This window comes from Sphingomonas fuzhouensis (genome assembly GCF_034659795.1).
GTDB classification, from domain to species: domain Bacteria; phylum Pseudomonadota; class Alphaproteobacteria; order Sphingomonadales; family Sphingomonadaceae; genus Sphingomonas; species Sphingomonas fuzhouensis.
The window spans coordinates 57,672-152,614 of record NZ_JAXSQY010000008.1 but is presented as its reverse complement, the minus strand read 5'-3'; the positions used below and the strand labels follow the sequence as shown (position 1 = coordinate 152,614).

The 94,943-nt window shown below is 64.2% G+C and carries 84 protein-coding genes, 1 tRNA gene and 1 pseudogene (1 of these 86 only partly in view); 42 read left to right on the top strand and 44 right to left on the bottom strand.

Annotation, left to right across the window (positions count from 1 at the left end):
- Positions 1-1,130 (bottom strand): outer membrane protein assembly factor BamA (bamA, locus tag U1H82_RS16465; RefSeq protein WP_322966041.1); only part of this gene is annotated, 1,130 nt, incomplete at its 3' end.
- A gap of 244 nt (positions 1,131-1,374) precedes the next feature.
- Between bamA and U1H82_RS16460 the strand changes: the two are divergent.
- Positions 1,375-2,125 (top strand): annotated as a pseudogene (locus tag U1H82_RS16460) (IS5 family transposase).
- 615 nt (positions 2,126-2,740) lie between these two features.
- Here the strand turns inward: U1H82_RS16460 and U1H82_RS16455 are convergent.
- The 3 genes from U1H82_RS16455 to U1H82_RS16445 form a co-directional block, all read right to left on the bottom strand.
- On the bottom strand, positions 2,741-5,698 hold the full coding sequence (locus U1H82_RS16455) for a class I SAM-dependent DNA methyltransferase (RefSeq protein ID WP_322966033.1): 2,958 nt from the start codon (positions 5,696-5,698) through the stop codon (positions 2,741-2,743).
- 274 nt (positions 5,699-5,972) lie between these two features.
- Complete coding sequence (locus tag U1H82_RS16450; protein WP_322966032.1) at positions 5,973-6,503, bottom strand: hypothetical protein; 531 nt, start codon at positions 6,501-6,503, stop codon at positions 5,973-5,975.
- A gap of 67 nt (positions 6,504-6,570) precedes the next feature.
- Positions 6,571-7,545, bottom strand: a complete 975-nt coding sequence (locus U1H82_RS16445) for a hypothetical protein (RefSeq protein WP_322966031.1) — start codon at positions 7,543-7,545, stop codon at positions 6,571-6,573.
- 452 nt (positions 7,546-7,997) lie between these two features.
- Between U1H82_RS16445 and U1H82_RS16440 the strand changes: the two genes are divergently transcribed.
- Entirely contained in the window at positions 7,998-9,674 is a 1,677-nt protein-coding gene (locus tag U1H82_RS16440) for an AIPR family protein (RefSeq protein WP_322966029.1), read from the top strand.
- A gap of 235 nt (positions 9,675-9,909) precedes the next feature.
- On the opposite strand, the gene U1H82_RS16435 is transcribed toward U1H82_RS16440, so the two are convergent.
- Complete coding sequence (locus U1H82_RS16435) at positions 9,910-10,473, bottom strand: alpha-ketoglutarate-dependent dioxygenase AlkB (RefSeq protein WP_322966040.1); 564 nt, start codon at positions 10,471-10,473, stop codon at positions 9,910-9,912.
- Positions 10,473-11,570 (bottom strand): DNA polymerase IV, encoded by a 1,098-nt coding sequence (dinB, locus tag U1H82_RS16430; RefSeq protein WP_322966028.1) that lies wholly within the window; start codon positions 11,568-11,570, stop codon positions 10,473-10,475. The genes U1H82_RS16435 and dinB overlap by 1 nt, the downstream gene beginning before the upstream one ends.
- A 113-nt stretch (positions 11,571-11,683) precedes the next feature.
- Here dinB and U1H82_RS16425 point away from each other — a divergent pair, with 113 nt between their 5' ends.
- Complete coding sequence (locus U1H82_RS16425) at positions 11,684-13,072, top strand: tyrosine-type recombinase/integrase (RefSeq protein WP_322966027.1); 1,389 nt, start codon at positions 11,684-11,686, stop codon at positions 13,070-13,072.
- 115 nt (positions 13,073-13,187) lie between these two features.
- Positions 13,188-14,207, top strand: a complete 1,020-nt coding sequence (locus U1H82_RS16420; protein WP_322966026.1) for a hypothetical protein — start codon at positions 13,188-13,190, stop codon at positions 14,205-14,207.
- Between the two features lie 100 nt (positions 14,208-14,307).
- Here the strand turns inward: U1H82_RS16420 and U1H82_RS16415 are convergent, their stop codons facing one another.
- Positions 14,308-14,970 carry a hypothetical protein gene (locus U1H82_RS16415; RefSeq protein WP_322966025.1) on the bottom strand — a complete coding sequence of 221 codons (663 nt, stop codon included), beginning with the start codon at positions 14,968-14,970 and terminating at the stop codon, positions 14,308-14,310.
- A gap of 357 nt (positions 14,971-15,327) precedes the next feature.
- Between U1H82_RS16415 and U1H82_RS16410 the strand changes: the two genes are divergently transcribed.
- The 5 genes from U1H82_RS16410 to U1H82_RS16390 all read left to right on the top strand — a co-directional run bounded on the left by U1H82_RS16410 (position 15,328) and on the right by U1H82_RS16390 (position 19,201).
- Positions 15,328-15,588: a helix-turn-helix domain-containing protein gene (locus U1H82_RS16410; protein WP_322966024.1), complete on the top strand. Its 261-nt coding sequence runs from the start codon at positions 15,328-15,330 to the stop codon at positions 15,586-15,588.
- A 107-nt stretch (positions 15,589-15,695) separates the two neighbouring features.
- Positions 15,696-16,343, top strand: coding sequence for a hypothetical protein (locus tag U1H82_RS16405; protein ID WP_322966023.1), 648 nt, complete (start codon positions 15,696-15,698; stop codon positions 16,341-16,343).
- A gap of 144 nt (positions 16,344-16,487) precedes the next feature.
- Complete coding sequence (locus U1H82_RS16400) at positions 16,488-17,468, top strand: CHC2 zinc finger domain-containing protein (RefSeq protein WP_322966022.1); 981 nt, start codon at positions 16,488-16,490, stop codon at positions 17,466-17,468.
- 177 nt (positions 17,469-17,645) lie between these two features.
- Positions 17,646-18,368: a hypothetical protein gene (locus U1H82_RS16395; RefSeq protein WP_322966021.1), complete on the top strand. Its 723-nt coding sequence runs from the start codon at positions 17,646-17,648 to the stop codon at positions 18,366-18,368.
- Between the two features lie 5 nt (positions 18,369-18,373).
- Positions 18,374-19,201, top strand: coding sequence for a hypothetical protein (locus tag U1H82_RS16390; protein WP_322966020.1), 828 nt, complete (start codon positions 18,374-18,376; stop codon positions 19,199-19,201).
- A 239-nt stretch (positions 19,202-19,440) separates the two neighbouring features.
- Here the strand turns inward: U1H82_RS16390 and U1H82_RS16385 are convergent, their stop codons facing one another.
- The gene (locus U1H82_RS16385; RefSeq protein WP_322966019.1) at positions 19,441-20,577 is read right to left on the bottom strand and encodes a DUF4238 domain-containing protein; all 1,137 of its coding nucleotides are present in this window, start codon (positions 20,575-20,577) and stop codon (positions 19,441-19,443) included.
- 146 nt (positions 20,578-20,723) lie between these two features.
- Here U1H82_RS16385 and U1H82_RS16380 point away from each other — a divergent pair, with 146 nt between their 5' ends.
- From U1H82_RS16380 to U1H82_RS16350, 7 genes are all read left to right on the top strand, one after another.
- Positions 20,724-21,602: an AbiTii domain-containing protein gene (locus U1H82_RS16380; protein ID WP_322966018.1), complete on the top strand. Its 879-nt coding sequence runs from the start codon at positions 20,724-20,726 to the stop codon at positions 21,600-21,602.
- Between the two features lie 112 nt (positions 21,603-21,714).
- Positions 21,715-21,999, top strand: a complete 285-nt coding sequence (locus U1H82_RS16375; RefSeq protein WP_322966017.1) for a hypothetical protein — start codon at positions 21,715-21,717, stop codon at positions 21,997-21,999.
- Positions 22,000-22,067: 68 nt separating this feature from the next.
- Complete coding sequence (locus U1H82_RS16370; RefSeq protein WP_322966015.1) at positions 22,068-22,424, top strand: hypothetical protein; 357 nt, start codon at positions 22,068-22,070, stop codon at positions 22,422-22,424.
- A gap of 4 nt (positions 22,425-22,428) precedes the next feature.
- Positions 22,429-23,370: an MvdC/MvdD family ATP grasp protein gene (locus U1H82_RS16365; protein WP_322966014.1), complete on the top strand. Its 942-nt coding sequence runs from the start codon at positions 22,429-22,431 to the stop codon at positions 23,368-23,370.
- On the top strand, positions 23,361-24,113 hold the full coding sequence (locus U1H82_RS16360; RefSeq protein WP_322966013.1) for a hypothetical protein: 753 nt from the start codon (positions 23,361-23,363) through the stop codon (positions 24,111-24,113). Before U1H82_RS16365 ends, U1H82_RS16360 begins: the two co-directional genes overlap by 10 nt.
- A 65-nt stretch (positions 24,114-24,178) precedes the next feature.
- Complete coding sequence (locus tag U1H82_RS16355) at positions 24,179-25,450, top strand: SIR2 family protein (RefSeq protein ID WP_322966012.1); 1,272 nt, start codon at positions 24,179-24,181, stop codon at positions 25,448-25,450.
- Positions 25,447-27,183 carry an ATP-binding protein gene (locus U1H82_RS16350; protein WP_322966011.1) on the top strand — a complete coding sequence of 579 codons (1,737 nt, stop codon included), beginning with the start codon at positions 25,447-25,449 and terminating at the stop codon, positions 27,181-27,183. Before U1H82_RS16355 ends, U1H82_RS16350 begins: the two co-directional genes overlap by 4 nt.
- Positions 27,184-27,191: 8 nt before the next feature.
- On the opposite strand, the gene U1H82_RS16345 is transcribed toward U1H82_RS16350, so the two are convergent.
- Positions 27,192-28,388, bottom strand: coding sequence for a phospholipase D family protein (locus U1H82_RS16345; RefSeq protein WP_322966010.1), 1,197 nt, complete (start codon positions 28,386-28,388; stop codon positions 27,192-27,194).
- Between the two features lie 83 nt (positions 28,389-28,471).
- Here U1H82_RS16345 and U1H82_RS16340 point away from each other — a divergent pair, with 83 nt between their 5' ends.
- On the top strand, positions 28,472-28,816 hold the full coding sequence (locus U1H82_RS16340; protein ID WP_322966009.1) for a type IIL restriction-modification enzyme MmeI: 345 nt from the start codon (positions 28,472-28,474) through the stop codon (positions 28,814-28,816).
- Positions 28,817-28,873: 57 nt separating this feature from the next.
- On the opposite strand, the gene U1H82_RS16335 is transcribed toward U1H82_RS16340, so the two are convergent.
- From U1H82_RS16335 to U1H82_RS16315, 5 genes are all read right to left on the bottom strand, one after another.
- Positions 28,874-31,453, bottom strand: coding sequence for a DEAD/DEAH box helicase (locus tag U1H82_RS16335; RefSeq protein ID WP_322966008.1), 2,580 nt, complete (start codon positions 31,451-31,453; stop codon positions 28,874-28,876).
- A gap of 88 nt (positions 31,454-31,541) precedes the next feature.
- Positions 31,542-32,099, bottom strand: coding sequence for a CHAT domain-containing protein (locus U1H82_RS16330; protein ID WP_322966007.1), 558 nt, complete (start codon positions 32,097-32,099; stop codon positions 31,542-31,544).
- A gap of 128 nt (positions 32,100-32,227) precedes the next feature.
- Complete coding sequence (locus tag U1H82_RS16325) at positions 32,228-32,896, bottom strand: hypothetical protein (RefSeq protein ID WP_322966006.1); 669 nt, start codon at positions 32,894-32,896, stop codon at positions 32,228-32,230.
- Positions 32,897-33,033: 137 nt separating this feature from the next.
- Complete coding sequence (locus tag U1H82_RS16320) at positions 33,034-35,274, bottom strand: S8 family serine peptidase (RefSeq protein ID WP_322966005.1); 2,241 nt, start codon at positions 35,272-35,274, stop codon at positions 33,034-33,036.
- A 353-nt stretch (positions 35,275-35,627) separates the two neighbouring features.
- Positions 35,628-37,400, bottom strand: a complete 1,773-nt coding sequence (locus tag U1H82_RS16315) for a reverse transcriptase family protein (RefSeq protein ID WP_322966004.1) — start codon at positions 37,398-37,400, stop codon at positions 35,628-35,630.
- 213 nt (positions 37,401-37,613) lie between these two features.
- Here U1H82_RS16315 and U1H82_RS16310 point away from each other — a divergent pair, with 213 nt between their 5' ends.
- Positions 37,614-38,408 (top strand): hypothetical protein, encoded by a 795-nt coding sequence (locus U1H82_RS16310; protein ID WP_322966003.1) that lies wholly within the window; start codon positions 37,614-37,616, stop codon positions 38,406-38,408.
- A 35-nt stretch (positions 38,409-38,443) separates the two neighbouring features.
- Here the strand turns inward: U1H82_RS16310 and U1H82_RS16305 are convergent, their stop codons facing one another.
- Positions 38,444-38,830 (bottom strand): hypothetical protein, encoded by a 387-nt coding sequence (locus U1H82_RS16305; RefSeq protein ID WP_322966001.1) that lies wholly within the window; start codon positions 38,828-38,830, stop codon positions 38,444-38,446.
- An 83-nt stretch (positions 38,831-38,913) separates the two neighbouring features.
- Here U1H82_RS16305 and U1H82_RS16300 point away from each other — a divergent pair, with 83 nt between their 5' ends.
- The 3 genes from U1H82_RS16300 to U1H82_RS16290 are packed head-to-tail and all read left to right on the top strand — an operon-like array spanning position 38,914 to position 42,240.
- Positions 38,914-40,458 (top strand): recombinase family protein, encoded by a 1,545-nt coding sequence (locus tag U1H82_RS16300; RefSeq protein ID WP_322966039.1) that lies wholly within the window; start codon positions 38,914-38,916, stop codon positions 40,456-40,458.
- Positions 40,455-41,354 carry a plasmid partitioning protein RepB C-terminal domain-containing protein gene (locus U1H82_RS16295; RefSeq protein ID WP_322966000.1) on the top strand — a complete coding sequence of 300 codons (900 nt, stop codon included), beginning with the start codon at positions 40,455-40,457 and terminating at the stop codon, positions 41,352-41,354. The genes U1H82_RS16300 and U1H82_RS16295 overlap by 4 nt, the downstream gene beginning before the upstream one ends.
- Positions 41,347-42,240 (top strand): plasmid partitioning protein RepB C-terminal domain-containing protein, encoded by an 894-nt coding sequence (locus U1H82_RS16290; protein WP_322965999.1) that lies wholly within the window; start codon positions 41,347-41,349, stop codon positions 42,238-42,240. The genes U1H82_RS16295 and U1H82_RS16290 overlap by 8 nt, the downstream gene beginning before the upstream one ends.
- A gap of 206 nt (positions 42,241-42,446) precedes the next feature.
- Here U1H82_RS16290 and U1H82_RS16285 read toward each other — a convergent pair whose 3' ends face one another.
- A complete protein-coding gene (locus U1H82_RS16285) occupies positions 42,447-43,406 on the bottom strand; it encodes a DUF3800 domain-containing protein (protein ID WP_322965998.1) in 960 nt (319 codons plus the stop codon).
- A 252-nt stretch (positions 43,407-43,658) separates the two neighbouring features.
- Here U1H82_RS16285 and U1H82_RS16280 point away from each other — a divergent pair, with 252 nt between their 5' ends.
- From U1H82_RS16280 to U1H82_RS16270, 3 genes are all read left to right on the top strand, one after another.
- Positions 43,659-44,459 (top strand): hypothetical protein, encoded by an 801-nt coding sequence (locus U1H82_RS16280; RefSeq protein WP_322965997.1) that lies wholly within the window; start codon positions 43,659-43,661, stop codon positions 44,457-44,459.
- A 212-nt stretch (positions 44,460-44,671) separates the two neighbouring features.
- Entirely contained in the window at positions 44,672-45,280 is a 609-nt protein-coding gene (locus U1H82_RS16275; RefSeq protein ID WP_322965996.1) for a hypothetical protein, read from the top strand.
- 286 nt (positions 45,281-45,566) lie between these two features.
- On the top strand, positions 45,567-46,550 hold the full coding sequence (locus U1H82_RS16270; protein WP_322965995.1) for a toll/interleukin-1 receptor domain-containing protein: 984 nt from the start codon (positions 45,567-45,569) through the stop codon (positions 46,548-46,550).
- Positions 46,551-47,027: 477 nt separating this feature from the next.
- On the opposite strand, the gene U1H82_RS16265 is transcribed toward U1H82_RS16270, so the two are convergent.
- Entirely contained in the window at positions 47,028-47,375 is a 348-nt protein-coding gene (locus U1H82_RS16265; protein ID WP_294200023.1) for a winged helix-turn-helix transcriptional regulator, read from the bottom strand.
- Between the two features lie 100 nt (positions 47,376-47,475).
- Between U1H82_RS16265 and U1H82_RS16260 the strand changes: the two genes are divergently transcribed.
- Positions 47,476-48,507 (top strand): zinc-binding alcohol dehydrogenase family protein, encoded by a 1,032-nt coding sequence (locus U1H82_RS16260; protein ID WP_322965993.1) that lies wholly within the window; start codon positions 47,476-47,478, stop codon positions 48,505-48,507.
- Positions 48,508-48,546: 39 nt separating this feature from the next.
- Here U1H82_RS16260 and U1H82_RS16255 read toward each other — a convergent pair whose 3' ends face one another.
- Positions 48,547-49,152 (bottom strand): DJ-1/PfpI family protein, encoded by a 606-nt coding sequence (locus tag U1H82_RS16255; protein ID WP_322965992.1) that lies wholly within the window; start codon positions 49,150-49,152, stop codon positions 48,547-48,549.
- A complete protein-coding gene (locus tag U1H82_RS16250; RefSeq protein WP_322966038.1) occupies positions 49,152-49,994 on the bottom strand; it encodes a PhzF family protein in 843 nt (280 codons plus the stop codon). The genes U1H82_RS16255 and U1H82_RS16250 overlap by 1 nt, the downstream gene beginning before the upstream one ends.
- Positions 49,995-50,067: 73 nt before the next feature.
- On the opposite strand from U1H82_RS16250, the gene U1H82_RS16245 reads away from it, so the two are divergent.
- Positions 50,068-51,513, top strand: coding sequence for an aminotransferase-like domain-containing protein (locus U1H82_RS16245; RefSeq protein WP_375339547.1), 1,446 nt, complete (start codon positions 50,068-50,070; stop codon positions 51,511-51,513).
- Here U1H82_RS16245 and U1H82_RS16240 read toward each other — a convergent pair.
- Entirely contained in the window at positions 51,493-52,410 is a 918-nt protein-coding gene (locus tag U1H82_RS16240) for a LysR family transcriptional regulator (RefSeq protein ID WP_322965991.1), read from the bottom strand. The two genes, U1H82_RS16245 and U1H82_RS16240, sit on opposite strands and share 21 nt — an antisense overlap.
- Positions 52,411-52,502: 92 nt before the next feature.
- Between U1H82_RS16240 and U1H82_RS16235 the strand changes: the two genes are divergently transcribed.
- On the top strand, positions 52,503-53,537 hold the full coding sequence (locus U1H82_RS16235; RefSeq protein WP_322965990.1) for an aldo/keto reductase: 1,035 nt from the start codon (positions 52,503-52,505) through the stop codon (positions 53,535-53,537).
- A gap of 13 nt (positions 53,538-53,550) precedes the next feature.
- On the top strand, positions 53,551-54,714 hold the full coding sequence (locus U1H82_RS16230; RefSeq protein ID WP_322965989.1) for an MFS transporter: 1,164 nt from the start codon (positions 53,551-53,553) through the stop codon (positions 54,712-54,714).
- Between the two features lie 23 nt (positions 54,715-54,737).
- On the opposite strand, the gene U1H82_RS16225 is transcribed toward U1H82_RS16230, so the two are convergent.
- From U1H82_RS16225 to U1H82_RS16215, 3 genes are read right to left on the bottom strand one after another with little or no spacing between them, the layout of a single operon-like run.
- Complete coding sequence (locus U1H82_RS16225) at positions 54,738-55,274, bottom strand: GNAT family N-acetyltransferase (protein ID WP_322965988.1); 537 nt, start codon at positions 55,272-55,274, stop codon at positions 54,738-54,740.
- A complete protein-coding gene (locus tag U1H82_RS16220) occupies positions 55,271-56,188 on the bottom strand; it encodes a bifunctional helix-turn-helix transcriptional regulator/GNAT family N-acetyltransferase (RefSeq protein ID WP_322965987.1) in 918 nt (305 codons plus the stop codon). Before U1H82_RS16220 ends, U1H82_RS16225 begins: the two co-directional genes overlap by 4 nt.
- A gap of 40 nt (positions 56,189-56,228) precedes the next feature.
- Positions 56,229-57,125 carry an AraC family transcriptional regulator gene (locus U1H82_RS16215; protein ID WP_322965986.1) on the bottom strand — a complete coding sequence of 299 codons (897 nt, stop codon included), beginning with the start codon at positions 57,123-57,125 and terminating at the stop codon, positions 56,229-56,231.
- A gap of 149 nt (positions 57,126-57,274) precedes the next feature.
- Here U1H82_RS16215 and U1H82_RS16210 point away from each other — a divergent pair, with 149 nt between their 5' ends.
- Positions 57,275-58,291: an aldo/keto reductase gene (locus tag U1H82_RS16210; RefSeq protein WP_322965985.1), complete on the top strand. Its 1,017-nt coding sequence runs from the start codon at positions 57,275-57,277 to the stop codon at positions 58,289-58,291.
- Positions 58,292-58,364: 73 nt separating this feature from the next.
- Here U1H82_RS16210 and U1H82_RS16205 read toward each other — a convergent pair whose 3' ends face one another.
- A complete protein-coding gene (locus tag U1H82_RS16205) occupies positions 58,365-59,222 on the bottom strand; it encodes a metallophosphoesterase family protein (protein WP_322965984.1) in 858 nt (285 codons plus the stop codon).
- 72 nt (positions 59,223-59,294) lie between these two features.
- Between U1H82_RS16205 and U1H82_RS16200 the strand changes: the two genes are divergently transcribed.
- Entirely contained in the window at positions 59,295-60,416 is a 1,122-nt protein-coding gene (locus tag U1H82_RS16200; RefSeq protein ID WP_322965983.1) for a winged helix-turn-helix domain-containing protein, read from the top strand.
- A gap of 13 nt (positions 60,417-60,429) precedes the next feature.
- Here U1H82_RS16200 and U1H82_RS16195 read toward each other — a convergent pair whose 3' ends face one another.
- From U1H82_RS16195 to U1H82_RS16185, 3 genes are all read right to left on the bottom strand, one after another.
- Positions 60,430-61,404, bottom strand: coding sequence for a serine hydrolase domain-containing protein (locus tag U1H82_RS16195; RefSeq protein ID WP_322965981.1), 975 nt, complete (start codon positions 61,402-61,404; stop codon positions 60,430-60,432).
- Positions 61,405-61,478: 74 nt separating this feature from the next.
- Positions 61,479-62,366, bottom strand: a complete 888-nt coding sequence (locus tag U1H82_RS16190) for an alpha/beta fold hydrolase (protein WP_322965980.1) — start codon at positions 62,364-62,366, stop codon at positions 61,479-61,481.
- A gap of 167 nt (positions 62,367-62,533) precedes the next feature.
- A complete protein-coding gene (locus U1H82_RS16185; protein WP_322965979.1) occupies positions 62,534-63,874 on the bottom strand; it encodes a hypothetical protein in 1,341 nt (446 codons plus the stop codon).
- A 519-nt stretch (positions 63,875-64,393) separates the two neighbouring features.
- Between U1H82_RS16185 and U1H82_RS16180 the strand changes: the two genes are divergently transcribed.
- Both U1H82_RS16180 and U1H82_RS16175 read left to right on the top strand, forming a co-directional pair.
- Positions 64,394-64,900: a hypothetical protein gene (locus U1H82_RS16180; RefSeq protein WP_322965978.1), complete on the top strand. Its 507-nt coding sequence runs from the start codon at positions 64,394-64,396 to the stop codon at positions 64,898-64,900.
- Entirely contained in the window at positions 64,897-65,523 is a 627-nt protein-coding gene (locus tag U1H82_RS16175) for a hypothetical protein (protein ID WP_322965977.1), read from the top strand. The genes U1H82_RS16180 and U1H82_RS16175 overlap by 4 nt, the downstream gene beginning before the upstream one ends.
- A 112-nt stretch (positions 65,524-65,635) precedes the next feature.
- On the opposite strand, the gene U1H82_RS16170 is transcribed toward U1H82_RS16175, so the two are convergent.
- Both U1H82_RS16170 and U1H82_RS16165 read right to left on the bottom strand, forming a co-directional pair.
- Positions 65,636-66,304, bottom strand: coding sequence for a hypothetical protein (locus tag U1H82_RS16170; protein WP_322965975.1), 669 nt, complete (start codon positions 66,302-66,304; stop codon positions 65,636-65,638).
- 131 nt (positions 66,305-66,435) lie between these two features.
- On the bottom strand, positions 66,436-68,631 hold the full coding sequence (locus tag U1H82_RS16165) for a S8 family serine peptidase (RefSeq protein ID WP_322965974.1): 2,196 nt from the start codon (positions 68,629-68,631) through the stop codon (positions 66,436-66,438).
- A 461-nt stretch (positions 68,632-69,092) separates the two neighbouring features.
- Here U1H82_RS16165 and U1H82_RS16160 point away from each other — a divergent pair, with 461 nt between their 5' ends.
- The 3 genes from U1H82_RS16160 to U1H82_RS16150 all read left to right on the top strand — a co-directional run bounded on the left by U1H82_RS16160 (position 69,093) and on the right by U1H82_RS16150 (position 70,531).
- The gene (locus U1H82_RS16160; protein ID WP_322965973.1) at positions 69,093-69,401 is read left to right on the top strand and encodes a hypothetical protein; all 309 of its coding nucleotides are present in this window, start codon (positions 69,093-69,095) and stop codon (positions 69,399-69,401) included.
- A gap of 63 nt (positions 69,402-69,464) precedes the next feature.
- Positions 69,465-69,983 carry a hypothetical protein gene (locus tag U1H82_RS16155; protein ID WP_322965972.1) on the top strand — a complete coding sequence of 173 codons (519 nt, stop codon included), beginning with the start codon at positions 69,465-69,467 and terminating at the stop codon, positions 69,981-69,983.
- Between the two features lie 59 nt (positions 69,984-70,042).
- The gene (locus tag U1H82_RS16150) at positions 70,043-70,531 is read left to right on the top strand and encodes a hypothetical protein (protein ID WP_322965971.1); all 489 of its coding nucleotides are present in this window, start codon (positions 70,043-70,045) and stop codon (positions 70,529-70,531) included.
- A gap of 113 nt (positions 70,532-70,644) precedes the next feature.
- Here the strand turns inward: U1H82_RS16150 and U1H82_RS16145 are convergent, their stop codons facing one another.
- The 7 genes from U1H82_RS16145 to U1H82_RS16115 all read right to left on the bottom strand — a co-directional run bounded on the left by U1H82_RS16145 (position 70,645) and on the right by U1H82_RS16115 (position 79,574).
- Complete coding sequence (locus U1H82_RS16145) at positions 70,645-72,507, bottom strand: site-specific integrase (protein ID WP_322965970.1); 1,863 nt, start codon at positions 72,505-72,507, stop codon at positions 70,645-70,647.
- Between the two features lie 224 nt (positions 72,508-72,731).
- A tRNA-Pro gene (locus U1H82_RS16140) sits at positions 72,732-72,808 on the bottom strand.
- Positions 72,809-72,868: 60 nt separating this feature from the next.
- Positions 72,869-73,360, bottom strand: a complete 492-nt coding sequence (locus U1H82_RS16135; RefSeq protein ID WP_322965969.1) for a nucleoside deaminase — start codon at positions 73,358-73,360, stop codon at positions 72,869-72,871.
- A gap of 65 nt (positions 73,361-73,425) precedes the next feature.
- Positions 73,426-75,300, bottom strand: a complete 1,875-nt coding sequence (locus U1H82_RS16130) for a glycoside hydrolase family 2 protein (protein WP_322965968.1) — start codon at positions 75,298-75,300, stop codon at positions 73,426-73,428.
- Positions 75,297-76,592: an MFS transporter gene (locus U1H82_RS16125; protein ID WP_322965967.1), complete on the bottom strand. Its 1,296-nt coding sequence runs from the start codon at positions 76,590-76,592 to the stop codon at positions 75,297-75,299. The genes U1H82_RS16130 and U1H82_RS16125 overlap by 4 nt, the downstream gene beginning before the upstream one ends.
- A gap of 67 nt (positions 76,593-76,659) precedes the next feature.
- A complete protein-coding gene (locus U1H82_RS16120) occupies positions 76,660-78,297 on the bottom strand; it encodes a glycoside hydrolase family 43 protein (protein WP_322965966.1) in 1,638 nt (545 codons plus the stop codon).
- Entirely contained in the window at positions 78,294-79,574 is a 1,281-nt protein-coding gene (locus U1H82_RS16115) for an MFS transporter (RefSeq protein WP_322965965.1), read from the bottom strand. The genes U1H82_RS16120 and U1H82_RS16115 overlap by 4 nt, the downstream gene beginning before the upstream one ends.
- A gap of 74 nt (positions 79,575-79,648) precedes the next feature.
- On the opposite strand from U1H82_RS16115, the gene U1H82_RS16110 reads away from it, so the two are divergent.
- Positions 79,649-80,689, top strand: a complete 1,041-nt coding sequence (locus tag U1H82_RS16110; RefSeq protein WP_322965964.1) for a LacI family DNA-binding transcriptional regulator — start codon at positions 79,649-79,651, stop codon at positions 80,687-80,689.
- A 235-nt stretch (positions 80,690-80,924) separates the two neighbouring features.
- On the opposite strand, the gene U1H82_RS16105 is transcribed toward U1H82_RS16110, so the two are convergent.
- From U1H82_RS16105 to U1H82_RS16095, 3 genes are all read right to left on the bottom strand, one after another.
- On the bottom strand, positions 80,925-81,911 hold the full coding sequence (locus U1H82_RS16105; RefSeq protein WP_322965963.1) for a glycoside hydrolase family 43 protein: 987 nt from the start codon (positions 81,909-81,911) through the stop codon (positions 80,925-80,927).
- Between the two features lie 12 nt (positions 81,912-81,923).
- On the bottom strand, positions 81,924-84,917 hold the full coding sequence (locus U1H82_RS16100) for a TonB-dependent receptor plug domain-containing protein (RefSeq protein ID WP_322965962.1): 2,994 nt from the start codon (positions 84,915-84,917) through the stop codon (positions 81,924-81,926).
- 214 nt (positions 84,918-85,131) lie between these two features.
- The gene (locus tag U1H82_RS16095) at positions 85,132-85,599 is read right to left on the bottom strand and encodes a Fur family transcriptional regulator (RefSeq protein WP_322965961.1); all 468 of its coding nucleotides are present in this window, start codon (positions 85,597-85,599) and stop codon (positions 85,132-85,134) included.
- 117 nt (positions 85,600-85,716) lie between these two features.
- Between U1H82_RS16095 and U1H82_RS16090 the strand changes: the two genes are divergently transcribed.
- From U1H82_RS16090 to rpsI, 3 genes are all read left to right on the top strand, one after another.
- Positions 85,717-86,772 (top strand): COX15/CtaA family protein, encoded by a 1,056-nt coding sequence (locus tag U1H82_RS16090; RefSeq protein WP_375339546.1) that lies wholly within the window; start codon positions 85,717-85,719, stop codon positions 86,770-86,772.
- Positions 86,773-86,894: 122 nt separating this feature from the next.
- Positions 86,895-87,374, top strand: a complete 480-nt coding sequence (rplM, locus tag U1H82_RS16085) for a 50S ribosomal protein L13 (protein ID WP_042488064.1) — start codon at positions 86,895-86,897, stop codon at positions 87,372-87,374.
- Positions 87,374-87,919: a 30S ribosomal protein S9 gene (gene rpsI / locus U1H82_RS16080; RefSeq protein ID WP_322965958.1), complete on the top strand. Its 546-nt coding sequence runs from the start codon at positions 87,374-87,376 to the stop codon at positions 87,917-87,919. Before rplM ends, rpsI begins: the two co-directional genes overlap by 1 nt.
- A 109-nt stretch (positions 87,920-88,028) precedes the next feature.
- Here the strand turns inward: rpsI and U1H82_RS16075 are convergent, their stop codons facing one another.
- Positions 88,029-88,181, bottom strand: coding sequence for a hypothetical protein (locus tag U1H82_RS16075; protein ID WP_322965957.1), 153 nt, complete (start codon positions 88,179-88,181; stop codon positions 88,029-88,031).
- Positions 88,182-88,301: 120 nt separating this feature from the next.
- Between U1H82_RS16075 and U1H82_RS16070 the strand changes: the two genes are divergently transcribed.
- The 3 genes from U1H82_RS16070 (at position 88,302) to U1H82_RS16060 (ending at position 92,411) form a co-directional block, all read left to right on the top strand.
- On the top strand, positions 88,302-89,192 hold the full coding sequence (locus tag U1H82_RS16070; protein ID WP_322965956.1) for a DMT family transporter: 891 nt from the start codon (positions 88,302-88,304) through the stop codon (positions 89,190-89,192).
- Between the two features lie 267 nt (positions 89,193-89,459).
- Positions 89,460-90,089 (top strand): hypothetical protein, encoded by a 630-nt coding sequence (locus U1H82_RS16065; RefSeq protein WP_322965955.1) that lies wholly within the window; start codon positions 89,460-89,462, stop codon positions 90,087-90,089.
- A 75-nt stretch (positions 90,090-90,164) separates the two neighbouring features.
- Positions 90,165-92,411: a glycoside hydrolase family 3 N-terminal domain-containing protein gene (locus U1H82_RS16060; protein ID WP_322965954.1), complete on the top strand. Its 2,247-nt coding sequence runs from the start codon at positions 90,165-90,167 to the stop codon at positions 92,409-92,411.
- On the opposite strand, the gene U1H82_RS16055 is transcribed toward U1H82_RS16060, so the two are convergent.
- The 4 genes from U1H82_RS16055 to lepA all read right to left on the bottom strand — a co-directional run.
- Positions 92,408-93,013 (bottom strand): ATP-binding cassette domain-containing protein, encoded by a 606-nt coding sequence (locus tag U1H82_RS16055; protein WP_322965953.1) that lies wholly within the window; start codon positions 93,011-93,013, stop codon positions 92,408-92,410. The genes U1H82_RS16060 and U1H82_RS16055 overlap by 4 nt on opposite strands.
- Positions 93,003-93,692, bottom strand: coding sequence for a molybdate ABC transporter permease subunit (modB, locus tag U1H82_RS16050; RefSeq protein ID WP_322966035.1), 690 nt, complete (start codon positions 93,690-93,692; stop codon positions 93,003-93,005). The genes U1H82_RS16055 and modB overlap by 11 nt, the downstream gene beginning before the upstream one ends.
- Positions 93,693-93,699: 7 nt before the next feature.
- The gene (gene modA, locus U1H82_RS16045) at positions 93,700-94,449 is read right to left on the bottom strand and encodes a molybdate ABC transporter substrate-binding protein (RefSeq protein WP_322965952.1); all 750 of its coding nucleotides are present in this window, start codon (positions 94,447-94,449) and stop codon (positions 93,700-93,702) included.
- Positions 94,450-94,572: 123 nt separating this feature from the next.
- On the bottom strand, positions 94,573-94,943 hold the 3' end of the coding sequence (gene lepA / locus U1H82_RS16040; RefSeq protein WP_322965949.1) for a translation elongation factor 4. 1,441 nt of this gene lie beyond the right edge of the window; the window shows 371 of its 1,812 coding nt (coding positions 1,442-1,812); its start codon lies beyond the right edge, outside the window — the gene reads right to left on this strand; it ends in the stop codon at positions 94,573-94,575.

Here is a 94,943-nt window from a genome sequence, read left to right as displayed (position 1 = left end):
CGCACCTGGAAGCTGTTGAAGGCGTCGCCCTCGGCCACGCGGATTTCGCGGCGGACGACCTTGTCCTGCGTCTGCGTGTTGCCGTTGATGTCGATCCGCTCGACATAGGTGCGCTTGGCTTCGGCGATGTTGAACGTGATCGACATGGTCAGCGCGTCCTTGTCGCGCTGGAAGTCGGGGTTCACATCGGTAAAGGCATAGCCGAACAGACCCGCCGTCTGGCTGAGGCTGTCGATCGAATCCTCGATCAGCTTGGCGTTGTACCAGTCGCCCTTTTTCATGGGCAGCGAGGCGGCCAGCTTGGCATTGTCGAAGTCGCGAATCTGGCTGTCGACCTTGACGTCGCCGAACTTATAACGCGGACCTTCCTCCACCACATAGGTGATGATGAAGTCCTTCTTGTCCGGGGTCAGCTCGGCCACCGCGCTGGTCACACGGAAATCGGCATAGCCGTTGGTCAGATAGAAGAGGCGCAGCTTCTGCTGGTCGGCGGCCAGGCGATCCTGGTCATAGCTGGTCGCCGAGGACAGGAAACGGAACCAGCGCGACTGCTTGGTGTACATCGCACCGCGCAGCTGATCGTCGGAGAATTTCTCGTTGCCGATGATGTTGATCTGGCGGACCTTGGACTTCGGCCCCTCGCTGATCTCGAACACCACGTCGACGCGGTTCTGGTCGAGATTGACCATCTTGGGCTCGACCACCGCGCCGAACCGGCCCTGGCGGCGATACAGCTCGATGATGCGGGCCACGTCCTGGCGAACCGCGGTCCGGGTGAAGATCTGCCGCGGCGCGAGCTTGATCTCCTTCTTGATCTTGTCTTCCTTCAGGCGCTTGTTGCCCTCCAGGATGACCCGGTTGATGATCGGGTTCTCACGCACGCGCAGCACGATGTCGCCCGTCTCCACGCCGGAGATCGAGAAATCCGCGAACAGCTCGGACGCCTGAAGGTCCTTCAGCGCCTGGTCGAGCGTTTCGGGCGTATAGGGCATGCCGACCCGAAGCTTGGTGTAGGACAACACCGTCTCGGGCTCGATACGCTGCGCACCCTCGACGCGCAGCGTCCGGACGACCCGTTCCGGGGCAGGTGTGACCGCCGGATCGCCAGGCGGGAGCGGAGCCTGCGCCATGGTCGCAACCAAAAGAGCGAGGTCCAAACCGACAATCATCAATGCAACTCCATAACTCCGGAATTGCGATAGGCCGCCCATATGTCTGTTGGATGTTTGTACGTAACAGTGACGCTACGACATTGTTACCAATCGAGCGCGATCTGCTGCTGATGCCGCGTGTTGTTAGGGTTCAAACCCAATCACGCTCTTGAGGGGGGATGGTTTTTCTGATTCTCTGTGTCTGGATCAGGAGGAGTGAGGCATGGCGCTGTTCTGGTTATCGGATGAGGCGTGGGCGGCGATCAAGCCGCATTTGCCGAAGAACCAGCCCGGGGCGCGGCGAGTAGACGACCGGCGGGTTATCTCCGGGATCGTGCATGTGCTGAAGGTGGGCTGTCGCTGGTGCGATTGTCCGGCTGATTACGGGCCATCCACGACGATCTACAACCGGTTCAACCGGTGGTCGCGCCGTGGCTTTTGGCTCAAGCTGCTCGACGCGCTGGTGGGGGCTGGCGTGGTGACGAAGAGCACCGCGATCGACAGCACCTACATCAAGGCGCAGCGCGCAGCTTTCGGTGGAAAAGGGGGCGCCAGATCCAGGCGATCAGTCGCTCGCGCGGTGGCTGGACGACCAAGGTCCACGCGCTTACCGATGTCCTCGGCCGCCCCTATGCCCTGATGCTGACGGCCAGCAATGTCAGCGACGTGAAGGCCGCCCCCGCGCTTCTCGAACGGGCTGGCCGGATGCGTTATCTGCTGGCCGACAAGGCTGCGATGCCGACCGGCTGCGTCGTTCGCTACGTAACGCCGGAGCCGCCCCCGTCATTCCCGGACGGCGAAACCGCAAACGTACCATCCGCTACGACAAGGACCGGTATCGCGGCCGCCACCTGATCGAAAACGCCTTCTGCCGCCTCAAGGACTTCCGCCGCGTCGCCACCCGCCATGACAAACTCGCCGCCAACTTCCTGTCAAGCGTCGCCATCGCAACTGCGATCGCATTCTGGCTGTGATTGAGTCTCAGCCCTAATGGCATAGCGAGCTATCGGCTTAGCGCTGTCCCCCGACCGCCTTGCTGACACGACTTTAGGGGGGGCGAATCTGCGCGCGCCTACGATGGCGTTCGGGGTCTGTGGACTGCTACGTAAATGTGCTACGTAAGGCACCGGCTCGATCATCAAGGAACGGCGGAAAACTGCGGTTTCTTGGATATGGTCGGGGAGACAGGATTCCTGACCTAATTTTACCGCGCTCTAAGTCATTGATTTTGCGTCGACGCTCAACCCGTCCGTCGGCGGGTTGCACAGCGAGGGGTACAACAGGGGGTACAGCGTGGCAAGGCCATCAAACGGGCTTGTCGACTTGGCGATACCTCAAGCCATAGTCGTGCTTGACGACCTTCGCGGATCGCGGATCGCGGATCGCGGGTCAGCTATAGCTTTGCGACATGCCCCGAGGCGTTGTTCGAGGTGTGATGCCCGAGCAGGCCAGCGGTAGATCCCGATCATCGTATTCCCCTCGACGTGGCCGATTTTGGGAGAAAGCTGTCGCCCCAAAGCGGTATGGCAAACGTCAGCTACCGCCAGAAGCTGACGCCTAGCTCAGCTTCTGACGGTGCCTAGCAGGCGTTACTTTTTCCCAGTCGAACGGCTTTGGTTTAGCGCGAATAGACGGGCGAGGATTTCGTCCTCGTCCAGCCGGCCGGCGCGCCAATCCTCGCCCCAACCATATGCGTCGGCGACCGCCGCATCGAGAGCGGCGTGCGCTTTCACCAGCCATTGATGGCGGGCATTGTAGAGGTTGGTCAGCGTCCTCTTCTTCAATTCGATCGCTGCCGCATCATTTTTAGGCAGGATGCGATCGGGGTACCCGGCTACGATTTCGGGCTTTTGCACCACCATGTCAGCGGGGTTGAGCCAGTTCTCGCGCAGTTCGTTCAACCGCACGGCGGCGGCGGCAATCGTTTGCGCCCGGGGATCATGGGCATAGTCGGAGGCAGGTATATTTGGAGTCAGCCCCTCAGGAAAGGGAAACGTATCGTAGATAGCTTCACGATTGTAACGCCGCTGGTTACCGGCCCCCATCTTATTACCTATCCGCGTGCTCCATACTTCGTGAACGTAAGAATGTAGCAACCCAAAATGTGTGTCATCATCGCGTGTTACAATAACGAGATTGTTGTCCGGCAAAGTTGGCAGCTTGAGCCACAAGAAAATTCGATGCTCCGAGGTCATTGGTGTGGCAATGTACCGTTTAAGATGGAGCAGTTGAGATCTAACCTCGGGCCTGGGCCAGTAGGTGGTCCACCACTCCCTTTTTGGATGAACATCGCGGGCGCTCGATCGGGTCTCCCAAAGTAATGGAGAGGAAGGATCATCCGGATCATAGCGAGCTGAGTTTAAATACTCAAACGGTGCTTCCCAAAGTGACGCTTCCTCATGCGAAAGACCACGAGGAAAGTCGATAAACCATATATCTCTTCGCGACGTAGTTATATCTCGACCGTTCCAAGTTGGCCGAAGAACGTCCGAGTTCGAGCGTCCATTCGGGTTCAGAGGCAGAGCCAGCCATTTTCTCGCCACATCGCCTGGAATGTCAAAGGGACCACTTTTCTGAACGCCGACAAACGCCACTCCGCGGTTTTCCGCGAGTGCTGGCAGGGCCGAGACATTGAGCCCGGTGGTAAGGTCTGGATTGATCTGACCCACTGGTTGCCCGTTGATCAGCATTGATGAGATTGGCTCGGCGCGACTTTGAAAGCAGATTAGAGCCACGCGAACGGCAGCGCCGTCCACCACCCACGCCTCGTCCGGCCAAGCCGCGAAGAGTGTAGCCGTTTTGGCGATTCGATAGAGCACAGGAAGATTTGTATTTTTAGCTATTGAGTTAGTGGCGACCAACCCGGCTCGTTTTGTCCTTCCATCTGCTATCTGCGCTCTCGTCTTCTCGAACCAGTAACAGACTAGATCGGTGAACCCAGGCAAGCGCCCATGGAACGCTCGACGAAGCGTCTCGGTCTCCGTGAGACCCAATGCACGCTTCATAACCTTCGCCCCTAGAAAGGGCGGATTTCCAATAATTACGTCGGCAATGGGCCAACCCGCCTCACTTCCATCGGCATTCAACACCGCATCCCGACACTCGATTGTATCCAATGGGCGCAGGATGGGGTTTTTCGCGGCGTCAAAGCCGTTGCGCCGCATCCACTGAATTTCGCCAATCCATACGCTCACCCGTGCCAATTCGGCGGCGTAGGGATTAAGCTCAATACCAAGCGCGCACTCCGGTCCTACCCGCGGGAAGCCCCGAGGCAGCCCCAGTGCCTCGGCGTCGAGGTTGGCGCGATGCTCGATGTCCTTCAGCGCCTTAAGGGCAACATAAAGAAAATTGCCCGATCCGCAGGCGGGGTCGAGCACGCGGAAGTTCGCCAGCCGCTCGATGAACGCTGAATGGATCGCCGTCGCCTCGGCTAGCATTCGCGTCGTCCGGCCACGTTCCGCCGGGGTCAGCAGCCTTTCTGCGGTCCGCTTGGGCGCTCTTTCCACCAGTGCGGTAATCTTCGCCAGCGCCTCGGCCCATTCAATCTCCAGCGGATCGATGATGACGGGCCGCACAATCATCATGATCTTGTCGCGATCGGTATAATGCGCGCCGAGCTGGCTGCGCTTCGCAGGATCGAGCCCGCGTTCAAACAGCGTACCGAGGATCGAGGGGTCTATCTGCGACCAGTCGCGATCGGCGGCGGCGAGCAGCTGGTCGATATCCTCACTGTCCACCGGCAGCACGCTGGCATCAGTGAATAGCCCTCCATTGAACCATTCGATCGGCGTGAAATCGATGTCGCCGCCGGTGGCCATCGCACCGAACAGCTTGGCGGCATTGCTTTCGAACCGCTCGGGCCGAAGCCGGCTGGCCATAAGCATCTTGGTGAATAAGTTGTCCGGCAGTAGCCCAACGTCCTCTGCGAACATACAGAACACAAGTTGGTTGACAAAATGGGCGACACGATGTGCCTCATGTCCTCGCTCGCGCAGTCGCTGAGCAATGCCGACGAATTCGCGCGCAGTTTCCTCAGTCAGTTCCTGGCGCGACTTGGCGGGCTTGAATTGTTCAGGATCGGTGAATGCTGCCTTCAGCCGATCGCGCACAGCGCCGTCGGTCAGGTCCTCCAGCGCGATCTCGTGCGTTTCTTGAACACTGTTGGTCCAGTTGGTACGGATCACTATCCGGCTCATGTCGGATACGATGAGCAGCGGCGGGTTTTCCAGCGCCACCGAATATTGGAGCAGCTGGGCATAGGCTTTGTCGAGGTTGGCGTGCTTGCCCTTATATTCCCAGCTAAAGCATTCGCGCCGCCATACATCGGCCCAGCCATTACCGCCGCTGGTCTTGTTCGCACCTTTCTCGAACGTGAACCATTCGCCTTTCGGGTCGGCTGAGACCGGATCTTTGACGCCTAGGAGCGCACACAGATCGTTGAAATGGCTCTGCGACGCGGACCGCTCCTTCAGTTCAACGTTGCGCCACTTTCTTAGAAATTCGTGCGGTGTCATGCGCCCCCGGAACAATTGATAGAGCTGCGTCAATCTCACGCAGGCCCACCCTTTAGTAGCCAATCAATGCTAGGGAGCAATGGGCAAGGGCGCGCTGCTGACGGATAGCCTCGTGCGACCCAGCTTCCGTCCGGAACGGGCGTTGAAGGGAGGAGGCCGGAACGACCGAATTTGGTCGGCACCGGCCGGAAGGTCATGGGACATCGCTGCCGATCCGGCAGCGCGAAGTGGACGTCCACAAACGCCGTAAGCCGACGTTCGACAACCCTGACGCTTCAACTCAGGCGGAGTATAGGTCCGCTATGCTTCAAGGTTGGTGGATTTTCTCGGAAAGGAAGAAAACGCCATGTAGCGTTGAAACGACCATTGAGGCGAACGCGAACGTTAAAGCGAAGCCGACAGCGCCTTTCACGACCAGCCACGGCCACGCTGCTCCCGTCCAACGACCTATCGAGACCTGCAACATATCGATGGACGGTGCGAAGGCGTTGATGGCCATAAATGCGAAGCACAAGCCGAACGATAGAATAACGAGATACGAGAACAGGTAGGACAGGAACAGCCGTCGCGTCAGCTTTACCGGCACCTGTTGCCCGCGCACGCGCATTTCTACTTCGGGCGCTGGCGCTGGCATTTCGTGGTCCATCGTCGTGCTACCGAACGTAGCCACCGCCGCAAGGCCAGCGAAATAGAAGCCGGGAAGCGTCGCAACGAGCGTCAGCAGACTTCCCACAAGGCCGGTCGAACCGACAAGCGCGGGTTTTACCGGCAACACGGCGTAGAACACGCCTGCTAGGATCGTCAGGAATAGCGGAAGCCACGTCGTATAGGTCCGCATTTCGCCATGCGATATGCCCCGGTAGGCGAAGCCTCGGCCTAGTTCATATGCAAGCTGTTTCAGCACCTTATATCGTCCGATGGGCCAAGAATTGCGGCACCGCCAAGCCATGCAAATGCGGGACAATATGCATAGCAGACTGCGCCAAGAATGGGAATATGTTGGTCAGCTCAAAAGATAGGACATACATTTCCGTAAGAACCGCGCCGTTCGCCGTGCTAATTTCAACAGTTGTTGTTCGGCTGGAATTTGGAAGCCGATAGGTGATCTGCGCCGTATTATATGTCTGCGCGTTCTGCTGTATGACTTGACTTAAGGACGCCCACAAATTTACCGGAAGATTATTGTGGTCGATACCTAGCTTTAGTTCAGATTCTGTCTTCGTTAGATATGGCGCACCGCCGATTGGCGCTGCCTGTTCCGCTTTGATGAGCGAAACGCCGGACACGCGACCGGCATTGATGTCGTTAATAAGCGTGTCAGACGGACGACCGCGCAACTCGACATGTGGGCAGCATCTATCCCGGCGCGGCTGATTGTTCGCGTCAACGCCGCCCGCTGGATGCGGATACGAAAAGAACGACGCATCGTCGTGATATTGGAAGTTCAGAAGCTTCGACAGCAGGCGACGAACTAGGTCGAACGGAAGGCCGGGAATACGCTCAATCGCGCACGTATATATGTTCGGTTGGTTTTGCTCCTGCGCCGTCGAAATTAAGACGTGGCAACCGAAGTCCGATCCGACGTTCCCTACCTTGACGTGTTCGTTGAACTGCCCGGCGGCAGGATCGGAGTAAACGCTGTTGGGCGTCGTCGTGTCGGAAAGGCGCACTAACAAAGTGACGAACTGTTGGGCGGCGTCGATGGCCATATCGCCAATCAACATCGTCGCCGTGTTCGAACGTAGCTGATAGGTCCGTCCGGTATCCTTCATATGCTGAAGAACCGGTACAACGTCATTCATCGTTGGGGCGGGCGCGCCAGCCTTCCGCGCGCACAGCTCCAAATCAAAGATATAAAATTGTCGCCGATTATTCTGCATCCAACACCCCTGCCTTAGTCATCGGATAACATGACGTAGCGTGAATAGCTACAACGTCGAACGTAGGGTGGACGAACCGGCATGTTTTAGCCAAACCGACTTTCCCACAGGGGCGGCACTATGATGGCCGGCATATTGGCCAATGACCGGACTGCGCGCAATCATAGACGGTTTCACCATTTCGTAGCGGACTCCCCCTCTGACTGTTCGCGCCACGTATTTAAGGTCTCTGTCCATATTGGCTGCTTATTTCGCAAATTTGAATGACCGCTTCCGGAACAGGGTGACGTTCACCCTACCGAACCGGAATGACGCATTCTGCTCGACATGGGCTGACATGGCTGGCTGCCTGACGACCTTCGGCACCGCCCAACGGGGTCCGTAGAGGCGGCCGCGGCGCCATCTCGGCGAAAAGGTTGAAAGAGGCGGAGTAACAGGGCAAAAGGCACTGCATGGCAACACTTCTTGATTGGGGAAACGTAGACGCGGCTGCCGCTCGGATTGAAAAGACACTCAATCTCGAAACCCGGCGAGAAGCATTCTCCCTACTCTGCGTGACATCGCTCCTACGCATCGACTTCGATGAGGCAAGGGGCTCGATCACCGATGGAGGAGAGGATAGGGGTGTTGACGCAGTCTATCTCGACGAGCGTTTCGGGCGCCGCGTAATTCATCTCTTTCAGTTCAAGTGCCACAGCAAATTCAACGGCAGCAACCGAAATTTTCCGTCGACGGAAATTGACAAACTTCTTGCCTTCATCGGGGATTGCTTCGGACAGGTTGACGGATTTCTCGAAACATGTAATCCGCTGCTGCGGCAGAAGGTGTTGGACATCTGGGACTTCGTTAGCTCGGGGGCGTGCGAGGTCGAAATCCACCTTTGCTCGAATGGGGAGCGACTCATACCGGACCATAAGGCTCGCTTTGAATCATCACTTGCCCGGTTCAAGTTCTTTCAGCTTCACGAAGCCGATCTCGATTCCCTATCTGACACGGTCTCGCGTCGGACAGCAACAGAACGGGAAATCCACCTCCGGATTGTGGAAGAACAGGTATATGAGCGCACGGATGGCAACGTGCGGGCGGTAATTGGTACGGTCTGCGGCGACGAGTTTATCGCAGCGCTGACAGATCCCACGAAGACAACGCAGCTTGACCCCGATCTGTTTGAAGAGAACGTCCGTGTCTATCTCGGTGAACAGAACGACATCAACCGTCGAATCTATGATACAGCCGTGTCCAATGAGGCCGGCATGTTCTGGTATTTCAACAACGGCATTACCATAGTCTGCGAACGGTTTAGCTATCAGGCCGGCTTCAAGAATGCGCCACTGCGACTCCTGAATCCTCAAGTGGTGAATGGCGGTCAGACCTCCCATGCGCTTTTCCAAGCATCGCGGACCAGCTTTGCTTCCGTGCAGCGCGTTCGGCTTCTTGTCCGCATTATCGAGACGCAGGACAAGAGCCTCTATGCGAAGGTCGCTGAGGCAACGAACAGCCAGACCCCAATACGAAGCCGCGACTTGAGATCGAACGACCCCATACTTGTCCGCCTCGAGGCATCGTTACTGAGTCATGAGTGGTATCTAGATCGAAAGCGCGACCAGCATTCCAAAATTGGCGAAAGCAGACGCATAGATGCGCTGAAACTTGGACAGATCTGGCTAGCCTACGTTCGCGCTGAACCCGATAAGGCCAAGACGGCCTCAGATCGAATATTCGGAGAGTATTTCCCGCTGGTCTTCGATCCTGCGGAGATGGATGCGAAGCGGGTGATAGCGGTGTGGACACTTTATGCCGAGATTGAGAAGCATCGCCGCGCCAAGTTGCAGGAGGCGCGCAGGGCATCTAGGCTGGTTACGGAGCAGGAAATCGAGTCCGCATGGATCGTGGAAGGCTTGTATCACCTCGCCTTCGCGGTCAGGAAGCTCGCTGAGCGTGCCAACATCGACATCTTCGACTTCGATCAAGTCAGCCTTTTAATTCCTGAGGCGGAGCGGCGGTTATCCGAGTTCGTCAAGGACCGCCCGAACATTTCGACCTACCGCCTATTCAGAAATGCGGCCACGAAACAGAATCTATTTCGAACCTCGCTCAATGAGCAACCCCAGCAACTAAGCCTTCTCTAGTCCGCTAGCCAAGTCTATTTTCGGTTACGCTGGTTATCGGCAGACTGCGCCTTCAGGGCTATTCTGTGGCAGGTTTCAGTGAAAACAGCCATTGAGCCGAAAACCGGGAATGACCTTAATTGGTCGACACCTGCCGTAGGCGGATCTCAGCCGCTTCACGGCGTCGACGACGGGCGCAGCTCACAGCGCTCCTGATCGCCGGTCAACAGCACAACGGCAGTAAGCCGTATCCTACCTATGAGCGATGTTCTGCGAGGCTCCGGAAAGTAATCGACCAGCGCGGGCGTTCCATCGGTGCGATGCTGTGTTCCCATTCATGCCGAGCAGGTCCGCTCATGTGATAGCCGGCCCGCGGACCGAGCGGCACCGACACCCGATCGAAGCCGTCGGCGCGCCGCTGCCGGAAGCGCATCGTTGACGGTTCGCCGAGGGAAATGCCGAGGACATGGTCATAGATTGGCCGGTCCCGATGCCAGCCGATCCCGGCACCGGAATCATAGCGAATGAGCAGCGCCTGGATCAGCGCCTCGGGCGCGAGCCCGGCGAAATTGGCGGCCCTATCGCGGATGGGGAGAAGCCAATCCGGCATCGGCGGTGCATTCTTGGGGCGCCCGACCTCGAAGTCGTAACTCCATCCAAAGGACGTTGTCAGCCGCTTGCCTGTCCAGCCCTGAAAGCGGAACGGCTCGAGGTCGGTCGCGTCGATCCGGTCGATCAGCATGCGCTCCTCGTCCGCGGTGATCAGGTTCGCCCGCGTGGCGAGCCCCGGCAGGAGCGGGGCGTCAAAGAGGTTGAGCATCACGCCGCCGCCTCCGCGAAGATCGGCAATTCGGTCGGTGCCTCTGCCCCGGCCTCGACGAAGTTCGATACCGTTACGCCGACCAGTCGTATCCCCTTCTGGGTCGGCAGAACCGACCGGATCAGGTCGAGCGCCGCGCGGCGCAGGCCTTCGCGACTGATGACCGCCACGGGCTGGCTGCGCCGCCGGGTGATCTGATGGAAGTCGGCGCATTTGACCTTTACCGTGACGGTGCGGCCGAAGGCTTGCCGTCCCTCGCACCAGTCCCAGACATCGTCCGCCATCTTGAGAACGCCGGCCTCAATCTCCCCGGGTTCGGTCAGGTCGCGGTTGAATGTCGTCTCCGACCCCGACGACTTGCGCACGCGGTTCGCGTTGACCGGACGGTCGTCTTCCCCGCGCGCGATGGCGTGATACCATTCGGCCGAACTGCCGAAATGCTGCTGCAGGAACGCCAGCGATTTGGCGCGCAGATCAGCCCCGGTCTCGATCCCCAGCCGCTTCATCTTCTCCGCCGTCACCGGTCCGACGCCGTGGAAGCGGCTGACGGGCAGCGTCTCGACCCAAGCGGCACCCATATCCGGCGTGACCGCGAACTGGCCGTTGGGCTTTCGATGATCCGAGGCGAGTTTGGCCAGGAACTTGTTGTACGAGATGCCCGCCGATGCAGTCAGGCCGGTCTCTGCGAGAATGTCGGCGCGGATCGCCTTGGCGGTTAGCCATGCGGTTTCCATGCCCCGCTTGTTCGCGGTGACGTCGAGATAGGCCTCGTCGAGCGACAAGGGCTGGATCAGGTCCGTGTACCGCGCGAACACGTCATGGATCTGGCGCGAGACGTCGCGGTACACTTCGAAGCGGGGCGGCACGAAGATCAGGTTGGGACAGCGGCGCAGCGCGGTGACCGACGGCAGCGCTGAGCGAACGCCAAACGTGCGCGCTTCGTAACTCGCCGCCGCCACTACGCCCCGCGCCGCGGCATGACCGACCGCAACCGGCTTGCCGCGCAGCGACGGATCGTCACGCTGCTCCACCGACGCGAAGAAGGCATCCATATCTACATGGATTATCTTGCGGTTAGCTGGCGGTTGCTCCTGCATGATAGGCTATCAATTACAACATCTTAGCTGGTCTGACCGTTGGCTGGCGTGGGGCGAAGGCACCCTCGAATTGCCGCATCGTGATTGCCTGACGATTGCTCCGAAGGTAGACCATGCGCAAGAACAAACCGCGAATTCACATCACCGTCAACACCGTCCGCGCGCTGCTCCCCTCACTGCCGAACAAGAAGACGTTCGACTGGGATGACGAGGTCCGCGGCTTCGGCTGCTACCGAACCTCAGGTGGGGACGTCATCTTCGTTTACCAATACCGCATGCCGTACATGCCTGCCCGCCGGGCTCGGATCGGCGTATGGGGTGAGATGACGCCCGCACAGGCACGCGAGATCGCCAGGGAATGGGCCGTCATGAGGCGCAAGGGCGTCGATCCGGTCGAGGAGCGACGCAGGGTGGCGAGGGAAGAGAAGGCCGCGCGAGAGTTGGTAATCTCTACATACGTCCCGGAATACCTCGCCCGGCGAGAACGGGAAGGGCGGCCCGTGGCCAAGCTGCACGGCCAGATCATGGTACGCGATGTCGCCGGACTGATGCCCGACATGCGGCTTGACCGGATGACGGACGACGACGTGGAGAATTGGCTGGAGCAGCTGCAGACCCGATCGAAGTCCGCGAAGCGCTACGGCCTGATATACCTCAAGGTCCTGCTCAACGACGCGAAGGCCCGCGGAAAAATCGAAAAATCCCCTGCGGACAGGTTCAAGGTGCCGGATCAGCAGGAACGTGACCGAGTCCTGACCCCCTTCGAAATTCAGCGGGTTCTGGAGGCTTGCCGGGACATGCGCGATCAGCATGGCGACGTGCTCGAATGCCTCCTGCGCACCATGCGGCGGAAGGAGGAGGTGGCTGCCATGTCATGGGAGGAGATCGATCCGGACAAGTGGGTCTGGACGATCCCCGCAGAACGCACGAAGACGAAGGTGCGCTACGTCATGCAGCTCCCGTCGCAGGTGATTGCAATTCTGGAAAGTCAGCAGCCCGACCCGATGAAGCGGACCGGATGGGTTTTCAGCTACGACGGGACGCACTCAATCAAGACGTCGACGCAGGCCAAGGACACGCTCGACGCACACATACATCGCCGCATGGAATTGGCCTTCGCCGCTGGTCAGAAGCCCCGGCGCTTCGAGCAGTGGAACTTCCATGACTTCCGGACGACAGCCGCGACCCATATGGGAGAGGAACCGCTGAACATCCGGGACGACATCATCGAGCTCTGCCTGGCGCATTCACGATCGAAGGATGATAACAGTAAGTACCAGCGCGCGGAGAAGCGCTCGATGGTCAAGGCCGCGTTCGAGAAATGGAACGCGTTCCTCGATGAACTCATGAAGCGTCCGGATGCATGGCCGGGCGGGCGCGATATTCCTCGGGTTGCGAAGGGTGACCTCAAACGCCGGCGGCATGAACTGCGACAGGGCTGGACGAAGAAGATCAGGCCGCTCAGAACCGGCGAGGCGAGAGGAGGGCGAAGGCGCCGGTAGGTCGCCGTTGCGTCGCATGCGCCGAGGACCGATGATCGCCTCGATTCGCCCTCATGGTCGTGATCGGGTGAAATGAGGAAAACATCCTCCGACGGAGGATGGAATAGGGGCGTGCGTGATCATCAGGGATCCGTCTTCATTGGACTGGGCGCAGTGGTATTCGAATAGGATGCGTTGGCCCGTCGATCGCGACATCTTCTTGGCGGACGCCGTCCTCCGCATCGCTCCGATGATTGCGTTCCCGTGGGATGACGACATCATGATGGGCCTGACCGCACCTGCTGCCCCATTGCTGCCCGCCCCCGGCGATGCGTTTAGCCCCGATGGTACGCCGATAGTGGAGGTGCATGAAGCCTGGGGTCCGGCGCTCCTCGCCTACATGCCGCTCGCAGAGTACGAAGCGATGCGCGCGGTAAGCGGGAATCCTGCTTCATGGGCAGTCCGGTATGAACCCGATCCCGCTGGCGGCGCACCACGTCCGCGAGCAATTGCCAGCTCGGGAGATGCCGTCACGATCTCCTACGATCACTGGAATCTTGCCGCCTGGAACGCAGCCGAAACCTCGACCTTCCGCGAAGCCGCCAACATCGCCATCCCCCATCTCGCTCGCCAGATTGCCTTGATGGCGCTCGAGGGATCGATTGGCATAACTGCCCGTCCGATCGGTGGTGGCGAGCACGTTGATGTGAGCCCGGACGACTGGATGATCGACGACCCCGCCGCACGCATCGCGTCATGCACGATCAATCTCGAGGCGCCTCGCTCGACATCGGCACCTGCGACACATCTGCTATTCGTCAGAAAGGAGGGCTTCGCAGCCGCGGCATGGGTGCATGCGCAAAGGGCGCCCTTGTCCCTGATCGAGGAAGGGATCACCCCCAAGGATGCAGGCCTAACAGGGCCGCGCCCCTCGGCGGCTTGGAAGGCGTTGGAGGACCAGGCGTTCCGCGCAATGCGCTCACATCTCATTGCCAATCCCAAGGCCTACACCCGTCCCGACTTGAAGCTGATCGCCGGCAACATCAGCGACACCGTCTTCGAGAAGGCGCGGAACCGGCTCAGGTTGGAGTTCCCCTACATAAGCGAAGGTGGAGCGCCCTCGGGTAAAGATCGCCGACCGCCGGCGGGCCATTAGGGCAGTGTTCCACCCGATTAGTCATGGGCCGCCAAAGCGGGCGAATTTGATCTGCGTCTAATCGGGAGGAGCGGCGGTAAGTCGACTTCCAGTCCGAACCTCATGCGCTTCTGACCGAACTTTCGGCGAGTGGCGCGTACAGCAACGTGAAATAGTCTTCCGCTAACTGGACGGCCGTTTCCGGCAGCAGTTTCTTAATAGTGCCGGTGAACGCGGAGCCGCAGAAAAGAGGCTTGCCAGGTGCGCCGCGACAACGCGTCTGGAACATCTCGAACATCAGTCGAACCAGACGATCGCCTTCGTGACCTCGTACATGATGGTCCTCGCGTCCGTCGATCGTGATGCAATCCCACTCGAGCTGGGCGTAGGTTCGCGCGGTGGTGATCATCATCATCGGGCTGGCGAGACGGTTCGCCGTCCTGTAATGGTCTTCGTTCGCCGAACGATCGCCTTTGCGAAACTTGACGTAGGGGGCGTGCGGCAGTCGTATGGCAGCAAGGGCCGTTCCGAATGCGGTCGCAGGAACATCTGCATATCCGAATGATGCTATTCGACGCGCAAAGGCGGCACCGTCCCACCGCGCCAGCGGAGCACGATGATCCTGATAGCCGCGGCGGAAGGAAAGTAGCGCTGCATGGCTTCCCAGTCCGAAACCGGCCGCCATCGCCTCGGCCAGATGCGATGACCGCACGTGCGGCAGTTCCGCGTGCAAGGCCGCCTTGGCGTGGCGGTGGTTCTCTTCCGACAATATCATGATGGTCATGACGAAGCGTCCTCTTGGTCTGACCGCCTGACGCCGATTACGAAGCGGCCGTAGAGGGCTGCGCCGAAGTCTTAATGGATGCTCCTCTTTGACCCGGCGACAGGTCGGGCCGGAAGCGCCTGTCGTTTTTCTACATTCCACGCGACGATTTGCAAGGACGGGTAGCGGGCCAGCACTCCAGCATCGGGGTGCATGTTCATGACAAGCAGCATCGCCGGTCCACCATGAACTTAGGGCTAATCCCCCCGCTAACCTCCCCCGTTTCGTAGAGCAGTCCGCCGACGACCGGGGCAGATTCCGAATGAGACGCACTTCCTACGCCAGCCAATCCCGGCCGGCGGAACGGAGTGACATACGATGAACCGTCCCAACGTCCGAGAGGGCAGCACGCTCAGGTCCGGCAGGCCGCTGCTCAATACGACCGAGGCGGCCCACTATCTCGGTCTCGCCAAGAACACGCTCGAGAAGATGCGCATCCACGGACGCCGTGGCGACAACGCGCCGCGCTTCGTCCGCTTGGGAACGGCCGTCCGATACGATCCCGACGAACTGGACGCCCACATCGAGCGCAACAGCGCGATCTCGACCAGCGAGTACGATCCGTACTCGCGCGGCTGATCCGCCTGACCACATCGGATGGAGCTTGCCCTCGTGGGTCTCGCTCCATCCGCGCATCCCCCAGAATGCCGCGGCAGTCGATCGAACTGCATGGCTGGAGATACAACATGCCCGAATACCCCGAACCGCGTCGCGTGGGGATCCACGACATCGTGCAATCCGTGGGTCCTGACGTTGATCGTCGGCAGACGAATGACGTGGGCCTCGCCCACGCCATCGCGCTTCTAGAACTCTTGAACCCCCGGCAGGCCGCACTCGCGCTGGTCGTGCTCACCACCGGGACCGATGCTGCCGCCGCCATCGGCATGCGCTGGCGCGAGATCGACGAGGCGACCGGGTTGGCGACGCTCTACGATCCCGCGTTGATGTTCGAACGCGTCGTTCCGCTGCCCAAGATCACCTACGACGCGGTCCGCCGCCTGTCGTTCGACGGCAAGGACACCGTGTTCGCCGAGGATCTCGACGACGCATGGCCGTACCGCCTCGTGACGGAGTTCGACGATGGCGTTTCTGCTGAGGTCGTGCCGGAGACGTTCGAGGAGGGCTTCCTGCGAACGGCCGGCCGCCTCCGTATGCTGCAGACCGTGGTCGATCAGATCGCGCCGCCACCCTTCGCGGTTCGATCCGGACAGATCGAGAGGTACTCGGACGTGGTCGAAGCCGTGACGGCCCACTTCGTTCCGCTCATCCGCGACGCTCGGCGGGCCGTCGCCAAGCAGCACCGGGCCGGTGCCGGTCACGATGTCTCATCGTGATGAAGGATGCGCCGCGTCGGCTTCGACCGACGCGGCCCATCGGCGCCTTCGGCGCGATCGATCTGAAAGCTGACCGGGAGCAGGTGGTCGGAGGAAAGCCGACCACGCTCCTGCCGCAGGTGTCACGCCAAACGCGAAAAGGAGATGAAGATGGTCGGCATCGTCATACCGCATGAATTCCGAGCCGAGGACGGACGCGTGGATGTCCGCAAGCTCAAGCACGCCGTGGACATCGCGGACGTAGCCGGAAGGTTCACCAAGCTGCGCCGCTGCGGTGCGGCCCTGAAGGGGTTGTGTCCGTGTCACGACGAGCGGACCGCATCGTTCCACGTCTACACCGACAGGCAGACCTGGCACTGCTTCGGCTGCGGCCGAGGCGGGGATGTAATACAGCTCCTCCACGAGGTCGGAGAGCGGGACTTTCGCCAGGCGTGCGCGCACCTTGCCGGCTTGGCCGGTTACTCGGCGACGCGCATGCCGAAACATACTGCCATCCATGACAAGCGATCTGTGGATCGCTCGACGTTGGCGCGGGACATTTGGCACCGAGCGCATCCGGTGAGCGGAACGTCGGCGCAGACCTATCTGGAGACGCGGGGCATCCGAGGCGTGGTTCCTCCGTCCCTCCGCTTCGGCAATGTTCCGATGCGGTGGGATGAAGCAACGGGCCAAGCAGGACCTTCGAGGCCGGCGCTGCTAGCCGCGGCACAGGATGTCCGAGGCCGAGTGCTCGGCATCCAACGCATCTTCGTCGAACCACGCTGGTCCGGATACCCGTCTCGGCCGCTACGTCTCAGCCTCGGTCGAATCAGGGGATCGTCGCTCAGGCTCGGTCCCGCAGCGGAGACCATCATGCTGACCGGCTCAGTGGAGGATGGGCTGGCCCTGCTGCGGATGTTCGTCGGCGCGACCGTATGGTGCAGTCTCGGTGAGGATAACCTCCAGAACGTCCTGTTTCCAGCCGACGTGCGCCGGGTGATCCTCGCCGGCGATGGGGACCTGGCTGGGCGGCGCGCAGTCGCACGGGCCAAGGAGGCGCACGAGGGCCGCTCGCTCGAGGTGGACGTGCTGTTCCCGCGCGCCGGCAAGGACTTCAACGAGGAGTGGCTGCTGCTCCACACCTGAGCACGCCGCCGGGAGACCAGCGACATGATCGACATCAACTACGCCGACGCGCTGAGCGCCGGTGGATACCATCCCCATGCCTCCACCCGAGCGCGTGGGCCGCCATCTCGCTGAAGCGAAACACGAAAACTGAAACTCAAAGGCCGCAAGTCGGCCACATCAACGAAGGAAGTCTTCATGGCCAAGAAGAGGATAACGACTGGAAGCAAGGCGCTCGCCGTCTACCAGCCTGCGCGCGACGTCATCCACAAGATGGCCGGTGGTACCGACCTCGTCCAGGTTGACGCCGTATTCCACGTCCCCGCCGTCCGTCCGACCGGGCCCGGGCCCTGGGCGCAGGAGGCCGACAAGGTCGCCTGGACCGACCACCTGACCGGGCTCGGCTGCATCATCCGGCGCTCCCCCGTCGGCAGGCACCTGTGCGGATACGTGTCCGTCCCGCCCGGCCACCCGCTGTTCGGCCGCCGGATCGGCACGCTCGGCGACCACCTGATCGGCGTGCATAACGGCCTGGTGTACGCCGCCGCCTGCCAGGCATGGGAGCCCGAAGAGGTTTCAGTGTGCCACCCCTCCGAACATCGCGTGCAGCGCATCGTCCCGGGTTCCTTCCGGCAGAACGTGCACATGAACGAAGCGGCCGCCAGCGGCGACGATGCGTGGTGGTTCGGCTTCTCGTGCGATCAGGTGGACGACATCACGCCGACTACGCGCACGCGGGGACGCACCGACCACCTGCTGGATGGCGTGGGCAATCCGACCTACAAGACGGAGGCGTTCGTCTATCGCGAATGCCTTCGACTCGCCGCCCAGCTCCATGCGATCGGAGAGGGGCGTGACCCGCGCGAAGCCGATCCCGGCCCCGTGGCGAACGGCTACGACCCGCGTCGGAACGAGGGGTGAGCGAGATGACGATCGATCCCGAACTCCCCTGGGGCTGCTGGATGCGCATCGAGCAGCGCGGACTGGCGGCCGTGTACGTCGACGACGCGACCGGTGCCACGTGGCCAACCATCCGCACCGCCTTCTGGATCGGCAGGCTCGGCATGCCGGAGTACAACCGCGAACCCCCGGCCGATCAGCTTGAACGAATCCATGCAGTGCTGGCGGCCACCTTGCGCCGGACACCCACGTTCCGCGAGCAGGAGGCGGACCTGTTCGAGGGCAGCGGCTCTTACCTGCGCATGTTCCACCTGTGGCTCGCCTCCAGCGGGCTCGTCGTCCTCGCCGAGAATGGGCACGGAGCGACGGCGCTGACCGACGAGGGGCGTGCTGTCCTCCTCATGCTGTCGGCCACCAGACCGCACGACGTTCGGCGTAGCCGACCGTCGGCAGCGACAATCGGCATGCTGGCCGAACTCGGAATGGGACCCGAGGACAAAGCTGAGCGCTTCAACCGGCTCGAACGGGAGGCTGCGCGGTGGGATGCCGCGTTCCTCCGGCGTGACGAGGCCGGTAGACCCGCGGTAATCCTGTCGCGGCGCGCGAACGCCCCGATGCCGGTGCATCAGACCGTCTGGACGCTGTCATTCCAGACCGATCGTCAGCGTGACCGCTTCTACGACTGGCTCTGTCTCAGGCTGGACCGGTGGCAGGACTGGGCGGATCTCGTCGGCGGGTTCGGCGCACAGAAGCTGACCCACCACTTACTGGCGGTGATGGCCGCCTCCCTCGAAGACGAAGCCACTAGCATCGACGGACGCCAACTCTCGCTGCCGCCTACCGCCGATCGGTAGGGACTAAGACACGTCATGTCGGGACCACTTGAGGCGAGAATGTCAAGCAGGCTCGCCTCAAGTCTGCTTCGAATAGGATTTGCTTCTGACAGACATGACGTTCGCGAAACGCCCGCCATCTTCGCCTGATGGCAGACGCACAAGCCATCGATGGGGCAGGAAGCAAGGAGTAGAACCGTGAGGCGTTAGTGTGAAGCGCTTCTACCATCCTGCGCTTCCGCCATGATGCTACCTGTAGCTCAGCTAATTTGCCGATACTGATGGATCCGCATTAGGTCCCGTTCAACCGCGGACCTGCGGACGATCGTGCGCCCCTTGGTGAAACCGTGTGCATCATGGCGGAAGCGCAGAATGGAAGGCCATGACGGCGGCGACGGCGTCTCGCGGGCCATGTGGAAGATCTGATCATCAGAGGCAGCCACCTCTTCCGAAGATCCGACCACGTACCGCTCGTGCGTGTCGCTTCCGCCTTCCCGACGCGCGACGTTGAAGCTCTCCCACCGAGCAGGCCGATGCGGCTTAGTGGCCTCGTAGTCGATGGCGACGGCATCAGCCTCCGAACGGCGCGAGTAGTAAAGGACCTCGGCAGCCCGCATGAACTGCTGCTGGTTGAACGCCAGCACATCCGTCGCCCGTCGCAAGTCCGTGAAGCCTCCCGCCACGGAACTCGAAACGGTGTAAACCCGAGGGTCGTAGCACATGGCCAGCAGACGAGGCCCGAGCGGCAGGATCAGCATCAGTCCTGCCGAGTTGGTCCCGAAGACCCGAATGCCCTTGCGCTGGATCAGCCAGCGATTGGTCGTGACGGCCGGGTCGTCGGAGGTGACGAAGTCTCGATCCGTTCGATTGCGAACGATCAGCACCTTGAGATCGTCGATAACGCGTATTCTCAATTGGTCCTGGAACGTTTCAATCAACATTTGCATGGCTCCCTCGAACGTGGGATCGTCGGCAGCATCCCAGCTTCCTCCATGCAGTTCGTGCGCTCGCCTGAAATGTGCGGCCATCGTCCGGGCTTGTGCAAGGCCCCGCTCGATCTGCTCCGCCGTCCTGAGTGACTGCAGCAGAATGAAGTAGCGCAGGACATCACGATCCTGATCGTTCAACCGAGCGTCGGGATTCGAAAGCCGCCGCACGACCGTCGCGTAAAGCCCCTCCGTTCCACTGAGAATGCGTTCCAGGGAACCATCGGCTCCATAGAGGTAGGGTCGCGCGCACTGACTCTTCACGGGCGCGCCAAAGACATGCGCGCCTGCACCTATGCGGTGCAGATTGATGGCCTTGCCACGGCCGTCCACGGAAAACGGCTTCAAGTGGGCACGAGGGACGAAGTGCTGGTTCTTGTGATCGGGCATGTTCGTGACGACGACCCCCATGAACGACCATCACCGGAAGAAGGGCCGATCCACCAAATAGTCGCCTCTTCGGACCAAAATCAAATCAAGATCGGGCGGTGAAAGCCCTTCAGGAATGGTAATAAGCCCCTCTGGAACATAACCCAAACATATTCTACGATAGACGCATGTCGGGACTGGTCGAACAGCTGCAGATGGAGGCATTGGACAAGACCAATTCCATTGCCGACCTATTGCGCAAGGCCAAGCTCGCTGCGGTGAAGCTCGGCATGACCGACGCCGTCCGATGGGTCGATGCCGAACTCGCCGGCTACAAGACGGAACCGCCGGACTACCGCATGGTCAAGGGGGAATTGCGCTGGTGGAACCCATATCATGGGTGGCAGCCGGCAGTGATCGCTGACGCCGAACTCAATCACAACGTCTGCACCAGAGCGGTTACCGAAGCCGTGGCCAGCCTAGAGGCGACGATAGGCAGTCAGAGCAACGGCTACATGCTGCTCCTGCCGCCGGACATGGTCTCGGCCCTAGACGAGATATTCGACGCACCATTCCCAATCACGCGGATGTGCGTCGCCGTCGGCCGGGGTTCACTGGTCGCGGTCTTGGAGCACGTCCGTGGCCTCGTCTTCGACTGGGCCCTGGAACTCGAGACCGCTGGCATCTTGGGCGCCGGTTTGGGATTCAGCAGCAAGGAGAAGGCGATCGCCATGACATCCCACATCAGCATCGGCAGCATGAGCGGCGGCAACCTCAACACCGGCGAGGTGTCCGGGACGAACGCCAGACTCGTCCAAGGCGGCGACGACCGTTCGTCAAACAATGTCGTCGACCGATCCGTCTTCCGCGACCTTCAGACCGCAGTTTCCGAGCAGGTCGCCGATGCCAGCTCCCGTGACGCCATCCTCGCCGCAGCGCGTGCGATGGAGGACGCGGGCGACGGAGCCGACAAGCTCGGAGCCTATCAACGGCTTATGAACGCGGCGGCGGACCACATGACAGTGATCGGTCCGTTTCTTCCTGCGCTATCGTCGCTTCTAGGATAGTGGATCCGAAGATGCCGCCATCCCGCCTCCGATCAACGAGAATGCCCGGCGAGGGCGAAGCCTTGAGGCGGAATTTTTCACACCCCGGCTTCGGCACAAGGCGAGTTTCACGATGACCAGCGTCCGACCGCTTCTCTTCCAAGGACTCGAGCCGATGATTCCAGGCGAAGCCGTGGCTGGCGCATACGACGAGGTCCGAAGCCTATGGATCACGTCCGTGAACGGCTGCGAGACCCCGCTTGCCAGCCTTGGTGGCCGAATTCTCGAAATACAGACGAAGACGAAGGTGCTGCAGGAAGTCGACGACGAAATCCCCGGCATGCTGCAGATGATGACCAAGACTTTCGTAAGCGTGGAACGCGACGAGGACGATGACGATGGTGAAAGCCTCAACTGACCGATCGGACTCCTCACAAGCGTCCCCGGCCGGCAACGCGACGTTCGGAAACGAGACGGGATTCATAGATGACGATGCCACTGCTGATCCGCCACGCATGCGACAGGACGTCGCGGGGAGAGCTCCCCGGTGCGTACGATGATGCCGCGCGGCTGTGGCTCGTCGATGGCGAACAGGGGCCCCGACCGCTTGCCTCATCCGGCGATCTGGACGGCTTGGAGATTCTCACGAAGACGCGTGTCAGGCAGGAAGCGGACGATGAGGAGTTCTCCCTGCTCGAGATCACGACCAAGACCGCAGTGAACCAGGAGGGCGACGACCAGAAGACGCATGCCGCCGGCTTGGAATTGCAGATCGTCACCAAGACCGATGTCCAGCAGGAGGCCGACGATCAGATTGGACAGCCCGGCCTGGACCTAATTTAGGTTCATGATCCTCCTGGCGACCAACAAACGCGATATCACCACCGACTTCGTAGTGCTTGAACTCCAGCGGCGCAGCATCCCCTTCGTGCGACTGAACACGGAGGATATCGCGGCATGCCGTGTCGCGCTCCGCCCCGCCACGGGAGGTTGGTCGATCGTCGTCGGCGACGTGGAGGTTGATCTGTCCACCGTGACCGGAGCCTACTATCGACGGCCGGCGGCCCCCGAGGTGGGCGACGATCCCGAAGACCCTACCGTCCGACCCTATCGGGTCGCCGAATGGTCGGCAGTCCTGCGATCGATCTGGAACGAACTCGAGGGAAGATGGCTTAATTCGCCGTTCGCCATCTTGAGGGCGGAGGACAAGCCGCGCCAGCTGAAGCTGGCCGCCGCCGTCGGCTTCCACATCCCCGAGACGGTCGTCACCAACGATCCCGAAGCCGCGGTCGCATTCTCCCGTCAGGCGGATTGCATCGTCAAACCTCTGAAGCACGCCCTTCTCGAAGACGATGGCCCCGGCCGCGTGATCTTCACCAACCGGATGGGTCCGCTGGTCGATGAGGATGCAGACGCCGTCAGACTTGCGCCGTTCATCATGCAGCGGGAGGTGAGGAAGGCCCATGACGTTCGCGCGATCGTCGTGGGCGATCGCGTCTTCGCCACCGCCATCCACTCGCAGGGCAACGCCGATACGGAGGTGGACTGGCGCCGTGGCTCCGATCCCACCCTGCCGCATGAGCCGATCGAACTCGACGATGCGACACGCGAGAGATGTTTGGCGATCACGCGCGAACTAGGTCTGCGGTTCGGCGCGATCGATCTCGTCACTGACGTCGATGGGGAGTCTTGGTTCCTCGAGATCAACCCAAACGGTCAATGGGCGTGGATCGAAAACCGCACGGGCGTCCGCATCGCCCAGGCCATCGTGGACGACCTGTGTCGCTGAAGGGCCGCCTCCACGATTTCCGCGAGTGGGTGATCCCCCTTCTCAATCAGCCGGACGGCAGGCAGGTCGCCGCCGACGCCGAGCGGCTGTCGCGCGATCTCGCATCCGTCGAAGCGCAGGGCTGGACGGCGCACCCGGACGTGGCGTTGGATGAGGCGAGGCGCATATTCGATGCCGAGATGGCCCGTCGGGCATCCGCTGATGCGAAGGCCACGACCTACATCGCCGTGATCGCGGCGCTCGTGCCGATCGGCCTTTCGGTGCAGGGCGCCGTTGTCGAAAACAAGATCGGCACCGCACCATCCTGGGTGAACCTGCTCATCCTGGCGGCGGGAATGCTGTACGTGATTGGGGCTGGCATCTGGGCCTTCCGCGCGTTGAAGGTCTCCGGCGCGGCCAGAGCGGACATACCCGATGTGCTGAGGGCATGGAAAAGGCGCGATCCAAGGATCCACATGATTCGGACGACGCTCAAGGCGGCGCGGCTGAACTGGAGCAGCGTCAACGACAAGGTCACCTTCATCCGCATGGCGCATGAATATCTCATGCGCGCCTTCGTCACCTTTTCACTGCTGCTGATAGTCAACGCGGCGTGGACGCTCGCCTCGAGCGCAGTGAACGCCCTCCGCATTCACCAGACGGCAGCGAGGCAACACCGCGATACCTCAACGTCCCACATACCTGCCTGCCCGTCGAAGGCGTCCCCTCACAGACGGAGCGGCCGAACGACTGCGTGCCGCTGATTGCAGGGCTGGCTACCAGCGCCGGAGGTGCTACCATCCCTTCAGCAAAAAATGGGGGGTCTACGGTGCCTTACTGGGAGGGTCGCGCATCCGCGGCGGGCAATCTGCGCCTCTACGTACGCGAACACGGCTGGCGTTCCGCGGCTGACGAAGCGCAGGACGAGGAAGGCCGGCAAGCCAGGACCGGTGCTGCACGGGAAATCGGCAGCATCCTCCTGAATGTCCTCAACGCGACGAACGTGGTCGTTCTGACCGGGACCGGATCATCGTTCGCAGCGGTGAACCCCGTCGGTAGACCGGCACCAGCCGGGATGTGGGACGTGTGGCTCGCAGTCCGACAAGCCGCAGGCCCCGAACCGTTCGATGCCATAGTCGAGCGGTTCGGAGCGGCGCGGGTCAACGAGAACATCGAGAAGCTGCTCACCCTGTGCAAGCTCTACCTGGAACTCAACGCCGAGGTTGCAGCCGACGGCGATTACGAGGTGATGGCGCAATTCGTCGCAATCGCGGAACGAGCCATCCTCGACCGCGTGGACTTCGTCGATCGGGAAACCGATCTTGAAGCGCACGGCGCCTTGATCAGGAAGGTTGGGCGGCGAGGCGTCCGCAAGCCCAGAGCCAAGCTCTTCACCACCAACTACGACCTATGCTTCGAGGAGATCGCGCGACGCGCACGGTTCACGCTGATTGACGGCTTCTCGCACAATCTCGACCAGACCTACGATCGGACCAACTTCACCGTCGATCACGTGCGCCGTGAGCCGGGCCGCGATGCGCCGGACTACCTGCAGAACGTGCTCCAGTTCTACAAACTGCACGGATCCATCGACTGGCGCAGGGTGAGTAGCGACATCGTCCGCACCCGATCGGAGATCGGCAGGCCCGTGCTCATCTATCCTAGGTCGAGCAAGTATCAGGAGAGCTTCGACGCCCCCTATCTCGACATGCTGTCATCCTTCCAGGCGGCACTCAGGGAGCCAGACACGGCGGTCCTCGTGTCTGGTTTCGGGTTCAATGATGACCACATCAGCAGCCCGATCATGTCGGCCGTGGAATCCAACATGTCACTGCGGCTCGTGGTCTGCGATCCGGTGTTCCTAGAAGACGCACAGCTCGAGGCCGACGATTTCGAGATCGGCGACGCCCCTGATCCAGAAAATCGCTTCCTGCTCGGCTTCAAGCGACTGGTAGATTCGGGTGATGCCCGCGTGCATCTGCTGAACGGACGCTTCCAAGACATGACCGTCGCCCTGCCGGATCTGGTTGGCGAGACGGATCGCGAGCGGCACGTACAGAGGATGCGGAGTCTTCGGGACGCCGCGGACATGAATCAATGATTCCGGCCAATCCGATCGACGCCGATCGCTACGTCGGCACCGTCACTCTGGTCACCGCCACCCACGTCCACGTCAATCTGCCGAACGCCGTGCCAGGCCGTGAAGCCAGGGGGACCTCCCTCGGCGCGGTCGGCGATTTCGTCTTCATAGACTGCGAACGCTCGCAGGTGCTGGGACGCATCGTGGAGACCCGCCTGCCGGACGGTGAACGTCTTACGGTCGAGCCGAAAGTAGGGGACGCGGGACCCGTCAACCCGATCGGGCGCGTACAGCTTCTCGCCGCGGTCGATCAGAGATCGAACGTGCTCAAGCGCGGCCTCGTCCAATTCCCCCAGATCGGTGACGGCGTCTACTTGGCCGAACCCCGCCTGCTCGCATCGCTGATCCGCAACGCAGTGAGTGACGCCGGCGACCTGACTCTGAGTATCGGCCGCATCGACGCCGCCGACGGGGTCGACATCTGTCTCCCGCCGGATCGGCTATTCGGCCGGCACTGCGGCGTCTTCGGCGCCACTGGGGGCGGCAAGAGCTGGACCGTTGCCACGCTGGTGGAACAGGTGAAGGCGGCTGGTGGCCGCGCCGTGGTTTTGGATCCGACCGGCGAGTTCGCGGAGATGGCGTGCGTCGACGAGGTGTTCACCTTCGCCGACCCCACCGACGGGGAGAAGGTCGTTCACTTTCCATATCAACACATGACCGAGGACGATCTGTTCTCACTGTTCCGACCTTCCGGGCAGAGCCAAGGTCCGAAGCTGCGGGAGGCGATACGCAGTCTCAAACTCGTGCAGGCCATGGGTCCGATACCGCCGCAGAACGTGACGGTGAATGACGGCCAGTTGATCAAGCGCAACGCCTCGCGCGCCGCCCACTACCATGCCCTCCGTCAGCACGTCGCCGCCCTCCATTCGCCAGGCTGCGACTTCGACATCAGCCGGCTATCCCTGCAGGTCCGGCAGGAATGCGTCCGCATGGCCGGGCAACCTGGGTGCTTCGGCGACATCGACCAGGGGACCGTCGCCTTCTGCGAGACACTCGTGGCGCGGATCGATCTCCTCACCGCATCGCAGGAGCTTCGATGCGTCTTCGGCATGGATGGCACGTCGCTGGTCGACGAACTCCGGTCGTTCCTCGCTGACGATACGCGCGACGTCGCGGTGGTCTCGTTCAAGGAGGTACGTTTCGAGCACAACACCCGCGAAATCCTGCTGAACGTCATCGGCCGCTTCCTACTCGGCGAAGCCCGATCCAGCGCATTCCGCGCGGCACCGCTGGTCGTATTTCTTGATGAAGCCCACCAGTTTCTGGGGCGAACCATCGGGGACGAATACGCCTCCGTGCGATTGGACGCCTTCGGCTTGATCGCGAAGGAGGGACGCAAATACGGGCTTTCCTGCGTCCTCGCCACGCAGAGACCGCGCGACGTGCCCGCGGACGTCCTAAGCCAACTCGGAACGCTCATCGTTCACCGCCTCACCAACGATCAGGATCGGGAAACTGTCGAGCGAGCATGCGGCGACCTCGATCGCGGCGCGGCGCAATTCGTGCCGATGCTCGCACCGGGCGAAGCGATCGTGATCGGACCGGAACTGCCGGCCCCGGTTCCGGTATTCATACGGCGTCCTGTGTCGCCCCCGGACTCGAGAGGCCCGCAATTCCAGAAGGCTTGGACCGAACGCCGGAAGCGGGTTGCCGCCGCCGCAGCCGACGACGCATTTGTAGGCGTGCTCGGCTGACAAATTCTTCAGGGCCGATAGAGGATCGCATCCAGCATGGCGGCCCGACATTCCCACAACGGTCCTGCCCCATCCTCGGGCTTCTCTACGTTATACCAATCCGACGCCTCAATCACTTCGATCACCCTCTCCCAATAGTTCTCGAGGCTCAGCGTTGATTTCGCGAAGCCCATCCTCTCCGCCGCCTGCGTTAGATTCGGATCAGAAATGCACAGGAAAACGTCGGGACGCTTCATGGCGAGCAGTCGTGACGCGGTCGGCACACCCCCTGTCCGATGCGAGTTCCGGAACGCTTTAACGAACAGCCGGGAAAACCGATCGTAGTGATCCTGCGTCACCTCACCCTTCTGCGGAATGCTGTCGATCGCCCGGGCCAGATACGTGTCGTTCTCCTCGATGCGGTTAGCGAAGTCCCCCATGCCGCGCATCGAGCCAAACCAACCCCATTCGCGATCGAGGTCGACGCTCTGATAATCGTCGTCACCCGCCTTCTGCCCTTCGCCGAGGACACCGGCTAGGGCCTTGCGCTGGAGCCGTTCCAACTCGCGGAAGGACGCCTTGGACGAAAACCAGGCCTGCGCGACCCGGAGGAGTTCGAGACTGCGCTCCACCTCGTGATGCCGGCTCCTATCCAATTCCGCCACGAACTCGGCCCAGGTCATCGAGATCAAGGGTGAGGAGGGCGACGGCATGCGCGAACGGCTCCTGCGAATGTCCGGGTCGCGCGGAGGTTTCGGCATCCGCGCCGCGCGCTTCCAAGCCAGTCGGTAGGCATCGGCGTATTGGCGTGTGACGGGCTCGCCATATGCGGCGCTGGCGTCCGCGAAGGCCAGCAGTTCCACAAGGGCCACGTCCTGCATCGTGCCGGTGAGCAACGTCGCTGCCTCGAGGTTCTTTCCAAGTCCGCCGTGCGTTAAGTTTGCGCTCCCGACGATGACCGCGACCTCATCGCCGGAACGGAAGCCGTAGACCTTCGGATGAAAGGTGCCACCCTTGAACTTCGTCGCGACGTAGCAATGATCAAGGTCGACAAGGCGGTCCACGAGATCGGGATCAGTCTGGCAGAACGACACGCCGAACGTGACGTTGCGAAACTTGTGCGCGTTCCGCGCGAGCAGCTGCGCCAGATGGGTATCGGAACCCCACGCCACCGCCCAGTGCAGATGATCATACGCCGAGATCTGGTCTCGGATCGCTGCGTCCACCTCCTTCCCCGTTAGAAATCTCGCTTCCACAATCGTCTCCCCCTCACAAATCCGGTGGCCGGGATCATCATGGCGCCACCGCAGTGCAGACCTTCGATAACCGTCATTCCAACTCGATCAGCAAGCGTCCGAGGCCCGCGGCCGCTTCAGGCCACAGCCTGGTCAGGATCGTACCGGATGCGACGCCGCTGCTGTTCGGGCTGCTGACGTCGCGCATGCACAACGCCTGGCTCGAGTTCATTGGTGGACGGATGAAGAGCGATCCGCGCTATTCGATCGACATCGTCTACAACACGTTCCCCATGCCCGTCCTGGACGATAAGCAGGCGTCGATCATCGCCGATCTCGCCAATGCGATTCTCGTTGAGCGTGCACGATGGCAGCCGGCATCGGGTCGAGCATCTCATGGCGCAGTACGAGCGCGATAACGCGCCGCTGGCCAGCCATCCACAGAAGCCGCCTGGTCATGGACGACGAGCCAAGAGTCAAACGGCTTCCTCCTGATCAGCGGCATCCACGTCGATTATCTCACCGGTCAGGGGATTCCAGAGCGCCCATTCCCAATCCTGGCCAGCAGTCTGTATCTGCGCGTGGGGGACCATGCCCGGCACCTGCCCATTGACGTACGGATAGACTAGGATCGACTGCTCGCCGAACGGGATCATCTGCGGCGCGCCTATCTCCCGTTCTATCTGCGCTCCGTGCATCGTGATGGTGACCATGCTGCCCGGCCTGTAGATCTGAACCCAACCATCAGGCACGTCCATGACAGGATCGGGTTCGGCACCCGCATCCTTCAGATCCTCCGCCCAGGCTGCGAGACGATCGGCAAGTGGCGGAGCGACCAACGCGTCTTCTCCGGCCATCGACGCTGCGCGACACAGCTTGGTCACGTAGCTGCGGAAGTCCTCGAACAGGTCCTCGGTCAGTCGCAGGCCCCCGTACACGGCGTCGTAGACGATCACGGCGTTGGTGATCCGCTGCGGTCCCCGCTCGCTGAACACGGCGATGTTGGTATGCGTGGCATCGACGTCCTGTGGCGCGATCGATCTTTCGCGCGAGATCAGCGACTTCAGTCCGTCCGCGACTGCCAGACGGTTGAGCGATGGTTCTGATCCTCCACCGGTGAACCAGTCCTCATCGATCCGAACGATGATGCCCGTTGTGCGGAAGTCGCGCTGCTTGCGCGACATGTTCGGGTCCTGGGTCCGCAGGTCCTTGTAGAGGAACCTGTTGCCGCCGACCGTGTAACCTTCGACGGACTCGGTGACCTGCAGATGCACCTCTGCTACCAGTCCGTTGCCCGCACGCATGACGTGGCCATCGACGATGCCGTCTCCGGTCAGGGACAGATTGATCGTCTTCCGCAGGATCGGCTTGGTGGGAGCACCGCCCCGATCAGCGGCATAGACCCGGATCGACCGATCGTGGCCGCGGGTCTGCCATTCGCGTACCTTGTATCCCTTGCCGAAGTGCAGATACGTCGCGCCGGGATAGGCCTCCCTGATCGCCTGCTGCATGGCGATGCTGCCGATCCGCCCGTCGGGCCGATCCTTGATCTCGAAGCTCTCCTCGCCGATCTGTCTGAGAGGATAGTTGAAGTGGGGGTTGTCGGCGCCGAGCGCAGCGATGAAGTCGAACTCGCGGGGCCGCCCGCCGCCGGGCACCGCGTAGCGCAGCACGCCGTCGAAGCCCTCCGGCCACCGCGTACCTGCGGGCAGGCGCATGCGCTCGCCGCCAAGCACCTCCATCTCCTCCACGAGGCATCGGGCATGAGCGTACTGGACGAAGCGGTTGCCCAGGTAGAGGTACGAAGGTTCCACCGAGGCGCGATAGTAGTCCTCGAACGTCTCGCCGAACCGGCGGAAGGCGTACCGGTCGGCCATCAGGAAGAACACGCCGGGAGCGGAGCGGCCGACCCGCCCAATCCGCTGACGGAACGCCTTGCGCGACTGCGGAACCCCGAGGTTCACACCGATCGTCATGTCGGCGACGTCGATGCCGAGTTCCAGCGCCGACGTGGAGATCACGCCATCCAGATCGCCGGTACGCAGCGCCTTCTCTATCGTTGCACGGTCCTGCGCCTCATAGCCGCTGCGGTAGGGCAGCACGCCCGCCTCGTCGATCTCGCGGACCACGCGCTCGATGCCCTGCCTCGAATCGTGGAAGGCGATGAAGCGACCGCGCCGTTCGTTGGGAATGGCGAGCACCCCTGTCAGCAGGTCCGAGAGCGCCGCCTCGGCCGGGCCGCCGTGATCGGGGCCGTTGATGTGGTAGACGTGCCGTTCGTAGGCTGGAGCGCCGTTCTGGTCCTCGTCGACCACTTCGAAGCGAAGACCCGTCAGCTCCTCGAGATGCGTCTCGGGGTAGGCGATGGTGGCCGTCGCGGCGATCACCTGAAGTTGCCTGCCGCTCTGGCTCGCCCTGGCCTTGGCTGCGATCATTCTACGCGCGAGCATGGCGAAGTTGCTGCCGAAGACGGATTCATAGACGTGCGCCTCGTCCATGACGAGAAGCGCCAGATCGTCGAGGAAGCGCCGGATGGGTCCGGTGCCCACGCCGCGCATCAGCCATGCCTGGCAGACGTCCGGCGTCATGACGACGATGCTGGCCCGCTCCATCAGAGCCTGCCGCTCACCGACCGGTATGTCTCCATCGATGCGTGCGACCGAGCCTTCGTTCAAGCCCGCGTCCCGCGCAGCGCGGCGCCACCGATCATACTGATCCGATGCAAGTGCCTTCAGCGGATAGAAGACGAGGACCTTCGCGGTCGGATCACGCAGCACGACGTCCAAGGCCCGCAGCTGGAAGATCAGCGACTTTCCTGATGCCGTCCCTGTTGCGACGACCAGATTGCGGCCACGTTCCAGGATCTCGAGGGCAGTGCTCTGGTGACTCCACGCCATGCCGTCGCGCAGCCCCATGGATTGCAGGCGCGCTCCCATCGGTCCGTCGATGATCGACTGGGGCAGACGAACCAGTCGTTCCGGCCGCCCCGGCAACTCCAGCACGTCCACGACGTCGAGATTGCGTTCGGTTATCAGCTGCTTCGCCAGTTCCAGCACTCGCCACCCCCCATGTGCGAATCAGGAGTCGGATGCTCCCATCCTGGCATCGTGCCGTGACCAATGGCCGTTGGAAAGGCGGATGGGCTCAGTCCACTGACGCAATCAGCTTCAGAGCGGATGCATCCACCTCCGGCCGAGCACACAGCGTAACCAGATTCATGTCCGTGGAGAGCGCGATCTCGGTCGCCACCACCGGCTGCTCGACCGCCTTGCCGATCGGCTGCGCGCTGCCGACCGCAGCGTAGAACCTCGTAGCGAAGACCGCCGCGCTCGCATCGCCGGCCGGTGCGCTCATGGCGATCACTACCGGCACTGCATCAAGAAGCTCCAGCGCCCCTTCCGCCGTGTCGCAGGCGTTGAGCACCACGCAGGTCGGTGGCTGATCCGTCGCGCGCAACAGCCGGGCCAGATGCCTGTAGCCGACGGTCTGCTCCCCCGGAGCAACTACATCCGCGCCGTCGAACAGCAGACCCGGCGCACCGGCCTGGCCGGAGAAGTGGATGACGTGCGGTCGAAGATCGTTGATCTCCTCTATCAGATCCTGTGGCGCGGCTGTGGGACGATGCTGGATGTCGATCAGATCCCGAAGACTTTTTATCTGGATGGACAACGGTAGGGGCAAGCTGAGCAAATCGATGGCCATTCTCGTCCGCACCTATACCTGCGCGGACTGAAAACGTCTTCATGTGCTTCATGTGCGGCAGCGGTATAGCGTTCCAAACGACACCGCCACCGCACGGCCAGATTCCCTAGAGCCAGCAATGCCCCTGTCTAAAAGGAGGCTTTGGCAGGAGCGATACCACCCGCAGCCCGCTTGACCGCAGCCTCCCACGCCCGATCAGCGGCCACGCCCTGCGACAGCGAAATCTTCAGCTTGCCGTAGACATCGATCTTGGCTTCCAGACCGGTGTGCTGATTCCCCCAGATCGAACGGCACTGGTCACCACCAGTGCACCAGCTCGCCTCGTAGACGGGGCTCGCGACCATCGACACGCCCGGCTTGCCGTAACGCTTCATCATCTCAGCCGCGATCTGCTCGGGCGTCCGGCCAGCGGCGGGGGCGGCGTACTTCACCAGTTTGACGACGTCCCCGGTCGGCATCGGCTGGAACTCCGCGATCAGGGTCTCGTCGCCCTTTTTGGCATTCAGCACCGCGATGCCGTTCTTCGGTTCCTCGATGGGGAAGACGTCGCGCTGCCGCTTGGCCTCGTGGTCCACTGTGGCGGCCCAGTCCTCGCCTGCTTCCGTATCAACCTTCCATCCGTCGCGGGCGAGCGTCGAGCGCGCCTCCGTCGCAGTCATGCCGATCCGCAAACCCGCTATCGTCAACGGCTTGGCGGCTTCCCGCGTCTGCGCGGCAGCGTCCCGTTCGGCGACCGACGCCGATCCGCAGGCGGCGAGCAGCGCCAGTGCGCTCATGGCGGTGACCCTGGTCATCATGTTATTCCCTCGTGTTCGATGGACGTGCGGCGTCGTTCGCCGAGAAGCATCTCGGCGTCGCAGGTCCGGTGGTGGACATTCGATCTAGCGGTTGGTGTCGGCCGGCTCGGGTGGCGAACGGGCGCGGAAGGAACCGCTCACCGCAGCACCAGCGTTACGAACCCCGCCGCGTCGCTCGCTCCGGCCACATGGCCGGCGTTGAAGGCACGGGTGACACCGAGGCGCAACGAGGAGATCGGCGACAGCGCGGCAGACCAGCCGAGCTCGACATCCAACTCCCGGGAGTCAGGGGCGAGATCGACCATGGTCGTCGCAGTGGAAAGCGCGCCGGTCATCAGGTCGTAGGCGACAGGCACGAGCAGGGTCGTCCTCGCACGTTCCACCCGCAGCGGCGACGACAGGCCCATTGTCGCGGTGCCGCCGAACAGACCGTGCGCCCCCTCGATGGCAAAGGCGCTGCCCCATATCGGCCCCGAGAAGCGCATCATCTCCGAGCCGCCGGCGACGCGCGTGGTCGAAGCGGTGGCGCGCGCCGAGACGAGCACACCGGCGATCATGCGGCGTACGGTCAGCGACGCCATCGTCGTCCGAGCACCGCTCAAACCCAGATCGGCACCGCCGCGTATGCCGAGCGCTTGGCCGCGTTCGACCATGTCCGAGACCTCGAACCCGAAGCCGAGCGGGGTGGAGACGGTGAAGCCCCGGAGCTCCGTGCGGGAATCGCGGGACGATCCGGACGAGAAGCCGGCGGACCAGCCGCTGCCGGTCCAGACCGACGACATGCCGATGGGTGCATCGACGACGCTGCGCAGAGGAGATCCGGCGATGCCGTCGCCACGACCGACCATCACGTTGGCGCCCAGCGTCACCGTCTGGCCGGGTGCTGGCGAGAACGACACCATGGCCGGGCGGTTCGGGCGGACGGACTGCCAATAGCTGGGCACCGACGACGAGAAGCCGAGGCGGGCATCGGTGGCTCCGTTCCGCTGCCACGGCACGTCGATCGGGGAAAGCATGGCGCCAGCAAGAAGACCCGAGCCGCGGGTACGGATGCCGGACGCGCCCTTCATGACGAAGTCGCGACCATAGCGGTCGAATACGGTCATGGTGGACGCCTTGGCGGCGATCGCTGCAGCGCCGCCGAACGGGGCGGACATCGTCAGCGAGGAGTAGCGCGCCAGCACGGCCTGTGCCGCGACGAACGACGTTGCAGGCGCCTGCGCCTGCATCGCCTTCTCGACGTTCAGGATGCCGACGCCGAAGACCTGATCGACGCCCGGCGCGCCTGCGTCGGTGGCGGTGTCGAGCAGGATGCGCGCGATCGCCTTGCCGCCTAGTTGCGGCCAGTACTGCTTGAGGAGGGCGGCTGCACCCGCCACCGCGGGAGCGGCGAAGCTGTTGCCGGTCTCGACCACGACGTTGCCGTTCTGGTCGACGGTCTGGACGTTGTTGCCGCTGGCCGCGATCATGCGGTCGGCAAGCGGTCCGGCGTTGCCGTTGGCGACGCGCGGACTGCCGTTCTGGTCCACTCCGATGGCGAAAAGGAACCAGTCCCTGTTCGCACGGTCGGTGCCGACGAGGTTCTCGGCGATCTTCCCGGTGAAGCTGTCCTCGTCGGTGAAGTTCGATACGGATTCCACCAGCAGCCGGTCGGCCTGGCGTACGGCATCCATGGCGGCACGCTGCTCCGTCGCCGTCCGTCCCGTCGCTTCGCCGTTCAGGCTCATGCTGATGACGAACGCACCCTTGTCCAGCGCGTAGCGGATGGCCGGCGCGATCAGGCTGGGGTTCGCACCATCGCCTTCGGGCACCGCCCCGGACGTCGGCGTGACGTTCGTCATATCGGGTCCCGAGAGCTTCAGCGCCAGGATCGTCGCTTCGGGTGCGACGCCCTGCACCCCGACGCCGTCACGTGCGGCGGCCGCGATGCCCGCGACGCGGCTGCCGTGTCCCTTCACGTCCTTGACGTCGAAGCGGATCGTCTCCGGGGCGCAGGTGCCGCAGCGGGCGATCGCCTGATCGAAGGCGGTACTGTCCGGAGAGATGCGACCGGAAAACTCACGCCCCGACGTGTCGATACCGGTGTCGAGGATCGCGATCGTGATGCCCTTGCCGGTGATGCCGCGATCGTACGCGTATGCGGCCTTCGCTGAAACGATTGCTCCGGACGTCTTGTACTCCACCGTATCGGCGGATGATGTCGGGGCAGGTGTCGGCGTCGGTGTGGGTGTCGGCACGGGTGTCCCGGACGGCGGCACGTTGCCGCCGGGCGAATTCACGCCACCACCACCGCCGCACGCCGCGAGCAGGATGGCTGCGGAAATCGTCGTCGAATTCCTGATGATCCTCAGCCGCACGCTGCGGCTTTCGTCGAACATGTCCACGCTCGAACCCCCGTTCGCAGCGCTGCCGTTCGGCTCCTCCAGCCGGCGGCACCGCCCCCGTTGACGAGGCGATGCCGACCCGAAAGCCGGAAGTTGATAACTCGCTGTAGACGAGCGCGAACGCCTTTAGACCCCCGAAAGAGCCCTGGACATACGCGTCCGCCTCCCGGCCGAAACTCGTTCGGGCCGGGCATTCGGCTGCTACAGCGAGGTTATCACGCCTCGGTCCGCCTGCTGGCGAACAGGCCTGCTCTAGCCGCAGAGTGTTAACACGATCAATCCACGAACCGTGTCGATCGGACGTTTTCGACTGTCACTACCTGGGCATCGTCGACAAAGCCTGAAATTCAGGGATTCCACGGCAGCACCGGGCGTCTTCGGGAATATTCCATCCATTCATCGACATCGAGGATCAGCCGATACTTGTCCCTCAGTCGTTCGAACATGAGCCGTTCACGGCTCTCGGGTCTTCCGGTTCGAACAGGGGCGGAGGCGAGATACCTTCCGAGGATCCCAAGAAGGAAATCTGGGACGCTGACGCCCAGGTGGGGCTTGCTGACGAACTCTACACCGACCGCTGCCGGACGCCGATCGTTGCGATCCTTGAGCTGCTGTTGCGCGCCCGCGATACACGCCTCGACCCGTGAGCGTGAAACCTTGTCGTTGGCCTCGCAGAATAGATACGCAAACTGGCTTTCCGCTGCCATCAATCTGCGCTCGATCATCGCGCCAAGCAACCTGACGTACGTGGCTTCATAGGCCGATGGATCGGGCAGGGCCGCGAATGCGACGTATCCTTCGAACCGCATCGACGCGAGGCGCGTCGCATAAGCCAGCCGCAGGTCTTCCGTGGCGTCCGTGAAGTGCAATCCCCGCCGAACGAGCGCCGTCACGTCCCCAGCTGCGAACGGGTCAGCCAATGCCGTCTCGAGGATCGCGCCGCCTTCTGCAACAATGCGGGGCCCGTGCTGGCTCACCGCAATGCACAAGGCGAGAATGCGGTCGTCACCGCGCTTGAATTCGGCCTCGTCGACAAACAGGTAGAATGGGGCGCGATGCTGTCCCCGGGGCGTAAAGCTGGGCCGCATGCCGTTGTCCTTCAGCAGCTCGCGCCAGTTTGACCGAAGCCGAGTGGACATTCGCGGTTCCTGGTGCGCGACGAAACGCACCATGCCGTCAAGACGGTTCACGTGCTGCTGGATAATACGGTCGTCGTTCACACCGAGATGACGAAGATGGTCCGCCAGACCGAACTTGCGGGCATAATACATCTCCTGCCGCAATCGCCGTTTCTTACTGCGGGGGGCATGAGGTCCCGAGGTGTCGCTGACGCTGAGCCCCGTCACGAAGTGAGCTTGGCCAATTTTGGAACGTCGCGTCTTGCTCTCAGCTAGCGCGAAATCGTGTTCGCCTAGCAGCTGCCTCACCGCATCCACCTCGGGAAGATCGCCGTCACCGGAAAAGCTCAGATCGTCTGCGTACCGCGTATAGACCGCCCCGGTCCTGGTCGCGAGCGCGTCGAACGCGACGTCGAGCGGCAAGGCGATGGCGTTGGAGATCACGGGGCTGGTCGGGAGACCGAGAGGCAGGGATCCATTGATCGTCACGAAGCGGCTCAATAGAGCCGCCACGGATGCCTCGACGCCGAGATCAACGAAGAGCCGCGCAATCCGATCACAGGTTATCGTCGGGAAGAACCTGCTGATATCCAAGCACAGCAGGTGCTTGTGACCGACGTGGACCGCCGCATTCTCCCGGATGTTCCTGCCCGATAGGAAGCCGAAGGCCTGTGGATGCGGGAAACCCGGTAATGCCAGGCGGAGGAACGAGTCGAGTCGACGGGCCAGGGCTTTGTATTCCGATTTGGCAAGAACTGGTTCCCAAACGGTCCGGAACTCGCCTTTACGCTTCTTCCTGGGGATATCATGTCGGAAGAAGATTGGGATATCGATCACCCCAACCTTGGGGGCGTCAGCTTCGGCGCGCTGAACGCGTGGCGGAGGCGGCACGAAATCAAGAATGGCATCGAAGGTCGCTGGATCGGTGCCGATGGCAGCGATCAGTGCCTCACGGGTCGTCACTCGTCGAAGATCGTATCTGAACGTCGCCATCTGCACCATGAAGGGCCGACCGGCTGCAGGAAGCAAGTGGTGCTGCAATCAGCAGGCGCGACTCGCGCCTTGAACCTTGTGGTCGGCCGACCCTGATTACGTATGCTAACGGCAACATCTACGATCGCAAGTCGACTATCTGACGCGCCGCATTGCGCTTGCTGGCATGAAGGTAGAATTAGACACTGACATGTTTCGGTCGAACGCCCGAGGAGCATGAAAATGGGACTGGCCAACAACTTACCGACAACCTCCGGATACCCTCATCTCGTATCGCTCGGCTCGGGCCGCAACGTGCGCTGGTTGATCGACATCGGCAACTCGCCGCGAGCGGTTGACGGGAGGATTGCACACGCTTTCCACGCGCGCGGTGCCGTCGCCCCAGACGGAACGCTGACGCCGATCGGGCGTCAGGCGGTCATCGACGGCGTGGCGAAGAAGGCACGCATGAACGCCTTCTGCATCGTCTGGTCCGCCCTGTCCTGCACCTATGTGATGGCCGACGGCACCATCATGGAGGGGCGCAAACCGCCACGAGGTGAGCCGATCTACCCGGAGGAATACGCCGACGCTCCCATCGAACTCGTCGACATCCGCTGGATCGCCCTCCCGGACGATTGCGACTGGCCCTACCTGTCGATCCGCAGGCTCGATCGCGATCACGTCGAAATATCCTCCGCCGAGCCGATGATGATCGGCCATTTCGACGAGCTTCCGATCGAGGGGCAGGGAAGCGAGCTTCGCCGGCACCTCGACGAAGACGGTCGGCTCATTCCGCCGGCGTTCTTCCGCGGCGTGCGCACGAGCGGGGTGCTGAACGGGACCACGCTCCTCGGGCCCGTGCAACCCAACGGCTGCAAGGTGCGGATCGTCGAACCCTGGCCGCAGAAGGTGTTCGAGGCGGCCAGGGACGTGGCAGGTCGAGGACTCTCGCCCGACCTTCTGAGAGCGCTCTGGAACGTCGTCGATCCCGTGGATCGCTACCTGTTGCAATCGGGTGTGCGTGAGGCGGCGTAGCTTCGCCGACGTCCAGCAAATTGTGCCGATGTTCATCAATCCTGGGGCAGATGCGGGAGCACCGCCTCAATCGCTAACCTCAACGCCCTGAAAGAGCGACTGGCGGCCGCCGCCCGCTGCAGGGCATCACGATCCGCAAGATCGAGCACCGCTGCCATTACCTCGTCGGAATGGCGCATGAGGATCACCAAGCCGGAGCCGCTCGGACCGTTCTTGGCCTGCAACCAATTCTGGACCGTACGGAGATTGGTACCAGTGAGTCTGGCGATGTGCTTCGCATGCGCGGGCGTATGGCCGAAATCACGCCTGAGGGCGTCCGCCACAACGGTGGCAAAGGTGGCTTCGACGTCTGCTCCGGGGTCCAGCGGAAACCGATTACCATTTCCAGCGCGAACTTTTCGGTGATCGTGCGTAAGCGACATTCCATCCTCCTCGCAATACTGAGAGCTTACGCTGGACGATCATTATGAAACGTCCGCGATCTTCACTGAGGACGACGGTGCAGATGGAAGTAAAAACGGCCACGCCGATCCGCGCTGCTCAGTACGTGAGAATGTCGACCGATCATCAGCGCTACTCGACGGAGAACCAGTCGGAGGCGATCGCCGCCTATGCTGCGCGCCGGAATTTCGAGATCGTTCGTACATATGCCGACGAAGGACGCAGCGGTCTCAGCATAGCCGGGCGCGATTCATTACGAGCCCTGATTGCGGACGTGCAGGCGGGCACCGCTGACTACGAAGCCGTTCTGGTCTACGACATCAGCAGGTGGGGCCGCTTTCAGGATGCCGACGAAAGCGCCTACTACGAGTTCATCTGTCGGAACGGCGGCATAGCGGTCCACTATTGTGCCGAGCAGTTTGACAACGACGGCAGCCTGCCCTCAAGCGTCATGAAGAGCATCAAGCGCGTCATGGCGGGTGAGTACAGCCGCGAACTGTCGAGCAAGGTCTTCGCAGGGCAATGCCGGCTGATCACCCTCGGCTATCGGCAAGGCGGTCCTGCCGGTTACGGGCTGCGTCGCTTCCTCGTCGACGACGCAGGGGCCCCGAAAGCCGCTTTAGCGCGAGGCGAGCACAAGAGCCTGCAGACCGATCGCGTGATCCTCGTTCCCGGGCCCGATGCCGAGATCGAAACCGTGCGACGCATCTACCGCCTGTTCGTGCTGGATCGTCGATCCGAACGGGAGATCGCGACGCTGCTGAATGCCGAGGGGAGCGTCACGGATCTCGATCGGCCATGGAGCCGCGCTACCATCCGCCAGATACTCGCGAACGAGAAGTACATCGGCAACAACGTCTACAACCGCGTCTCCTTCAAGCTGAAGAAGAAGCGCGTAGTGAATGCGCCGGACATGTGGGTACGCAGCGATGGCGCCTTCGAGGCCATCGTCGATCCGGGCATCTTCCACGCGGCGCAGACCATTCTGGCCGAACGTGCGCGCAGGTACAGCGACGAGGATCTGTTATGCATGCTGACGAATCTGCTCGGCGTCCGGGGTGCGCTGTCAGGGCTGATCATCGACGAGGTCGACGACATGCCGTCCTCCGCCGCATACCGGCAGCGGTTCGGCAGCCTGCTGCGTGCCTATCGGCTCATCGGCTATCTGCCGGATCGCGACTACCGCTACGTCGAGACGAACCGCCAGCTGCGCCTCATGCACCCGGTCGTCGTCTCGGAGACGGTCGCCGCCATCGAGGCCGTCGGCGGGCACGTCGTGATCGATGAGACCACCGACCTGCTGATCGTCAACCACGCGGTCACGATCGCATTGGTGATCGCCCGCTGCCGAACGACGGAGAGCGGTTCGCTGCGATGGCGGGTACGCCTGGATACCGGGCTGCGCCCCGACCTAACGATCGTCGTCCGGCTGGCTCCCGATGACCGTACGGTGCGCGACTACTACCTCCTACCCTGGTTGGAGTTCGGGGGTACGAAGCCCGTGGGTATGGCGGAGGACAACGCGTTCGACCTCGACGCCTACCGGACCGACGATCTGGGACCCCTGTACCATCTGCTCCGACGCCATGAACTGGCGTATGCGCTATGACCGCCATCGGCCTACCCGATGGCCGTGATGCCGAGATCGCCATGATCGAGATCGCGTCGATCGAGGTGCTCAATCCTCGGTCCCGCAACCGCCGCATCTTCGACGAACTCGTGGACAGCATCCGGGTCGTGGGCCTGAAGCGGCCCATCACGATCCGGAGGACCCCGAGCGGGCCGGGCTACGAACTGGTCTGCGGACAAGGGCGGATGGAGGCATTCGCGAAGCTCGGCCAGACGCACATCCCGGCGATGATCATCGAGGCGACGCGCGAGGAATGCTACGTCATGAGCCTCGTCGAGAACATGGCGAGGCGGAACCTATCCCCCCTGGAACTCGTCCGCGAAGTGGGAGCGCTTCGGCAACGAGGCTATTCCAATGGCCAGATCGCCGAGAAGGTGGGGATGAGCGAGGAGTACGTGTACTCGATCAACATCCTCTTGGAGAAGGGGGAGGAACGCCTGCTCAACGCCATGGAGCGCGGCATCATCCCGCATACGATCGCAGCCGAGATCGCCCGGGCGAACGACGGATCCGTTCAGCAGGCGCTGCTGGAGGCGTACGAGGCGGGCTCGCTGCCGGGCGATCAGATGGTCGCGATCCGTCGCATCGTCGAGGAGCGCAACCTGATGGGCAAGGGCATCAAGTCCATCCGACAGGGTGGCAAGCGTACCCAGCGGCCGACCGCTTCGTCACTCGTCCGTGCGTACCAGAAGGAGGTCGATCGACAGCGCCTGATCGTAAAGAAGGCGCAGCTGACCCAGGACCGCCTGACCTTCATCGTCGGTGCCATGTCGAAGCTGCTGGCCGAGGAACACTTCGTCGCACTCCTCCGGGCCGAAGGCCTCGCCGGCCTGCCGCAGCCCATCGCCGAGAGACTGGGCATCGCCGATGTCTGAAGCCGTTCACCCCGTCCGCATCTCGTTCGAACGCGAGGTCCTCCAACTATCGGTGACGGCGATTCTTCCGCTCCGTCCCATGACGAAGCGGATCACCGACGGGCGCAAGTACGCGAGGATCGCGACGTCCATCGGCGAGGTCGGCATCATCGAACCGCTCGTCGTCACCAAGGCGGATCGCGAAGGCCGGCACATGCTGCTCGACGGCCACCTGCGACTCCACGCCCTCCGGGAACACGGCGGCAGCGTTGTACCCTGCATCGTGTCCATCGACGACGAGGCCTTCACCTACAACAAGCGGGTCAACCGGTTGGCAACGGTGCAGGAGCACTACATGATCGCTCGCGCGATCGACCGCGGGGTCCCTCCCAAGATGATCGCAGCCGCCTTGGGCATGGACGAGAAGGTCGTGATGCGTCGCCGGACCATGCTCGATGGCGTGGCGGCCGGTGCGGTGGAGCTGTTGAAGGACCGCACGGTCAACACGCAGGTGTTCGACGTCCTACGCCGCATGAAGGACTACAAGCAGGTCGAGACCGCCGAGATGATGGTCTCGATGAACAACTTCACCGCCAGCTACGCCAAGGCGATGCTGGCCGCCACCCGTCAGGACGACCTGGCGAGACCCGATCGGCCGAAGGTCATGAGCGGGGTCACGCCCGAACAGATGGTCCGCATGGAACGTGAGCTCGAGCGGCTGAATAAGGACTATCGGGCCATAGAGGCCACGTTCGGTGACGATGTCCTCCAGTTGGTGCTCTCCACCAGATATCTCGGCAGGCTGGTGCAGAACACCAATGTCGCCCGGTACCTCGAGGTCCGCCATCCGGACATCGCTGCGGAGTTCCGGTCGATCGTCGGCGCGGCGGCCCTTGATGCGCTTTAGAACCCAACCGGTAATTGCGTCTAGCAATGACAAGGATTTGGGTTCTACCTCGTCTTGAAAAACTACCAGAACCCGTCGGGGTCGAGCCTACAACGCATGGCACAATCTTAACGGAGATGAGCTGCGGATTGCAGCAAGCATAAACTTTCACGCATTAGGCTATGCATGCATCCGAACAAGGTGCTGAGCGAATCTAATTTCCGGTTTTATCTATGAGTAGCTTGCGCTTCGACTTGTTCGCCGTTCTTGTTAGCCAAGAGCCTGCGGTTCCGACGTCTTGTTCCATGTGCTACGCATATCTTGCACGCGCAATCCAATTTGCTGTAATGCCGTACGCCGACCGCTCGCCCTTTGAAATTGTGAGCGCGAGCTATAACCGGGTTAAGAAGATTTTCTTCGCCGTTTTCAACATACCGTCGTAGCGCATAACTGAGAAGATCGGCTATTTGGACCATTTGCGTCAGCTTGCTGTCCACGAACAAAGGTGTTTCTGCCAAGCGGTCGATCTTAGCCCAAAGGGTACCATCTTTGTGAAATTGACGCATCTGATCAGTATGCTTTTTAGCTACCGTCTGATTATTGTCATGCACAAGGACGCCAAACGTCTGCTCAGGGCAATCCATCTTCAGAAATTGCTGGAATCTAGAGACAAGCTGCTCAAAGGCCTGATCGCCAATTGATTTCTTGACCTTGGCTTCATCAAAATGAAGTTTATCTATCGCTTCCGCAAACAGGAAGGCATAGTCCCAACCCGAAACCGCCGCTGCTATCTCGTCGAGGAGTGCCAAGCGCTCGGCCAGAAGCAGATGCGTATACGCGTTCGTGTGAGCGTAGTTCTTCTTCGCCTGCCTGTAGGCCTTCGGCGACGGCAGTCTGCGCAGCCTTAGCATCTCGCCAGCCCGATAGCGGGCCGCGGCCGATCGGCGCGATGCCCAATCCAAGCTGGCGAAGTTTGGGATCTTGTCCTGCTCGACCAACCGGCGGGCCAACCAAGCCGTATGGACCTCGGCATCCGCTAGGTCGTACTTTGCTAGGATGGCAGCGATCTCCCGGTCCGCATCCCCCCACCGCTCTATCGGTATTGCGAGACCGACTAGGACAAAGTGGGAACTGGTACCAGGAACTTCAGGGGTTCCGGACTCATCTACGTAGCAGAAATAGGTCACGAACCCTCAAACCGGAGCGACTGGGCTATTACGGCTCTTGTCCGTAAGTTGAGACGCCATGCGACTCATCCCAGACGCGGGATTTCATATAGACAGCCTTTCGGTAGTTCACAAGCGTAAAATACCAGAAGACGGTTTGCAGATGCGCAGTCACCCTTGGCGACACGAGCATCGTGAGCGCCGATCAAGCCGTCAATCGTCGTGAAAAGTAAATGGGTTGTGATCGGCCGGAGGCACGATGGAGGACGTGAGATGAAATCCAAGGTCAGGATCGAAGCGATGCGCGGTTACCCGCATCTCGTCACTCTGGGGGTCGGGCGGAACATCCGCTGGGCGATCGACGTCGCCAATTCGCTGGTCGCCGCCGAGGACCGCCGGGCGCACGCCTTCCATGCGCCCGGAGCGATCTCCGCCGACGGACGGCTGACCGACACCGGTCGACGCGTGATCATCGAGGCACTCGCGCGCAGGGCGCCGACATCGAAGTCGACGATGTGCATGGTGTGGGCACCCGACGACTGCACCTACTTCATGCCGGACGGCACCACTGTGGACGGTCGCACGCCGCCCGAGGGCGAGCCGATCTATCCGGAGGAGTACGAAGCCGTGGCCGCCGCCATCCGCGACGTCCGTTACATCGTGCTGCCGAACGATTGCGATGTCCCGTACGTCTGCATCCGGCGCATCGATGCCGACCACGTCGAGGTCGCTTCGGGTGCGCGGATGATCCTCGGCCACTTCGACGAGCTTCCCTTCGAGGGCCCCGGCAGCGAACTGTGCCGACATCTGGATGCCTCCGGCTCGCTCGTGCTGCCGGACACGTTCCGGGGAACGCGCCCGACCGGCGTAGGTGGAGACGCCACGATGCTCGGACCGGTACAGCCTGACGGAGGCACCGTCATGATCGTGCCGCCGTGGCCGCAGAAGGTGTTCGAAGCGTGCGAGACGATCGCCGGTCGGGGACTGCCGGCGGAGATGTTGCAGGCGGCATGGCGTGCCGTGGATCCGCCCGAAAAGGGCATGATGCTGGTCGGCGCGCTGGAGGCGGCCTGAAACCATTCCAGGATTTGGTCGCCGGCAATACCAGGAAATCGGCAGTTCTCGGCAGTCGATAGCCGAGTACTGCAACGATCGACGGGTCGATTTGATGGCCCTGAAGATGCTCGGCCCATCGTCCGAAAACCTTCGAGAACGAGGTAGAGATAGGGAGGTGCAGGAAGTCGACGGGAACGATTTGGTAAGGGAAAATCAGCAATGACATCGGAATGCGTATCCCGATCAAGACCATCGCCTCCGCCGCCGCGGGTGCGGTCGTGAGCTATCATTTCTCGGCCGCTCTCGACCTGTTCGGTGGGAAAGAACACATCAATGCATTGATGGATTGGCTTCCCGGCGCTTTCTTAACTTTCATCGCCATGAAGTGGGTGCTGGCGATTTCAACCTTCGTCTTGGGAATGATATTTGCAGACTGGATGATCCGGCGAACGGTCAAGAGCGAGACCAGGCCGGATTTCTTCACGGGACTCTGGTTGAATCACAAGAAGCGCATGCTGCTGCTGGGCCTCAAACACCCCAGCTTCGTGCCGTTGGACCTGCGCTACGAACTGCTCACCATGAACGCCGCGCTCATCTCCCCCGGCATCGATATGCCCGCTCTGCCGACAACGGACCCTGCCGACCCTCGCATCAGCGAGACGCGCATGTACCTTTCATCGATCGGTTCGCTTCGTCCGGGGCGACTTCCCGAGGCAAGAAGAATTGCTCTGGCGATGGTCGAGGCTTTCCCGCCGTCGAACTCCGCGCCACCGGGCATCGTGCGGAGGTTTCGCCAGAAAATCGGTGGGCTGCTTGGGCGACAATCAGGTCGTCCCTGACTTGATCTGATCAACGATGGCGGTTTTTTCAGAACCGCCACCTAGTCAGAGGGACGTGGACGAAGTCGCCCGGGGGGCTGCAGGGCTGACGACTCGATCGGCATCGGACGCCGTTGACATGATGAACAGCTAGAGCACCAGGATAAGGCAGTCGTTAACGCCTACAGGCCTACCGACCCTACCGCCAGGCCGGCTCCCGTCAGTGGGACCCGAAAAGGGCTCGGGACCGACCGCCCACTCCAGACCCGTCATGGCTTTTCACGTCATGCCGGACTACGTTTGATGCATGACCACGGGCTTCATCTCATACACCCACGCCGACAGCGCCTTGAAGGACCAGTTCGTCCGGCATCTCGCCCCGCTTCGTCGCGAGGGCCTCATCGACATCTGGCACGACGGCATGCTGCGCCCGGGCGAACATCTCGATCCGACCGTGCAGGCCGCGCTGGCGGCATCCGACATCGTGATACTCCTCGTGTCCTCCGACTTCATGAATTCGGAATACTGCTACGAGCAGGAGATGCTGCGGGCCTTCGAACGCCAGCGGGCCGGAACCGTCCGGGTCGTTCCCGTCATCCTGCGACCCTGTCAGTGGAAGGGCGTCCCGATCGGCGACGGACAGACGCTTTCGGAATTCGTGGCGCTGCCAAAGGACGGCAGGCCCGTTACCCAGTGGCCGGATCATGATGCGGCGTTCGACGATGCTGTCGGAGCAATCCGCGCCATGCTCAAAGCAGATCATGCCGCCGCCGGCACGGGCGACGGGGGAGTGAAGGCCACAGTTGCCACCCCTCCACCACGTTCGGCGGCGTCCGTCCCTTCCAACCCGCTCGGCATCCCAATCAAGCCCACCGACCTGGACCGGGATCGTTTCCTGCGCGCCGGATTCGCTGCGACGGCGGGCCTGTTCGAGCGGAACCTGACGGAACTGAAGGCGTCCGATACTCGGATCGATACCGACTTCGAGCGCATAGACAGCCGATCGTTCGCCGCGAGCGTCTACCTCGACGGCAAGCGCGTGGGCCAGATCGGCATCTGGTACGGCGGAGGAACTTTCGGGAATGCTCTCTGCCTCAGCTACGATGGCATCTCCAGCAGCCGGAACTCCATGAACGACTGGCTCCCGGTGGAGGACACTCCGGAGGGCCTGGCGTTCAGCGCCCGCAGCGCCATGTCGCACAGGCAGGTGGATGGACCGCTCGATGCGGAGGGCGCCGCCGCGTACTTCTGGGACGGCTTCCTCAACCACGTCCGGGTCCGCATCCGCTAAGTTTGCCGACGCCAATCTGTGGGTTTTGGCGATGCTGCACGACGCGAGCACCTTCGGGAGGAAGCGCTGCGGTCAATTCCGGCTGATCCGCCAGGCATGGTCCTTGTCGCCGCAGAAGATCGACAATGGCGAATACAACGGAAACTCGTATCAGTTAGATCGCAATTCAGCCGCGACACACGATTGCCTGATGATTGCTCGGTAATCTGACCAAGCTGGTCGCCACGCAAAACCCGCGGAAATTCGCGCTTTCTGGAGCGCTGATCAGCGCGATACGTAGAAGGCGTCCATGTCGACGTGAATGATCTTACGCACCGCCATGCGCACGTTTTAACGCATGCAGAACAGGATGTGAACATATTGTGCAAAAACGTCGGAAACCCGTCGCTTATCCCACATGCCCATCTCTTGGCGTACATCCGAGCACGACGCCGTTCGAGCGATGCCGCGAACGTCGCCGACGCATCAGTCGGATAATCACCGCCGCGCGAAAAGGTCCATATTCGCATCGCCCCAATCCTTCAGCGCCGCGATGATCGGCGACAGGGATCGGCCGCGATCGGACAGGCTATATTCTACCCGCGGCGGCACCTGGGCGAAGACCTCGCGCTCGATCAGGCCATCGGCTTCCAACTCGCGCAACTGGTTGGTCAGCATGCGCGGCGTCACGTCACCAGCGCGGCGGCGCAGTTCGTTGAAGCGCGTGCGTCCGTCCTGCAAATGGTAGAGGATTACCGCCTTCCACTTGCCGTCGATCAGGCTCACCGCCGCCTCGACGGCGCAGCCCGGGGTACAATCGAGGCGGGAGTGGCGGGCTTTCGCCATCGGGGCGGTATCCTTTTCGACACTATGAGCGTTTTTTGTGCCTACGACATAAGCTGACACCGTCTCTATCTCGCGTGCGTCAGCAGAAGGAGCAAGACCCATGCGCGCCATAGCCTATCGCCAGCCCGGCCCAATCGACCGGGCCGATGCCCTGATCGACGTAGACCTGCCACGGCCCATTCCAACCGGGCGTGACATCCTGGTCGCGGTCCGTGCCATCTCGGTGAACCCCGTCGACGCGAAGGTCCGCGCCGGCGCCGCGCCGTTCGACGGGCGTGACGAACGCGTCCTTGGTTGGGATGCGGCGGGCGTCGTCGAGGCGGTCGGCCCGGAGGCCACCCGCTTCAAGGTGGGTGACGAGGTCTTCTATGCGGGCGACCTGATGCGCGACGGCAGCAATGCGGAATATCAGCTGGTCGACGAGCGGATCGTCGGCCATCGCCCCCGCAGCATCGACTTCGCCGAGGCGGCGGCGCTGCCGCTGACGGCGATCACGGCCTGGGAAACCCTGTTCGACCGGTTGAAGGTCGACGACCAGCCGGCCGGCGGTGCCCGCGCCGTCCTGATCATCGGCGGCGCGGGTGGTGTCGGTTCCGCGGCGATCCAGATCGCGCGGGCCCGCACCGACCTGACCGTGATCGCCACTGCCTCGCGCGCCGAGACGCAAGACTGGGTGCGCGACCTCGGCGCGCATCATGTCATCGATCATTCCCGGCCGATGGCACCGCAGATCGCCGCGTTGGAGATCGGCGCGCCCGCCTTCGTCTTCTCGACCACCCATACTGATCGCCATCTGGCCGATATCGCCGAGCTGATCGCGCCGCAGGGGCGCTTCGCGCTGATCGACGATCCCGCCAGCCTCGACATCGTCGCCTTCAAGCGCAAGGCGGTGTCGGTCCATTGGGAATTGATGTTCACCCGGTCGCTCTTCGACACACCGGACATCGGCGAGCAGGGTCGACTGTTGGACGCGGTGGCCGAATTGGTGAACGAAGGGCGCATTCGCACCACGGCCACCGAAACGCTGTCACCGATCAATGCCGCCAACCTGATCGAGGCGCACCGCCGCATCGAGAGCACCACCACGCGGGGCAAGATCGTCCTGAAAGGCTGGGACAGCCCGCAGGCGTAATCTCGACGCGGGTTCCTACGAAATGCGCGCGCGGGCGGGTCAGGCGAATGCCAACTCGCCCGCGACGATCGCCATAGCATGATCGACGAAGCGCGCCTTCTCGCCGACCGGCGCGACGTAACGAAGTGCCTCGCGCGCCAGTTCAGGCTCGCCTCCGCGGGCGATCAGCCATGCGGCGAGATAGGGCGCGGCAAGACAACCGCCCGCCGTCGCGACATTGCCATGAGCGGCGAACGGCGCGTCGATGACGGTGACACCAGCCTCCACCACCCATGGCTTGGTGGTGAGGTCGGTGCACGCGGGCAAATCACCGATCAGGCCGAGCTTGGCCAGCAGCAGCGTCCCTGAACATTGCGCCGCGATCAACTGCCGCGTTGGATCGAGGCGAAGCTGGGCCAGCATCGCCCCATCGGCGGCGATCTCGCGCGTGCGGACACCGCTGCCGACCAGCACCGCATCCGCCTCCTCGAGGAATGCGAGCGGCCGTTGGCGATGGACGGTGACGCCGTTCAACGACGTCACCGTCTCAGTCGGCGCCGTGATACGCGCAGCCCAGCCATGCGGGCGCAGCCGGTTAATGATCGAGGCGGCCACGAAAGAATCCAGTTCGTTGAAGCCGTCGAAGGTCAGGACCGCGACCTGCATCACCCTTGCGTCCGCCCGGAGAACAGCGTCCGCGTCGCACCGGCGACCCAGACCTGCCCGGCCTCATCCTGCGAGACATAGATACGCCCGCTCCGCCCGAGGCGCGTGCCCTGCGCGGCGAGATAGCTGCCACTGGCCCAACCGCTGGCGAACAACCACTGGCCGACGGATGCGTTGAGGCTGCCGGTCACCGGGTCCTCGATCAGCCCGCCATGCGCGTCGGTGAAGAGAGCGCGCAGTTCGAACGCGATCTCGCTGCCGGGCGCATATGGTCCGACGATGCCGATGTCGATATGCTCGGGGTGGTACCGCGCCGGCTCGACCGCCAGCACCGCCTTCGCCGACTCCAGCATGACCGCGATCCAGCCGGGGCCATTGTCGGCCCAGGCGGCATCGACTATTGCCGCGCGGTCGATCCGCAGCAGATCGGCGACCTGAGCGATCTCAGCCTCGGTTGGCATGCCGCCGCGCAGCAGCGGTGGGGCGGCAAAAGCAAGCTGATCGCCATCGCGCCGGATCGTTACCAGCCCTACACCGCATTCCTGCATGATCACGCCGTCCTGCTTCGGCTGCCCGCCAGCTTCCGCCCACGCATGGGCGCTGCCCAAGGTCGGGTGCCCGGCGAACGGCAGTTCGTGCGCCATGGTGAAGATGCGGACGCGATAGTCGGCAGCCGGATCGGTCGGCGGCAGCAGGAAGGTCGTTTCCGAGAAATTAAGCCAGCTTGCGATCGCCTGCATCTCGTCCGTCGTCAGGCCATCGGCATCGGCGATGACGGCCAAGGGATTGCCGGTCAGCGGATCGGTGCCGAATACGTCGACGAGGCAGAATGGGCGGGTCACGAGCATCTCCTGTTGATGATGGCTGGTCGTAACGCGCGACGACTGGCGCTGAAAGATACACATCGGTACGATCATGCCGAACTGTATTGGTGAGATTGGCAGTACGATGGCGAGCGCCCCCGACGAAACCCGCACCGGCATGGTGGTCCGCGCGATCCGCGACCGGATCGATGCCCGCGCGCTGACGCCGGGTGCACGACTGCCGTCGATCCGCGCCATGGCCGAGACGAGCGGCGTCGCGCGCTCGACGGTGGTCGATGCCTATGATCGGCTTGCCGCCGAGGGCGTCATTCGCTCGCGACCGGGATCAGGGTTCTATGTCGCAGCGCCCTTGGCCCCGCTGGCGCTGGATCGGCTGGCCAGCACGAAGGAACGTGAGGTCGATCCGCTCTGGATGCTGCGCCAGTCGCTGGGCGAACGGCGCCACGAACTGATGCCGGGATGCGGCTGGCTACCCGATGATTGGCTGGCGGGCGACGCGCTCCGCAAGGCGATGCGTGGGGCGGCGCGATCCGACGAGAACGGCACCCTGGCCGGTTATGCATCCCCCTTGGGTTCGCCCCCGCTCAGGGCGTTGTTGGCGAGGCGGATGGCAGATCAGGGGATTGAAACCGGCCCCGACCAGATCCTGCTGACCGACAGCGGCACCCACGCCCTTGATCTGGTGTGCCGCTTCCTGCTTCAGCCGGGCGATACCGTGCTGGTCGACGACCCGTGCTATTTCAACTTTCTAGCGCTTCTGCGGGCGCACCGGGCAACGGTGGTGGGCGTACCGATGACGCCGATCGGTCCAGACGTCGCCGCCTTCGCCGAGGCCGCCGCGACGCGTCGGCCGCGCTTCTACCTGACCAACTCAGGCGTCCATAACCCGACCGGCGCGTCGCTCGCGGCCACTACCGCGCACCGGCTGCTCAAGATCGCGGAGGCGCATGACATGGTCGTCGTCGAGGACGATATCTTCGCCGACTTCGAGCACACGCCGTCGCCACGATTGGCCGCCTTCGACGGGCTCGACCGGACGATCCGCATCGGCAGCTTCTCCAAGTCGCTGTCGGCGGCGGTGCGCTGTGGCCATATCGCGGCGCGACCCGACTGGATCGAAGGGCTGGCCGACCTACGCATCGCGACGTCGATGGCGGGCAGTCCGCTCGCCGCCAACCTGCTGCACGCGGTGCTGACCGATGGAAGCTATCGGCGCCACGTTGACGGTGTCCGGACCCGGCTGGCCCGGGCTACGGCCCGGGTGGCGAAGGTTCTGCGGGCCATCGGTATCGAGCCGTGGACCAATCCGGCGGCAGGCATCTTTCTTTGGGCGCGATTGCCGGATGGAATCGATGCAGTCGACCTCGCGCGCAGGGCGATCGACGCAGGTATCGTCCTGGCACCAGGCCCGGTGTTCAGTACCAGCGGCGGCTGGCGGGATCACATGCGCTTCAACGTCGCGATGAGCGATGACGACCGGCTGTACGCCTTTCTGGAAAAGGCCGTGTCGCGCCCGTTACTCGAACCGGCTGGCTAAGCGCTTGACCAGAAAGTCGACGAACACCCGCACTCTCGCAGGGGTGGCAGAGCCGCCGACGAAGACGGCGTGGATCAGCTCGACGTCGCCTGGATTATAGTCCTCGAGCAACGGCACGAGCCGCCCGTCCGCGATCTCCGCCGCGACGCTGAAGCGGCCGACGCGGGTGATGCCAACCCCGGCAGCGGCGAGATGTCCGAGCGTCTCACCATTGTTGGCGACGATGCCGCCGTCCACAGACAACGCGAAATTCCGGCCGTCGCGGCGGAACGGCCAGATCGGCTCGGCGCGGCGAAAGTTGAAGTTCAGGCAATTGTGAGCGTGCAGGTCCTCCGGGATCCTGGGCGTGCCTGCCCGCTCCAAATAGTCGGGCGACGCCACGATCACCCGCCGCGCCTCGGACAATTTGCGGGCGGTGAGTCCGCTGTCGGCAAGCGGGCCGAAGCGGATCGCGACATCGGCTTGTCCGCCAGCGATATCGACCAGCGTGTCGGTCAGCGCGATATCAATCAGGATGTGCGGATAGGCGCGCGCGAAGTCGCCGAGCAGCGGCACGACGCACAACCGGCCATGCGCCAGCGCCGCGCTGATCCGCAACCGTCCGCGCGGTGCGCCCTGGTCGGCGATCTGCTGCTCGGCATCGTCGAGATCGGAGAGGATACGGCGGGCTGCGAGCAGATAGGCCTGTCCCTCGGCGGTCAGCGTCAACGCGCGGGTGGAGCGGAGCAGCAGCCGGACGCCCAGCCGCGCCTCGATCCGGTCGATCGCCCGCGCCACCGCCGACGGCGTCAGCCCGAGCGTGCGACCGGCCGCGGAGAAGCTGCCTTCCTCCACCACGCTCGCGAACAAGGCAAGCGACCGGGCGCGATCGTCGTTGCCAGCTACCTTTGCGTCCAAGGCATAGATCCTTTGCACCGGCGGGCAGTTCCGCCTCGCTGCTTCACCATCCATCTATGCCCCTGACAATGACATTCGAGAAAGGAGGTGTCATGGAATATCGGCAATTGGGATCGTCCGGCCTGCGCGTTCCGGCCCTGTCGTTCGGCGCGGGGACCTTCGGTGGCAAGGGACCGCTGTTCAGCGCCTGGGGCACAAGTGACGCCAGCGAGGCGCGGCGGCTGGTCGACATCTGCCTCGACGCCGGCGTGACGCTGTTCGACACCGCCGACGTCTATTCGGATGGTGCGTCCGAACAGGTTCTCGGCGAAGCGATCAAAGGGCGGCGCGATGCCGTCCTGATCTCGACCAAGACCGGCCTGCCGATGGGTGACGGCCCGCAGGACTGGGGCGCGTCACGGGCGCGGCTGATCGGCGCGGTCGAGGCGGCGCTGCGGCGGCTCGGCACCGACCGGATCGACCTGCTCCAGCTTCACGCCTTCGACGCGTCCACGCCGACCGAGGAGGTGATGAGCACGCTCGACCGGCTGATTGCGGACGGCAAGGTCCGCTATGCGGGCGTCTCCAACTATCCCGGCTGGCAGATCATGAAGGCGCAAGCGCTGGCCGATCGTCACGGCTGGCCGCGTCTGGTCGCGCACCAGGTCTATTACTCGCTGATCGGTCGCGCCTATGAATGGGACCTCATGCCGCTCGCCGCCGATCAGGGGGTCGGCGCCCTGGTCTGGAGTCCGCTCGGCTGGGGTCGGCTGACCGGCAAGATCGGGCGCGGACGGCCGATCCCGGCAGGCAGCCGCCTCCACGAGACGGCCCAGTTCGCGCCACCAGTCGAGGACGAGCATCTGTACCGGGTCGTCGACGCGCTGGAGGCGGTGGCGGCCGAGGTGGGCAAGACCGTGCCCCAAGTCGCGATCAACTGGTTGCTGCGGCGGCCGACCGTGGCGTCGGTCATCATCGGCGCGCGCGACGAGGCGCAGTTGCGCGACAATCTGGGTGCGGTCGGCTGGGCGCTGTCGCCCGAGCAGGTGGCCGCGCTCGACACCGCGAGCGACGTGCTGCCGCCCTATCCGCACACGCCCTATCGGCAGCAGGAGGGTTTCGCCCGCCTCGCGCCGCCTTTGGTCTGAGGGAGCCACGATCATGAAGTTCAACCTCGGATTGCTCGCGCTGGCGGTCGGTGCCTTCGGGATCGGCGTGACCGAGTTCGCGCCGATGGGCATGCTGCCGGTAATTGCGGGCGACCTGCATGTGTCGATCCCCGCAGCCGGACTGCTGGTCAGTGCCTATGCGATGGGCGTGCTGATCGGCGCGCCGCTGATGACGCTCACCACCGGGCGGATCGACCGACGGACGCTGCTGATCGCGCTGATGGGCATCTTCACGCTCGGCAACGCGCTGTCGGCGATGGCGGACGGCTATTGGATGCTGATGGCGGCACGCGTCGTCACCTCGTTCAACCATGGCGCCTTCTTCGGCGTCGGATCGGTCGTGGCCGCGAGCCTGGTGCCGCCGGACAAGCGCGCAGGCGCGGTGGCGGCGATGTTCACCGGGCTGACCGTCGCCACGATCGGCGGCGTGCCAGCGGCGACCTGGGTCAGCGAAGCGATCGGCTGGCGTACCGCCTTTGCCGGGATCGCGGGCGTCGGCGCGATCGCGATGCTGTCGCTGCGCCTCGCGCTGCCGCCGCTCCCCGCGACCGAGGGGGGCGACATGCGCGCCGAACTGCGGGTGCTGACGCGCGGGCCGGTGGTGATGGCGCTGGCCCTGACCACGATCGGCTTTGGCGGCGTGTTCACCGTGTTCACTTATATCGTACCGATCCTGCGCGATGTGACGCATGGTTCGACCGGCTATGTCACCGCGATGTTGATGCTGTTCGGCGTCGGCGCGACGATCGGCAACGGCGTCGGCGGGCGTCTGGCGGACCGTTCGGTTGACCGGGCGCTGATGACCATGCTGGCGATCATGGCGCTGACGCTGCTCGCCTTCACGGTGCTCATGCAATGGCCGGTGACCACTGCCGCCGCGATCCTGATCTGGGGCATCGCCAGCTTCGCGATCGTACCGCCCTTGCAGATGCGGGTGATGGACGCCGCCTCGGACGCGCCGAACCTCGCCTCGGCGATGAACATCGGTGCGTTCAACCTCGGCAATGCGATCGGCGCGGCGCTGGGCGGCGGCGTGATCGGGGCTGGGTTGGGCTTGCCCGCCGTGTCGCTGGCCGGTGCGGCGATGGCTGCGGTGGCGCTGGCGATGCTGCTGGCGTTCCGGCGTCGGCCGAACGCCAAGGCCTGCCCGGCCTGACGGGCGGCGGCATCAGCCTTGGATCACAGCCGCTTCCGCATCCGGGTCAGCGGCACGACGACACCATCGACATGGGTATCGGCGCGCTCAACTGGCTCGTAACCGCAAGCCGCGTAGAGCGGTACGCCGCCGGCCGTGCCCATCAGTTCGACGGCGGCGAAACCCTCCGCCCGTGCTGCTTGCTCGCAGCGATCGAGGATCATCCGCCCGATCCCGCGCCGGACATGGTCCGGGTGGGTGTACATGGCGCGGATGCGGGCGGCGTCCTTGGCCGGATCGAGCAGCGCCGGGTCGCGCAGTTCGGTGCTATGATCGCCGCCATAGAGCGTCGCACGCCGACTCCATCCGCCGCAGCCGACCGGCACGCCATGGTCCTCGACGACGAAGTACGTGCCATCGCGCACCAATTGCGTGTCGAGCCCCATCACCGCCCGGCTGGCGACAATCTGCGCCGGGGTCAGCACCGCCGCCTGGCCGCGATCGATCGACAACGTCATCAGGTCGCGTAGCACCCCGAGGTCGGCTTCGGTGGCAAGGCCGATCGTCAGGCTGTCGGTCATGCCGACAACTCCAGCCGCCAGGTCTCGCCCTGAAGTGGAATGCCGAACCGCTCATGCATCGCCGTCTCGACACATGCGAAACCATGCGCGGCATAGAGGCGGCGCGCGGACTCCAGCACCGTATGAGTCCAGAGCACCAGCGCGCGATAGCCCGTTTCCCGTGCGAACGTGACGCAAGCGCCGACCAGCGCATCGCCGATGCCCCGGCGGCGGGCGAAGGGCTCGACATGCAGCAGCCGCAGCCGGGCGATGCCGTCGCCCTCGTCGGTCATGAACACCGCGCCTGCCATGATCCCGTCGATCTCGGCGACCCAGCATTGCTCGCGCTCGGGATTGAAGTCGCGCAGGAACGCCGCGGTCACCTCGCTTTCGATCACCTCCAGTTCGCGACCCCAACCATGGCTTTCGGCATAGAGAAGCGACTGGCGTGCGGCGATCAGCGCGGGCTCGCCGGTACGGAAGGGCCGGATCACGAACGGGCCTCCCGATGCGGTATCCAGCAGCAGCCGCGCGCGCGTCAGGGCTTCGACCAGATCGCGCCGCGCTTGTCCGTCGACCGCCGCGAGCAGATCGCCGACGGCATGGCTCTGGCGGTGGTCGAGCGTGCCGAAAGCCTCACGTCCCGCCTCGGTCAGCCGCAGGTCGCGCGCGCGGGCATCGTCGTCGCGACGCACCCGCACGATCCAGCCGTGCTTCTCGAAACGTGCGACCAGGCGGCTGAGATAACCCGCGTCCATGCCCAGCGCATCCTGCAACACGCTGGCAGTGACGGGCTCGCGCGTGGCGATCTCGAACAGCAACCGTGCTTCGGGCAGGCTCGCCTCGGTGCCGAGGAACCGCGCGTCGAGCGCGCCGATCGTCTGGGTGTAGAAGCGGTTGAACCGGCGGATCGCGGTGACGTCTGCATCTTCCATGTCCGCTATGCTGGATCACCTTACTTGACGGAGTCAAGTATCAGGGAAGCGCTGGCTCCGGCACCAGCTGCGCGCGAAGGGCGGCCGCATCCCGCCCCGGCGGTGCCCCGAACAGGCGGCGATAGTCGCGGCTGAACTGCGACAGGCTTTCGTAACCGATCGCGAAGCCGACCCGCGCGACCTCCTCGGCGGCGACCAGGCGGCGGCGTGCTTCCTGCAAGCGGACCTGTTTCTGGAACTGCACCGGCGTCATCGTCGTCACCGCCTTGAAATGGCGGTGGAAGCCGGGGATGCTCATGCTAGCCAGCGCGGCGAGGTCGGCCACGCGCAACGTCTCGGCATAATGATCGCGGATGAACGCCGTCGCGCGGCCGATCCGCGCGGCATGGGTGTCGACCAGACCCATCTGGCGCAGCGCCGGTCCCAGCGTGCCGCCGAGCAGTCGCCACACGATCTCGCGCCGGATCAGCGGGGCGAGCACCGCCTGATCGGCCGGATGGTCGAGCAGTTCGAGCAGCCGCCTGAGAGGATCGCGCAGCGCCGGGTCATGGTCGCTGGTCGCCAGTGCAGGGAAGGCGGCGGCTGGTCCCGGCGCGCTCACCCGCTCTGCCACCAGTTCGGCCACGGTCACCGGTTCGATCGCCAGCGACAGCGCCAGATAGGGCGCGTCCGCGCTCGCCCGCACGATGCGCGACGTGACCGGCAGGTCGACCGAGGCGAGCAGGCATTGGCCCTCGGCATAATGATAGGGCGTCGGCCCCAGCATCGACATCTTCGCGCCCTGCACGACGAGGCAGAAGGACGGCCGATAGACCGTGCGGATGATGCCGGTCGGCTCCTCCGCGCGGGTGATGAGCAAGCCCGGGATCGGCGTTTCGCGACCATGGACGAACCAATGGCGCTCGATCAGCCGGGCAAGGTCGGACAGTGTCGTCATGGCAGAGATCGTAGTCTCGCCGCTTGCCGAAAGCACCGTCTACGCACTACTTTGATAGGATCGGGCAGGACTTTGATCGGATCGACGTCGCGGTGCCGAACGTTCGCGGCGTATCTCCGGCTCGTCCATTCCAATAGGAGTATCATTCCATGCGTATGCGCCAACTCGGCCATAGCGGCCTGTTCGTGTCCGAGCTCTGCCTCGGCACCATGACCTTCGGCGGCAGCGAGGGCGTCTGGGGCCAGATCGGCCAGCTTCGCCAGGACGAGGCGGACGCGCTGGTTAGGACCGCGCTCGATGCCGGCATCAACTTCATCGACACCGCCAATGTCTATGCCGGCGGTGAGAGCGAGCGGATCCTCGGCCAGTCGCTCAAGAACCTCGGCATCGCGCGCGACGATGTCGTCATCGCGACCAAGGTGCTGGGGCCGATGGGCGATGGTCCCAATGCGCGCGGCGCCTCGCGCGGCCACATCCTCAGCCAGTGCAAGCAGAGCCTCCAGCGGCTCGGGCTCGACCATATCGACGTCTACCAGATCCATGGCTTCGATCCCGCAACGCCGATCGAGGAGACGCTGGAGGCGCTCGACACGCTCGTCCGTCATGGTCACGTCCGCTATCTCGGCCTGTCCAACTGGGCGGCGTGGCAGGTGGTGAAGGCGGTCGGCATCGCCGAGGCGCGGCGGCTCGCGCCGATCCTGTCGCTCCAGGCCTATTACACGCTGGTCGGCCGCGACCTGGAGCGCGAGATCGTGCCGATGCTGCGGTCCGAGAAGATCGGGCTGATGGTGTGGAGCCCGCTGGCGGGCGGGTATCTGTCGGGCAAATATGACGGCGAGGGCCAGGCGGCGGACGGGCGGCGCGCGAATTTCGACTTTCCGCCGGTCGATCGCACCCGTGGCTCGGTGGTGATCCCCGAGATGCGCCGCATCGCCGAGGCGAAGGGGTGCACCGTCGCGCAGGTCGCGCTCGCCTGGCTGCTCCACCAGGCGGTGGTGACGAGCGTGATCGTCGGGGCCAAGCGGGTCGATCAGCTTACCGACAATATCGCCGCGACCGAGGTGTCGCTCGACGCGGACGACCTTACCGCGCTCGATGCGGTGACCAAGCTGCCGGCAGAATATCCCGGCTGGATGCTGGAGCGCCAAGGCGGCTATCGCGCCTGACGGTCGCAGGTTCGCCGGGACGGCTCTCGACTGTCCCGGCGCGTTGGACCTTTCGGCCAATGGGGGCAGCGGATCACCCAGGCAGGATACGGCCTGTTCGGGCGGCATGAGCAAAGGCCGGAAAGCCGAAAGCCTCTGCCTGACGCGCGGCGATCTCATAGTCATAGGGCACACTGTGCAGCTGGGCCGCCCATCCGGCGTTGCGACGCTCAACGATGGCATAGCGCGCCAGCGGGCTGCCTGCCTCCATGACGTGTGGGGTCGCGCCCCAATCCCGGTAGCACGGCATCCCAACGCTGCCGGGATTGACGATCAGCACGCCATCGACCGCCACGATGCGCGGCGTGTGCGTATGTCCGCATAGCACCAAACTGGCCGACCCGATGCCCTTCAGGCGCGGCCGGATGGCGGTGTCGGCATCCAGTGTCGCGCGGCCGGACGTCACGTCCTCGAGCAGATATTCCAGATCCCCGCCAGCCGGGCTGCCATGGCAGGCGAAGACGTCGCCATCGCAAAGGGTGAGCGTCGCGGGCAGCCCCCCGATCCATGCCCAATGCTCTTGGGTCAGAAGCGGCCGCGCCAGAACGTCGAAGGCACCGTCGCTGCCGTCCTGCAACTGCCGCTCGTGATTGCCGGCGATGGTGTGATAGCCGGCACGCATCTGAAGCTCGGCGCTTGTCCCAGGATCGAACGGGCCGGACACGAGGTCGCCCAAATTGACGACCAGATCAGGCGCGGCGGCGGCCATGGCGTCGCGGACAGCCTCCAGCGCGGCCAGATTTCCATGGGCGTCGGCAATAACCCCGATCTTCAATGCTTCCTCCTCGGTGGGCACACGCGGCGGCCGGGCGGAACTTGGCAGACGCTCCTTCAAAACGCCATGCAGGGCAGCGGCCCACACGCTGCCGGCCCGTGGATTGACGGCCGCCAAATTACAGTCCTTCTCCCCACTATGAGCGTTTCCCTCCGCGAAGCCCGTCGGATCGTCCTGGCAGCCCAAGGCTTGGGTCGCGCGCGTCCCGACAGCCCGTCCGTTCGCCACCTACGGAGCACCGCCGCCCGGCTCAACCTCTTCCAGATCGATAGCGTCAACGTGCTGACGCGGGCGCACTATCTGCCCGCGTACTCGCGGCTCGGTGGCTATGACCGTGCCCTGCTGGAGAGCGATGCGTGGGGGCCGAAACGCCAGCGGCGGATGTTCGAATATTGGGCGCACGAAGCGTCGTTGCTGCCGCTCGACCTCCACCCACTGCTCCGCTGGCGCATGGCACGGGCGGAGCGAGGCGAGATCGGCTATCAGGCGCTGCGGTGGTTCGCGGTCGAGCGCCGGGCCGAGGCGGATGCCGTGCTCGAACGGATCACCGCCGAAGGCCCGCTGGCGGCGGCCGACTTCGAGAACGGGTCCAGCCGCAGCGGCTGGTGGGAATGGAGCCACGTCAAACACGCGCTCGAATGGCTCTTCTGGTCCGGCCAGATCACCACCGCGACCCGGCGGGGCAGCTTTGCGCGCTTGTACGACCTGACCGAACGGGTCATTCCGCCAGCGGTACTGGCGCTCCCAACGCCGTCGGTTGAGGCGGCGCAACGCGCCTTGATCGAACGGAGCGCCCGCGCGCTGGGTGTCGCTACCGCCAGCGATCTGCGCGACTATTTCCGGTTGAAGCCCGCGGAAGCAGATCATGCCATCGCCGATCTGGTGGAGGATGGCGTGCTCGTGCCGGTGCGGGTCGAGGGCTGGAGCCAGAAGGCATGGATGCATCGCGACGCGACCATGCCGCGCCGGGTGCGCAGCGCTGCCTTGCTCGCGCCGTTCGATCCGTTGATCTGGGAGCGGGCCCGCGCCGAACGCCTGTTCGGCTTCCACTATCGCATCGAAATCTATGTGCCGCAGGATCGGCGCACGCACGGCTATTACGTGCTGCCCTTCCTGATGGACGAGGCGCTGGTCGCGAGGGTCGATCTCAAGGCGGACCGGCAGGCCGGGCTGCTGCTCGCGCACCGCGTCACGCTGGAACCGGGAACGCCCGTCGATACGCTGCCCCGGCTTGAGACCGAGCTCGACCGGATGGCGGCATGGCTCGGTTTGGACGCCGTCCGCATCGGCGCGGTCGTACATCGCGGTTGAGCGTCTTCGCCCGTCACGTTGCTCCACCCCGCTCGGCGGCAGCCACGATGCCGTTGTCGAGCAGCGCATGGAGCGCGGCGATATGGCCATTGTCGCGCGCACCGCTGGGATCGGAGGTCATGACGACCGTCAGCTTCAGGTCCGGCACGATGAACAGCATCTGCCCGCCATAGCCCCAGGCGAAGCGCAGCGGATGGCCACGACTTGCGCCGACGAACCAGCCATAGCCATATTGCCCACCGCTCCACGGCGATACGGTGCGCGGGGTCCAGCTTTCCTCGATCCAGCGCGCAGGCACGATCCGCCGCCCGTCGATCACCCCACCCAGGCGATAGAGTTCGCCGAACCGCGCCAGGCTGCGCGGCGACATCATCATGTCGTTGCCGCCGAAAAAGATGCCCTGCGGATCGCGCGACCATGGCGGGATGGTGATGCCGAGCGGCTCCGCCAGCCAGTCGCGCATAAGGGCATGAGTGTCGCTTCCCGACGCGCGGGTCAGCATCGCCGACAGCAGATGCGTGTTGCCGGTGGAATAAAGCATCGCGCCGCTCGGTTCATCGACGAACGGGCGCGCAAGGGCGAAGCGGACCCAGTTGCGACTGGACACCCAGCGCCCATAATTCTCCCCCGACGTCCGCTCCAGTCCGGCGCGCATCGTCAGCAGGTCCTCGACGGTTAGGCGGGCAAGACGCGGGTCGGGATCGGGCGGCGCATCACTGCCGAGCACCGACAGCACGGGCTGGTCGACGCCGGTCAGCACGCCCTTCGCGATCGCGATGCCGACCAGCGCGGACAGGACCGACTTGGACGCGGACTTGATATTGACCGGCCGGTCTAGCGGCGGCCCGCCGTTGAAGCGCTGCTCGGCCAGCACCTGCCCGTCGCGGAGGACCAGCAGCGAGCGGAGCCGGGGAAGACGCCTGGCTTGGGCAACGGTGTCGGCCAGGATGACGGCGTCCAAACCGCGCGTCTCGACCGGGCGGGACATGGCGGCTTGCCGTGGCGCAGGTGCAGCATCGCAACCGCTGGCGAGGAGGAGCACCAGCGCGCAGACATATCGCTTCACGGCGTCATCGCAGAGCGAAGCGATTGCAGGAACTCGGCGGGTGCTTCGACCTGCGGCGAATGGCCGAGATCGTCCAGGCGGATCAGGCGGGCGCCTGGGATGCGCTTTACCGCGTCCTCGGCGGCCTGCGGTACGGTGCGGACCCGGGCGCGCCGGTCCTCGGGCGCACTGTTGGCCCGAAAGGCCGTCAAGTCGCGCTGGCCGATGATCAGCGTGGTCGGGACCGCCAAGCGCGGCAGTTCGGCCGCGACCGGCTGGGTTTGGATCATATCGGACAGACGGGCCTGTGCATCGCGCACCGTGTCGCCATCGGGGCTCGCATATTGCCCGGCCAGCATGGCGACCCAGCGATCGTAATCCGGCCGCCAGACCCCAGGATAATAGTTGCGGAGCTGATAGGCCTTGATCGACGCCGCATCCGTCTTCGCCTCTTCGGCGCGCAGCTTACCGAGATCGGCATAGGGCACGCCCTCGCTCAGCGTGTCGTTGAGGCCGAGCGGATTGACCAGCACCAGCTTTGCGACCCGTTCGGGATAGAGGAGCGCGAAGCGGGTGGCGAGGATCCCGCCGGTCGAATGGCCGACTAGCACGACCTTGCCGGCCCCGGCCCGGTCGAGCAGCGCGGCAGTCAGCGCAGCCATGGTGTGGAAACTGTACTGGTATCCACTCGGCTTCGACGATTTGCAAAAGCCGATCTGGTCCGGCGCGATGACACGGTAACCCGCGGCCGCCAGTCCGCGTGCGGTGTCGCCCCAGGTCGCGGCGCAGAAATTCTTGCCGTGGAGCAGGACGACCGTCGTGCCGTTGGGCGTGGCGGTCGCCGGCCAGTCGAGAAAGGCCATGCGAACCGGATGGCCCTGCGAATTGGCCTCAAACCAGTGCACGGGGGCCGGATAGGCGAACTGCTCCAGATCGGCGCCGAGCGGCGCCGTTTGGGCAGCCGCAGTGGTTGAAAGCAGGGCCGAGCAGGCAGCGGCAGCAAGAAAGCGAAATCGCATCAACAGATAACAACAGCCGCGACGCCAATATCCCTGGCGCCGCGACGACATCGTCAGATGGTTCGCTTTGTCTCCGCACGGCTGGTGACCATGTCCCACAATCGGTAGGCCGCGTCTTCATCCTCCCGGGATGGCGCATGGAGATTGAAGCCAATATCCTCCCAAGGCTGGCGGGCCTCCCAGTCCGGATTGAGCGACCAGTAACAGACGCTCGCCTCGAACATCGCCAGATGCTCGATGGGGGTTTCCATCGGCGGCAGGCCCTTTGTCTCGACATGCGTGTGAATGGACCGCGCCAGATCATCGAGCCGCTTGTTGATCATTTCGCTTTCCGTCAGCCGTAGGGGGCGTGGCGACATGATCGCGATGGGCGCCATGGCAGCGCGTCCCAGAACCTGCTCGGTCGTGCTGGGGCCAGCGGCGATCGGCATGAATTGCCGCAGCAGCTCGGTCGGCATGGGTGACCCGCCACCGGGGTAATCTGCTGGCACGGGGTGCCCCGGCATGTCGCGCAGCCAAGCGTAAGCCGGTTCGTCACGGAGAGCATCAAGCACGGCGTCAATCGTTGGATCGTCGTATCCGCTGTCGCCGGACAACAGGGTTTTGCCGAACGCGATCAGCGCGCTTTTCCGTCGCTCCTCGGAATTCGCCTCATTGGCAAAATGCTGCTCGATGTCGGTCTGCGGTGCCTGGCTGTCTACCTGCTTGTTCTTCGGCAGGACCTTGCCCGGATGGCGCTTCACCCAGTCGATCACCGAACGCTGGATGTCAGCGGCGAGCTGATGTCGAAACGACGGATCGTCTCCATAGCCAGCGATGAACCGACGGAGTTCCGCATGCTGTCGCCCGGAGACGGCGCTGACGAGCGGCCAAGCAATGCCGAGTGCGGCCCGTTCATTGGTGACGTTGTGCAGTTCTTTGAGCAGCGACGTCGCGATCAGGATACCCAGCGCGGTCCGCAGATCGGCAATTTCCCGTGCGTTCGGCGGACGATGGCCCACCGCCTTATGGTACCGATCCAGCAGACGGGGCAGGAAATTACCTGGCGATCCGATCGCGGGCTGCTTACCGTCGATCGTCTTCGGCCGCTTGCCATAGGCCTTGTACCCGGTGAGGTCGAAGCTGCCACGGGCGATGGCCTCCATCCAGGCTTGCGGATCGGGGGCTGGGCCGAGCAGTACCGCGATCAGTTCCGATAGGATCGAGCCGCGTCCGGGGCCCAGGGCTCCAACGGCGTTGCGCCCCGCCTTCGTCACCAAAAGCTTCAGCATTCTGGTGATGCTCGCGGCGGCGGCCTTCTCCTGTTCGGGGCTGCCGTCGCCGTACTGCCCGCCCGCCATGTGACGCCGATACACTTCCAGCTCGGCCGGGGTCAGCAGGGCATTCAGATCCATCCTCGATGCTCCATCGATGCGGACGGCCGACGCTCGCCGCTCGCGACACCAAGCAGGCATAGCCTTGCAGACCCTCACACGCGGTAAACGCCGCCGTAAGGGCGGCACGCACAATCTCACAAAGAAGCGGAGGAAAGCTTACAGAAAGAGGTGGGCACCCTCACAGACGAAGGCAGACCGGCCCCATGCGGGGCCGCACGAAAACTGCGGCGCAATACCGCTAAAATGTCGCATTTCATATTTGTGTCATTTTAGCTGCGTCGGCGCGTGCGCGCCGGGAGCGCAAGCGCTCCTGGTGGAGGCGTCGCCTCCAGGTCCGCCGGCACCGCGATGACGGTGCCTCCGGAAGGCGGGACCGGTCGCATGGCCGGGGCATGCTCCGCCAAGACCACCCAAGCGCCGCGTGGCGGCGAAGTCGGTGATGAAAGGCCGGAAAGCGGATCGGCTGAGCCGAGAGGTGAAATGACCAGGGAGGATCGCCGCGAACAGCCCGCGGCCCCCCATGGATAGAAGTCGACCATGCACATCAAGACACTGGAGGCGGTTGCGATCGCCGCCGCCCTGACCCCTGCGCGTCTGGCCGGGCTGCGTTTTCCTGTCGATCCAGATGCGGGTTCAATACCTGCCACTCGGCTGCGGCACTATGTTCACGCGTCAGCGGCGTCGTTGCTGGTCGTCCCTGCAATCGTGCCGCCCGCCCCCCGAGACGTCGCGGGACTCGTCCGGGCATATGACACCGATGTGCTGATCGCGCTCGCCTCGCGGGATAGCATCGACGACATCACCTTCGCGGTCATGCTCGCCGGCAACGATCCGGTTTACTCATCCGGACTGAACCTCTTCCTCGGTTCCGGGGCATCATGTCATTTCGTGCCCCCGGAGCCGGGAAGCACGTGCTTCGCCCTGCTGCCTGTGGGACTCCGCGGTTGCGAATGCGCGCCATGGGATAGCGAAGTTGATTGGCGAGCGGGACTGGCCGACGGTCGGGCGCTTCTGTCCGGCATCTTCGCGGGAGGGACGAAGTGATCACGCTTCCCGAATGGCTGGCGCCTGGCGCCGTCGCCGACCGGCTTTTCGATGTCCGTGCAGAGGCCGGCCGCGCGATCGGCTTCGGCCTCGTCCGGCCGCGGCGCAGCGGACTGGATAATACAATGAGCCAGATCGCCTTCGCCAAGCTCAATCCCGTCAAGCCTGTCGGGGATACGCCGAGAACGGCGTGCGGCTGGCCGGTGACGGCCCGCGATCACCGGATCATCCCGGCACCCGGCGTGCCGGACGTCACATCCATCGGGCGGCTGTTTGGCGACTATGACGCGGCGGTTCAGCCGCATCAAAAGCTTCTGGGCGCCGTCTTCACCTTCCCGTTCGTTTCCGATGTGCCGGTGCATGACGGGTTCGGAGCGGTGCTGTCCTATGCGGCCTTGCGGTTCGGCCGGGAGCGTCGCCTGACCAGTCTCGTCGTCGCTCATGCGCCGTGCGATCAACTGGCAGAGGAAGCTCCGCATGCCCACGCCATCGTGCTTGGTCGCACCCACCGGGCGTCCGGTTGGGGGCCGCCCCATCCCGACCTTGCCGAAAGCGAGCATGCCATGTGGGCAGAGGATTGGGCAGATTTCTCCGCACGCTGGGCGCTGACGCTGGGGCAATGAACAGAGCGGAATTTCGGTATCGCGACATGCCGCGTGCCGCATCGATCGATGGCGATGGACGGGACGCCCCAGCGTCCCGTCCATCGAATTGACCGTCGGCGGCTACGGCTCGTCAGAATGACGATTTCCCTGCCGTACCTCCACCGACCGCACGGCTGACCGCATTCTGCCATGCCCGCTCCGCTACCACGCCTTGCGAGAGGGAGACGTTCAGCTTGCCGTAGACGTCGAGTTTGGCCGCAAGCCCCTCGTGCGGATTGCCCCAGATTTGACGGCACCGGTCGCCGCCCGTGCACCAGCTCGCCTCGTATGTGGATCCGACGATTTGCGAGAAACCCGGCTTGCCATAGCGCTTCACCATCTCGGCGGCGATCTGCTCGGGCGTCCGTCCGGCCGCAGGCGCGACGTATTTGACGACTTTGACCGCGTCACCCGTCGGCATCGGCTGGAATTCGACGATCAGGCTCTCGTCGCCTTTCGCGGCGTTCAGCACCGCCACACCCTGTTTCGGCTCCTCGATCGGGAAGACGTCGCGCTGCCGCTTGGCCTCATGGTCGACGGTCGCGGCCCAATCCTCGCCCGCCGACGTCTCGACCTTCCATCCGGTACGGGCAAGCGTCGCCTGCACCTCGGGCGCGGCCATGCCGATACGGATGCCCGCGATCGTCAGCGGTGCGGCCGCAGTCTTCATCTGCGCGGCGGCCTCCTGCTCGGCAACCGAGGCCGATCCACAGGCGGTGAGCAGCGCCAGTGCGGCGGTGGCGGTGATTTTCGTCATCATATTATGTCCTTGTGGTCTGGACGTGCGGGTTCGTTCGCCGAGATGCATCCCGGCGTGGCACGTCCGTCGTGGGGTGTGTCTCTACGGGTGAGCTGGGCTTGCCGGTGGCGAGCGCGCCCGGACGGCAAGCCTCATCGCAGCACCAGCGCGACGAAGCCTGCGGTGTCCTGCCCGCCGGCGACGTGGCCGGCATCGAAGGCATGGGCGACGCCGAGCCGCAGTGACGAGCTGGGTGACAGCGCAGCCGACCAGCCAAGCTCGACATCCATCTCGCGTGCGGTCGGTGTCAGGTCGACGCTGGTCAGGCAAGTGGCGAGCACGCTGGTCATCAGGTCATAGGCGACGGGCGCTTCGACCACCGCGCGGGCGCGCTCGAGCCGAAGCGGTGATGATAGTCCGAGCGTGACGGTACCGCCGCCAAGACGATACGCCGCGTCGAGCGCGAAGGCGGTGCCGGTCATTGGTCCGGTGAAGCGCAACAGGTCCGATCCGCCAGCGACCTGGGTGGTGGCGGCCGTGGCCCGTGCCGACAGCAGCACGCCAGCAACGGTTCGGCTGGCGGTCAGCGTGGCCAGCGTAGTCCGGCTGCCGGAGAGGGCAAAGCCAGCGGGGCCACGCAAACCCAGCACCTGACCGCGTTCGGTCAGGTTCGATAGCTCGACACCGAGGCCCATCGGCGATGCGAAAGTGACGCTGCGCAAAGCAGAGCGGCCGTCGCGCGATACGCCGGATGCAAAGGCCGCCGACCAGCCGTCGCCGCTCCATGAGGATGACGTGCCGATCGGCGCGGCGACGACACCGCGCAGGGCAGAACCGGCGATGCCCGCACCTTGCCCGATCCCGACATTGGCGCTGAAGCTGACCGTCTGTCCCGCAACAGGCGAGAAGGCGAAGGTGGCCGGGCGGCCGGAACGCGCCGCGGCCCATGGTCCGGTGGTAGCGGAGGTGAAACCGAACTTTGCGTCGTTGGCCGTGGTGGCCAGCCAAGGCGGATCGATCGTCCCCAGCATCGCGCCTGCAAGCAACCCCGATCCCCTGCTCGATGGCCTGACGGTGCCGGTCATGGAGAAGTCACGGCCATAGCGGTCGAACACCGTCATGTGGGTGACGGCATTGGCTAGTCGGGCACCGCCACCGTATGGGCCGGAGAGGCTAAGCGAGGAATAGCGCGCCAGCACCATGTCGGCGGCGGCGAAAGCACTGGTAGGCGCCTGTGCCTTCATCGCGGCCTCGATGTTGAGCAAACCGGCGCCGAAGATCTGGTCTGCACCCTTGTCGCCGAGGTCGGTCGCGGTATCGAGCAGGATGCGCGAGATCGCCTTGCCGCCGAGTTGCGGCCAGTACTGCTTGAGCAGCGCGACGGCCCCGGCAATGGCGGGAGCCGCAAAGCTGTTGCCGGTTACGGTGGTCAGTTGCCCGTCCTTGCCCACGACGCTGACGTCCACCGCCACGACCGCAAGCGTGCGGTCGGCAAGATCGCCGGGCAGGCCATTGCCGCTGGGCGGTCGCAGCGAGCTGTCGACGCGGATGCCGAACAGGAAATTGTCCCTGTTTTCCAGATTGTTGCCAACGAAATTGCGGGTGATGGTGCCTAATGCTGCACTCTTGTCGTCGACGAAGTTCGAGACGGACTGGACGAGCAGCCGGTCGGCTTTAACGACGCCGTCCATGGCGTTGCGTTGGTCGGTCGCCGCCTGACCGGCTGCCTCGCCGTTCAGGCTCAGCGAGATGACAAACGCGCCTCTCTCCACCGCATAGGCAATCGCCGGGGCGATATTCATCGGATTAGCGCCATCGGCCTCCTTGATCACGGAGGTGGCGGTGACGTTCTCGAGATCGGGGGCGGCGATCTTGAGGGCGAGTAGTGTGGCGTCATAGGCGACGCCGTGCACGCCCGAGCCGTTTTTCGCGGCGAGCGCGACTGAGGCGACCTCGGTGCCATGGCCCTGCACATCGTCGAGCGGGAAGGTGACCGTCTCCGGTGCACAGGTAGCGCAACGCGCGATCCGGCTCTCGAACGTTTTGCTGTCGGGCGAAATGCGGCCGGCGAACTCGGCGCTGCTGGTGGCGATGCCAGTGTCGATGACCGCGATGGTCACACCCTTGCCGGTGATGCCCTTGTCATAGGCATAAGCCGCTTTCGCGCCGACCACAGCGGCAGACGCCTTATACTCGGCGCTATCCGCCGCGCTGGGCGGCGGTGTCGGTGTGGGGGATGGCGTCGGTGTTGGATTGGGCGTCGGCGTCGGTGCAGGCGTCGGGATCGACCCTGACGAAGCCACGCCACCGCCGCCACAGGCCGCGAGCAGCATCGCTGCCGAGATCACCGATGGTGTTTGAAATGTTTTCCGCCACTGGCGGCTGTGTCCCGCAACCATACGCACCCCCGTTTCGGGCGATGCTTGGCTTCCCCAGCCGGCGGCACCGCCCCATCTGAAAACGAGGCGATGCCGGCCCGTGAGCCGGGGATTCAGAACCCGCGATAAGACAGGCGCGAGCGTCTTTGGGCCCCCGAAGGTGCCTTGGACATGCACGCCCGCTCCCCGGCCGAAACTGGTTCGGGCCGGGCATTCGGCTACTTATCGACGAGGTTCTGACGCCTCGGTCCGCCTGCTGACGAACGTGGCTGGTGTAAGCGGAACCCGTTAACGAACCAAGCCCCGCCGTGCAGGAACGACGTTCGGATTGCTGCAACATGCGGCAAGCTGGGCGGCTTATGACTGCACAATCCGCCATATTTTGAGACGCTTACCCTCTTCAGCAGCGACAATCTGCTGGAGGAAAGAAAATGAAGCGACGCAGCTTTCCGTTGGTTTTCCGCGTGAGCGCCATCCTGCTGCTGACCGCCCTGATCGCCGGGCAGTGGTGGCAACGTCAGCCCGCCGGCAGCATCGCCGGCTGGGTGCCGGCCATGGCTGAAGTCTATTGCCCGGCTGCCGCGATCCATCGCTCCGGCACCATCGCGGATAGCGCGCGAACCTTCGATGGCTGGGCCTATGCCGTGATTGGCAACGCTCTTTTCCGCGATGGCCGCGATCGCTGCCGCGTGAAGAGGGGACAATCGGCCGGGGCCGAGCGAAGCCCTGAAGAGAAATGAAAATCGAAGGGGCCTGATCCGGACCAGCCGGTCCGGGGATCAAGCTGCTGCGCAGGTACCCCCATGCATTCGACCCTCCATGACACGCTGCCGACGACCTCGGTCGCGCTCCTCAACTATGTTCTGACCGCACTCGCTCCCGACGAGCCGTACCCCTACGCGGGCAACACCGGCCTGCCAGGCGGCGTGGAGTCGCTCGAAAACAACCTCATCATCGTGGCGACCCCGGTCACCGAGCGTCTTTATGACGACGCGGTGATGCGCTGTGCCGCGACCCGCAAGCGTGACGTGGTGCTGATCCGGCACGGTTTCCACCCCGAAATCCTCGAGCCGGTGCGGGCCGATGTCGCGCTTCACTCGGTCACCGGACCGATCCTGGTGCAGGATTTGAGCTTCTACCGCGATGCCGATGGCGGCCTGCACCTCGTGCCGGCACGTCCGGACCTCTTCGTCGGGATCACACGGCACGGGTTGGAGGTGTCGATGCCCGCTCCCTGGAACAGCGGGTGGGAGCGGGTGACCGGGCTCGAGCGAGCCGCCGCCGAGATAGTCCGCGCCTGCCGGCGGACAGAACAGGGTTGAGATCAGCGAACACGAGAATGTGCCCCCGGAAATGGGGGATGAAACAAGGAGAAATCGAGATGAACACCCCGACCTTCGAAGCCGCCGTCACCCGCGCCGTCGTGAAGCTGCTGCTCGGTACCCGCAAGCTCAAGCCCGGCGTTGCCATCACCGGTGGCGATCCGCTCGAGATCGAGGACCAGATCAAGATGGGCCGTCACGCGGTCGAGACCGACGCCGACGTCCTGCACCTCGAATATCGCACCGGACCGACCCCGGCGCTGACCGGGATCACGATGTTCTTGCCGCGCGATGGCCGTTGCCACATCCAGAGCGGCTGCCGCCTGTGGCAGTCGAAGTCGGGCAACCGGGGGCTGATCCTGCCGCAGGCTCATGTGCGCGGGCATTTCCGGCTCGCTCCGCGGGAGATCGTGCACATCGACGGCAAGCCCGCCGACGATCTGAGTGAGGGCATCGAACGTGCCAGCACGTGGCTGACCCGGCAGGTCATGCGGCCGGGCGTCCAGTACGACGACGCGCAGTGCACGCTCTGGGCAAAGGCCGCCTGACGGATCGCGTCGAGGTCTATCACCCTATACGGACGAGCCAGCCTATTCGGACACCCGCTCGAAAATAATAGCGGTCTTGCCCGAATATGGCAGCTCGTCCGATATGCCGACACTCACTTTAACCGCACCTTCGCGGCTCGCGTACGATGCTGCCGTCGCTCGGGCGGCCTTAGCCGAATGGGGAGCGTCGCAGGGATGTGCGCGGTCAGCGGCGTCAGCAACTTCAGGGCATCAAGCTTGAGAGAAAGCTCGGCTTCCTCGTCATAGGTCCTTGCGGTCTCCGTCTCGCCCTCGTGGCCGAAGATGTCGCACCGCACTTCGCTGGGAACACGCCCTTTCATGGTCGTCGTTGCCAAGCCGCGGAAGCTGTGGACGTCCTTGTCCTTCCATGCCCCGCCGACGCGATGCCGCCATGACGTGCCTTCGGGGAAAGCCCAGTCCCGCAACGGCCTGAACACGGACTTGTAGAACGTCCCGGCGAATGTCGTGGAGTTCGGCGACTGCATCTCTGGAAACAGCATGGTCGATCCTGCGGCGCGCATCGCCTTCACATAGTCGATAAAGCCCAAGCGGATCAGTTCGGGATGGATCGGCAGCCGTCGAATCGACTGGATGTTCTTGAGCGACCGATCCTCGGTATATTGGATCAGAAAATAGGGGATCGGGTCTTGTTCGAACACCTCGGCCAAGCCCAGCCCGGCAAGCTCTGAACTGCGACCGCCATAAAGTGGGAGCATCAACGGCAGCCAGTACCAGGCGTCGTGGAAGATTTCGGTTCCGGGTTTGAAACGTCCGCCGATATCGGCGCACCCGGTCCAGATCGGCGCGGACAACAGCGTGGCGACTTCCTGCTTGGTCCAATTGGCGCGCTTGTCCCGGTCACGCTTGCGCTGCTTGCGATCGGATTTGCCAAGGCCGGCCCGCGCAACCTTGAAGGACAGCGGCTTGGCCGGTCGATGCGCCTCGGGGTCATCCTCTTCGCCCGCCGCATGGGCCAGGACGGCAGCGACCCACGTCAGATGCTTGTTGATGGTGACCTGACTGATGCCGATCTGCGCGGGGTCCATGCCCTTCGCCCGCTTCAGGCTGGCGGCGATGCCACCCGCCTGTTCCTCGCGGGTACGGCCCCAGCGGTTCGGCAATGCCCGACATAGGGTCGTGAAGGCGCGAACATGGGATTGGTCCAGATCCTCGATGAAGGCGTCGCCGCCGCAAGCGTGATCGAACAGGCGGATGGCGGTCCGCACCTGCTTGATCGAATCCCTGTCCCAGCCGCCCTCCTTGCTGTACGCGGCGATGCAGTCCTCAGCCGCATCGACGATGCGTTGTTTCTGTCGCTCGGGCTTTGACGGCGGTGCCGGGGGCTGAGCCGGCGTGACGCTGTCATCCGAGAGTGGTTCTGTAGGTGCAGGGCGCGTGCCTTGTGGCGCGATCTGCTCGAAGGCGAATGGCGCGTCGTCCGCCAACGCGTCGTCGACCCATGCGGCCGTCTCATCTTCCGTGTCGGGCAGCAACGCCGTCGCTTCTCGGCAGGCGGCTGCCCGCGCGGCGCAGATCGTCTTGCCCATACGGGCGACATTGTCCTGCGTCGGAAGGATGCCGAACGCGGTGGTGTAGCTGTCGATTTGTTTCTTGGAGACTGGATCGTTGTTCTGGAACTCGAACACCAGATCGGCGACCTGCTTCGCGCGCGCCGGCGACCAGCCGGCCGCGATCAGGCGGTCATGCTCGTCCAGCGTCCATTGCGCGCCGACCCCGCGGCGGCCCAGAAAGCCCCAGGCCTCGGCATAGAGGGTGTTGATCGACGCGTGATCATCGGCTGGCGCGGAAGTGCCCGCCTGATCTTCCAGGATGCGCTGCAACTGCCAGCGCAGCGCATCGCTGAACACCTTCTTCAGTTGATCCGGCCTCATCCCCGTCGATTGGCCATAGGCCATGCGCACCCCCTCGACCGCCACATTCAGGCGATCGGCCATACACCGCGCATATTTATAATTTCCCGTTCGAAGGGAAAAGCACAGAGGCACGTGCGTGCCCGCCACCGTGATCTTGCGCCGCCAATGATAGCTGCCGCCACGCAGCCGCAGGTTCCGTAATCCCATTCCGTCACCCCCGATGGGTACAGCGATGGGTACAGCCGTGGGTACAACGGTTCCCGATCGCCAGTTAGGCGACGTGAAATCAACGACTTAGATGCGGATGGTCGGGGAGACAGGATTCGAACCTGCGACATCCTGCTCCCAAAGCAGGCGCGCTACCAGACTGCGCCACTCCCCGACAGGCGGTTGCCCTTAGGGGAAGCGGGGCGGCGGGCGCAAGGGGTATTTCGGGAAAGCGCTACAGGTTGGCCTGCTCCTCCTTGGGCAGGTTGGCATCGGGCGGATAATAGAGCGTGGCGCATTCCTCGCGCAGACATCCACCCTCGATCACGATATCGTGGCGATAGGCATCGGCGATGAAGCCGAGCGTGTCGACATGCCGGGCCTCGAAATACATCGGGTGGACATCATCGCGCCCAGCGCCATAGACGACGCGGCCGACCTTCGACCAGATCGACGCCATAGTGCACATGCCGCAGGGCTGAAGCGTCGAATACAGAGTCGCATCGCGCAGTTCGAGTTCGCCCTCGCCTTCGCAGGCCCGGCGGATCGCCATCATTTCCGCATGGGCGGTGGCGTCGGGCAGTTCATGGGTCTGGTTACGCTCGGCCGCGAGGACCCGGCCACCGCGAACGATGACCGAGCCCAGTGGTGAGGTCGAGGGATCGGAGCCCTTCGACCGCGCGACCTCGATCGCCATACGCATCCAATGTTCGTCGTCTGGGGTCATGACCTGTCCAACGTCGCGCTATCGGTTTTGAGCCAAGCGCCTGAAATTCCTTGCGCCGATCGGACCTATCGCACGGTCGATGCCTTGGCCGCATAATAGTCGCTCAACACGCCGAACGCCGCCTTGCGCTGCCCGGTTTCGGAAATCAGGCCCTTGCGGTTCCATCCCTGCTGAAAGTCGGGATTCTGTCGGCGCGGCGATCGGAAGTCCTTCAGAATCCAGGGCGACATGCCGCGCAAAGTCGGCACATGATCGGCCATGCCCAGCGTCGCGCGATAATAATCCGCCTGAAATTCCTCGGAGAATTTCTGCTTGTTCGCCGGATCGTGGAATCCCGCCCGCGCATCGGCACCGAATTCGGAGAAGATCAGCGGCTTGTCGGCGGGCAGCCGCCACTCGCTGCGCGCCAGATCGGTCAGGCGATCCTGCGAGTACCAGCCATTATAGGTGTTGATCGCCATGACATCGAGCGCATCGGCCAGCGGGTCGGCGAGCGTCATCACCGGGTGGTCCGCTCCCTCCCTCCGTTCGACCAGCAACGCGGCGCTGACCAGGCGGGTGTCGTCGAGCCGACGGACATCGCCGACCAAGGTGCGGAGGAATATATTGCGGGCATCGGTCACGGGCGTCTCGTTCGCGATGCTCCAGATCGCCACCGAGGCGCGGTTGCGATCGCGCAGGATATTCTCCGCCAACATCGTCCGGGCGCGGTTCAGCGTATCGGGGTTGGACCAGGCGACGCGCCAGTACACGGGGATTTCGCTCCACACGATCAACCCCAGCTCGTCGGCCATGCGCACCGTCACGTCGGAATGCGGATAATGCGCCAGCCGGACGAAATTGCCATGCAGCCCGTCCTTGATCTCGCTCAGCAGCGCACGCGACGCGGCCGGGGTCATGGCGCGCGTCGGATCGACGCCCAGTTCCTCCTCATGCATCGAAATGCCACGCAGGAAGATCGGCTTGCCGTTGAGCAGGATATCGGCACCACGCCGCTCGATCGTGCGAAAGCCGATGCGGTCGTGCCACTGGTCCTCGCCCGTGGTGACCGCGACGTCGTACAGCCGGGGCCGGTCGGGCGACCAGCGGATCAGGGTACGCGGCGCCGCCATGGTCGCACGCCAATCGCCCTTGGCATCGGTCGTTCCAGCCCGGTCGAGGCCAAGCTCGGCGATGCGCAGCCGGACCGGCTGGTTGGCGGCCTGGGGCCCGTCGAGATGGATATCGACCGCGATCCGGCCATCGCGGGTCAGCCGGACCCAGGCATCGTCGACATAGGTGTCGGGCGTCGCGATCAACCGGACCGGGCGGGTGATGCCGCCATAATTCTCCCAATCGGTGACGGGCGGCGGCACGGTGGCCTCGGTCGCCTGGCTGTCGACGCCGACGGTGATCTGGTTCTCCCCGTCACGCAACGCCTGGGTCACGTCGAAGGCGAAGGGGGTGAAGCCCCCTTCATGCCGACCGATCGGCTTGCCGTTCAGATAGACGATGGTCGCATAATTGGCGGCGCCGAAACGCAGAAAATAGCGACCCTTGCGGGACGCGGGCACCGCGAAGACGCGCTGATACCACATCAGCCCGTCATAATGGCGCAGCTCGGCCGCATGGGTCAGCCAGGACGAGGGCAGCGAGGTGAGTGGCGAATGGGCGAGGTCGAATTCGTAAAGGACGCGACTGTCCTTCGCCATCGCCGCGCGGACATCGACGTCGCGCCAGCGTTGCTGCCCCGCGTCGGGCATCCCGCCGTGAAAGCCCGATATGCCGGAGCGGAACGGATCGATCGAATAATGCCAAGGCCCGGACAGGTCGGTGCCATCGCGCAGGTCGGCGGCGACCAGGACCGGGCTGGGTCGAGGTGCCGCCTCCTGCGCGGCGAGCGGCGCGCCAAACGCCATGGCCAGCCCCGCGATGACATATCCCAAACCTGTCCTGCTCATGCCGTAACTCCCCTACTTGGCCGATCCTCTCGTTCTTCGACCACCGGATCGGTGGTGAACGGCGTCAGGTGGCGAATGAAGACGATCAGCACCACCGCCCCGATCAGGTCGAACACCGCCAGTACGGCAAAGAGCGGCGCATAGCCCACCGTATCGGCCAACTGCCCGATCAACAGGGAGAAGAGCAGCCCGCCGATCCAACCCGCCTGGCCGATAAAGCCATTGGCCGTCCCGACCTCGGCGGGGGCGAAGACATCTGCCGATAGCGTGTTGATAAGGCCCGAGATCATCTGGTGCGCAAAGCCGCCGATGCAGAACAGCGCAATCGCGACATAAGGGCTGGCCGCCAGTCCGATGCATCCCGGCGCGATCATTAACACCGCGCCCAGCGCCACACCCGCGACACGCGAGGGGATCAGCGTGACACCCCGCTTCATCAGCCAGGGCGACAGATAGCCGCCCAGGATGCCGCCGACATCCGCCGCCAGAAAAGGCAGCCAGGCAAAAAGCGCAATCTGCTTCAGGTCCATGCCGCGTTCGCTGGCAAGGTAGAGGGGTATCCAGAAGCTGAAGGTCTGCCACGCCGGTTCGGCCAGAAAGCGGGGCACCGCGATCACCCAGAAGCGTGTGGTACGCAGGATCTCCTTCGCCTTGGCGCGCCGGATCGGCCCGCGCGGCTTTTCGACCGCGATCATCGCCTGTTCCTCGGGCGTGATGGCGGGGTGCTGGTCAGGCGAGCGATAGAAAATGTACCAGGCCACGGCCCAGAAAATGCCGACGCCGCCCGTCACCAGGAATGCGGTCCGCCAATCGGCCCAGAGCGCCACGGCCACCACGACCGGCGGCGCGATCAGCGCGCCGAGCGATGTGCCCGCGTTGAACCAGCCGACCGCGACCGACCGCTCGCGTGCCGGGAACCACTCCGCCACCGCCTTGATGCCCGACGGGATCGCCGCCGACTCGAACAGACCCAGTACGCCGCGGAAGAATGCCAGGCTCAGCCACCCGATCGCCAGCGCGTGCATCATGTTCGCCGCCGACCAGGCGAGCCCGAACAGCGCAAAGCCAGCCCGCAGGCCGAAGCGGTCGATGAACGCCCCCGCCACCGGCTGCATGATCGTGTAGCAGAGCTGAAACGCACCGACGACATAGCTATATTGCTGCGTCGACATGTGCAGCGCCGATTTCAGCTCGGGCGCGAGCACGCCCAGCGAATTGCGCGCCAGATAATTGGCGATGGTCCCCGCACAGATCAGCGCAACGATCCACCAGCGCAGATTGCGTACCCGCAAGCCCGTCACTCCCCTACCCCACCATGCGCATCGTGGCGCCGGTGCTTGCAGGGGAGCTTAACCGGTCTCAGACGGCCCGTCCATATTGGCCTGGCCAATCACGCCGAAGCGGCCGGTCAGCGTTACTTGCATCCTCGGCATAGTGGAAGAAGGCGAAGTCTGCTGGCTGGCCCGTCCCGCTCATATCCTGGCACGCCATGCCGACAAAGGCGCCCGTGAAATTGGGCAGCCCCGCCAGCGTCGCTTCGTCCGACAGGATGCTGGCGTCGAACATCTGGTCGAGCCAGGTCCAAGCCCCCTCCCCCGCGGCACGAAACGCGAAGCGCAGGGTTTCGTGATCGACGGAGGCGCGCAGTTCGATCGCGCCGACCGGGGCGGGAACCGCCGCGCTCATCAAACTCTGCCCTTCGCCGGTCGGGAGAACGGACAGGACCTGGATCAAGCGTTCGCCCGCGTCGCCCGCCGTCAGATGGAGGAAATGATATTTGGTACTGTTGTAATAACAGACGATGCCGGCGGCCTGCTGGAAATGCTCCGGCTCGAACTCGAGACAGGTCTGCACGTCATAGCGGAAGGCGGTCTGACGCCGGGCGACGAGCGCCTGTTCGAAATGGCTGCCGATCGTCTCGCGCCCAAACAGACGGAGATGCCCCGGCCGCTCGGTCAGGCTGAAAATGCGCTCCGGCGCGGGCGTGCGCAACCACTGGAAGGCGGAGGGCAGTGTGGCGCTATCGAAGCTGTCCCGCGCCGTGACCGGCTCCGGATCGGCGACGAGCGTGCTCGGCTCGGCACAGCGCAGCCAGCCGTCCGCGCCCCAGGCCATCGGTCGGATCGCCGTCTCGCGCCCCAGCACGCAACGATTGCTGCCCGGCAAGGGGCGGCCGCAGAGATAGGCCATCCAGATTTCGCCCTCCGGCGTCTCGACCAGATCGCCGTGCCCGGTGCGTTGCAGCGGCGCGTCGGGGGTATCGCGCGCGGTCAGCACCGGGCCGTCCGGGTGAACCTCATAGGGGCCGAACAGATCGCGCGAGCGCGCCATCGTCACGGCATGGCCGCGTTCGGTCCCGCCCTCGGCGACCAGCAGGTGATACCAGCCGTCCCGCCGGTAGAGATGCGGCCCCTCGGTAAAGCCCAGCGCCGTCCCCTCGAAGATGCGCCGCCGCTCGCCCAGCAACTGGCCGGTGGTCATGTCCATCTGCTGGATGACGATCCCGGCAAAGCGCTTGCGATCGGGGCGATGGTCCCACAACATATTGAGCAGCCAGCTGCGCCCGTCCTCGTCATGGAACAGCGCCGGGTCGAAACCGCTGCTGTTCAGATACACCGCGTCCGACCAGTCGCCGTCGATCCGTTCGCTCGATACCCAGTAATTGTGGAAGTCGCGCAGCGACGCGCCCTTGGCGCCGTCGACCGTGGTGCGGCCATAGCGCTTCACATCGGTGAAGATCAGGTGGAAGCGCCCGTCATGATAACTGAGGTCCGGTGCCCAGACGCCGCAGCTATCGGGATTGCCGCGCATGTCGAGTTGGCCTGCGCGCGCCAGCGGCCGTGCGACCAGCGTCCAGTTCACCAGGTCACGGCTATGGTGGATCTGCACGCCCGGATACCATTCGAAGGTCGAGGTCGCGATATAATAATCCTCGCCGACGCGCACGATCGAGGGATCGGGGTTGAACCCCCGCAGGATGGGATTGTTCGGGGTCATGCGGGTTTGCGCACCAAGGTCCAGAGGAGAGCCGCACCGGCCAGGTCAAGCAGGCCGAGCAGAATGAAGAAGGGCTGATAGCCGACCTGATCGACCAGCGAGCCGAGGGTCAGCGTGAAAAGCAGCACGCCCAGATTGGCCGCCGTCCCCGACACGCCGGTCGCCGTCGCCACCTGATCCTGCGGGAACAGGTCGGAGCAGAGCGTGATGACGGTGACGGACAGCGTCTGATGCGCGAACCCGCCAAGACAGAGCAGCGCGACGGCGGCGACGGGACTGTTGACGCTGCCGACGAACATCATGCCGGTCATCAGCACCGCACCCAGCGTAAAGGCACCGCGCCGCGCATCGATCAGGTTGACGCCCCGCCGCTGTAGGAACGCGACCACGGCCGGACCGAACAGGCATCCGAGATCGGCGGCCAGAAAGGGCAGCCAGGCGAACAGCGCGATCTGGGTCAGGTCGAAATGCCGCGCCTGAACCAGATAAAGTGGCATCCAGAGCGACAACATGCCCCAGACCGGATCGGCCAGGAACCGCGCCGCCGCGATCGCCCAGAGGTTGCGACGGCGGAGCAACTCACCCAGCGGCGGACGGCGGCGCTGCTTGACGAGCGCGGCCTCCTGCCCCTCGACGATCAGATTGCGTTCGCGTGCCGACAGCGCCCGGTGACGCGCAGGTGGCGCATACCAGAACAGCCAGGCCACGACCCAGAGCAGCCCCAGCCCCCCGGCGACGAAGAACGCCGCACGCCAGCTATGGTGGAACACCGCCCAGGCGACGAGCGGCGGCGCGAAGACCGCACCGAAGGACGCCCCGATCTGATAGATGCCGCCCGCCACGCCGCGCTCACGGGCGGGAAACCATTCGGCGACGACCTTCATCCCCGCCGGTTGCGCCGATCCCTCGACCAGCCCCAGCGCACCGCGAAGCCCGGCAAAGCCCAGCCAGCCATTGGCGAAACCGTGGCCGATGGTGATGCACGACCAGACCGCGACGAACAGGGTGAAGCCGATCTTCAACCCGATCAGGTCGAGCAGATAGCCCGCCACCGGCTGGAACATGATGCCGAACTGGAACGCGCCGGTGATCCAGCTATATTGCTGGGCCGAGATATGCTGTTCGGTCATGATCGCGGGTGCGGCGACGCCCAGGATGCTGCGCGTCAGATAGTTGATGACCATCGCACCGACGAACAGCGCGATGATCGTCCAGCGTATATAGGGGAAACCCTTCACATCCGGTCCTTCGGCCTGTTCGGCATTCATCGTTCCCATTGACCTTGTGCCTCGTGCCGGGGCACGGCTGTTGCCGAGCATCGGCATAGCGCACAGGCCGATGACGGGACAGGATGACCGTGACGAAGACGCGACGGCGCCCACGCGGCGTGACCATCATCGACGTGGCCAAGGAGGCTGGTGTCTCGCCCATGACCGTCTCGCGCGTCATCAATGACGATGCGGGCGTGCGCGACGAGGTCCGCGTCCATGTGCGCGCGGTCATCACCCGACTGAACTACACGCCCAATCTGATGGCGCGCAGCCTGGTCACTTCGCGTGAGATCCGGATCGGCGTCATCTATTCCAATCCCAGCGCAGCCTTTATGAGCGAGCTGCTGGTCGGCGTGTTCGAGGAAGCCTCGACCCGCGCCGCGCAGCTCTTCCTGCTGAAGGGCGAACAGGGCCGCCCGCCGACGCGCGAGGCGATCCAGGGCCTGATCGACCAGCGGATCGCGGGCGTGATGCTCGCGCCGCCACTGGGCGAGTCCGACTTCGTGCGCGACATCGTCCGCGAGGCGGGGCTGCCCATGGCGGTGATCGGCGGCGTTGCGCCCGATGCCGCCTGCGTCTGGATCGACAATGCCCGCGCGGCCTATGACATGACGCGCCACCTGATCGGCCTGGGCCATCGGCGCATCGGCTTCGTCCATGGCAACCCCGGCCAGTCGGCCAGTATCGAGCGTCTGGCGGGCTTTCGCCGAGCGGTCGAGGAGGAAGGCGGGCTGGAGACGCGGATCGTCCAGGGCGATTACAGCTATGCCTCGGGACTGACGGCGGGCGAGCAGTTGCTCGACGGCGAACGGCCGCCGACCGCGATCTTTGCCAGCAACGACGATATGGCCGCCGCGGTCGTCTCGGTCGCGCATCGGCGGCATCTGGACGTGCCGGGCGACCTGACCGTGGCCGGGTTCGACGACAGCACCGCCGCGACGACGCTCTGGCCGCCACTGACCACCATCCACCAACCGGTCCGCGCGCTGGCGACGGCCGCACTCCAGATGCTGATCCAGGACATTCGCAGCGGGGTTCCCGCTACCGAAGGCCGCCCGCGCATCACGGTGCTGGAACATCAACTGATCGAACGCGACTCCACCGCCCCGCCACGCCGCTGAGCGCCCTCCCCTGGAAGGGGCGGTGGCAGGCCGCAGGCCTGACGGAGGGGTGTCGCCCTCTCGAAAGCGAGTGGCAGGCCGGATTGCCCCCGGCAATCCTCGAACCCGCGGGGCGGGTTCGACCTGCCACTCCCCTCCACCATGCTGCGCATGGTCCCCCTCCCCTTGCAGGGGAGGAATGAGGTAAAATTTGCCATCCCGGCCGGGACGGGGATCGGAGGGCAGACCCACGCCTCTAGCGCGCCGAAGCCGTCACACCGGCATCGGTCTGCACCACCGGCTTCATCGTGCCGTCGGGATTGTAATAAAGCCGCTCGACCGTCACCGCCCGCCGCCCGATCGCGCCGCTCTGGTCGCCGATCGCGAGGTTGGCATTGTGCAGGAACAGATAGGACTTGCCCTTGAACTCGGCGATGCCCGGATGGATGGTGAAGCTGTACTTGCCGGACCCCGTCAGCAGCCCGCGATAGGTCCATGGCCCCTTCAGCGACGGCGCGGTGGCGTAGGAGATATGCTCGTCCCGCTGTGTCGTCCGGTCGAGCGAGGCATAGGTCAGGTAATAGAGCTTGCCCCGCTTGTGCAGCCAGGGCCCTTCCTCGAAATGCGGCGGCGTGATCTCGGTGATCGGGCCGTCGATCTCGATCATGTTGGGCTTCAGCTTGGCGATATAGCATTGCCGGTTGCCCCAGGCGATCCAGGTCGTGCCGTCGTCATCGGTCAGCACGGTGGGATCGATATCCTCCCAGCTATGGGTGCCCTTGGGCGTCATCTCGTTGGTGATGAGCGCCGATCCCTTGGCATCGACGAACGGCCCGGTCGGCTTGTCGGAAACGGCGACCGCGATCGCCTTGCCGGGATGGCTGTCGTCATGCTCGACGGCGGCGTAGAACCAGTATTTGCCGTGTCTGTAGATCGCCTGTGACGCCCAGGCGTCCTTCTGGGCCCATTTGAAGTCCTTGACGTTCATGATGGGCCCATGCGGCGTCCAGTGCCGCATGTCGGTGGTCGAATAGACCAGCCATTCCTTCATGTTGAACATCTCGTCCCGCTGCGCCTCGTCATGCCCGACATAGAGGTACAGGCGGTCACCGACGACCAACGGCGCGGGGTCGGCGGTAAACCGATCGCGGATGATCGGGTTGCGCCCCGGCTGGTCCGCCGACAGCGCCGCCCCCGGCATGGCCAGCAGCAGCAACGATGCGATCATCCGCGATACCGTCATGCCCGATCCCCCTTAGAAGCTGAAGCGCACGCCCGCGCGGAAGACCCGCCCGAGAACGTCATAGAGCGCCGGGTTCACGAAATAGGGCGACCGCGCCGGGTCGCGATTAAAGACGTTGTCGACCTTGAAATAGGCCGTCACCGCCTTGCTCACATTATAGGTGCCGCCAATGTCGAAATAGAAGGCGCCGGGGATGAAGTTGTTGTCGATCGTCGGCCGGTTGGCGGTCGAGGCCGGGCATCCCGTGGTGCACTCGACATATTGGTTGCCGAGCTTGCCGTCGCTGAACCAGCGCTCCTGGAGCAACAGCGACCAGTCGTCGGTGGCATAGGTCTGCACCGCCAGCCACTTCCACTTGGGCGTATTGCCGATATTGACGCCCGCCGTATCGTTGGGGATCGTGCCGGGCAGGCCGGTATCGGTGATGAAGCGCCGGATATTGGTCGCCAGCGCCCGCAGCGTCAGGCTGCCCGGCAGGCCCAGCGGACGCTGCCAGCGATAGCTCGCCTCGATATCGAAGCCATCGGTCAGGATCGACGCCAGGTTGAACGACTGGACGTTGATATAGTTGGGGCCGTTGGGGTTGTTCAGGTTGAACACGCCGCAGGTTTCCGGCGCGATGTTCAGGAAGCACAGATTGACGATGTCCTGTGCGCCCAGGCTGGAGATGACGTCGGTGATCTTGATCTTGTAATAGTCGACCGACAGGCTGAGACCGGGGATCGCCTGCGAGTTGGAGAAGGCGATGCCCAGCGTGGTGTTGCGCGCGATTTCGGGCGTCAGGTTGACGTTGCCGATCGTGTTCTGAAGCGCCAGCACATTGACGTTGCGGAAGGGATCGAAGAAGCCCGGCAGCGTCGTCGTGACGGGCGCGGCGAACAGCTCCGACAGGTTCGGCGCACGCACGTCGCGCGACGTCACACCGCGAATGCGCAGGCCATCGACCGGCAGGTCCCAGGTGCCGCCGATCTTCCACGCCCATACGGTGCCCGAGGTGCTGTAATCGGTAACGCGCACCGCGCCGTTGATGTTGGCCCGGCCACCCGCATCCGAGTTGATGATCGGCAGGTCGGCCTCCACGAAGGCCTCCTTGACGCTATAGGCGCCGCTGCCGTTCTTGTAATTGCCCGCATACCAGTTGTTGCCGTCGACCAGCAGCGCCGGATCGGCCGGATAGGCCGCATTGGCCGGGGTATTGGCGAAGCCCGCACCATAAGGATCGGCGCGCACGCGGTAGAATTCGTGGCGGAACTCGCCGCCGAACGCCACCGACACCGGCCCCGCCCAGGACGAGAAGGGCGAGCCCGAGAAGTTCAGGCTGATCACGTCCTGCGTCTGGCGCGTCCGCTGATACGCGCCATTCTGCGGGATGATATAGCTGAGCGCCGCCGCGGAAGGATTGCCGCCGAAGATGTTGAGCGGCTGGCATCCATTGGCCCGCGCCGTCGCATCGGCACAGACGATCGCGCCGTTCAGCGTCGTCGCATTGATCGCCTGGTTGAAGCGACGCGACAGCATCAGGTTGCTGACATCGACATCGGTATAGTTGGTGCCGTGCTCGAAATAGATGTCATAGGACCAGTCGGACCCGGCGACGCTCTCCCGCCCCTTGGCACCGCCCACGAAGCGGAACTGGCGACGATCGGTATAGACCTGGGTGTTGCCCAGTGCGGCGTTGCTGGTGCCGTATTGGAAATTGGTGATGCCGGCGGTGGCGCACGCCGCCTTGATCTGCGCCGGGACATAGGGGTTGGCGCACTGGATGGTCAGGTTCGGGCGGTTCATGCCGCCGACCGGCTGGTTGTTGGTCTTCACCTGGCCGATGTTGATCGTGCCATAGATTTCGCCGTTGGGCGCGAAGTCATAGCCGATACGGCCATAGCTGTTCACCCGCTGGATCTTCGATTGCAGCGAGCGGCCCGCATCGACATTGCCCGACAGGTCGCCGCCCAGACAGAAGCCGGGGAAACAGCCGCGGACATTGCCCGCCGCGTCCCGCGCGGGCACCCCGCCCGAGCCGTACTGGAACTGGAACGGATTGCCCGACTGGTCGAAGGCGATGCCCTGAAGCGGCCCGGCGGTAATCAGGCCGTATTTCGTGTAGTTGTAGGGCTGGGCATAATCGCGGAACAGATATTGCGGCGATCCGTCGTTCAGGACGTTGCGGTTGATGAGCGTCGACTGGTGGAACCAGTCACGCCCACCCGCCAGCGCGGTGCCGAACTGGCCGCCGCCAACGCCGTCTTCATGCGCATATTCGGTACTGGCGATGACGTGCAGGCTATCGTTTAACAGGCTCGTGCCGCCCGCGAGCTGGATCAGGACCTGCTGGTCGTCACCATAGGTGGTCACGCCGCCCTGGATATTGCCCTTGATCCCCTTGAACCGGGTATCGGTGATGAAGTTGACGACACCGCCGACCGCATCCGAACCATAGGAGGCCGACGCGCCGCCGTTGACGACATCGACCCGCTTGATGAGCAGCTGCGGGAACAGGCTGATGTCCGGAACGCCGGTGACGTTCGCGCCGACGACGCGCTGGCCGTCGAGCAGGGTCAGGGTGCGGATCGCACCGACGCCGCGCAGCGAGAAGGAGCTCAGGCCCTGCTGCCCGCTCGACGTACTGAAGGTGTTGACCGAGGTGCCGGTCGAGCCTTGAAGCGAAGGAAGCTGCGCGACCGTCGTGAAGATATTGGGCTGCGCATTCTGCTGGATCTGCTCCTCGCCGATCACAGTCGTCGGCGTCGGTGCGGTGAAGCCGCCGGTCGTGATGCGCGATCCGGTCACGATGATGTCTCGGGTCGCGGCTTCATCACTCTGGGTATCGGGCGTGTTCGCCGGAGCAACGACATCCGATCCCGCCTGGCCGGTTTGCTCCGCCTGACCGGAGGCAGTCTGCGCCCAAGCCGGCAATGCGATGATTCCGCTGGCCAAAACCGCCAGGCTGGCCGCCCCCAGGACATGACGGCGCAAGCGCCGGGTATGCGATCCCGTCTTTTTCATCATCCTCATCCCTTTTGATTCTGTTTTATCTGGTAACGTTACCAGCATTAATTTCCTGTTTTTAGCGCGGTGTCAATGTTGGAAAATGACACACGCGATTCCGGGCTGGCGGAAACACGTCAAAAGATGAAAGGCAGCGAGGGCTTCGCTGCCTAAATCATTACCCTATTGCATTATTCGGAGTGCGGCGTTTCGCCTCAGGCGCGCGCCCGGCCGCTCAATCCTTGGCGCAGTCGGCGCAGCGTCCGCGGACCTCGACGACCGGGCGTTCGGGCCGAAAGCCTGCCGCACGGGCAGCATCGCGGACCGCGCCGGTCAGGTGATCGTCATCGATATGCGTGGTTTGCCCGCAGCGATCACAGACCAGGAAGATGCAGTCGTGCAGGCAATCGGGGTGGGCATTGGCGACATAGGCATTGGCGCTCTCCACCCGGCGTGCCAGATTGGCACCGACGAACAGGTCGAGGATGCGATAGACGCTGTTCGCGGCCACCCGTCGCCCCTGCGAATGCGACATGACATCGGCGATGTCATAGGCGGAGGCGGGCTTGTCGAATCCCGCCAACGCCGCGAACACGCTGGCGCGCATCGCCGTCCATTGCTCGCCCGCGCGCTCCAGCGTCGCCTTGGCCGCGTCCGAGAGATCGGCCCCCTGGGGCTCCTGATGGTCATGCATGTGCGCCATGATGGGGATTTAGGCGGTGGCACCCCACTGGGCAAGGTCCTGACTGGGCAAGGTCCTGTACGGCAGGGGCATTCGGTCCACTATCGCCGCCGGGCGGCGCGGCCTATGTCAGGCGCCATGCTGCAACCGAGCCCTGCCTTCATGATTACCGCCCGTCCCCGTGCCCTCGCCCGCTGGTTGTTCGCGGTCGCCGGGTTGATCGTCGCCATGGTCATCGTCGGGGGGATCACCCGCCTGACCAATAGCGGCCTGTCGATCACCGAGTGGAAGCCGATCACCGGCATCATACCCCCGCTGACCGAGGCGCAGTGGCAGGCCGAGTTCGCCAATTACAAACGCATTCCCGAATATTGGACCTTCAACCGCGACATGACGCTGGCGGGATTCAAGGCGATCTTCTTCTGGGAATATCTCCACCGGGTGCTGGGGCGGGTGATCGGCATGGCCTTTGCCCTGCCGCTGATCTGGTTCTGGGCGCGCAAGGCCATTCCTGCCGGATACAAACCGCGCCTCGTCGCCCTTCTCGCGCTGGGCGGCTTACAGGGGGCGATCGGTTGGTGGATGGTCGCCTCGGGCCTCGTCGAGCGTACCGATGTCAGCCATATCCGGCTGGCCGTGCACCTGTTGACCGCACTGTTCATCCTGGCCGGGATCGTGTGGACCGCGCTCGACCTGATGGCGCTGCATCGCAATCGACTGGCGGCCCCCGCCCGGCTCACCCTGCTCGGCGCAGGCGCGATCCTGACGCTGTTCGTTCAGCTGATGTTCGGTGCCCTGACCGCCGGGCTGGATGCGGGCTATGCCTTTTCCAGTTGGCCGCTGATGGGCGACGCCTGGTTCCCGGCGGGCACGCCGATGATGTCGCCCGCCATCGCCAATGTCTTCGACAATCCGGTGGTCGTGCAGTTCATCCATCGCTGGTTCGCCTTTGCGGCCGCTGCCCTGCTCGTGTGGATGGCCGCGCGTGCGATCAAGGGCGGGGCCTTGCGCGCCGGGTGGCTGGTGATCGTCCTGGTCGTCGTCCAGATCGGCCTGGGCATCGCGACCTTGCTGTCGGGCGTGCAGATCGACATCGCGGTCGCGCATCAGGCCAATGCCGCCCTGCTGCTGATCGCCGCGACCGCCGCCGCGCACCGGTTGGGCAGTGGCACCCGCGACCTTAAGGTATCATAATACCCGTCAGCAAGGCCGCGCTTTGCTTGACATTTCGGGGGTGCTCCAGCATTGCGCCCTTGTTCGCGCCGCTCGGTTTCACGGGCGGCGTGTTGCATTTCAAACCGAAAGGTCTCTCGCCCATGAAGGCGCTCATGAAGACCACCAAGGCGGCCAAGCCGCACGAGGTGGAGAAGAAGTGGCATATCGTCGACGCCGACGGCCTGGTTGTCGGCCGCGCCGCCACCATCATCGCGAACATCCTGCGCGGTAAGCACAAGACGTCGTTCACCCCCCACGTCGATTGCGGTGACAATGTCATCGTCATCAACGCGGACAAGGTGCGCTTCACCGGCAACAAGCTGGGTCAGAAGGTGTATTACAAGCACACCGGTTATGCCGGTGGTATCAAGGGCATCACCGCCGCCAAGGTCCTGGAAGGCCGCTTCCCGGAGCGCGTCCTGGAAAAGGCCGTCGAGCGTATGATCCCGCGCGGTCCGCTGGGCCGTCAGCAGATGCGCAACCTGCGTATCTTCGCCGGCACCGAGCATCCGCACGCCGCTCAGAACCCCGAAGTCCTCGACATCGCGTCGATGAACCGCAAGAACAAGGTGGGCGCATAATGTCCGATAACCGCCAGTCGCTCGCCGATCTCGGCGCCACCCTGAACCAGCAGGCCGCCGTCGCTTCGGCGCAGCCCGCCGCCGCCGGTGAAGCGCCTGCCGCTCCCGCCGCCGAGAAGGTCAGCACCACCCCGCTGCGTCAGCAGGAGCTGGACAAGTTCGGCCGCGCCTATGCGACCGGCCGTCGTAAGGACGCCGTCGCGCGCGTCTGGCTGAAGCCGGGTTCGGGCAAGATCACGATCAACGGTCGTGACCAGGAAGTCTATTTCGCGCGTCCGACGCTGCGTCTCGTCATCAACCAGGTGTTCGGCATCACCGAGCGCGAAGGTCAGTATGACGTGATCTGCACCGTCAAGGGCGGCGGTCTGTCGGGCCAGGCCGGTGCGGTCAAGCACGGCATCAGCCAGGCGCTGACCAAGTACGAGCCGATCCTGCGCGCGCCGGTCAAGGCCGCTGGCTTCCTGACCCGCGACAGCCGCGCCGTCGAGCGTAAGAAGTATGGCCGCGCCAAGGCGCGTCGCAGCTTCCAGTTCTCGAAGCGCTAATTGCGGGCCATCCTGGGTTGCGAAAGCGACCCAGGGACAGGCTTTTGCTACGAAGGGGCGATCCGGCAACGGGTCGCCCTTTTGGTATTGGGGGCCGGGACAGGGAAGATCAGTGCGGTCGGGCCTTCATCAGCGCCATGACCGAAATCGAGCAGGCGAGTACTGCCAGCCCGAAACCGCCAAGCGCTGCCCATATACCGATTGCCAGGCCGCCGAGATAACTGCCGATCACCAAGCCGATCAGCGGCAGGATGATCAACAACAGGCATCCGAATATGACCATGACGCGGCAACGTCGGCACGACGGCCAGGTTCCGCGATGGCGACCTCCCCAGGACGGTCACGGTTTCAACCTGGCCGACAATCCCTCTAAGAGCCCTGCATGACCAACCCACTCTGGATTCCCGCCACCATTGCGGCCGCAACCTTTCAGGTCGGCCGTAACGCCCTGCAACGCGGGGTCATGTCGTCCTCGGGTCCCTGGGGCGCGACGTTGGTCCGGTTCCTGTTCGGCCTGCCCTTCTCGATCCTGTTCGTCACGGTCGCCCATTATGTCATGCCGGGTGCGGACCTTCACTGGGGCCGGGCTTTCTGGCTGTCGGCTATCGTCGGCGCGGCGTCGCAGGTGCTGGCAACCGCCGCGCTCCTCGATGCGATGCACCGCGCGGGTTTTGCCGTGGGTACGGCCTTGCAACAGAGTTCGCTGCCGCTCGCCGCGCTGCTCGGTCTCCTCGTCTATCATGACCGGATCGGCGCCATCGCCTGGGTCGGGGTGGCGATCACCACGATCGGACTGGTCGCCCTGTCCTGGCCGCCGCCCGAGCAACGCCGCGCCTCACTGATCGGTGCGGCGATGGGGCTCGCCTCCGGCCTGTTCTTCGGCTTTTCGCTGAACGCCTTTCGTCATGCCGCGCTGGCGCTCGATCCGGCACATCCGGTCTTTGCCGCCCTGGTCTGTGTGGCGGTGGTGCAGGCGATGCAGACCGTTGCGCTCGGCCTGATCCTCGCCTGGCGCGATCCGGCGACACTGGTCGAGGTGGCGCGGCGTTGGCGCCCGTCGCTGGGGGCTGGCCTATGCGGGGCATGCGCTTCGGCGGGGTGGTTCGTGGCGCTGGCCCTGTCGCCCGCCGCGCCGGTTCGTGCGCTGGGCATCATTGAAGCCCCGATCGCCGCCATGGCTGGACACCGGCTGTTCCGCGAGCGGCTGGGTGCGCGCCAGATCCTGTCCGGTATCGCGATCGTCGGCGGGGTGCTGCTGACCACGCTTTTCTGACGCGCGCGTGAAATAGCCGTCATCGCCCGCTTTGCCGTTCATCGCATTTGCCGGGAACGCTATACGAGGTGGCAGGGAGAAGGAACGATGGGACGACCGAGCGGACTCGCCTTGGCGGGACTATTATGCGCAGTTCTGCTGCCGGCTTGCCCAGCATCGGCCGAGCCAACGCCGCCGCCGCTCGACCTGTCCCGCCCGTTCGGCCTCGCCCCCGGTTGGCAGTTTCGGACAAGCCAGGGCGCTCCGGTAGAAGACCCCGGCGGCAATATGGCGCCCGGCCCGCTGCATCTCTGCATCACCCGTGATGCGGGCAAGACATGCCGCCCGGCGCTGGACGACGTGCTCGCGCTACCGGGCGACAAGAGCCCGTTCGACACGGCCCATTATCTGGAAACCGCCCGCATCGTCCACCCGACGGCGGACCAGACGCTGCTATGGCTTCAGGTCGCTAGCGTCCATGGCGGCAATGGCGATCAGCGCGTCGGCCGGATGGCGCTGGCCTATGACCCGGCCCATGCCCGCTTCGTGCCGGTCTATCGCAAAGCGACCAGCCGCAACAATAATCAGGATGTGCGCTTCATCACCAAGGGACCGTTGCAAGGCGCGATCATCGCCGCCGAGCCTACCACGGACGCCCCCTTCGCCTTCTGGATCACCGTTAATCGACTGGCACGCAAGGGCCGCTATGCCCCCGTGCTGCGCTATCGCAGCGGCACACGCTATGGTGACGGCAATCCGCTGGCGGTGATCGATTCCGAGATGCCCGAGATACTGCGCCGGATGCAGCTCTGGCGCCCCGGCAGCGCGCTGCCCCTCCCCGACCATGCCTGTCCCAAGCCCCGGCTGGTTGCCCGCGTGCTGTGGTGCACCGATCCGCCCGCCGCCGCGCCGCGCTGAACGACCCGAGTCTTGCCCCGCGCGCCCGGCGGGAGTAGCGGCATGACAAAATCATCATGTTGCAGGAGAGCGCTCATGTCCCCCTTTCTGGATCGCCGCCAGATACTGAAGACCGGTGCGACCATCGCCGGGCTGTCGCTGGGTGAGATGGCGCTGGGCGGCCGGGCGCTGGCCCAGTCGGACCGGATCGAAACCCTGATCCGCCAGATGACCCCGGCGGAAAAGGCGGGGCAGCTATCCTGTTTCTCCGACCAGATTCGCCCGATCGGCCTGCCCTTCAACCCCGGTCTGCCCGCCCGCAACGATGCCGCTGCCCAGTTGGCACGTATCCGCAAGGGCGAGATCGGGATGCTGTTCAACGGCGTCGGCTATGCAGGGGCCAAGGCGGCGCAGGATGCCATGATGGAGACGCGGCTCAAGATTCCGCTGATCTTCGCGGGCGATGTGATCCATGGCCTGCGCACCGCCTATCCGCTGCCCATCGCCGAGGCCTGCGCCTTCGATCCCGATCTGGCCGAACGCACTGCGCGCGCCGCCGCGATCGAGACGACGGCGCTGGGCATGCAATGGACCTTCGCGCCGATGGTCGACATCGCCCGCGACCAGCGCTGGGGCCGTGTCGCGGAAGGCTCTGGCGAGGACGTATATCTGGGAACCAGGCTCGGCGTGGCGCGCGTGCGGGGGTTTCAGGGCCGGAGCCTGCGCGATCCGACCAGCGTCGCCGCCTGCGCCAAACATTTCGCGGCCTATGGCGCGGTGTCGGGCGGGATGGATTACAACTTCACCGAGATTTCGCCCCAGACGCTGCACGAAGTGTATCTGCCGCCGTTCAAGGCCTGCGTCGACGCAGGGGTGGCGACGATCATGTCCGCCTTCAACGACATCGACGGCGTGCCCGCGTCGGGCAATCACTGGCTGCTGACCGACCTGCTGCGGGGTGAGTGGGGGTTCAAGGGCATGGTCGTCGGCGACTATACCGCCGACGAGGAACTGATCGCGCACGGCTATGCCGCCGATGGCCGCGATGCCGCCAAAAAGGCCTTCCTCGCGGGCATGGACATGGCCATGGCCTCCAACCTGTTTAATCTGTGGCTGCCCGATCTGGTCGAGAAGGGCGAGGTGCCGATGGCGCGCCTGGACGAAGCGGTCCGCCGTGTCCTGACGCTGAAGGAAGCGGTCGGGCTGTTCGACAATCCCTATCGCTCGATCAGCCAGAAGGCCGAGCGGACCCAGGTATCGACGCCCGCCATGCTGAAATTGTCGCGCGAGGCGGGTGCGCGTTCGATCGTTCTGCTGAAGAATGACGGCGACCTGTTGCCGCTGAAGGCCAATCCGGGCCGCATCGCGCTGATCGGTCCGTTCGGGGAGGACCGCGACAATGTCGTCGGCACTTGGGCGTTCATGTCGGACGCCAAGCTGAACGTCTCGATCGCGCAGGGCCTGCGCAACCGCAAGCTGACGGTGGATGTGGTCAAGGGCTCGGATATCGAGGCGCCCATCCCCGGCGGCATCGACGCGGCGGTCGCGGCGGCACGGGCGGCGGATGTGGTATTGCTGGCGGTGGGCGAGGCGCAGATCATGTCGGGCGAGGCACAGTCGCGCGTCGAGATCACCGTACCGCAAGCGCAGATGGAGCTGGCCGAAGCGGTCGCCGCGACCGGCAAGCCGGTCGTCGTGTTGCTGCGCCACGGCCGCGCGCTGGCGCTGCACGGCGCGGTCAAGGATGCGCCCGCGATCCTCGCGACCTGGTTCCTGGGTTCGGAAAGCGGCAATGCCATTGCCGACGTGCTGTTCGGCGATGTGAACCCCTCGGCCAAGCTGTGCGTCAGCTTTCCGCACGAGAGCGGGCAAGAGCCCTATTTCTACAACCACAAGAATACCGGCCGCCCCGCCCCCGACACCGGGTCGCAGGAATATAAGGCGCGCTACCGCGAAACGAAGAACGAGGCGCTCTACCCCTTCGGCTATGGGCTCAGCTACACGCGCTGGCAGGTTTCCGACGTGGTCGTACCCGCCCGGATGACGGACGCGATGGAGGTGACAGCCACCGTCACCAATACCGGCACACGCGCGGGCTCGCAGGTGATCCAGCTCTATATCCACGACAAGGTTGCCAGCCGCACCCGTCCGGTGCGCGAATTGAAGGGGTTCGAGCGGGTGACGCTGAACCCCGGCCAGTCGCGGACCGTGCGGCTGCGACTGACCCGCGACGATCTGCGCTTCTGGGGCGCGGACAATTGGGTGGTCGAGCCGGGCCAGTTCGACCTGTGGGTCGCCACCAGCTCGGTCGATGGGGATCGAAAGACCTTCGAACTGGTCTAAAGCCGGACGATCGCGGTGGCGATGCGCTCGGCCTCGTCCGGGTCGTGCGTGACCATCAGGATCGGGATGCCGGTCCGGTCACGCACCGCCACCAGTGCGTCGAGGATATCCCCCCGCCGCGCGCGGTCCAGCGACGATAGCGGCTCGTCGAGCAGCAATACGCGCGGTCCGCTGAGCAGCGCCCGGCCGATCGCCACGCGTCGCGCCTCGCCCCCCGACAGGCTGCGCGGCCAGCGGTCGAGCAGATGGCCGATGCCCAGCATCGCGATCACGCCGTCCCAATCGCCACCGCCCCGCGCCATGCCATAGCGCAGATTGGCCGCCACGCGCCGATGCGGGAAAAGGCGCGGCTCCTGAAAGACATAGCCGATGCGGCGATGCTCGGGGCGAACATCGATACGCGCGTCGGCATCGAACAGTGTCTCCCCGGCGATCCGGACATGCCCGGCCTCCGGTTGAACGAGCCCGGCAACCATGTGAAGGATCGTGGTCTTGCCCACGCCCGACGGGCCGAACAACACCGTCGCGCCAGGCCCCGTGGCGAAGCGGGCCGCGATCCGGCTGTCCCCGCGCCGGATCGAGACCGACACGTCAAAGGACATGCAACCCCCGCCCCATCCGCCGCGCCAGCCATTCGGAGGCGACCAGCGCGATCAGCGACAGCACGACCGACACCGTGGCGAGCCGCCAGACCATGTCCTCGGCACCCGGCCGCTGGAGCGCGGAATAGATGGCGAGCGGCAGCGTCGCCGTCTCACCCGGCACGTTGGAGACGAAGGTGATCGTCGCGCCGAACTCCCCGATCGAGCGTGCGAAACCGAGGACCAGCCCCGCCAGGATACCCGGCGCGCAGAGCGGCAGGGTGATGGTGGCGAACACCCGCCAGCGCCCTGCGCCAAGCGTCCGCGCCGCCTGTTCCAGCCGGGGATCGACCGCCTCGATCGACAGGCGGATGGCCCGTACCACCAACGGCAGCGCCATGCCCCCCGCCGCGATCGCCGCGCCCGTCCAGCGGAACAGCACGCTCACGCCGAACCAGGCCGCCAGCCGTGCGCCGATCGGCCCGTCGGGTCCAAAGGCGAGCAATAGCACCCAGCCGGTCACCACCGGCGGCACCACCAGGGGCAGATGAACGATCCCGTCGAGCAGCACCCGCCCCGGAAACCGCCCCCGCGCCAGCAGCCAGGCGAGCCCGAATGCGATCGGCAGGGTCACAAGCATCGCCGTGCCCCCGACCAGCAGCGACAGGCGAACGATCCCCCATTCCTCGGCCGACAGCATCACACCGTCATCGCGTCGAGAAACCATAACGACGGAAGATCGCCTTGCCATCCGCCGACAGGAGGAAACGGCGAAATCCTTCCGCCTCGGGATTGGTCGAGGCCTTCAACCGGGCGAGCGGATAGGTGATCGGCGGATGGCTCGCGGCCGGGAACATGCCCGCAACACGAACCTTGGCCGAGGCCTTGGCGTCGGTGGCATAGACGATACCGTAAGGCGCAGCCCCCCGCTCGACCAGCGCCAGCGCGGCGCGGACATTCTCCGCACGCACGACATGCGGCGCAACCATCGCCCATGCACCCAGCCGTTCCAGCGCCGTCTTGCCATATTTTCCAGCCGGTACGCTGTCGGTGTCGGCCATCGCCAGCGCTCCGGCGGACAGGGTCTTGCCGAGCGTGCGCGTCGTCACCTGCCCGCCACGCCCCATAGGCGCGATGACGACCAGGCGATTGCCCAGAAACGCGCTGCGCGTCTTGTCGGCCAGCAATCCGTCCTTCTGCAGAACGTCCATCCATTGCTCATCGGCGGAGGCGAACAGGTCGGCCCTGCCCCCCGCCTGCACCTGCCGGGCGAGCGCCGAGGACGCGGCAAAGGAGATGACCGGACGCGGATGGCCCCGCTTCGCCCAGGCATCGGCGGCGGCGGTCATCGATTCCTGCAGGCTGGCGGCGGCAAGGACCAACGGGGCGCGGTCCTGCGCGACCGCCGGAGCCGACAGGCATAGCGCGCCGATCAGCGCGGCAAATCGAAATCCCATCGTCGGCGTTCCCCTTTTTTTGCCTGGATGGCGTCAATGGGCTGTAACGCGCAAGGAACGATTTTATCCCGTTGATCGCTGTGTGAAATTCCTCCCCAAGCTCGCTTGGGGAGGAATAAGGGGTTACGCCTCGTCGCCCATGCGCAGCGCCGCGATAAAGGCTTCCTGCGGGATGCTGACCGAGCCGTACTCGCGCATCTTCGCCTTACCCTTTTTCTGCTTTTCCAAAAGCTTCCGCTTACGCGTTGCGTCGCCGCCATAGCATTTGGCGGTCACGTCCTTGCGCATCGCGCTGATCGTCTCGCGCGCGATCACCTTGCCGCCGATCGCCGCCTGAATCGGGATCTTGAACAGGTGGCGTGGGATCAGTTCCTTCAACCGCTCGCACATGCCGCGCCCGCGTGTCTCGGCGGTGCCGCGGTGGACGATCATCGACAGCGCATCGACCGGCTCTTCATTGACCAGGATCGACATCTTCACGAGGTCGCCCTCGC

Coding starts and splice junctions, on each gene's coding strand:
- U1H82_RS16450 (WP_322966032.1), bottom strand. CDS start 6,503: ATGCGGACCTATACGACGTGGCTTCCGCTATTCCTGACGATCCTAGCA.
- U1H82_RS16445 (WP_322966031.1), bottom strand. CDS start 7,545: ATGCAGAATAATCGGCGACAATTTTATATCTTTGATTTGGAGCTGTGC.
- U1H82_RS16440 (WP_322966029.1), top strand. CDS start 7,998: ATGGCAACACTTCTTGATTGGGGAAACGTAGACGCGGCTGCCGCTCGG.
- U1H82_RS16435 (WP_322966040.1), bottom strand. CDS start 10,473: ATGCTCAACCTCTTTGACGCCCCGCTCCTGCCGGGGCTCGCCACGCGG.
- dinB (WP_322966028.1), bottom strand. CDS start 11,570: ATGCAGGAGCAACCGCCAGCTAACCGCAAGATAATCCATGTAGATATG.
- U1H82_RS16425 (WP_322966027.1), top strand. CDS start 11,684: ATGCGCAAGAACAAACCGCGAATTCACATCACCGTCAACACCGTCCGC.
- U1H82_RS16415 (WP_322966025.1), bottom strand. CDS start 14,970: ATGACCATCATGATATTGTCGGAAGAGAACCACCGCCACGCCAAGGCG.
- U1H82_RS16410 (WP_322966024.1), top strand. CDS start 15,328: ATGAACCGTCCCAACGTCCGAGAGGGCAGCACGCTCAGGTCCGGCAGG.
- U1H82_RS16405 (WP_322966023.1), top strand. CDS start 15,696: ATGCCCGAATACCCCGAACCGCGTCGCGTGGGGATCCACGACATCGTG.
- U1H82_RS16400 (WP_322966022.1), top strand. CDS start 16,488: ATGAAGATGGTCGGCATCGTCATACCGCATGAATTCCGAGCCGAGGAC.
- U1H82_RS16395 (WP_322966021.1), top strand. CDS start 17,646: ATGGCCAAGAAGAGGATAACGACTGGAAGCAAGGCGCTCGCCGTCTAC.
- U1H82_RS16390 (WP_322966020.1), top strand. CDS start 18,374: ATGACGATCGATCCCGAACTCCCCTGGGGCTGCTGGATGCGCATCGAG.
- U1H82_RS16385 (WP_322966019.1), bottom strand. CDS start 20,577: ATGGGGGTCGTCGTCACGAACATGCCCGATCACAAGAACCAGCACTTC.
- U1H82_RS16380 (WP_322966018.1), top strand. CDS start 20,724: ATGTCGGGACTGGTCGAACAGCTGCAGATGGAGGCATTGGACAAGACC.
- U1H82_RS16375 (WP_322966017.1), top strand. CDS start 21,715: ATGACCAGCGTCCGACCGCTTCTCTTCCAAGGACTCGAGCCGATGATT.
- U1H82_RS16370 (WP_322966015.1), top strand. CDS start 22,068: ATGACGATGCCACTGCTGATCCGCCACGCATGCGACAGGACGTCGCGG.
- U1H82_RS16365 (WP_322966014.1), top strand. CDS start 22,429: ATGATCCTCCTGGCGACCAACAAACGCGATATCACCACCGACTTCGTA.
- U1H82_RS16350 (WP_322966011.1), top strand. CDS start 25,447: ATGATTCCGGCCAATCCGATCGACGCCGATCGCTACGTCGGCACCGTC.
- U1H82_RS16330 (WP_322966007.1), bottom strand. CDS start 32,099: ATGGCCATCGATTTGCTCAGCTTGCCCCTACCGTTGTCCATCCAGATA.
- U1H82_RS16325 (WP_322966006.1), bottom strand. CDS start 32,896: ATGATGACCAGGGTCACCGCCATGAGCGCACTGGCGCTGCTCGCCGCC.
- U1H82_RS16320 (WP_322966005.1), bottom strand. CDS start 35,274: ATGTTCGACGAAAGCCGCAGCGTGCGGCTGAGGATCATCAGGAATTCG.
- U1H82_RS16315 (WP_322966004.1), bottom strand. CDS start 37,400: ATGGTGCAGATGGCGACGTTCAGATACGATCTTCGACGAGTGACGACC.
- U1H82_RS16310 (WP_322966003.1), top strand. CDS start 37,614: ATGGGACTGGCCAACAACTTACCGACAACCTCCGGATACCCTCATCTC.
- U1H82_RS16305 (WP_322966001.1), bottom strand. CDS start 38,830: ATGTCGCTTACGCACGATCACCGAAAAGTTCGCGCTGGAAATGGTAAT.
- U1H82_RS16300 (WP_322966039.1), top strand. CDS start 38,914: ATGGAAGTAAAAACGGCCACGCCGATCCGCGCTGCTCAGTACGTGAGA.
- U1H82_RS16295 (WP_322966000.1), top strand. CDS start 40,455: ATGACCGCCATCGGCCTACCCGATGGCCGTGATGCCGAGATCGCCATG.
- U1H82_RS16290 (WP_322965999.1), top strand. CDS start 41,347: ATGTCTGAAGCCGTTCACCCCGTCCGCATCTCGTTCGAACGCGAGGTC.
- U1H82_RS16280 (WP_322965997.1), top strand. CDS start 43,659: ATGAAATCCAAGGTCAGGATCGAAGCGATGCGCGGTTACCCGCATCTC.
- U1H82_RS16275 (WP_322965996.1), top strand. CDS start 44,672: ATGCGTATCCCGATCAAGACCATCGCCTCCGCCGCCGCGGGTGCGGTC.
- U1H82_RS16270 (WP_322965995.1), top strand. CDS start 45,567: ATGACCACGGGCTTCATCTCATACACCCACGCCGACAGCGCCTTGAAG.
- U1H82_RS16265 (WP_294200023.1), bottom strand. CDS start 47,375: ATGGCGAAAGCCCGCCACTCCCGCCTCGATTGTACCCCGGGCTGCGCC.
- U1H82_RS16260 (WP_322965993.1), top strand. CDS start 47,476: ATGCGCGCCATAGCCTATCGCCAGCCCGGCCCAATCGACCGGGCCGAT.
- U1H82_RS16255 (WP_322965992.1), bottom strand. CDS start 49,152: ATGCAGGTCGCGGTCCTGACCTTCGACGGCTTCAACGAACTGGATTCT.
- U1H82_RS16245 (WP_375339547.1), top strand. CDS start 50,068: ATGCCGAACTGTATTGGTGAGATTGGCAGTACGATGGCGAGCGCCCCC.
- U1H82_RS16235 (WP_322965990.1), top strand. CDS start 52,503: ATGGAATATCGGCAATTGGGATCGTCCGGCCTGCGCGTTCCGGCCCTG.
- U1H82_RS16230 (WP_322965989.1), top strand. CDS start 53,551: ATGAAGTTCAACCTCGGATTGCTCGCGCTGGCGGTCGGTGCCTTCGGG.
- U1H82_RS16225 (WP_322965988.1), bottom strand. CDS start 55,274: ATGACCGACAGCCTGACGATCGGCCTTGCCACCGAAGCCGACCTCGGG.
- U1H82_RS16220 (WP_322965987.1), bottom strand. CDS start 56,188: ATGGAAGATGCAGACGTCACCGCGATCCGCCGGTTCAACCGCTTCTAC.
- U1H82_RS16215 (WP_322965986.1), bottom strand. CDS start 57,125: ATGACGACACTGTCCGACCTTGCCCGGCTGATCGAGCGCCATTGGTTC.
- U1H82_RS16210 (WP_322965985.1), top strand. CDS start 57,275: ATGCGTATGCGCCAACTCGGCCATAGCGGCCTGTTCGTGTCCGAGCTC.
- U1H82_RS16195 (WP_322965981.1), bottom strand. CDS start 61,404: ATGTCCCGCCCGGTCGAGACGCGCGGTTTGGACGCCGTCATCCTGGCC.
- U1H82_RS16185 (WP_322965979.1), bottom strand. CDS start 63,874: ATGGATCTGAATGCCCTGCTGACCCCGGCCGAGCTGGAAGTGTATCGG.
- U1H82_RS16180 (WP_322965978.1), top strand. CDS start 64,394: ATGCACATCAAGACACTGGAGGCGGTTGCGATCGCCGCCGCCCTGACC.
- U1H82_RS16170 (WP_322965975.1), bottom strand. CDS start 66,304: ATGATGACGAAAATCACCGCCACCGCCGCACTGGCGCTGCTCACCGCC.
- U1H82_RS16160 (WP_322965973.1), top strand. CDS start 69,093: ATGAAGCGACGCAGCTTTCCGTTGGTTTTCCGCGTGAGCGCCATCCTG.
- U1H82_RS16155 (WP_322965972.1), top strand. CDS start 69,465: ATGCATTCGACCCTCCATGACACGCTGCCGACGACCTCGGTCGCGCTC.
- U1H82_RS16150 (WP_322965971.1), top strand. CDS start 70,043: ATGAACACCCCGACCTTCGAAGCCGCCGTCACCCGCGCCGTCGTGAAG.
- U1H82_RS16145 (WP_322965970.1), bottom strand. CDS start 72,507: ATGGCCGATCGCCTGAATGTGGCGGTCGAGGGGGTGCGCATGGCCTAT.
- U1H82_RS16135 (WP_322965969.1), bottom strand. CDS start 73,360: ATGACCCCAGACGACGAACATTGGATGCGTATGGCGATCGAGGTCGCG.
- U1H82_RS16130 (WP_322965968.1), bottom strand. CDS start 75,300: ATGAGCAGGACAGGTTTGGGATATGTCATCGCGGGGCTGGCCATGGCG.
- U1H82_RS16120 (WP_322965966.1), bottom strand. CDS start 78,297: ATGACCCCGAACAATCCCATCCTGCGGGGGTTCAACCCCGATCCCTCG.
- U1H82_RS16115 (WP_322965965.1), bottom strand. CDS start 79,574: ATGGGAACGATGAATGCCGAACAGGCCGAAGGACCGGATGTGAAGGGT.
- U1H82_RS16110 (WP_322965964.1), top strand. CDS start 79,649: ATGACCGTGACGAAGACGCGACGGCGCCCACGCGGCGTGACCATCATC.
- U1H82_RS16105 (WP_322965963.1), bottom strand. CDS start 81,911: ATGACGGTATCGCGGATGATCGCATCGTTGCTGCTGCTGGCCATGCCG.
- U1H82_RS16100 (WP_322965962.1), bottom strand. CDS start 84,917: ATGATGAAAAAGACGGGATCGCATACCCGGCGCTTGCGCCGTCATGTC.
- U1H82_RS16095 (WP_322965961.1), bottom strand. CDS start 85,599: ATGGCGCACATGCATGACCATCAGGAGCCCCAGGGGGCCGATCTCTCG.
- U1H82_RS16090 (WP_375339546.1), top strand. CDS start 85,717: ATGCTGCAACCGAGCCCTGCCTTCATGATTACCGCCCGTCCCCGTGCC.
- rplM (WP_042488064.1), top strand. CDS start 86,895: ATGAAGGCGCTCATGAAGACCACCAAGGCGGCCAAGCCGCACGAGGTG.
- rpsI (WP_322965958.1), top strand. CDS start 87,374: ATGTCCGATAACCGCCAGTCGCTCGCCGATCTCGGCGCCACCCTGAAC.
- U1H82_RS16070 (WP_322965956.1), top strand. CDS start 88,302: ATGACCAACCCACTCTGGATTCCCGCCACCATTGCGGCCGCAACCTTT.
- U1H82_RS16065 (WP_322965955.1), top strand. CDS start 89,460: ATGGCGCCCGGCCCGCTGCATCTCTGCATCACCCGTGATGCGGGCAAG.
- U1H82_RS16060 (WP_322965954.1), top strand. CDS start 90,165: ATGTCCCCCTTTCTGGATCGCCGCCAGATACTGAAGACCGGTGCGACC.
- U1H82_RS16055 (WP_322965953.1), bottom strand. CDS start 93,013: ATGTCCTTTGACGTGTCGGTCTCGATCCGGCGCGGGGACAGCCGGATC.
- modB (WP_322966035.1), bottom strand. CDS start 93,692: ATGCTGTCGGCCGAGGAATGGGGGATCGTTCGCCTGTCGCTGCTGGTC.
- modA (WP_322965952.1), bottom strand. CDS start 94,449: ATGGGATTTCGATTTGCCGCGCTGATCGGCGCGCTATGCCTGTCGGCT.